74 protein-coding genes and 3 tRNA genes are annotated in these 83961 nt (G+C 68.1%); 67 read left to right on the top strand and 10 right to left on the bottom strand.

Annotation, left to right across the window (positions count from 1 at the left end):
* Positions 1-117: 117 nt before the first annotated feature.
* Genes VFQ05_13240 through VFQ05_13220 form a run of 5 tightly spaced genes read left to right on the top strand, consistent with a single transcriptional unit; the run spans position 118 to position 6017 of the window.
* Positions 118-1485: a TolC family protein gene (locus VFQ05_13240; GenBank protein ID HET9327724.1), complete on the top strand. Its 1368-nt coding sequence runs from the start codon at positions 118-120 to the stop codon at positions 1483-1485.
* A gap of 31 nt (positions 1486-1516) precedes the next feature.
* Complete coding sequence (locus VFQ05_13235) at positions 1517-2821, top strand: efflux RND transporter periplasmic adaptor subunit (protein HET9327723.1); 1305 nt, start codon at positions 1517-1519, stop codon at positions 2819-2821.
* A 4-nt stretch (positions 2822-2825) separates the two neighbouring features.
* Complete coding sequence (locus tag VFQ05_13230) at positions 2826-3530, top strand: ABC transporter ATP-binding protein (GenBank protein ID HET9327722.1); 705 nt, start codon at positions 2826-2828, stop codon at positions 3528-3530.
* Positions 3527-4744, top strand: coding sequence for an ABC transporter permease (locus tag VFQ05_13225; protein ID HET9327721.1), 1218 nt, complete (start codon positions 3527-3529; stop codon positions 4742-4744). The genes VFQ05_13230 and VFQ05_13225 overlap by 4 nt, the downstream gene beginning before the upstream one ends.
* 4 nt (positions 4745-4748) lie before the next feature.
* A complete protein-coding gene (locus VFQ05_13220) occupies positions 4749-6017 on the top strand; it encodes an ABC transporter permease (protein ID HET9327720.1) in 1269 nt (422 codons plus the stop codon).
* 29 nt (positions 6018-6046) lie between these two features.
* Here the strand turns inward: VFQ05_13220 and VFQ05_13215 are convergent, their stop codons facing one another.
* Positions 6047-6844, bottom strand: coding sequence for a carboxypeptidase regulatory-like domain-containing protein (locus VFQ05_13215; GenBank protein HET9327719.1), 798 nt, complete (start codon positions 6842-6844; stop codon positions 6047-6049).
* Between the two features lie 33 nt (positions 6845-6877).
* On the opposite strand from VFQ05_13215, the gene uvrA reads away from it, so the two are divergent.
* From uvrA to VFQ05_13055, 32 genes are all read left to right on the top strand, one after another.
* Positions 6878-9757 carry an excinuclease ABC subunit UvrA gene (gene uvrA / locus VFQ05_13210; protein ID HET9327718.1) on the top strand — a complete coding sequence of 960 codons (2880 nt, stop codon included), beginning with the start codon at positions 6878-6880 and terminating at the stop codon, positions 9755-9757.
* A 90-nt stretch (positions 9758-9847) separates the two neighbouring features.
* Positions 9848-10957 carry an L-threonine 3-dehydrogenase gene (gene tdh, locus VFQ05_13205; protein ID HET9327717.1) on the top strand — a complete coding sequence of 370 codons (1110 nt, stop codon included), beginning with the start codon at positions 9848-9850 and terminating at the stop codon, positions 10955-10957.
* Between the two features lie 330 nt (positions 10958-11287).
* Positions 11288-11665, top strand: coding sequence for an energy transducer TonB (locus tag VFQ05_13200; protein ID HET9327716.1), 378 nt, complete (start codon positions 11288-11290; stop codon positions 11663-11665).
* A gap of 10 nt (positions 11666-11675) precedes the next feature.
* Complete coding sequence (gene kbl / locus VFQ05_13195) at positions 11676-12884, top strand: glycine C-acetyltransferase (GenBank protein ID HET9327715.1); 1209 nt, start codon at positions 11676-11678, stop codon at positions 12882-12884.
* A gap of 193 nt (positions 12885-13077) precedes the next feature.
* Positions 13078-14184, top strand: a complete 1107-nt coding sequence (gene gcvT, locus VFQ05_13190; GenBank protein ID HET9327714.1) for a glycine cleavage system aminomethyltransferase GcvT — start codon at positions 13078-13080, stop codon at positions 14182-14184.
* A gap of 25 nt (positions 14185-14209) precedes the next feature.
* Positions 14210-14602, top strand: coding sequence for a glycine cleavage system protein GcvH (gene gcvH, locus VFQ05_13185; GenBank protein HET9327713.1), 393 nt, complete (start codon positions 14210-14212; stop codon positions 14600-14602).
* A complete protein-coding gene (gene gcvPA, locus VFQ05_13180; GenBank protein HET9327712.1) occupies positions 14599-15945 on the top strand; it encodes an aminomethyl-transferring glycine dehydrogenase subunit GcvPA in 1347 nt (448 codons plus the stop codon). The genes gcvH and gcvPA overlap by 4 nt, the downstream gene beginning before the upstream one ends.
* Complete coding sequence (gene gcvPB / locus VFQ05_13175) at positions 15942-17441, top strand: aminomethyl-transferring glycine dehydrogenase subunit GcvPB (GenBank protein HET9327711.1); 1500 nt, start codon at positions 15942-15944, stop codon at positions 17439-17441. The genes gcvPA and gcvPB overlap by 4 nt, the downstream gene beginning before the upstream one ends.
* Positions 17438-17857 (top strand): hypothetical protein, encoded by a 420-nt coding sequence (locus VFQ05_13170; GenBank protein HET9327710.1) that lies wholly within the window; start codon positions 17438-17440, stop codon positions 17855-17857. The genes gcvPB and VFQ05_13170 overlap by 4 nt, the downstream gene beginning before the upstream one ends.
* Entirely contained in the window at positions 17847-18182 is a 336-nt protein-coding gene (locus tag VFQ05_13165) for a hypothetical protein (GenBank protein HET9327709.1), read from the top strand. Before VFQ05_13170 ends, VFQ05_13165 begins: the two co-directional genes overlap by 11 nt.
* 11 nt (positions 18183-18193) lie before the next feature.
* The gene (locus tag VFQ05_13160) at positions 18194-20002 is read left to right on the top strand and encodes a glutamate mutase L (GenBank protein HET9327708.1); all 1809 of its coding nucleotides are present in this window, start codon (positions 18194-18196) and stop codon (positions 20000-20002) included.
* A complete protein-coding gene (locus tag VFQ05_13155; protein ID HET9327707.1) occupies positions 20003-21127 on the top strand; it encodes a hypothetical protein in 1125 nt (374 codons plus the stop codon). It begins immediately after the preceding gene.
* A gap of 153 nt (positions 21128-21280) precedes the next feature.
* Positions 21281-22525 carry a fibronectin type III domain-containing protein gene (locus tag VFQ05_13150; protein HET9327706.1) on the top strand — a complete coding sequence of 415 codons (1245 nt, stop codon included), beginning with the start codon at positions 21281-21283 and terminating at the stop codon, positions 22523-22525.
* 9 nt (positions 22526-22534) lie between these two features.
* Positions 22535-23197: a hypothetical protein gene (locus VFQ05_13145; GenBank protein HET9327705.1), complete on the top strand. Its 663-nt coding sequence runs from the start codon at positions 22535-22537 to the stop codon at positions 23195-23197.
* 3 nt (positions 23198-23200) lie between these two features.
* A complete protein-coding gene (locus VFQ05_13140) occupies positions 23201-24022 on the top strand; it encodes a hypothetical protein (protein HET9327704.1) in 822 nt (273 codons plus the stop codon).
* Positions 24019-24723, top strand: a complete 705-nt coding sequence (locus VFQ05_13135; protein ID HET9327703.1) for a hypothetical protein — start codon at positions 24019-24021, stop codon at positions 24721-24723. The genes VFQ05_13140 and VFQ05_13135 overlap by 4 nt, the downstream gene beginning before the upstream one ends.
* A 10-nt stretch (positions 24724-24733) precedes the next feature.
* Positions 24734-25513 carry a hypothetical protein gene (locus tag VFQ05_13130; GenBank protein HET9327702.1) on the top strand — a complete coding sequence of 260 codons (780 nt, stop codon included), beginning with the start codon at positions 24734-24736 and terminating at the stop codon, positions 25511-25513.
* Between the two features lie 26 nt (positions 25514-25539).
* A complete protein-coding gene (locus VFQ05_13125; protein HET9327701.1) occupies positions 25540-27357 on the top strand; it encodes an ABC transporter substrate-binding protein in 1818 nt (605 codons plus the stop codon).
* Positions 27358-27368: 11 nt separating this feature from the next.
* Positions 27369-28337, top strand: a complete 969-nt coding sequence (locus VFQ05_13120) for an ABC transporter permease (GenBank protein ID HET9327700.1) — start codon at positions 27369-27371, stop codon at positions 28335-28337.
* Positions 28330-29499, top strand: a complete 1170-nt coding sequence (locus VFQ05_13115; protein ID HET9327699.1) for an ABC transporter permease — start codon at positions 28330-28332, stop codon at positions 29497-29499. Before VFQ05_13120 ends, VFQ05_13115 begins: the two co-directional genes overlap by 8 nt.
* Positions 29496-30530 carry an ABC transporter ATP-binding protein gene (locus VFQ05_13110; GenBank protein HET9327698.1) on the top strand — a complete coding sequence of 345 codons (1035 nt, stop codon included), beginning with the start codon at positions 29496-29498 and terminating at the stop codon, positions 30528-30530. The genes VFQ05_13115 and VFQ05_13110 overlap by 4 nt, the downstream gene beginning before the upstream one ends.
* Positions 30523-31521, top strand: a complete 999-nt coding sequence (locus VFQ05_13105) for a dipeptide ABC transporter ATP-binding protein (GenBank protein HET9327697.1) — start codon at positions 30523-30525, stop codon at positions 31519-31521. The genes VFQ05_13110 and VFQ05_13105 overlap by 8 nt, the downstream gene beginning before the upstream one ends.
* A gap of 564 nt (positions 31522-32085) precedes the next feature.
* A complete protein-coding gene (locus VFQ05_13100) occupies positions 32086-34008 on the top strand; it encodes a S8 family serine peptidase (GenBank protein HET9327696.1) in 1923 nt (640 codons plus the stop codon).
* Between the two features lie 142 nt (positions 34009-34150).
* The gene (locus tag VFQ05_13095) at positions 34151-36076 is read left to right on the top strand and encodes a S8 family serine peptidase (protein ID HET9327695.1); all 1926 of its coding nucleotides are present in this window, start codon (positions 34151-34153) and stop codon (positions 36074-36076) included.
* Between the two features lie 119 nt (positions 36077-36195).
* On the top strand, positions 36196-36411 hold the full coding sequence (locus tag VFQ05_13090; protein ID HET9327694.1) for a zinc ribbon domain-containing protein: 216 nt from the start codon (positions 36196-36198) through the stop codon (positions 36409-36411).
* 22 nt (positions 36412-36433) lie between these two features.
* Positions 36434-36739: an HU family DNA-binding protein gene (locus tag VFQ05_13085; GenBank protein HET9327693.1), complete on the top strand. Its 306-nt coding sequence runs from the start codon at positions 36434-36436 to the stop codon at positions 36737-36739.
* A 210-nt stretch (positions 36740-36949) separates the two neighbouring features.
* Positions 36950-38599, top strand: coding sequence for a VacB/RNase II family 3'-5' exoribonuclease (locus VFQ05_13080; protein HET9327692.1), 1650 nt, complete (start codon positions 36950-36952; stop codon positions 38597-38599).
* Positions 38599-39129: a PilZ domain-containing protein gene (locus tag VFQ05_13075; protein ID HET9327691.1), complete on the top strand. Its 531-nt coding sequence runs from the start codon at positions 38599-38601 to the stop codon at positions 39127-39129. The genes VFQ05_13080 and VFQ05_13075 overlap by 1 nt, the downstream gene beginning before the upstream one ends.
* Before the next feature lie 13 nt (positions 39130-39142).
* Complete coding sequence (gene aroA, locus VFQ05_13070; protein ID HET9327690.1) at positions 39143-40507, top strand: 3-phosphoshikimate 1-carboxyvinyltransferase; 1365 nt, start codon at positions 39143-39145, stop codon at positions 40505-40507.
* The gene (cmk, locus tag VFQ05_13065; GenBank protein ID HET9327689.1) at positions 40504-41229 is read left to right on the top strand and encodes a (d)CMP kinase; all 726 of its coding nucleotides are present in this window, start codon (positions 40504-40506) and stop codon (positions 41227-41229) included. Before aroA ends, cmk begins: the two co-directional genes overlap by 4 nt.
* A gap of 15 nt (positions 41230-41244) precedes the next feature.
* Entirely contained in the window at positions 41245-41892 is a 648-nt protein-coding gene (locus tag VFQ05_13060) for a lysophospholipid acyltransferase family protein (GenBank protein ID HET9327688.1), read from the top strand.
* Positions 41893-41978: 86 nt separating this feature from the next.
* Positions 41979-43751 carry a 30S ribosomal protein S1 gene (locus tag VFQ05_13055; protein ID HET9327687.1) on the top strand — a complete coding sequence of 591 codons (1773 nt, stop codon included), beginning with the start codon at positions 41979-41981 and terminating at the stop codon, positions 43749-43751.
* 132 nt (positions 43752-43883) lie between these two features.
* Here the strand turns inward: VFQ05_13055 and VFQ05_13050 are convergent, their stop codons facing one another.
* Positions 43884-44012: a hypothetical protein gene (locus tag VFQ05_13050; protein ID HET9327686.1), complete on the bottom strand. Its 129-nt coding sequence runs from the start codon at positions 44010-44012 to the stop codon at positions 43884-43886.
* A gap of 117 nt (positions 44013-44129) precedes the next feature.
* On the opposite strand from VFQ05_13050, the gene VFQ05_13045 reads away from it, so the two are divergent.
* Positions 44130-45008, top strand: coding sequence for an SPOR domain-containing protein (locus tag VFQ05_13045; protein HET9327685.1), 879 nt, complete (start codon positions 44130-44132; stop codon positions 45006-45008).
* Entirely contained in the window at positions 45005-47632 is a 2628-nt protein-coding gene (mutS, locus tag VFQ05_13040; GenBank protein ID HET9327684.1) for a DNA mismatch repair protein MutS, read from the top strand. The genes VFQ05_13045 and mutS overlap by 4 nt, the downstream gene beginning before the upstream one ends.
* Before the next feature lies 1 nt (position 47633).
* Here the strand turns inward: mutS and VFQ05_13035 are convergent, their stop codons facing one another.
* The 4 genes from VFQ05_13035 to VFQ05_13020 all read right to left on the bottom strand — a co-directional run bounded on the left by VFQ05_13035 (position 47634) and on the right by VFQ05_13020 (position 51625).
* Positions 47634-47987 (bottom strand): STAS domain-containing protein, encoded by a 354-nt coding sequence (locus VFQ05_13035; protein HET9327683.1) that lies wholly within the window; start codon positions 47985-47987, stop codon positions 47634-47636.
* A 116-nt stretch (positions 47988-48103) separates the two neighbouring features.
* A complete protein-coding gene (locus VFQ05_13030) occupies positions 48104-49411 on the bottom strand; it encodes an aminotransferase class I/II-fold pyridoxal phosphate-dependent enzyme (protein ID HET9327682.1) in 1308 nt (435 codons plus the stop codon).
* A gap of 22 nt (positions 49412-49433) precedes the next feature.
* Positions 49434-49775, bottom strand: a complete 342-nt coding sequence (locus VFQ05_13025) for a phage holin family protein (GenBank protein HET9327681.1) — start codon at positions 49773-49775, stop codon at positions 49434-49436.
* Positions 49772-51625 (bottom strand): bifunctional homocysteine S-methyltransferase/methylenetetrahydrofolate reductase, encoded by a 1854-nt coding sequence (locus VFQ05_13020; GenBank protein HET9327680.1) that lies wholly within the window; start codon positions 51623-51625, stop codon positions 49772-49774. The genes VFQ05_13025 and VFQ05_13020 overlap by 4 nt, the downstream gene beginning before the upstream one ends.
* A gap of 94 nt (positions 51626-51719) precedes the next feature.
* Here VFQ05_13020 and VFQ05_13015 point away from each other — a divergent pair, with 94 nt between their 5' ends.
* Genes VFQ05_13015 through VFQ05_12995 form a run of 5 tightly spaced genes read left to right on the top strand, consistent with a single transcriptional unit; the run spans position 51720 to position 59383 of the window.
* Positions 51720-53552 (top strand): SpoIVB peptidase S55 domain-containing protein, encoded by a 1833-nt coding sequence (locus VFQ05_13015; GenBank protein ID HET9327679.1) that lies wholly within the window; start codon positions 51720-51722, stop codon positions 53550-53552.
* A 13-nt stretch (positions 53553-53565) separates the two neighbouring features.
* Positions 53566-55695 carry a hypothetical protein gene (locus VFQ05_13010; GenBank protein HET9327678.1) on the top strand — a complete coding sequence of 710 codons (2130 nt, stop codon included), beginning with the start codon at positions 53566-53568 and terminating at the stop codon, positions 55693-55695.
* Entirely contained in the window at positions 55696-57042 is a 1347-nt protein-coding gene (locus VFQ05_13005) for a hypothetical protein (GenBank protein HET9327677.1), read from the top strand.
* Between the two features lie 8 nt (positions 57043-57050).
* On the top strand, positions 57051-58988 hold the full coding sequence (locus tag VFQ05_13000; protein ID HET9327676.1) for a DUF4910 domain-containing protein: 1938 nt from the start codon (positions 57051-57053) through the stop codon (positions 58986-58988).
* Complete coding sequence (locus VFQ05_12995) at positions 58952-59383, top strand: PPC domain-containing DNA-binding protein (protein ID HET9327675.1); 432 nt, start codon at positions 58952-58954, stop codon at positions 59381-59383. The genes VFQ05_13000 and VFQ05_12995 overlap by 37 nt, the downstream gene beginning before the upstream one ends.
* A 56-nt stretch (positions 59384-59439) precedes the next feature.
* On the opposite strand, the gene VFQ05_12990 is transcribed toward VFQ05_12995, so the two are convergent.
* Complete coding sequence (locus VFQ05_12990; GenBank protein ID HET9327674.1) at positions 59440-60171, bottom strand: peptidylprolyl isomerase; 732 nt, start codon at positions 60169-60171, stop codon at positions 59440-59442.
* A 137-nt stretch (positions 60172-60308) separates the two neighbouring features.
* Positions 60309-61040, bottom strand: a complete 732-nt coding sequence (gene pgeF / locus VFQ05_12985; protein ID HET9327673.1) for a peptidoglycan editing factor PgeF — start codon at positions 61038-61040, stop codon at positions 60309-60311.
* A gap of 97 nt (positions 61041-61137) precedes the next feature.
* Here pgeF and VFQ05_12980 point away from each other — a divergent pair, with 97 nt between their 5' ends.
* The 10 genes from VFQ05_12980 to VFQ05_12935 all read left to right on the top strand — a co-directional run bounded on the left by VFQ05_12980 (position 61138) and on the right by VFQ05_12935 (position 72763).
* The gene (locus VFQ05_12980) at positions 61138-64122 is read left to right on the top strand and encodes a peptidylprolyl isomerase (protein ID HET9327672.1); all 2985 of its coding nucleotides are present in this window, start codon (positions 61138-61140) and stop codon (positions 64120-64122) included.
* Between the two features lie 155 nt (positions 64123-64277).
* Positions 64278-65615 carry a hypothetical protein gene (locus VFQ05_12975; protein ID HET9327671.1) on the top strand — a complete coding sequence of 446 codons (1338 nt, stop codon included), beginning with the start codon at positions 64278-64280 and terminating at the stop codon, positions 65613-65615.
* Between the two features lie 187 nt (positions 65616-65802).
* Positions 65803-67566: a DNA mismatch repair endonuclease MutL gene (gene mutL / locus VFQ05_12970; GenBank protein HET9327670.1), complete on the top strand. Its 1764-nt coding sequence runs from the start codon at positions 65803-65805 to the stop codon at positions 67564-67566.
* A gap of 3 nt (positions 67567-67569) precedes the next feature.
* Positions 67570-68493 carry a tRNA (adenosine(37)-N6)-dimethylallyltransferase MiaA gene (gene miaA / locus VFQ05_12965; protein HET9327669.1) on the top strand — a complete coding sequence of 308 codons (924 nt, stop codon included), beginning with the start codon at positions 67570-67572 and terminating at the stop codon, positions 68491-68493.
* 68 nt (positions 68494-68561) lie between these two features.
* Positions 68562-68637 (top strand) — tRNA-Gly (locus VFQ05_12960).
* A 99-nt stretch (positions 68638-68736) separates the two neighbouring features.
* Positions 68737-70068 carry a ribosome biogenesis GTPase Der gene (der, locus tag VFQ05_12955; protein HET9327668.1) on the top strand — a complete coding sequence of 444 codons (1332 nt, stop codon included), beginning with the start codon at positions 68737-68739 and terminating at the stop codon, positions 70066-70068.
* A 3-nt stretch (positions 70069-70071) separates the two neighbouring features.
* A complete protein-coding gene (gene plsY / locus VFQ05_12950; protein HET9327667.1) occupies positions 70072-70701 on the top strand; it encodes a glycerol-3-phosphate 1-O-acyltransferase PlsY in 630 nt (209 codons plus the stop codon).
* Entirely contained in the window at positions 70698-71723 is a 1026-nt protein-coding gene (locus tag VFQ05_12945) for an NAD(P)H-dependent glycerol-3-phosphate dehydrogenase (GenBank protein HET9327666.1), read from the top strand. The genes plsY and VFQ05_12945 overlap by 4 nt, the downstream gene beginning before the upstream one ends.
* Positions 71704-72093 (top strand): MerR family transcriptional regulator, encoded by a 390-nt coding sequence (locus VFQ05_12940; protein HET9327665.1) that lies wholly within the window; start codon positions 71704-71706, stop codon positions 72091-72093. The genes VFQ05_12945 and VFQ05_12940 overlap by 20 nt, the downstream gene beginning before the upstream one ends.
* A gap of 163 nt (positions 72094-72256) precedes the next feature.
* Positions 72257-72763 (top strand): CHRD domain-containing protein, encoded by a 507-nt coding sequence (locus VFQ05_12935; GenBank protein ID HET9327664.1) that lies wholly within the window; start codon positions 72257-72259, stop codon positions 72761-72763.
* A 49-nt stretch (positions 72764-72812) separates the two neighbouring features.
* On the opposite strand, the gene VFQ05_12930 is transcribed toward VFQ05_12935, so the two are convergent.
* On the bottom strand, positions 72813-75248 hold the full coding sequence (locus VFQ05_12930) for a T9SS type A sorting domain-containing protein (GenBank protein HET9327663.1): 2436 nt from the start codon (positions 75246-75248) through the stop codon (positions 72813-72815).
* A gap of 178 nt (positions 75249-75426) precedes the next feature.
* On the opposite strand from VFQ05_12930, the gene VFQ05_12925 reads away from it, so the two are divergent.
* The 9 genes from VFQ05_12925 (at position 75427) to VFQ05_12885 (ending at position 80520) form a co-directional block, all read left to right on the top strand.
* A tRNA-Pro gene (locus VFQ05_12925) sits at positions 75427-75503 on the top strand.
* Between the two features lie 20 nt (positions 75504-75523).
* On the top strand, positions 75524-76324 hold the full coding sequence (locus tag VFQ05_12920; protein HET9327662.1) for a hypothetical protein: 801 nt from the start codon (positions 75524-75526) through the stop codon (positions 76322-76324).
* The gene (locus VFQ05_12915) at positions 76321-77031 is read left to right on the top strand and encodes a glycosyltransferase family 2 protein (GenBank protein HET9327661.1); all 711 of its coding nucleotides are present in this window, start codon (positions 76321-76323) and stop codon (positions 77029-77031) included. Before VFQ05_12920 ends, VFQ05_12915 begins: the two co-directional genes overlap by 4 nt.
* Positions 77028-77774 (top strand): 5'/3'-nucleotidase SurE, encoded by a 747-nt coding sequence (surE, locus tag VFQ05_12910; protein HET9327660.1) that lies wholly within the window; start codon positions 77028-77030, stop codon positions 77772-77774. Before VFQ05_12915 ends, surE begins: the two co-directional genes overlap by 4 nt.
* Positions 77771-78463, top strand: a complete 693-nt coding sequence (locus VFQ05_12905; GenBank protein ID HET9327659.1) for a protein-L-isoaspartate(D-aspartate) O-methyltransferase — start codon at positions 77771-77773, stop codon at positions 78461-78463. The genes surE and VFQ05_12905 overlap by 4 nt, the downstream gene beginning before the upstream one ends.
* 3 nt (positions 78464-78466) lie before the next feature.
* A tRNA-Pro gene (locus VFQ05_12900) sits at positions 78467-78543 on the top strand.
* 82 nt (positions 78544-78625) lie between these two features.
* Entirely contained in the window at positions 78626-78898 is a 273-nt protein-coding gene (locus VFQ05_12895) for an acylphosphatase (GenBank protein HET9327658.1), read from the top strand.
* A 21-nt stretch (positions 78899-78919) separates the two neighbouring features.
* Positions 78920-79990 carry an RNA polymerase sigma factor RpoD/SigA gene (locus VFQ05_12890; protein ID HET9327657.1) on the top strand — a complete coding sequence of 357 codons (1071 nt, stop codon included), beginning with the start codon at positions 78920-78922 and terminating at the stop codon, positions 79988-79990.
* Positions 79987-80520: an adenine phosphoribosyltransferase gene (locus tag VFQ05_12885; GenBank protein HET9327656.1), complete on the top strand. Its 534-nt coding sequence runs from the start codon at positions 79987-79989 to the stop codon at positions 80518-80520. The genes VFQ05_12890 and VFQ05_12885 overlap by 4 nt, the downstream gene beginning before the upstream one ends.
* Here the strand turns inward: VFQ05_12885 and VFQ05_12880 are convergent.
* Positions 80475-81401, bottom strand: a complete 927-nt coding sequence (locus VFQ05_12880; GenBank protein ID HET9327655.1) for an EamA family transporter — start codon at positions 81399-81401, stop codon at positions 80475-80477. The genes VFQ05_12885 and VFQ05_12880 overlap by 46 nt on opposite strands.
* Positions 81402-81632: 231 nt before the next feature.
* On the opposite strand from VFQ05_12880, the gene sixA reads away from it, so the two are divergent.
* The 4 genes from sixA to VFQ05_12860 all read left to right on the top strand — a co-directional run.
* On the top strand, positions 81633-82154 hold the full coding sequence (gene sixA / locus VFQ05_12875; protein HET9327654.1) for a phosphohistidine phosphatase SixA: 522 nt from the start codon (positions 81633-81635) through the stop codon (positions 82152-82154).
* A complete protein-coding gene (locus VFQ05_12870; protein HET9327653.1) occupies positions 82151-82861 on the top strand; it encodes a thymidylate kinase in 711 nt (236 codons plus the stop codon). The genes sixA and VFQ05_12870 overlap by 4 nt, the downstream gene beginning before the upstream one ends.
* Positions 82848-83558, top strand: a complete 711-nt coding sequence (locus VFQ05_12865) for a thymidylate kinase (GenBank protein HET9327652.1) — start codon at positions 82848-82850, stop codon at positions 83556-83558. The genes VFQ05_12870 and VFQ05_12865 overlap by 14 nt, the downstream gene beginning before the upstream one ends.
* A partial coding sequence (locus VFQ05_12860) for a CHAD domain-containing protein (GenBank protein ID HET9327651.1) occupies positions 83555-83961 on the top strand: 407 nt, incomplete at its 3' end. The genes VFQ05_12865 and VFQ05_12860, both read left to right, overlap by 4 nt.

The raw sequence follows: 83961 nt of genomic DNA, 5'->3' as shown, positions 1-83961 counted from the left end.
TGCCTGGAGCCTGATGCACCGAAACCCTTTCGCCACGTCCCACGTAAGCAGGTCACGCCCGGAAGACGGCCTTTCGGGAGTTCGACGGAGAGGTCCATGAGGAGGATGGGTTCGTCTATGGCTCGAGCCTGGCTGTGGGGGCTGGGTCTGGTGTTCGCGGTCGATGCTCACGCGGAAATCCTGACCGCCAGCAAGGCGGTGCAGCTCGCGCTCAAGAACAACTCCCAGGTGATCGGCGCCGAGGCAGGGGTGCTGGACGCCAGGGCCGGCCTTTACGGCGCCTATTCAGGGATCCTGCCCAATCTCAGCGCGTCGATCTCGCGCAGCGGACGGCTGACCAAGGACGCGGTCGGTAACTCGGCGATCGGCGGCATCGCGTTCCCGCCGCAGACCACTTTCCGCGACGAGTCTTACTCGACCCAGCCGGTCGTCAGCGGGCGTTGGAACATTCTCAGCCTCTCGAACCTGAGCGACTTCTCCTCGGCGCGCAGCGGCCTCCGAGCCGCGAAGCAGAGTCAGCAGGCGACGCGCAACGACGTCGCGCTGGCCGCGCGGCGTCAGTTCTACGAAGTGGTCCGCGCGGTGCGCCTGGCGCAGGTCAGCAGCGGCGCGGTGCGGCTGTCGCGCGACGACGAGCGCCGGGTGAGAGCGCTGTTCGAAGTCGGCTCGGTCTCGCGCAGCGAGCTCTACCGCGCCCAGGTGCGCACTTCGCAGAGCCAGCTCGATTCCGTGCTGTCCTGGCATCAGGTCACCGTCCAGCGCATCGCGCTCGCCCGGCTGCTGGGCATCCGCGAGTCCGCGATGGGGGAAGTGGACACGTTGCTCACCGCAACTCCGATCGAAGTCGACGAGCCCGCCTTGATCGCCGAGGCGGCGAAGAACCGGCCGGATCTGCAGGCGGCGGACAACGAGCTGATCTCGGCCAAGGCGTCCGTCAACTCGGCGCGCTTCCTGAGGCTTCCCTACATCACGCTCGGCGGGCAGGTGGCCCTCCAGTCCTCGTCGACGTCGACCTTCGACCAGCCGGCTCAGGACTCCCTGGGCGCCGAGATCCCGGGCTCGAGCCTCACCAGCAACACCCGGCTCGAGACCGATCGCTCGTACGGAGGCCAGGTCGCCCTGAATTGGGACTTCTTCGATGGGCTCGCGACCGACGCCCGGATCGCTGCGAACAGGGCCCGGCAGATGCGGGCCCAGGAGAATCGAGACGCCCTCTACCGCAACCTGGAGAGCGAGGTGCACCAGGCCGTGATGACCTACCGCGAAGCCTTGGAGGGAGATCGGCTAGCGCGCCGGACGCTGGAGTCGGCGACCGAGAACCTGAAGCTGATCCAGGAGAAGTACAATGTCGGGTCTTCGACCATTCTGGATCTGATCGACGCGCAGGTGCAGCTCCAGCGTGCCCAGAGCGACGTCGTTTCCGCCCTTGCGGCCATTCGGGTCGCCGAGGCTCAATTGAACCGCGTCCGGGGCCGCGCCGAGTAGCGCGCCGTCCGAGGAGGAATCAGAGGCTCCCATGAAGAAGAAAAAGTGGCTGTGGATCGGTTTGGGGGTCGCCCTGCTCCTGGTTCTCGTCGGGGTCAACATGGCGGCGCAGGGCGGCAAGAAGGGAATGGCCGTCCAGATGGCTCGTGTGCGCACCGAGGACATCACCTCCAAGGTCCGGGCTCCGGGCAAGATCGAGCCCAAGACCCAGGTCAAGATCAGCGCCGACATCATGGGCAAGGTGACGCATCTGGCCGTCAAGGAGGGGGACACGGTCAAGAGGGGCCAGCTCCTGCTCCAGCTCGATCCGGTCCAGCGGACGGCCGATCAGGTGCAGGCCCGCACCGCATTGGCCTCGGCCAAGGCTCGTCAGCGCGATGCCGACAGCAAGTTCAAGGTGGCCGAGTCGAACTTCCAGCGCCAGAAGGCGCTCTACGAGCAGAAGCTGCTCTCGAACGCGGAGTGGGATCAGGCGACCTCCACGTTCGAGGCCGCGCGTGAGGCTGCGAACGGCGCGCGCGAGGAGGTGGCGCGCTCACAGGCGGCGCTCACCGCCGCCACCGACAACCTGTCGAAGACGCGCATCGTGGCGCCGATCGACGGTGTGGTCAGCGCGCTCTACATCGAGGAAGGCGAGATCGTGATCATGGGGACCATGAACAACGCGGGCACCCAGATCCTCACGGTCTCCGACTTGTCGCGCATGGTGGTGAAGGCGGACGTCGACGAAACCGACGTGGTCGACATTCGCCTCGGGCAGAAGGCCAAGATCACCGTCGACGCCTTGCCCGATAGCGCGTACGACGGCACGGTCACCGAGATCGCGAACACCGCCAAGCGCAGCGCCACCGGCGGGGTCGTCGAGGGCCAGACCAACTTCGAGGTCGAAGTGACGTTCGACGCCACCGTGAGCGAAGTGCGTCCCGGCATGACCGCGGACGTCGAGATCGAGACCGCCACGCACCCCAAGACCAACGGCGTGCCGATCCAGGCGGTGGTGGTCCGCACCGAGCGCGAGATCGAGCGCGCCACGAAGAAGGGCGGTGCCAAGGAGCGGCGCGCGCGTCGCAGCGACGCCGTTGCCGCCGAGGAGGACACCGTCGGCCGCAAGGACAAGGAGATCACCGGCGTGTTCGTGGTGCGCGAGGGAATCGCCAAGTTCGTTCCGGTGAAGACCGGCATCGCGAGCGAGACGATGATCGAGATCGCCGGCGACCTGAAGCCCGGAGAGTCGGTGGTGACGGGGCCCTACAAGGCGTTGCGCGAGCTCAAGCCGGAGCAAAAGGTCCGCCAGGAGCAGGCCGGCGGCGCGGGCGGGGCGCGCAAACGGGGGTAGCCACGTGCTGATCGAAATCCGCGGGCTGCATCGAATCTATGAGGTCGGCGATGAGAAGGTCCACGCGCTGAACGGCGTAGACCTCGACATCGAGCAGAACGAATACGTGGCCATCATGGGTCCGTCGGGCTCGGGCAAGTCGACCCTGATGAACATCGTGGGCTGCCTCGACACGCCCTCCGATGGGCGCTACATGCTCAAGGGCACCGACGTCGGCAAGCTCTCCGACGACGAGCTTGCGCGGATCCGCAACCGCGAGATCGGCTTCGTGTTCCAGACCTTCAACCTGCTGGCCCGCGCAGACGCCTTGCACAACGTCGAGCTGCCGCTCGTGTACGCCGGCGTGCGGCACGAAGAGCGCCGCCAGCGGGCGCGCGAGGCCTTGGAGGCCGTCGGTCTCAGCGATCGCATGAAGCACAAGCCCAACGAGCTGTCGGGCGGCCAGCGACAGCGGGTGGCGATCGCCCGCGCGCTGGTCAACAAGCCCAGCATCATCCTCGCCGACGAGCCCACCGGAAACCTCGACACCGCGACCGGCGAGGAGATCATGGCCTCGTTCGAGCGCATCTGGAAGCAGGGCAACACCGTCATCCTGGTCACTCACGAGGCCGACGTCGCCGCCAAGGCGCGGCGGGTGGTGCGCATGAGGGACGGCAAGATCGAGAGCGACGTGCGGACGGCGTCGGCGCCGCAGATGGCGCGGCCATGAACCTCCGCGAATCGGCGGGCATGGCGCTGGCGGCCCTGCGCGCCAACAAGCTGCGCTCGTTTCTCACGCTGCTCGGCACGATCATCGGCGTCATGTCGGTGATCGCGGTGCTTTCGTTCGTCGAAGGCCTCAATCGCTTCGTCTCCGAGAAGCTCCTCGCCAGCGGCTCCAACGTGTTCTACGTGGACAAGTACGGCTTCATCACCAGCCAGGAGGAGTACGAGGAGGTCCGCGACCGCCCCGACATCACGATCGACGACGCCGACGCCATTCGCGCGGGCACCCCTCACGCCACGCTGGTGATCGCGCAGGGCAACGCTCAGGTGGTGGCGCGCTACCGCAACAAGGAGCAGAAGGGCGTCAGTCTGCGCGGCCGGAGCGCCGGCTTCGAGCTGGTGGACGACTACGCGATCGGAGCGGGGAGGACCTACACGGACGTCGACGATCAGCGCCGCCGCATGGTGTGCGTGATCGGCCCCGAGCTCGCCGAGGATCTGTTCGGCAATCTCGACCCCGTGGGTCGTTCCATTCGGCTTGGAATCGACACGTACGAGGTGATCGGCGTGACGGTGGCGAAGGGCAAGTTGCTCGGGCAGAGCCAGGATCGCTTCGCCGCGATCCCGATGAGGACCTTCGTCAAGACCCACCTGGAGCGGGGGTCGATCGACATCTCGGTGAAGAGCGTCGACCAGGCTTCGATGCCGCTCGCGCAGCAGGAGGTGCGCAACGTACTGCGCGCGCGGCGCCATCTGCGCCCGGGCCAACCGGACGATTTCGGCATCACCACGTCCGAGAACGTGATGCAGCTCTACAACACGCTCACCGGCGGCATTTACGTGGTCACCATCGGCGTCGCGGCGATCTCGCTGATCGTGGGCGGAATCGTGATCATGAACATCATGCTGGTTTCCGTGACCGAGCGGACGCGGGAGATCGGCATCCGCAAGGCGATGGGCGCGCCGCGCCGGGCGATCCTCACGCAGTTCCTGGTGGAGTCCACCACGCTGTCGGTGAGCGGCGGCCTGATCGGGATCATCGCCGGAATATCTCTCTCGCTGCTGGCGGCGGCGGTCTCGCCGTTGCCGGCGGCGGTCAGCATTCCCTCGATCATCGCCGGCATCCTGATGTCAGGTCTGATCGGAATCTTCTTCGGCTCGTATCCGGCCTGGAGAGCGGCGCGGCTCGATCCAATCGAAGCGCTGCGTTACGAGTAGAGCAATGGACTTCTCTCTGCTGCGCGAGACGTTCCGCATGGCGGGCCTGGCGCTGATCGCCAACCGGCTCCGCTCGGTGCTGGCGCTGCTCGGCATCGTCATCGGCGTGGGCACGGTCATCGGCATGGTGGCGCTGGTGAACGGCTTTCAGCGCTCTTTCCAGCAGAGCATCCAGTCGTTCGGCAACAACACCATCTACATCCGCCGTATTCGCCCCGGCATCCAGTTCAGCGACGGCGTGCCCGACAGCCTCAAGCAGCGCAAGGCGTTCACCATGGAGGATGCCGCCGCCATCATGGAGCGCTGCCCTTCGGTCAAGGCGATCGCGCCGTTCAAATGGCCATGGGTGGACATCCGCGTGTCCCATCGCGACCGCGCGACCCGCGGGCTCTTCGTGTTCGGCACCAACGAGCACTACCTGACGACCCATGGCTACGACCTCGCCCGCGGGCGCTTCTTCACCGCCGAGGAGTGCGACCGCCGCGCCAACGTGGTCGTGCTCGGCAAGGACACGCGCGAGACGCTGTTCAAGGACGCCTCGGGCATCGGCCAAAAGGTCCACCTGAATGGCATCCCGTTCACCGTGATCGGCGAGTACGAGGTGAAGGGCCGGATGCTCGGCAACAACTTCGACGCAGTCGCGACGATCCCCTACTCGACCATCGACAAGTACTTCCCGGTGCCGCAGGACGCTCCACCATGGTTCCCGAAGCGCGGGGAGCTCTTCCTCGACGCGATCGCGCAGACGCCCGAGCTGAGCGACCAGGCGCAGAAGGAGATCATCGAGGTGCTGCGCATCCGGCGGCATCTGCCCAGCAACAAGGGCAACAACTTCGTGGTCTTCACCGACGACGCCTTCCTGGGCCTCTACAACGCGCTCACCGGCGGGATCTTCGCGCTGATGACGCTGATCTCGAGCATCTCGCTGCTGGTGGGAGGGATCGGGGTGATGAACATCATGCTGGTGGCCGTCACCGAGCGGACCCGCGAGATCGGCGTGCGCAAAGCGCTCGGCGCGCGGCGCAAGACGATCATGACCCAATTCCTGATGGAGTCGATCGTGCTCACCGCCGTCGGTGGAGTCATCGGCATCCTGCTGGGCTCCGGCATCTCGTGGGTGATCCACGCGGCGAGCAAGCTCCCGACCTATGTCTCCATGTGGTCGGTGATCACCGGACTCACCTTCTCCGCGATCGTGGGCATCATCTTCGGACTCTACCCGGCGATGCGGGCCTCGCGGCTCGATCCGGTCGACTCCCTGCGCTGGGAGTGATCCTCGCTCGATCAGGGCGAGTTGATGGCTCAGTGAACGTCCTCGGGGACGTCCTCCACTCCCAGCAGCTTAGCAACCCATTTGCGTACGGCTGGCGCGACGCTCTGGAAGTCCACGCTTGCATGGGGGCCCGTGGGATCGCTCCAGAGACCCATCTGGGCGCATCGAAGGCAAATCAGAGCCTTGGTGGTTCCCTTGGAGCCACTCAGCAACAGTCCGACTCCAGGATTAAAACTGCAGAGCTTCTTGTCGGTGTCGAGGCCTCCATAGAGCCTCGGGTCTTCGAGGATCGCTGCCAGGGTGTCGACATTCTCCCGTGGCGGGACAGGGAGCTCGTTCGTGATTCGAAATGCCCGGAAGATGGAGGTGGAGTCGAAACTCTGCGTAGGATCGCTCGCGATCCGAAACGCTCGAATCGAGGTGCTCTCCTGAACGCGGTGGATGAGACCGCGGTTGGGCCGCGTTCGATGGCGGGCGATGAACCCGGCATCGTGGGGGTCCTCGAGTCTTAGCGTGACCTGGGAGGCCTTGCCGGCGCTGACGTTCACAGAGCGCTCAGCGGCGGGGACGCCAATCATCATCGCACGCACCTTCCAATGGCCGGGCGGAATGTTCCGGAATGCGAACCGCCCCTTCTCGTCGGTGATTGCGCCCTGGCGACTCCCGATCAGCACGACGTTGATGTAGGGCGGCCCCATCTTCTTCCCAACCAGCACCGAGCCTTCGATTGCCCCCGTGGTGTCCACAGCGGCTCCTGCCTCGGCGCCCACCGATGGGACAATTCCGGCGAAGACCGCCGCGATCAGGGTTCTCCAGAGTGGGCTCATCGATCTTGCCTCACTTGATATAGTCGGCGTCTCATGGCCATCGACACCACCGATCCCGCCCTGCCCATGACGCCGCCGATCGCCCGCCCCGCCGCCACCGGGCTCACCGACATCATCATCCGCGGGGCGCGCGAGCACAATCTCCAGAACCTCACGCTGCGGCTGCCGCGCCAGAGCCTGGTGGTCATCACCGGCGTCTCCGGGTCCGGGAAGTCGTCGCTGGCCTTCGACACGCTGTACGCCGAGGGGCAGCGGCGCTACGTCGAGTCGCTCTCGGCTTATGCGCGGCAGTTCCTCGGGCAGATGGAGAAACCCGAAGTCGACGCCATCGAAGGCCTGTCCCCGGCGATCGCCATCGAGCAGCGCAGCGCAGGATCGAACCCGCGCTCGACGGTCGCGACCATCACGGAGGTCTACGACTACCTTCGCCTGATGTTCGCGCGGCTCGGCGTCCAGCACTGCGTGAGCTGCGGCACCCGGCTCGCTCGCCAGAGTGTCGAGGAGATGGTCGACCAGATCCTCGCCCAGTGCGCGGGGCAGCGCATCGCGCTGCTGGCGCCGATCGTGCGCGGGCGCAAGGGCGAATACCGGAAGGAGATGGAGGAGGCTCGCCGGCAGGGCTATCTGCGGGCCCGGGTCGACGGCCAGTGGGTCGAGCTCGAGGATCCGCCGAAGCTCGCGCGCTACAAGCGCCACGACCTCGACATCGTGGTCGACCGCGTGACCGTCGAGGAGCGCGTCCGCGCCCGCCTCGCCGATTCGATCGAGGCCGCGCTCAAGCTCGCCGAAGGGATGATGACGGTGTCGCGCGAGAAGGGCCAGGACCTGGTGTTCAGCCAGGGCGCGGCCTGTCCGAAGTGCGGCGCCAGCGTGGATCCGGTCGAGCCGCGAAGCTTCTCGTTCAACTCGCCCTTCGGCGCGTGCAAGACGTGCGATGGACTGGGAACGCTGCTCAAGGTGGATCCCGAGCGGGTCGTGCCCGACCCGAGTCTCAGCCTCGAGGCCGGTGCGGTGGCGGCCTGGGGCGATGCCGCGGGCACGTGGGTGGGCGGCACCATGCGCGCGCTGGCCAAGACATACGGTTTCTCGCTCAAGACCCCGTGGAAGAAGCTTCCGCAAAAGGCACGCTCGCTCATCCTCCACGGCTCGGAGGGCAAGGAGCTGCGCTTCGAGTTCAAGATGAAGCGCGGAAGCTCATGGGTCCACCACGGCACCTACGAAGGCGTGCTCAACAACCTCGAGCGCCGCTACCGCGAGACCGGGAGCGAAGGCATCCGGCGCTGGATCGCGAGCCTCATGAATCCGACGCCATGTCCGTTATGTCGCGGGCAGCGGCTCAAGCCGGAGAGCCTGGCGGTGACCATCGAAAGCCGCAACATCGCCGAATGGACCGCGCTCTCGGTGAGCGCCGCGCGGCGCGATCTGGCGGTGCTGCGCTTCGAAGGCGGCGCGGCGACCATCGCCGAGCCGATCCTCAAGGAGCTGTCGAGCCGCCTCCAGTTCCTCGACGACGTCGGGCTCGGCTACCTCACGCTCGACCGCACCGCGGCCACGCTGGCCGGTGGCGAGGCTCAGCGCATCCGTCTCGCCACCCAGATCGGATCTCAGCTCACCGGGGTCCTCTACATCCTCGACGAGCCCTCGATCGGTCTCCATCATCGCGACAACCGCCGCCTGCTCGAGACGTTGCTGCGATTGCGCGACCTCGGCAATACCGTGGTGGTCGTGGAGCACGATCGCGACACCATGGAAGCCGCCGACTGGCTGGTCGACCTCGGTCCCGGCGCCGGCCGCCACGGTGGGCGTCTCGTCGCGCAAGGCCGGCCTTCCGAGGTGCGGGACGATCCCGAGTCGCTCACCGGCCAGTACCTCGCGGGCCTGCGCACCATCCCTTGTCCCGCGTTCCGCCGTCCGAGCCAGGGCAAGGCGATCGAAGTGCTGGGAGCCCGTGCGCACAACCTGAAACAGGTCGACGTGGCATTCCCGCTCGGCTGCTTCACCTGCGTCACCGGAGTCTCGGGGTCGGGCAAGAGCACGCTCGTGAACGACATCCTGCTGGCGGCGCTCGAGCGGCGTCTCGGCGTGATGGGGGCCGCGCCCGGAGCGCATCGCGACCTCAAGGGCGTGGAGCACGTCGACAAGGTGGTGGCCATCGACCAGAGCCCGATCGGGCGCACGCCCCGCTCGAACCCGGCCACGTACACCGGCGTCTTCGGGTTCATCCGCGACCTGTTCGCCAATCTTCCGGAATCCAAGGTGCGGGGCTATGCGCCCGGACGATTCTCGTTCAACGTCAAAGGCGGACGCTGCGAGCACTGCCAGGGCGACGGGCTCAAGAAGATCGAGATGCACTTCCTTCCCGACGTGTTCGTGAAGTGCGACGTGTGTCATGGTCGCCGCTACAACCGGGAGACGCTCGAGGTGCTCTACAAGGGGCGCTCGATCGCGGACGTGCTCGAGATGACGGTGGAAGAGGCGCTCGAGTTCCTCGGCGCCGTGCCGCCCGTCCGCCGCAAGCTCGAGACGCTGAAAGGGGTGGGGCTCGGCTACATCCACCTCGGCCAGTCGGCCACGACCCTCTCGGGCGGCGAGGCGCAGCGAGTCAAGCTCGCGGCGGAGCTGTCACGGGTCGAGACCGGCCGCACCCTGTACATCCTCGACGAGCCGACCACGGGTCTCCATTTCGAGGACGTGCGCGTGCTGCTGGAGGTGCTGCAGGCGCTGGTCGGCCGCGGCAACACGGTGGTGGTCATCGAGCACAACCTCGACGTCATCAAGTGCGCCGACTGGATCGTGGACCTCGGACCCGAGGGCGGTGACGCCGGCGGGCGCGTCGTCGCGGCCGGGACACCGGAGCAGGTGGCCCGGGCCGGCGGCTCGTATACCGGTCAGGCATTGCGCGAGCAGCTGTGACAGGACCTGGCTTTGGGCTTGCGTGGCGAGCGCCATCCATGGCGATAATCGCTGCGCCCGCACGCGAAGGGTGAACCAGGAGGCCGCACCATGAACCCGACGACACCCGCGACCGCCGAATCCACCGTGAAGAGCACCCAGACGCGCCCGCGAACCATGCGCGCCGTGGTGAAGGGGAAGCCGGGTCCCGGCGCCGAGTTCCGGGAAGTTCCGGTTCCCGCCTGCGGGCCCGGCCAGCTTCTGCTCAAGGTGAAGCGCGCGGGCGTGTGCGGAACCGATCTTCACATCCATAGCTGGGATCGCTGGTCGCAGGAGCGCATCAAGCCGCCGGTCACGCTGGGCCACGAGTTCGTGGGCGAGATCGTCGAAGTGGGAGCGGGCGTCAGCGAGTTCAAGATCGGCGGCCGCGTGTCGTGCGAGAGCCACATCGTCTGCAACCACTGCGTGGCCTGCCGCACCGGGAACGGCCATGTTTGCGAGAACACCCGCATCCTGGGCGTCGACGTGAACGGCGGGTTCGCCGAGTACGTGGCGGTCCCCGCGGTCAACGCCTGGCGGGCGCCCGGCAACATCCCGATCGAGGTCGCGGCGGTCATGGAGCCGCTCGGCAATGCGGTGCACACCGCGTTCGCGGGGCCGATCTCGGGTTGCAACCTGGCGGTCACCGGCTGCGGGCCGATCGGCCTGTTCGCGATCGGTGTCGCCAAGGCGGCGGGGGCGGCTCGGGTATTCGCCAGCGACATCTCTCCTTACCGCCTCGATCTCGCGCGCCAGATGAAAGCCGACGCGGTGATCGACGTGTCGAAGGAGTCGTTCGTGGACCGTTGCCGCGAGCTGACCGGCCGCGCCGGGCTCGACGGCGTGCTCGAGATGTCGGGCGATCCTTCCGCGGTGCGGGACGGGCTGGCCGCGCTGCGCAGCGGAGGCCGCCTGTCGTTCCTGGGGCTTCCGAAGGAGCCTTTCGATCTCGACTGGAACCGTCTGGTGATCTTCAAGGGCGCGACCATCCACGGGATCATCGGCCGTCGCATGTACGAGACCTGGTACCAGATGCACAACCTGCTGTCGTCGGGCCGCCTGGACATCCGGCCGACGATCACGCACGTGATGCCGATGGAGAAGTTCGACGAGGCGATCGATTTGCTCCGCGCCGGCAAAGCCGGGAAGGTTGTGCTGGTGCCGTGGGGAGAGGAGAGCTGAGCATTGACGCTGCGGCCGATCGTTCTTGTCGCTTTCAGTCTCATGTCGATCGCTTCCAGCGCCCCGCGAGGGTATGGAGACCGAGCCGGCTTCCAGATCGTGCCTCCGCACGCTCGGATCGAGGCTGGAGCATCCCAAGTCTTCAAGATCGCCCCTGCGGACCCGGAAGGTGCGAAGGGAGAGATCCGATGGACTGCGCTCGGTGGAGGCGGTATCGGCGGGACGAGCGGCATCTACCGAGCACCCTTCGTCGTGCCTGCCCCTGGTGTTCGCGCGCGAATCCTTTGCGTGCGAGGACCCAAGGGCGACGTTGATACGGCCGAAGCCTGGGTGGAACTGGTTCCGGGAGCGATTCCCGGCGCAAGCGACTGCCTCGGGACCAACCAGAAGTGGGCCGCCGACGGTTCAAGCCTCGATTATGTGCCCGTGGACGAGCTTCCCGAGGTCCTGAATCGCGTGAATCCCGAGGTTCCTGCCTCCGTGAAGGCGCGCAAGCTGACCGGATCCGGCGTGGTGAACGCTCTGGTGTGCCGGTCCGGACGGGTTCTCGATGCGTGGGTTCAGTGGGGGGTCGGCGCGACACCCGTGCCGGAAATCGAAGACCTCGAAGTCGAAGCAGTGAAGCAATGGGTCTTCAAACCCGGAAAGATCGGGAACGAGCCGGTCGCGACGACCGTCGCCATTCCTTTCCGTTTCCCACCTCCGTAAGGATGACAGCATGTTCGATCAGATGAAGTCGCACCTCCAGACCGAGCTCGCCAAGATCAAGGACGCCGGGCTGTGGAAGGACGAGCGCGTCCTGGCATCGCCCCAGGGGCCCGAAGTCGAGCTGGCCGACGGGCGCAAGGTGCTCGTGCTGTGCGCGAACAACTATCTCGGGCTGTCGAGCGATCCCCAGGTGATCGCGGCGGCGCACCGCGCCATCGATGAGCGCGGATACGGACTCTCGTCCGTGCGCTTCATCTGTGGCACGCAGGACCTCCACAAGTCGCTCGAGAAGAAGATCGCCGAGTTCCTGAAGACCGAGGACACCATCCTGTATGCGGCGTGCTTCGACGCCAACGGCGGGCTCTTCGAGCCGCTGCTCGGCGAGGAGGACGCGATCATCTCCGACGAGCTGAACCACGCCTCGATCATCGACGGCGTGCGCATGTGCAAGGCCCAGCGGTGGCGCTACAAGAACAACGACATGGCCGATCTCGAGCGCTGCCTGAAGGAAGCGGTCGCCAAGGGGGCGCGGTACCGCCTGATCGCCACCGACGGCGTGTTCAGCATGGATGGCGTGATCGCCGATCTGAAGTCGATCTGCGACCTGGCCGACCGCTACGAAGCCTTGGTGATGGTCGATGACTGCCATGCCACGGGCTTCATGGGCAGGACCGGGCGTGGGAGCACGGAGCACTGTGGCGTGATGGGCCGCGTCGACATCATCACCGGCACGCTCGGCAAGGCCCTGGGTGGCGCGCTCGGCGGATTCACCACCGGACGGCGGGAGGTCATCGACCTGCTGCGCCAGCGCTCGCGGCCCTATCTCTTCTCCAACACCTTGCCGCCCGCCGTCGTCGGGGCGAGCCTCGCGGTGCTCGACCGACTCTCGGCGACCACGGAGCTGCGGGACCGTCTCGAATCCAACACACGCTTCTTCCGTGAAGGCCTGACCCAGGCGGGCTTCGACATCAAGCCCGGCACGCATCCCATCGTTCCCATCATGCTCTACGACGAGAAGCTGGCTCACGACATGGCCCGGCGACTGCTCGATCTCGGCATCTATGTCATCGGCTTCTCCTTCCCGGTGGTGCCGCGCGGCCAGGCTCGCATTCGAGTTCAGGTCTCCGCCGCCCACGACCGCGCGCATCTCGAGCGCGCCCTCGCCGCCTTCGCCCAGGTGGGGCAGGAGTTCGGGGTCCTCAAGGGAATCGCGCGGTAGGTTGTAACTCCTTGCTCTCCCCGGAGAGAGCAAGGAACTACAAGACCCCGATCAGTTCGGCCGTCGTGGCGCAATCGCGGGCGACAGGAGCGCTCGTCGATTCAATCCCCCATGCGAGATTGATCTCGTCGCCTTGATCGCCTCGCAGCCATCGGGTAACGTCCGCGCGTTTCGCACCCCACAGGAGCGCTTCGTGCATCCCGCCACCGCCCTCAAGCACACCCCTTTTCACGCACAGCATCGAGCCGCCGGCGCCAAGCTGGTGGATTTCGCCGGCTTCGAGATGCCCCTGCGCTATACCGGGGACGTGCGGGAGCATCGGGCGGTCCGCGAGGCGGTGGGCCTGTTCGACGTCTCCCACATGGGCGAGTTCCTGGTGCGTGGCGACCAGGCGATCGACTTCGTGAACCGCATGGTCACCAATGACGTGGCCGCGCTGGAGCCGGGGCAGGCGCTCTACTCGCCGATGTGCCGCCCGGAAGGCGGCGTCGTCGATGACGTTCTGGTCTATCGCTTCAAGGACCACCTGATGATGGTGGTGAACGCCTCGAACGTCACCAAGGACTTCGCCTGGCTCGACGAGCGCCGGCCCCAGGGCGTCGAGCTGGTCGACCGTTCCGACGAGACGGCGCTCCTGGCGCTGCAGGGACCGCGCGCGCCGGAGGTGCTGCGCGGCCACGTGCCGGACGCGGCGCTCGACCTCGGCTACTACCGGTTCTGCGAAGGACCGCTGTTCGGCGAGCCCGCGGTGATCTCCCGCACCGGGTATACGGGAGAGGACGGCTTCGAGCTCTACTTCCATCCGCGGCACGCCATCGCCGTGTGGGAGGGGCTGATGGAAGCCGGCCGGCCGCACGGACTCGATCTGGTGGGGCTCGGGGCGCGCGACTCGCTGCGTCTCGAGATGGCCTACATGCTCTACGGCAACGATCTCGACGACACCACGTCGCCGCTCGAAGCCGGTCTGGCATGGACCGTCAAGCTCGGCAAGCCGGACTTCATGGGAAGAGGCGCGCTGCTCGAGCAGAAAGAGAAGGGCCTGCCCCGCAAGCTGGTCGGCATCGAGGCGGAAGGCCGGCGTGTGCCGCGGCACGGCATGGCCGTGGAAGCGGAAGGCCGCAAGGTCGGCGTGGTGACGAGCGGCGGATTCGGACCGAGCCTCGAGAAGGCCATCGGGATGGCGTACGTCGAGCCCGGAGTCGCTGCGATCGGGAGTCCTCTGAGCGTGTCCGCCGGATCGACGAGCATTCCGGCGCGCGTGGTGAAACGTCCTTTCTATACGCAGGGCTCGCACCGCTGAGTCGGGGTGCGAAGCGGAGGGTTGGGTGTCGTCCTATCCGAACGACGTGCGGTACACGAACGAGCACGAGTGGGCTCGGCTCGAGGATGGAGTGATCACGGTGGGCATCACCAGTTACGCCACCGAGCAGCTCGGTGACGTGGTGTTCGTCGAACTGCCCAACGTGGGCCAGTCGCTCGAGGCGTCGAAGCCCTTCGGGGTGGTGGAAGCGGTGAAGACCGTGAGCGATCTGTACGCACCGGTCTCGGGCGAGGTCGTGGAGATCAACGCATCGCTCACCGACAACCCCGCCCTGGTCAACCAGTCGCCCTATGGCGAAGGCTGGATGCTGAAGCTCAAGCCCTCGAATCCCGACGAGGTCAAGCGCCTGATGAGCAGCGACGACTATCAACGCTTCCTCGAGGAACATCACGCGTGAGCTACATCGGCAGAACCCAGGACGAAGAAAAACGAATGCTGGCATCGATCGGCGTGGCATCGGCCGAGGCGCTGATCGAGGCCCTTCCCGCCGAGGTCCGGCTGGAAAAGCCGCTGCGAAGCCCGGGCCCGCTCTCCGAGATCGAAGCGCGCCGGCAATTCGGCGACTGGGCGCGGCTCAATGCCGCCGATCGGGCGGTCTCGTTCATGGGCGGCGGCGTCTACGACCATTACATCCCCGCCGCCGTGGATGCACTGGCGGGGCGTTCGGAATTCGCGACCGCGTACACGCCGTACCAGCCGGAGGTCGCTCAGGGAACGCTGACCGCGATCTACGAGTTCCAGAGCATGATCGTGGAGCTCACGGGCATGGACGTGGCGAACGCCTCGATGTACGACGGCGCCACCTCGGTGGTCGAAGCCGCTCTGCTGTCGCGCCACCACACCCGCCGGCGCCGCGTCGTGGCGTCCGGCAGCCTGCATCCACACTACCTCGCCGTGCTGCGCACGTACCTCGGCGATGACCTGCAGGTCGTGGACGCCCCCAGCGGACGCTGGACGTCCGAGGCTCTGAAGGCCGCGTTGTCGCCGGAAGTGGCGTGTGTCGCCTACGCGCACCCGAACTTCTTCGGCCTGCTCGAGAATCCGGCCACGTGGAACACGCTCGCGCACGAGGCCGGGGCGCTGGCCATCGCCTGCTGCGATCCCATCGCGCTCGCATGGCTCGAGCCTCCGGGTGCGCTCGAAGGCGCGGCCCGCGCCGATCTGGTGGTGGGCGAGGCCCAATCGCTCGGCAACGCGCCGAGCTTCGGCGGTCCCCTCCTGGGCTACTTTGCCTGCACGCAGGCGCTGGTGCGGCGCATGCCCGGCCGCATCGCCGCCGAGACCGTCGATCGTCACGGCCGGCGTGGATTCGTGCTCACGCTGCAGACCCGCGAGCAGCACATCCGGCGCGAGAAGGCCACGTCGAACATCTGCACCAACCAGGGACTCCTCGCGCTGCGCGCCACCATTCACCTGGCGCTCCTCGGCCGTGAAGGCCTGCGCGAGGTGGCCGAGCTATGCGTCCAGAAGACGCATCACGCCGCCGAGCTGGCGGAGAAGATCCCGGGATACCGGCGCGCGCACGACGGCGCTTACTTTCGGGAGCTGGTGCTCGAATGCCCGGTCGACGCGGCGCGCGTGATCGAGGCCGGGATCGAGCGTGGCGTCCTGCCGGGCGTCGACCTGGGTCAATTCCGTCCCGAGTGGAAACGCTGGCTGCTGGTCGCGGTCACCGAGCAGCGCACCGCGGGCGATCTCGAACGCTGGGCCGAGACCTTGCGCGCGGCGGGGGCGAGATGAACCTCGAGCGCCGGCTGCTGATCGAGCAGGGAGGACCGGGTCATCGCGGACCGAGCCTGCCCGCCTGCGACGTGCCGACCCGGCCGCTGGCGCAGCTGCTGCCAGGGGCGCGGCTGCGCGCCTCGCTCGACCTGCCGCAGGTGAGCGAGCCCGAGGTGGTGCGCCACTTCATCGAGCTATCCATCCTGAACCACCACATCGACCGCGGCTTCTATCCGCTCGGCTCGTGCACCATGAAGCACAACCCGAAGATCAACGACGAGATCGCCGCCGCCCACGGCTTCGCGCGCGCCCATCCGCTGTCGAGCGACGCCGTCAGCCAGGGCGCGCTGCGCGTCATCCACGAGCTGCAGAAGGCGCTGGCCGAGATCACCGGTTTCGCCGCGGTGACGACTCAACCCGCAGCCGGCGCGCAAGGAGAGATGACCGGCCTCTTGCTGATCCGCGCCTGGCATCGCGCGCGAGGGGAAGGGGACAAGCGGCACTTCGTGCTGGTCCCGGACTCGGCTCACGGCACCAATCCGGCGACCTCGACGCTGGTGGGATTCGAGACCGTCACCGTGCCTTCGAGCGAGGCCGGGACGGTGAGCCTCGATGCTCTGTCCAAGGCGCTCGATGATCGCACCGCGGCGGTGATGCTCACGGTGCCGAACACGCTGGGCCTCTTCGAGCCCCAGATCCGCGAAGTCACGGCCATGGCGCATCGGGCGGGCGCGCAGGTCTACATGGACGGCGCCAACATGAACGCGCTGGTCGGCCTCGTGAAGCCGGCCGACCTCGGCTTCGACGTGATGCACATCAACCTCCACAAGACCTTCTCGACGCCGCACGGCGGCGGCGGCCCCGGCGCCGGCCCGGTCGCGGTGGCGAAGCACCTCGAGCCGTTCCTGCCCACTCCCGTCCTCCACGAGAGCGACGGCATGCTGCGGTGGATTCACGACCGGCCGCAGACCATTGGCCGAATCCACTCGTTCCACGGCAACTTCGGCATCCTGGTGCGCGCGCTCGTCTACCTCTCGAGCCTGGGGCCCGAGGGGCTGCGCCAGGTGAGCCGCACCGCGATCCTCAACGCCAACTACCTCATGCGGCGCCTGCAGAAGAGCTATGAGCTGCCCTACGAGCAGGCGTGCATGCACGAATTCGTGCTCTCGGGGCGGCGATTGCGGGCCCATGGCATCAAGACCCTGGACGTCGCCAAGCGCCTGCTCGACTTCGGCGTGCACGCGCCCACCGTGTACTTCCCGCTGATCGTCGAAGAAGCGCTGATGATCGAGCCCACCGAGACCGAGACGCTGGATCGTCTCGATCACTTCGCCGAAGCCATGGAGCGGATCGCGCGCGAGGCCGCCGAGAATCCCGACTTGCTGCGCGATGCGCCGCTGACGACCCCGATCAGCCGGCTGGACGAAGGCCGCGCCGCGCGGGAGCTCAAGCTTCACTGGAAGGCCGCCAAGGCGGCGCCGAGCCCGGCACAGGCGATGACGTCACGCGCATGACGACATCGTGGCTCGAGTGGTCCTACAACCCGTGGCGGGATCGCCCCGGACGGGCGGCCGCGGCGCTCGTGGCGGCGCTCGCGTGCTGTCTGCTCGCGACCTCGCTTGGATTGCCGGGCATCCCCACGCTGATTCTCTGCGTGGTGTGTGTGGCGACGCTGGCGGCGGGATTCGTTCCCGTGCAGTGCCGCCTCGACGAGTCCGGCGTGGTGCGGAAGAGCGGCTGGCTCGCCGAACGCCGGGCGTGGGACCAGCTGCGCCGCGCGGTGCGCCGGACGGACGGCGTCTGGCTCTCGCCTTATCGGAGCCAGCACTGGCTCGACGCCTACAGGGCGCTGTTCCTGCCGTTTCCCGCCGGCACCGGTGCGCCGGCCCGCGAAACGCTGGACCAGATCCTGGAGCGCCATGGCCTCTGAGACGCTGACGCAGGACGAGCGCGGCCTGCTCGACCGCCTCGCCGCGCGCGTGGTCGAGCTGCGCATGGAGCTGCCCGCCATTCTCACGCTCGAGAGCGGGAAGCCGCTCTCGCTGCTCGCCGGTCAGGCGCTGATCTTCTTCGAGCCGTTCATCCAGACGGTGTTCTCGTTCCCCGACTATCGCCGCTTTGCGCAGCTCATCGAGCGCCGCGAGGCGGTCGAGGCCCTGATCCAGAGCATCGAGCGCCACGCCGACGACGCCCGGCTGGCGCGCCAGGCGGCCAAGGCCGGCGCCGCCAGGACGCCACCCGAAGCGCGAGGTTGAGCCACTCGCCCATGGAGATCCGCCCCGAGTCCATCCGCTCCATCCTCGCCACCGACTGCGGATCCACGACCACCAAGGCGATCCTGATCGAGAAGCGCGGAGATCATTTCCGGCTGGTGGTGCGCGGCGAGGCGCCGACCACGGTCGAGGCGCCCTTCGAGGACGTGACTCGCGGCGTGCTCAATGCGGTGCGCGAGGTGGAAGAGCTGGCGGGACGGCGCATTCTCGACGGCGACCGGATCATCACTCCGCAGCAAGGCGATCAGGGCGTCGACCTCTACGTCACGACGTCGAGCGCCGGCGGCGGGCTCCAGATGATGGTGTCGGGGCTGGTGCTGCAGATGACGGGCGAGAGCGCCCAGCGCGCGGCGCTCGGCGCCGGCGCGATCGTGATGGATGTGATCGCGCTGAACGACGGACGGCGGCCGCACGAGAAGATCCGGCGGTTGCGGCAGCTTCGCCCCGACATGATCCTGCTCTCCGGCGGGACCGACGGCGGCGACACCAAGCGCGTGGTGGAGATGGCCGAGATCCTCGCCGCGGCCGATCCCAAGGCGCGCCTCGGCGCCGGCTACGAGCTGCCGGTGATCTACGCCGGTAATCGCGACGCGGCCTCCATGGTGCAGGACACGCTGGGCGGCCGGACCGCCTTGTCGGTGGTGCCCAACCTGCGGCCCGCGCTCGAGCGTGAGAATTTGGGTCCCGCGCGCGACGCCATCCACGAGCTGTTCATGGAGCACGTGATGGCGCATGCACCCGGATACAAGAAGCTGATGGGGATGAGCCCCGTGCCGATCATGCCGACGCCGGGCGCGGTCGGAATCATCATCGAGAAGGTGGCGAAGCGCGATCGCCTGTCGGTGGTCGGCGTCGACATCGGTGGCGCCACGACCGACGTGTTCTCGGTGTTCCAGGAGGTCTTCAACCGCACCGTCTCCGCCAACCTCGGCATGAGCTATTCGGTGTCGAACGTCATGGCCGAAGCGGGCATCGACAACATCCTGCGCTGGGTGCCCTTCGACGTCGACGAGCTCGAGCTGCGCAACCGGATCAAGAACAAGATGATCCGGCCCACCACGATCCCGCAGACCCTCGAAGATCTGGTGATCGAGCAGGCGATCTCGAGGGAGGCCCTGCGCCTGGCCTTCGACCAGCACAAGATGCTGGCCACCGGCCTCAAGGGCGTGCAGACCGAGCGCACCATCTCCGACATCATGGCGCAATCGCAGAGCGGGGCCACGCTCGTGAATCTGCTCGACCTCGGTTTGCTGGTGGGATCCGGCGGGGTGCTGTCGCACGCGCCGCGCCGCGTGCAGGCGGCGATGATGATGATCGACGCCTTCCTGCCCGAGGGCCTGACCCAGCTCGCGGTCGACAGCATCTTCATGGCGCCCCAGCTCGGGGTGCTCTCCACCGTGCACGAGCAGGCCGCGGCCGAGGTGTTCGAGCGCGACTGCCTGATCCGCCTCGGCGCCGTGCTCGCCCCCCTGGGCGGGGGCAAGCAGGGGCATCCCTGTGTGACCGTCGAAGTCGCCTCCGCCGGCGCGCCCGTCAACCGCCGCGTGCCGTTCGGAGAGATGGCGCTGCTTCCGCTCCCGGCCGAAGGGGAGGCGCGTATCACCGCGGTTCCCGAACGCGGTTTCGACCTCGGCGCCGGGAAGGGCAAGTCGCTGGAGGCGCGGATTCCGGGCGGGGTGGTCGGCCTCATCGTGGACACCCGCGGCCGCCGCCCGTTCGCGCTGCCGGGCACGCCCGCCGAGCGCATCGCCGCGCTGCGCGCCTGGAACCAGGCCCTCGGCATGTACGCGCGGGAGGTCTGATTGGCGCACGCATACACGCCGGGACTGAAGGTCACCGAGCACGCCGTCCTGCGACGGGAGCGCCGGCTTCCGCTCAAGGGTCAGGTGCTCGTGAAGGCCTCCGAGCATGTGAGCGCGAAGACGATCGTCGCCCGCACCGAGCTTCCGGGCAACGTGCAGACCGTCAACATCGCCGCCAAGCTCGCGATCGATCCCGCCAAGGTCCCCGAGTCTCTGGTGCGTCCGATCGGATCGAGCGTGGAAGCCGGTGAGCTGATCGCCAGCGGCCGGAGCTTGTTCGGACTGATGCAACAAAAGGCGACCGCGCCGAGCCGCGGCACGCTCGAAAGCGTGTCGGGGATCACCGGACAGCTCATCCTTCGCGAACCGCCGATTCCCGTCGAGGTCGACGCCTTCGTCGAAGGTCGCGTGCTGGAGGTCCTGCCGGAGGAAGGCGTGGTGGTCGAGACCGAAGGCACGTTCATCCAGGGGATCTTCGGCGTCGGCGGTGAGACCCAGGGCGAGATCGCGGTGGTGAACGATTCGCCCACCGACGAGCTGCGCAGCGAACACCTGAGCGAGACGCATCGCGGCAAGATCGTGGTGGGCGGGACCCGGGTCTCGCACGCCACTCTGATGCGCGCCAAGTCGCTCGGCGTCGCCGCCGTCGTCGTCGGGGGCTTCGACGATCGCGATCTGCGACTGCTGCTCGGCAGGGACCTCGGAGTGGCCATCACCGGCTCCGAGGATCTCGGCATCACGCTGCTGCTCACCGAAGGCTTCGGTCCCATCCCGATGGCGGATCGCACCTGGAAGCTGCTGAAGGCCCGCGAAGGGCACGCCGCTTCGGTGAGCGGCGCCACCCAGATCCGCGCCGGCGTCATGCGCCCGGAGATCATCGTGCCCACGCGCGGCGAGGTGAAGGCGCGCAAGGCCGCGGCGGTCCATACCGGCGTCGAGGTCGGCTCGCTGCTGCGGGTCATTCGCCAGCCTCACTTCGGACGCATCGGCACCGTGGTGGATCTGCCGCCCGAGCTGAACGAGCTCGAGAGCGGATCCAAGGCGCGGGTGATGATCGTCGAGTTCGTCGACGATCGGAGTCGCGCGGTGGTGCCGCGAGCCAACGTGGAGCTGATCGAGGCATGATCACCCCGGAGAAGTGATGAGATCGACCGCAAGACGAGCCGCGTGGGTGCGCTTCCACGTTGACAGCAACGAATTGCGGTTGTTAGGGTCGCCGCGCAATCTCGAAGCCACGGTCGCATGGCCGTGCTGGTGAGCTGGACCAAGGAGGTACCGGTGCCCCAAACGGGTCCGCGCCTCGCCGTGCGGCTCGCGCCGTTCGCGATGCTGGTCGTGCTCCTGGCGTCGGCTCATCCGGTCCAGGCTCAAGGAACCGCAGCTCCCGACACCGTCCTCGCCGATACCACCGCCGCGACCGGCAGCGATGTCGCTCCTGCTGCTCCTCGTCCACCTTCCAAGCTCACCGTGAAGGACGCCAGCAACGACGCGGGGCGCGCGCTCGAGCTCCAGTGGGTGCGCTCTCCTGACGACCTGCCCGGGCAGAGCCTGGTGACCCAATACCGCCTCGAGCGCGCCTCCGCCCCGAGTGGACCTTGGACGGTGGTGGATTCCGCGAGCGCCGGCAGCGAGAGTCGCGCCGACCAGTCGGTGACCCGCGACACCGACTACTTCTATCGGGTCACCGCGGTCGGACCCGGAGGCATCACCCCGGCGCTCTCGGTCACCGGTCCGGTGCGCGCCACATCACAGTGGATCAACCAGACGCGGTGGAGCGTCCTGATCCTGATGGTGCTGTTCTTCGGCTTCGTGCTGTTCTTCATCTCCCAAGCCCAGGCGGGCAAGGTTCCATTCGTCCGCCGCATTCCGGGAATCGACGCCATCGAGGAAGCCATCGGGCGCGCCACCGAGATGGGCCGTCCCGTGCTCTACGTTCCCGGCATCCTCGACATCGACGAGATCCAGACCGTCGCCGGCCTCGTGATCCTGGAGAGCGTCGCGCGTCTCACCGCCAAGTACGAGACGCCGATCGTGGTGCCGGTCACCTATCCGATCCCGTTCACGATCGCCGAGGAGATGGTCAAGAGCGGGTACCTCCATGCCGGGCGTCCCGAGGGGTACGACCCCAACAGCGTGCGTTTCGTCTCGCCCGAGCAATTCGCCTATACCGCCGCCGTCGGCGGCATCATGCTGCGCGATCGCCCGGCTGCCCACATCTTCATGGGCGCCTTCTACGCGGAATCGCTGCTGCTGGCCGAGACCGGCTTCCAGACCGGCGCGATCCAGGTGGCGGGGACGGCGAACGTCCACCAGCTCCCATTCTTCGTCGTGGCGTGCGATTACACGCTGATCGGGGAGGAGCTCTACGCCGCCAGCGCCTATCTCTCGAAGGAGCCCAAGCTGGTCGGCGCGTTGAAGGGCGCCGATCTCATGAAGATCACGATCCTCATCCTGGTGCTGCTCGGCTGCATCCTCGAAACGGCCAACATCCACGTGCTCACCAACCTGCTGCAGACCCAGTAGGGGAGACCGATGAAGCGCGAGCTGCCCCTCATGATCACGGCCGCGGTCGGTCTGTTCATGATCCTGAGCTTCTTCGTCCCGCATCACGTGGTCAGCGTCCCCGCCGACTTCCTGCAGTCGTCCGCCATCATCATCGTCGCGTTCGGATATGTGCTGGGCGGCGCCAACGTGCTCAAGCTGAACGCCGAAGCCATCTACCGGCGCAATCCGGGATGGATCTACAAGCTGATCCTGGTGGTGGCGCTGATCTCGACCGTGGTCCTCGGCCTCTTCGACGGCTGCAATCGCAAGGGCGCCTTCCTCGAAGAGGGTTCGTCGTCCAAGTGGATCTACGACCAGTTCTACTCGCCGATGTCGGCCACGATGTTCTCCATGCTCGCCTTCTACATCGCGTCCGCCGCGTTCCGAGCGTTCCGCATCCGGACCGTGGAGGCCGGACTCCTGGCGGTCGCGGCGCTCATCGTGATGCTGGGCCGGGTTCCGGTCGGCAGTCTGGCCACCTCCTGGCTTCCAGGATGGCTGCAGCTTCCCACCATGCAGGAGTGGATCATGGAGATCCCGCAGAACGCCGCGAAGCGCGCGATCCTGATCGGCGCGGCGCTCGGCGTGATGGCGACCGGATTGCGGGTGATCCTCGGCATCGAGCGCTCGTACCTGAGCGGGGAGGACTAGCCCGTGCTCCGCTTCATCGAGAACCTCGACCGGCGCTGGCTGTTCCTGCTGATGGGCTTGCTGGTGCTGTTGCCTCTGCTCTTCCCGCTGGCATTGCCGCTCACCGTGTCGCCCCGCGTCCGGAACTTCCACGACGCCATCGCGAAGATTCCCGATGGGTCCACGGTCCTCATGCCTTGCGATTACGACCCCGGCGGCATCCCCGAGATGGTGCCGATGACGCGCACCGCGCTGAAGCAGCTGTTCGACAAGAACTGCAAGGTGGTGGTGATCTGCCTGTGGAACGGCGGGCCCGGCCTGGTCGACCGCGTGGTGCGCGGCGTGGCCCAGGAGAACAACAAGGTCGACGGCGTGGACTGGGTGAACCTCGGGTTCAAGGAAGGCCGCGAGGCGGTCATGCAGGTCATGGGACAAGGGATCGCCAATGCCTTCCCGCGCGACCACAAAGGCCGCGACACGCGCAGCCTGCCCATCATGAAGGGGGTCCGTGACTACTCGAGCTTCCCGCTGCTGGTCAGCATCTCGTCCGGCTATCCGGGGACGAAGGAATGGGTGCAGCAGGTGCAATCGCGCTTTCATCTTCCCATGGTGGCGGGGGTGACCGCGGTCAGCGCGCCCGAGTACTACCCGTACCTCCAGTCCGGGCAGCTCCTGGGATTGCTGGGCGGGATGGCGGGAGCGGCGGAGTACGAGAAGATCCGGAACGAGAAGGGCACGGCGACGCGCGGCATGGATGCCCAGTCGATGGCGCACGTGTTCGTCGCGCTCTGCATCCTGCTCGGCAACTGGGTGCAATGGATGAAGCGGAAGGGAGGCCGGGCGTGAACGTCACCCAGGATCTCTCGATCTGGATCGCGGCGCTCCTCACGCTCGCGATCTTCAGCTTCCTCTACAAGGACAATCCGCTCTACAAATTCGCCGAGCACCTGTTCGTCGGCGTTTCGGCCGGCTACTACATCGTGCTGAACCTCTGGACCGTGATCTCGCCCAATCTTGCGGAGCCGTTGTTCCGCAACGTCATGGGGCGCGAGATGTGGGACGGCGCGGCCTTCACGCCCGACCGGCACGGGCTCTTCAACGTTTCGCTCGGCGACTATCGCGCCTTCCTCTTCCTGCCTGGCCTCCTGGGGGTGCTGCTGTTCGCGCGTCTCTTCGGCCGGATCGGATGGGTCTCGCGGTGGTCTCTGGCCGTGATCATCGGCGTGTACGCCGGCATCAAGACGACCGGGTTCGCGCAGGGAGATTTCGTGGCGCAGGTCCAGGGCAGCCTGCAGCCGTTGTGGACCGGTCAGGTCGGGACATCGATCAACGCCATGGTGTTCACGCTCGGACTCCTGACGTCCCTCTTGTTCTTCTTCTACAGCCGCGAGCACAAGGGGGCGCTGGGCGTGGCATCGAAGCTCGGCATCTTCTTCCTCATGGTCTCCTTCGGCGCCGGGTATGGTTACACCGTGATGTCCCGCGTCTCGCTGCTGATCGGTCGCTTCCAGTTCCTGCTGCAGGACTGGCTCGGCGTCGGGGGCTGAAAGTGCGCCCGTGATCCTCTGGGTGGACGGAGCGCACGATCCCGAAGAGAACATGCGCCGCGACCGCGCGCTCCTGGCCGCCGCCGAGCGCTCCGCCGAGCCGGTCCTCCGGCTCTTCACATTCCACCCGCATGGAATCACGCTCGGCGCGCGCGAGCATCCCGACATGGCACTCGATCTCGATCGCTGCCGGACCGACGACATTCCGTGGGCGGTGCGCCCGACCGGTGGCCGGGCGATCTTTCACGCGGAGGAGTGGACCTACTCGCTGGCGGCGCCGATCGACGATCCGCGCTGGGGAGGCACACAGAGCGAGGCCTACCACCGCGTCAGCCGGCTGATCGTCGACGCTCTGCGCGGCCTGGGAGTTCCGGCCGAGCTCGTGCGTCCGGGCCGCAGCGCGTCCCTGGCGTCGGCGGCTGCCTGCTTCGCCTCCACGGCGCGTCACGAGATCGAAGTGAATGGGCGCAAGCTCGTCGGAAGCGCGCAGCGGCGCACGATGCGGGGCCTGCTCCAGCAGGGCAGCATCCTGCTCGGGGACGGACACCTGAGGCTCGCCGACTACGTGCGGCCCAGCGAGCGCCCGGGGCTCTCGGCACGGCTGGCCGAATCCGCATGCCACGCCGGGCCTTGGCTCGGCGGGCGCGTGGACCTTCACGCATGGGCCGGCGCCCTGCAGCCGTTCCTCGGCGCCGACACCAGGCGCTACGAAGGGGCGGATGGCCTGTTTCTGTTGACGCTCGAAAATCCGCGTTCCTATACTGCTGCGCTCGCGCAACTCGCACGATGACAAGGAGTCCGGAGGAGGGAGAGATCATGAGGACGATCGGTCGCTGGGGAACGGCGCTGCTCCTGCTCGCGGGACTCGGATCCGTGGTCACGGGTTGCGGGGGGCGAAGCGAGGGTCAGGGGGCTTACAAAGACCCGTATCCTCTGCCGGCCGACACGATGACTTACGCGACCGCCGAGATCGGAACCTACGGCGGTCGTTTCGTCCTCGGGCAGACCTCGTCGCCCAAGACCTTCAACGCCATCATGGCCAACGAGACGTCCAGCACGGACGTCACCCAGCTTCTGTTCTGCACGCTGTGGGACTTTCACAACGGCACCCAGCAGGAGATCCCGTACCTCGCCAAATCGAAGGAGGTGAGCGCGGACGGGCTGACCCACACCTGGCACCTGCGCCGGGGCGCCGCTTTCTCGGACGGCCATCCCATCACGTCCGCGGATGTCATGTTCAGCTTCAAGGTCGCGTACGACTCGACGCTCCACCCGTCGATCCAGGACCTCCTGATCGTGAACGGCAAGCCCATGGAAGTCTCGGCGCCCGACTCGTACACGGTGGTGACCAAGATCGTGTCGCCGTACGCCATGATCAACGCCGCGATCGGGTCGCTCCGCATCATGCCCAAGCACATCCTCCAGGCCGTGTACGACAAGGGCGACTTCGCCGCGGCGTACAACAGCAGCACTTCTCCAGACAGCCTGGTGACCAGCGGGGCGTGGAAGCTCAAGCAGTTCGTTCAGGGGGAGAAGACGGTCCTCACCCGGAACCCCTACTGGTTCGGGGTCGATTCGAAGGGCCACCGCCTGCCGTACCTCGACGAGGTGGTGTTCCTGATCGCGCCCGACCAGAACGCGGCGGCGCTCAAGTTCCAGTCGGGCGAGCTCGACGGCCTCGACAACGTGCGTCCGGAGGACTACCAGAGCTATACCGACCGGCAGGAGAAGGAGAACTTCACGCTCTACGACCTCGGTCCGGCGCTGAACACCAACTTCTTCTTCTTCAACCTCAACAGGGTGCGGAAGCCGGGCGCGGGCAAGAAGGTCGGCCAGCCCCAGGTCGAAGCCGCCAAGTACGCATGGTTCTCGAACCCGGTGTTCCGCCGCGCGGTGTCGATGGCGGTCGACCGAGACGCGCTCATCAAGAGCGTCTACTTCGGCGAAGGGGTCAAGAACTGGTCGACCACGACGCCGGGCAACAAGACCTGGCACTGGCCCGAGCTGCCGCACTACGACTACAACCCCGAGGAGGCCAAGAAGCTTCTCGCCAGCCTGGGGTGGAAGGACAAGAACGGCGACGGCATTCTCGAGGACCAGAACGGCCGAAAGGTCAGCTTCACGCTGAAGACCAACGGCGACAACCTGCTGCGCATGCAGATGTGCAACTTCATCAAGGACGATCTCGCCAAAGTCGGGGTCGAGTGCGTGCCGGCGGGCATGGAATTCAACACGCTGATCACCAACCTGCGCGAGGACTTCCAGTACGAGGCCATCCTGCTCGGCCTGCAGAGCGGCGTGCCTCCCGATCCGGGCATGGGTCAGAACGTCTACCGCTCGAGCGGTCTCACCCATTACTGGAACGTGAAGCAACCGAAGCCCGAGACGGCGGCCGAAGCGAAGATCGATGAGCTGGTGACGGCCAACGTGGGCACGCTCGATATGGCGGAGCGGCGCCGCACCTGGAACGAGATCCAGAAGATCATCAACGACGAGTGCTTCGTGATCTGGCTGCCGACGCTCAAGGCGAAGCTTCCCGTGCGGAACAGGTTTGGCAACATGGAGCCATCGGTGATCCCCCACCGGCTGCTGTGGAACATCGACCGAGTCTTCGTCAAGGCGAAGGGCGTCTGATCACCTAGCTCATGCGGACATTCATTCTGCGGCGCCTGCTGCAGACGATTCCCCTGCTGCTGGGGATCTCTGCGCTGACATTCCTGCTCCTGCAACTCGCTCCGGGTGATTTTCTCACCACCATGGGCGAGAACCCGATGATCTCGCCGGCGACCCTGGACGCGATGCGCGCGCGCTTCGGGCTCGACCAGCCGTGGTACGTCCAGTACGGGATCTACCTGAAGAACGTTTTCCTTCACTTCGACTTCGGGGAGTCGTTCACGCGCCACCAGCCGGCCTTCACCGTGCTTCGCGAAGGCCTGCTCAACACGCTGATCCTCGCCTTGGCGGCCGCCGTCGTCACCTGGGGACTCGCGATCCCGCTCGGAGTGTGGGCGGCGGTGCGGCAGTACAGCTGGATCGACAAAGGGCTTTCGCTGATCGCGTTCCTCTGGCTGTCGATTCCCGAGGTCCTCTCGGGGCTTCTGCTGCTCTGGCTGGCCGCCAATACCGGGATCCTGCCGGTGGGGGGCATGCGCTCGATCGACTGGGATTCCATGGACACGGTCGGAAAAGCGATCGATCTGCTCAGACATCTGGCGCTGCCGGCTTTCGTGGTCGGGCTCATCCCGCTCGCCGCCCGCATGCGGCAGATGCGCGGAAACCTGCTCGACGTGCTCCGCCTCGACTACGTGACCACGGCCCGCGCCAAAGGGCTGGACGAGAACACCGTGATCTTCAAGCACGCGGTGCGCAACGCCATCAATCCGCTCATCACCCTGTTCGGTTTCACGATCGGCGCGTTGCTGTCGGGAGCGTTCGTCGCCGAGATCATCTTCTCGTGGCCGGGGCTGGGTCGCATCACGCTCGAAGCCCTCACGTCGCAGGACCAGTACGTCGTGCTGGGGGCCGTCATGATCGCCTCGACCATGCTGGTGCTCGGCAATCTGATCGCCGACATCATGCTGGCGATCGCCGATCCGCGCATCGCCTATGACTGAGCCGCTGCTGGCCCCGGCCATTCCCGAACCGGAGACGGCCCGGGGAGAGCCGGACCCAACCGTTCGAAGCGCGCCTCCCCAGTCGCCGTGGAGACTGTTCTGGAGGCAGTTTCGCAAGAGCCAGATCGCGGTGGTCGGCGGAGTCGTGCTGGTGATCCTCTACGGTCTCGCGCTGTTCGCTCCCTTCGTCGCGCCCTACCGCGAAGACGTCATGGACCGCGATCGTTTCTTCCACCCGCCGATGCGTCTCCACTGGGTGGACTCGCAGGGGAGGTTCCATCTCTGGCCCTTCGTCCATCCGACGTCGGTCAAGGAGCAGTTGCGGTTCACCTACGCCGAGGACAAGACGGTGGCCCTTCCGATCAAGCTGTTCGTCAAGGGCTCCGCTTACCGCCTGTTCGGGATCTGGCCGACCGACCGCCATCTCTTCGGCGTCGATGCTCCGGGTCGGATCTTCCTGCTCGGCACCGACGGCCTCGGGCGCGACGTGTTCTCGCGACTCCTGTTCGGCGGCCAGATCTCGCTCACCGTGGGCCTGATCGGCATCGCGATCTCGTTTTCCCTCGGCCTTCTGCTGGGCGGCATCTCCGGATACTTCGGAGGGTGGATCGACAACATCATCATGCGCGGGACCGAGCTGCTGTTGTCCATTCCCGGCCTCTACCTGCTGATCGCCCTGCGCGCGCTCTTCCCGAGCAACCTGCCGAGCCAGCAGATCTACCTCGGGATCGTCGTCATCCTCGCCTTCATTGGATGGGCGGGCCTCGCCCGGATCATCCGGGGCATGGTGCTCTCCATCCGGCGCCAGGAGTACGTGGCCGCGGCCGAGGCTCTGGGCATGAGCCGGCTACGCGTCATCGGCCGCCACATCCTGCCCAACACGATGTCGTTCGTGATCGTGGCGGCGACCATCTCGATTCCGGGCTACATCCTGGGCGAAGTGGTGCTCAGCTTCATCGGGCTCGGCGTCCAGGAGCCCTCCGCGTCATGGGGCAACATGCTTCGTCAGGCCCAGAGCCTGCGCGCGCTGACGTCCTTCCCGTGGATGCTGTTCGCCCCCGGCACCGCGATCTTCCTGACCGTCCTGGCCTTCAACTTCCTCGGCGACGGCCTGCGAGACGCCCTCGATCCGCGACGCATCCTGGGAGGAAAGAGCGCGTGAGCGAGCCCTTGCTCCGCCTGGAGGACCTGAAGACACACTTCTTCACCGACGACGGCGTCGTGCGCGCCGTCGACGGCGTTTCGTACGAGATCCAGCCGGGCGAGACGCTCGCGGTGGTCGGGGAGTCGGGCAGCGGCAAGAGCGTCACCGCGCTCTCGATCCTTCGTCTCGTGCCGACTCCGCCGGGGCGCATCGTGGGAGGGAGGATCCTCTTCAAGGGGCGCGACCTCGCCACGGTCTCGATGCCCGAGATGCGCAAGATCCGGGGCAAGGAGATCTCGATGATCTTCCAGGAGCCCATGACCTCGCTGAACCCGGTCTACACCTGCGGCGAGCAGATCATCGAGGCCGTCGTGCTCCACGAGAAGGTGGACCGCAAGGAGGCGCGGGCGCGCGCCATCGAGATGCTCAAGCTGGTGGGGATCCCGCTGCCGGAGCAGCGTGTCGACGAGTATCCGCACCAGATGTCGGGAGGCATGCGCCAGCGGGTGATGATCGCCATGGCGCTCGCCTGCCGGCCGTCGATCCTGATCGCCGACGAGCCGACCACCGCGCTGGACGTCACGATCCAGGCCCAGATCCTCGAGCTGCTCTCTCGGCTCCAGAAGGAGCTGGGCATGGCGGTGCTGCTCATCACCCATGACCTCGGCGTGGTCGCGGAGACCGCCAATCGCGTGGCGGTCATGTACGCGGGCCAGGTGGTCGAGTACTGCTCGGTGGGCGAGGCCTTCCGCCGCCCGCTGCATCCCTACACGGCCGGCCTGCTCGCCTCGCTCCCCAAGCTCGGCGTGAAGAAGGACGTGCTCAAGGTGATTCCCGGCAACGTGCCGAACCCCGCGCACTTCCCCCGCGCCTGCCGCTTCCATCCGCGCTGTCCGATCGCCGTGGACAAGTGCCGCAACGAGGATCCGCCGGTGCTCGACTTCGGCGGCGGCCATATGTCCCGATGCTGGCGCTCTCAGGAGATCGCCGCCGGTCTCGTCAACCCGGCGGGAGCTCTGCCGACCAGCGAAGGAGCGGCGAGTGCCTGATCCGCTGCTTCAGGTCGAAGGACTCCAGAAGCACTTTCCGATCAAGAAGGGCCTGCTCTCGCGGACCGTCGGTCACGTGAAGGCGGTGGACGGCGTGTCCTTCTCGGTCGAGCGCGGCGAGGTCCTGGGACTCGTGGGGGAGAGCGGGTGCGGCAAGACCACGACCGGCCGCTGCATCCTGCGCTTGATCGAGCCGACGGCGGGCAGCGTCAAGTTTGAGGGTCGCGAGATCCTGCATCTCGGCAAGCGCGACCTGCGTGCGCTGCGGCGCGAGATGCAGATCGTCTTCCAGGATCCCTACTCGAGCCTCAACCCGCGGCTCACGGTGGGGAGCATGCTGACCGAGGCGCTCACCATCCACCGGCTCGCCAAGGGCCAGGCCGCCCGTGCGCGCGTCGCCGAGCTGCTGCAGCTGGTCGGCCTGCACCCCGATCATGCTCGCCGCTATCCGCACGAATTCTCGGGTGGCCAGCGCCAGCGGATCGGGGTCGCGCGAGCGCTGGCCGTGAGCCCCAAGCTGATCGTGGCCGACGAGCCGGTCTCCGCGCTCGACGTCTCGATCCAGGCGCAGATCATCAATCTTCTGCGGGAGCTCCAGAGAAAGATGGGGCTCACCTACCTCTTCGTCGCCCACGATCTCTCGGTGGTCGAGCACATCAGCAACCGGGTCGCGGTGATGTACCTGGGAAAGATCGTCGAGCTCGCCACCAGCGACACGCTGTACGCGAACCCCCGGCATCCTTACACCGTTTCCCTGCTGTCGGCGATCCCGGTTCCCGACCCCGAGCGCAAGAAGCAGCGGATCGTGCTGAAAGGGGACGTGCCGAGTCCGGCCCGGCCCCCCAGCGGATGCCGGTTCCATCCGCGGTGCTTCATGGCCCGCGAGATCTGCTCCAAGGAAGAGCCGCCGCTTCGGCCCATCGGACAAGGCCACTGGTCCGCCTGCCATTTCGCCGAGCAGGTCGACCGGACCGGCGCCGTCTCGAGCTGATTCGGATCGCTTCAGCGGGAGGCGCATCCTAGGTGCGTTCGCCCAGACGGCGTGAAGCGGTCGGGGGAACTTCCCCACTCTTTCGGCCGATCGCTCTCGATCCGCTGCGTGGCGTCAGTCCTACGAAGTCTCCATCCCGCTGCCACACAGCAAGTTATAGGGCCAGACCACAGGCGTTTCAAAGCCCGGCACGGGGCGTGCGATTCCGTGTCACCGAGCGGCCGGCGGCGCCGGACGCGAAAGTGAATACGGGTTGTTCCCTGTACGACTCGTGCTTGGCCTGCTGTGGGCTGATCCCCCTATCGCGAGCGAAGGAGTCTTACGGCAGTGCACACGGTCGAAACGGGGAACACATTTGACGGGCCCCAACCACGGCAGCTGATCCCTGGCGATTGCATCCCTGAAGCCGTGGTGGGGCCCATGACTTTGCTCTCTGCGCTGGTCCGTCGGTCAAAAGGTCAGGGAATTGAGATGGGCAAGCACGTATAGTTCATGCGGCCCAACGAAACGCATCGGAGCGGCCGCTTCCGATCCGGATCTGCCTCTCCTGCCAGGAGGTCCCTCATGATGGTTCCTGGTTACCCTGCCTCCATGCGAAAAGGCATCGCCGCCGTCTTGCTGATCAGCACCACGGTCGTAGGCTTCGCCGTGGCCGAGAACGTCGTCGAGCGTCCGGCGCCTACCGGCCCGAGCTTTCTGGGCTACGTTCCGGACGAGTTGGTCGTGGTCTTCAAGCCTTCCACCGCGCACGAGCTCTATTCGCTACCGGCCCAGGCTGGGCGCGCGCGCGCCAACCTGGCGCGAGTGCAGCAGCTGCTCGATCGCGTGGCGGCCCGGAGCTTCGATCGCGAGTTCCCGGACGCGCGTCCCAAGGCGCCGGGCTCGATGGCCCCGGAGATGACCGGCCACTACATCCTCAAGCTCGCTCCGGGAATGAACCTCGACGAGGCCAAAGCCGAGCTCGAGAAGAGCGCAGACGTCGACCACGTGGAGAAGAACGGGATCCACGCGATCGATCTTCGTCCCAACGATCCGCGCTATATCTGGACGCCGCTGCCCCAGCCGACGGGCTGGCCTAATCGCCAGTGGAACTACATCAATGCAAAGGGTATGGGCTGCGAGACCGTGTGGGACACCGAGACCGGGGATCCCGCGGTCGCGGCTGCGGTCGCCGATATCGGGACCAAGTACCGCCACACCGACCTGGGAGGCGCCAACCCACCGGGACCCGCGGACAACGACACCCAGGGCAACATCTGGGTCAACCCGCTCGACGCTCCCGACGGCGTCGACAATGACGGCAACGGCTTCATCGACGACGTGATCGGCTGGGACTTCGTGGAGGCCGCCATTCCCGGCGGAACGTGCGCCGGATACGATACCGACTGCGGTCTGGCGGAGAACGATCCCAACGACACCGACGGGCATGGCACCCACGTCGCCGGGACCATCGGCGCGATCACCAACAACGCGCGCGGCGTCGCCGGGATTGCCGGCGGGTTCAGCGATGGAACCACCACCGGCGCCGGGAACGGCGTCAAGGTGATCCCGATGCGCATCGGCCACCGGGCGCGCGTCAACCTGCCGCCGCCGACCACCGTGGGCATCGTGAGCATGACCTACGCCGCGCAGGCGATGAATTACATCGCCGGACTCGTGGACCGCGGCATCAACGTCGCGGCGTTCAATTGCTCCTGGGGCAACAGCAATACCGGAGGGATCGAGGCTGCGGCGCTCAATCTGCAGGCGAAAGACGTGCTCATCGTCTGCTCCGCCGGCAACTCCAACGCGCTCGTCGCCTCGTTTCTGCCGACGCTCGCCGGCGTGGTCACCGTCGGCGCCACCGACTCGCTCGGCAATGACGCCAGCTTCACCAGCTTCGGCCCCTCCGTGGACCTGTCGGCGCCAGGGGTCGGCATCATCAGCACCGGACATGATCCGGCCCAGGTCGACACGACGTTGATGTACGTGGGCGTGTCCGATGGAACGTCCATGTCCACGCCGCACGTGGTGGGCGCCGCCGCGATCCTCGAGAGCTACAACCCGGCGCTCACGGCGCAGCAGAAGGCCGACCTGCTCATCAACCACACCAAGGCTTTCGGTCCGCTCCACTCCAAGCAGCTCGGCACCGGCATCCTCGATCTCGCCGCGGCGCTGGCGGCGGCGCCCAGTCCCACCACGGGGGTGGGGGATCGGCCCATCGCCGGGGGTCCGCGGATCCAGCTTCGCGCCTTCCCGAATCCCGCCCGCGGCAGCTCCGACCTCGCGATCCAGGCGCGCCCGGGTCAGCGCGTCGACCTTCGCATCGTGGACGCGAGCGGCCGAACCGTGCGCGCGATGAGCGGTCTGGCCGACGGGACCGGAGTGCTGCGGCTACGCTGGGACGGCAAGGACTCCACGGGCCGGACCGCCGGATCGGGCCTCTTCTTCGTGACGGCGTCGACCGCCTCCGGCCGTGCGTCCAGCAAGCTGGTGGTCCTCGACTGATCCTGATCGCCAGCCGCCGCAGCTCTGAACCGCCCGATCGAAAGATCGGGCGGTTCGGTGCATGTGCGCGTATAGTCGTCGATTCGATCTGCGCCTCTCGGCCGCTGCCTCTCGTGAAGCTCGCCACCTCAGGAGGTCTTTGATGATGGTCCATCGCGTGCGCGCCCCGCTCCAGGCCGGGGTCATGCTCGCCCTGCTCGTTGCGTCCTCCACCGCGCCGGCGTCCGCGGAAAATGTGATCCAGCGTCCGGCAAGGACCGGATCGGACTTCGTCGGCTACGTGCCCGACGAGCTGGTGGTGGTGTTCAAGCCAGCCACGGCGCATCAGCTCTATGCGCTCCCCGCCCAGGCAGGGCGCGCGCGCGCCAATATCGAGCGGGTCCAGGCTGTCCTCGATCGGGTGGCGGCGCGCAGCTTCGAGCGGGAGTTCCCCAATGCCCAGCCGCGGGCCAGGGGCTCCATGGCGCCCGAGATGACCGGGCACTACATCGTCAAGCTCGCACCCGGGATGGGGCTCGACGATGCCAAGGCGGAGCTCGAGAAGCATGCAGACGTGGAGCGGGTGGAGAAGGTCGGCATCCACACCTTCCACATCGACGCCAACGACCCCTACTACAAGTTCGGCACCGCGACCTTCCCGCGCGACCAGTGGCACTACCAAAAGCCCTACGGCATGGGCGCCAACGTGGCCTGGGACCGCGAGCCCGGCAACTCGAGCGTCGCGGTCGGCATGCTCGACAGCGGCATGCGCTATTACCACAACGACCTCGGCGGCACCGATCCTCCCGGCCCCGCGGACAACGTGACCAACGGCAACGTATGGGTGAGCCCCTTCGATCCTCCGGGCGGCGGGGACAACGAGGGCAACGGATTCGCCGACGACGTGGTCGGATGGGACTTCGTCTCCGCGGTGCTTGCGGGAACGTTCTGCCGTGATCCCGACTGCATGACCACGGACAACGATCCGCGTGACGGGGACGGTCACGGGACCCACACCAGTGGCACTGTGGGCGCGATCGCGAACAATGGGCGCGACGTCGCCGGCGTCGCGGGCGGCTGGGGAGAAGGTGGGCCGGCTGCCGGCGTTCGTCTCATCCCGGCGCGGATCGGCTACCACGCGTGCGTGGGCGACGCCATGCAGTGCGCGGAACCGCCGCCGGCCAATCGGATCGGCGGCGTGGTGTCGATGACCTGGGCCGCGCAGGCGCTCAACTACATCGCCGATCTCAAGGCGCGCGGCGTCAACGTCGCGGCGGTCAACTGCTCGTGGGGCTCCAGCAACACCGGCGGGATCAGCACGGCGCTCACCAACGTCCAGGCGCAGGACGTCCTGGTCGTCTGTTCCGCCGGGAACTCGAACGTCCAGGTGACCTCGTCGAACTCGTACCTTCCCACCGTGGCCGGCGTCCTGTGCATCGGCTCCACCGATTCCACGGGGATGGGATCGAGCTTCAGCAACCACGGTCCATTGGTCGACCTGGCGGCTCCCGGGAGCATCATCCTCAGCACCTACAGCCCCAACCAGGACAACGGCATCGCGGACGGCGATTACGTGGGCGTCCTGAGCGGGACCTCGATGGCGACCCCGCACGTGGTGGGCGCCGCGGCGGTTCTCGAGTCCTGGAATCCGGCGCTGACGGCGGCCCAGAAGGCCGCGCTCATCACCGGCAACACCAAGCCTTTCAATCCGCTCAATACGAAGGTTTTGGGCCCCGGCATCCTCGACCTCGCGGCGGCGCTCGCGGCGGCGCCCGGCTCCACCACCGGAGTCGGTCCCTCAGCCTTGACCAACCCCCGGCTCCAGCTGCGCGCCATTCCCAATCCGGCGCGCGGAGGATCGGAATTCGCGATCACCGCCCGGGCGGGACAGAGAGTCGGCCTGCAGATCCTCGACGCCTCGGGTCGTCGCGTGCGCTCGATGGAAGGCGTGGCGGACGGCGCCGGCGTGCTGCGCGTGCGCTGGGACGGCAAGGACGAGGGCGGTCGCGCGCCGGGTGCCGGCATCTACTTCGTGAGCGCTCTGGCGGGCGGCGAGCACGCGACGCACAAGCTGGCGGTGCTCGAATAGCGCGCATCGAGATCGCGTCATCGCGAAGGGCCTGTCTTCGGGGACGGGCCCTTTCGCTTGCGGTGCGCCCGTTGACCGGACCCCTGGCTGGCTGTTAGCGTGGCCGCGGAGGTCGTTGAATGCCGATCTACGAATACCGGTGCACGACCTGTCACGAGCGCTTCGAGTCGCTGGTGAGGTCCGCAGAGCGCGCCACCGCGCGCTGCCCCCGCTGCGGCACGACTCGGGTCGAGCGCCTCCTTTCAACTTTCGCCGTCGGCAAGGCGAGCGCGGCCGCACCAACTCCGGGCCCCTGCGGGTCGTCCGACTGCGCCTGCCGCATGCATCCAGACTGACGGGGATGTACACGGAGGAATCATGACCAAGGCCGACCTCGTGGAAGAAATCTCCGGAACGACCGGCGTGTCGAAGAATCACACGGCGATCATCGTCGACTCGCTCATCGACGCTGTGTGCCGTGCCTTGAGTGAAGGAAAGCATCTCGAGATCCGCGGGTTCGGGACCTTCAAGGTTCGCGAGCGTCGCGCCCGGCGGGCGCGCAATCCGCGGAGCGGGACCGAAGTCATGGTCCCGGCCAAGCTGGTCCCGGTGTTCAAGCCGAGCAAGGAACTGCGGTCCACGATTTCCGGTCCGGTCGAGACACCGGAACCGGTCACCTCGTAGCGGCGATCCGACAAGGAGGACGGATGGGATCTGGCAAGAAACGCAAGCGCAAGAAGATCGCGACCCACAAGCGAAAGAAGCGCCTGCGGAAGAACCGCCATAAGAAACGCGTCCGTTAGCCGGCTCGGAACACCGGCTCCCGAATCCCGCCGCCTCCTCGGCCGCGCGTACTTCACGCGCGGCCGTTGGATCTTCGATCCCGCACGCCGTGTGCGGCCCGGCCGCGTTCCGCTGATCTGGAAGAGTCATGCGGCTCCAGAGGACGGCGACTACTGCATCGCCGAGATCGAAGAGGACCGGGTCGCTCGTCTCGTCGAGGTGCTCGGCGCCGACGACCGCCCCGAGTGGGACGATCACGCGGTGGCCTCGCAGTATCGGCTGCGCGTGCACTTTCCGCCGGACGCCGAGCGGGAAGCCGCCCGCCTGAAGCTGCCGACAGCCGCCGAGATCCGCCATCGCACCGACATCCGGGACCAGCTGGTGTTCACGATCGATCCGGAGGACGCGCGGGACCACGACGACGCGCTGTCCTGGCGCTCGCTCGGGCATGGATCCCACGAGGTCGGCATCCACATCGCCGACGTCTCGCACTACGTCCCGGATGGTGGCGCGCTCGATGCCGAGGCCCGGCTCCGCGGACTGAGCTGCTACCTCCCGGGCGGCGTCATCCCCATGCTGCCGGAAGCGCTGTCCGCGGACCTCTGCTCACTGCGGCCCGACCAGGACCGGCTGGCGCTGTCGGTCTTCGTGGAGCTCGACGAGCGTGGCGGGCTCGAGGGTTATCGCTTCGAAGAGACGGTGATCCGCAGCCGCCATCGACTGGCCTACGGAAGAGTGCAGGAGGCGCTCGACGGCAAGCACCCCTTCGAAGCGAACCTCCAGCACGCGGTGGAGTCGTTGATGAGACTCGCGCGCGCGCTGCGGGCGCGGCGCTGGAAGACCGGTGCGCTCGACCTCGAGGTCCCCGAGACCAAGGCCTGGGTGGACGAGCACGGCGTCCCGATTCGCATCGAGCGCCGCCCGCACCTCGAGAGCCACGAGCTGATCGAGGAGTTCATGCTGCTCGCCAACCGCTGCGTGGGCCGGGAGGGGGCCGAGCGCAGGAGCGGCATGCTGTACCGCGTCCACGAGCCGCCGGGGCCTCCCAAGCTGGTCGACCTCGATGCCATGCTGCGCGCGCTCGCACTGCCGCGCCTCGGCTCGCTCGAGGACCCGGCTCGCGCCCTCCAGGCGTTGCTGCGCGCTCCGCTCGATCCCGCGCGGCGGCGCGTCCTCCATCGGCTGGTGCTGCGGTCGATGGCCCGCGCGCGCTACCTGGAGAAGGACCTTGGCCACTTCGGGCTCGCCACCCGCGAGTACTGCCACTTCACGTCGCCGATCCGCCGTTATCCCGATCTCCACAACCACCGGCGAGTGCGCGAGTGGATTCACCGCCGGAAGTCCGCGGCCTGGGATCCCCACGCGCTCGACCGGCTCGCCGAGTCGTGCACCGGTTCGGAGTGGAACGCGGCCGATGCCGAGCGCGAAGCGGTGAAAGTCAAGGGCCTCCGGTATCTGGAGGGGCGACTCGGCGATCAAGGTTCGGGTATCATCACCGGGCTGAATCCGCACGGATTCTTCGTCGAGCTGGACGATGTCCCAGTGGAAGGTTTCGTCCGGCTGAGCTCGTACCTGGACGACCACTTCGTCCTGGATCCCACGGGGGTGCGCCTTACGGGGCGTCGCACCCGTCGGAGGTTCAGTCTGGGCGACTCGGTTCGCGTCACCGTCGCCCGCGTGGACGTCCCGGGCCGCGAATGCGACATGGCCATCGAGGTGCCGATGCGGCGACCGGGTCGCCGCCACCGGGGGAGACATTGATGCCGCGCAAGAAGGGAATTCCGAAGGTCGAGCGCAGGACGAGCACACGCGCAGACGCCAGCCTCAGCATGCGGGTCGAGGGCGAGCCCACGAACGGCGCCGTCCTCACCCAGATCGTGACCGAGAGCCAGAACATTTCCTCGAGCGGCGTGTACTGCAGCTCGCCGCACTACCTGGCTCCGTTGTCGAAGGTCGCGCTCACCATCGTGCTGCCCAACCAGAAGAGCACTCAAGGCGCACAGCGCCTGCTCAAATGCGACGGTGTGGTGGTGCGCTGCATGCCGACCGGCGCTGCGTCGCGACCCGCGGGCTACGAGCTCGCGTGCAGCTTCATCGGCCTCGACCCGCGCCACCGCATTCTCCTCGACGACTTCGTCACCTGGCGCAATCTCCAGTCGATCCACCGCACCACGGCCGTGGCGAAGAAGAAGAAGGCAGGCGTGGTGCAGCGAGCCAAGCGCACGGGAAGCCGGGCAACGGCCCTCAAGACCACGGCCCGCCGCGTCGCTCGCCGTCCTGCAAGCCGCTAGTCCGAATCCGAACATGCCGCCCGGCGCTTCCTCCCGTATCGTCGTTCATCCGGGACGGGGCCTGGGCGGCAGCGTCACGCCGCCGGGAGACAAGTCGGTCACCCACCGCGCGTACATTCTCGGCGGACTCGCCGAGGGCGTCACGACCGTGGAGGAGCCGAACCCGGGAGCCGATTGCGAGTCGACGCTCACCTGCCTCGAGGCGCTCGGCGCCGAGGTGCGGCGTGAACCCGGAAAGGTGACGCTTCGCGGCTGCGCGATGCGGTTCTCGAAACCCGACGGGATACTCGACTGCGGGAACTCGGGAACCACACTGCGCCTTCTGGCCGGCCCGCTCGCGGCGCAGCCGTTCCGCTCCACACTGGCCGGGGACGCGTCGCTGCAACGGCGTCCGGTCGACCGTGTGATCGAGCCCTTGCGGAGGATGGGCGCGAAGCTCAGCGCCCGCGAAGGCGACCGTCTCCCGCCGCTCGAGATCGAGGGTGGGCCCTTACACGCGATCGAATACAAGGTCGAGAGCAGGAGCGCACAGGTGGCCTCCTGCGTGCTGCTCGCGGGACTCTTTGCCGAGGGCAAGACCACGGTGATCATCGAAGGCGCTCGCGACCACACCCAGCGCATGCTTCCGGAATTCGGTGCGGAGATCGACGCCCACGAGCTCGACGATGCCCTCGTTCCTCCTTTCTCGGTCACGGGTCCGGCCAGGTTGCAGGGGAGGCGACTGCGTGTGCCCGGCGACTTCTCGGCGGCCGCGTTCTTCCTGGCCGGCGTCGCCGCCACTCCGGGGGCTGCGATCACCGCCGAGGGCGTGAGCCTGAATCCGACGCGGACGGGACTGCTGCTCGCACTCGGAGAGATGGGGGCGAAGGTCACTCGAGAGCAAACCGGGATGGAGGCGGGAGAGCCGATCGGGAACGTCACCGTCACCGGGCCAGACATGCTCGAAGCGCTTCGCGACTGGACACCGGCCTCATGGGCGCACTTCATTCCAACGATGATCGACGAGATTCCAGCGCTGGCCGTGGCGGCCGCCCGGGCGCGCGGGGTCACCCGCATCCGCCACGCGGCAGAGCTGCGGGTGAAGGAGAGCGACCGCATTGCCGCGCTGGCGACGAATCTCCGTCGCCTCGGCATCGAGGTCGAGGAGCATCCGGACGGGCTCTCGATTCACGGAGGAACCCTGCGCGGAGGAATCGTCGATGCTGCCGGCGACCATCGGATCGCCATGGCGTTCGCCGTCGCCGGGACCTTCGCCGATGGCCCGGTCACGGTGACCGGCGCGAGCGAGATCGCCACCTCGTACCCGGGGTTCGTGAGAGCGCTGCGCACGCTGGGCGCCGAGGTCGAAGTCCCCGAAGAGGACGCGCTCGCCCGATGAGCTTCGTGGTCACGATCGACGGTCCGGCCGCCGCCGGAAAGAGCACCACGGCCCGTGCGGTGGCGAGCGCTTTGGGGTTTCTCTACGTCGACACCGGGTCGCTCTATCGCGCGCTGGCGGTCAAAGTGCTCGAGCTCGGGGTCGCGCCCGACGACGACGCGGCACTCGACGCGTGCGTCGGTTCCACCGAGCTCTCGCTCTCGGGCGCCCCGGAGCGGCCTCAGGTCTGGCTCGATGGCGTGGACGTGACGGACCGGATCCGCACCCCGGCGGTGAGCGAGACGTCCTCTCGACTGGCGGCCCGGCCGGTGGTTCGCCGCCGCCTGGTCGACATTCAGCGGCGTCTGCGTCAGCAGGGCCCGCTCGTGGCCGAGGGGAGGGACCTCGGGACCGTGGTCTTCCCGGACGCGGAGTTGAAGATCTTCCTCGATGCCGCTCCGCAGACCCGGGTCATGCGCCGCCACCAGGAGCTTGTGCGCCACGGGATTCCGGCGCCCATCGAGCAGGTGGCCGAGGACCTCGATCGCCGCGACCGGAGGGACCGTCAGCGCGCCGACAGCCCGCTGGTTGCCGCACCCGACGCCGTGACGCTGGACACATCCGCCCTGACGGTCGAGGCTCAGGTTGCGGAGGTCCTCAAGCTGGTCCGGGCCCATCCGCGGTTCCCGGCCGGGGTAGGAGACCCATCGGGCGGCGTTCCCGGCTCGGGCGCGAGCCCTTGAAGGTTAGGAGATTCGTTGAGCCCGTATTATAGTGCCGCGCGGCTTTTCGCCAGCGGCTGCTTCGGTCTGCTGACGGGATGGGACGTACGAGGTCGCCAGCACATCCCCCGCGAGGGTGGGTTGCTGATCGCCTCGAACCACATCTCGTTCTGGGATCCCCCGATGATCGGGTCTGCGCTTCCTCGCGAGGTGCATTTCCTCGCCAAGGAGGAGCTGTTCCGCACGCCGGGGCTCGGGTGGCTGATTCGTTCGCTGAACTCGATTCCGATTCGTCGCGGAGTCGCGGATCTCAGCGGACTGGCGCGGGCTCTCGAGGTGCTGCGGCAGGGTGAAGCGCTGCTGATGTTCCCCGAGGGAAGCCGGATGCGCGACGGGGAGTTGCATCCCCCGCGACCCGGTGTCGGGATGATGGCCGTCCAGGCGGACGTCCCGATCGTGCCCTGCTACATCTCGGGCAGCAATCGACCGGCGCGCTGGTGGCGCCGCGGCGTGAAGGTCCGTCTGTGGTTCGGGCACGCACGCCACTGGAAAGATCTGATCGATCCGGAGACCGACCTCACGCCGGGGCGAATGCTCTACCAGAAGGTCGGCGAGGGCGTCATGCGGGAGATCGCGATACTCAGGACCGGGCAGGAGACCGCTGCTTCACGGGGCGCCGCTTGAGCGCCCGAACTCATACCGATTCAGGAGGCCACCCGTTCATGCTGGAGACGTCGGAGAAGACCCTTACCCCCGCTACGGAGATGCCGGTGCGGGCACCGCGACCTCCCAGGCTCGTCAATCAGGACGACGAGGACGGCATCACGCAAGAGCAGCGCGCGGAGATGCTCAGCCATTACGAAGACTCGCTGCGCTCACTGGGTGAAGGCGAGATCGTCCGCGGCACCGTGCTGGCGGTGGACGAGAAGGAAGTGCTGGTGGACGTGGGGTTCAAGAGCGAGGGCGTCATCGCCCTGTCCGAATTCCCGGACCCCTCCTCCATCAAGGTGGGCGACACCATCGACGTCTTCCTCGAGAAGATGGAGAACCAGGACGGTCTGGTCGTGCTCTCCAAGCAGCGCGCCGACTTCGTCCGCGTGTGGGATCGCGTCAAGGACGCCTACGACCAGGCCCAGGTGGTCGAAGGCAAGCTGGTGCGCAAGATCAAGGGCGGCGTGGTGGTCGATCTCTACGGCGTGGAGGCGTTCCTCCCGGGATCCCAGATCGCGCTGCGCCAGGTGCAGAACGTCGACGCCCTGCTGGGGCAGACGGTCTCCGTGCGCATCATCAAGCTCAACAAGCGCCGCCGGAACATCGTGGTCTCGCGCCGCGCCGTGCTCGAGGAAGAGCGCGACCGCCTGAAGAGCGCGATCCTCAAGAACCTGGCCAAGGACCAGGTGCGCGAGGGCGTGGTCAAGAACATCACCGACTTCGGCGCGTTCGTGGACCTCGGCGGCATCGACGGCCTGCTCCACATCACCGACATGTCGTGGGGCCGGGTCGGCCATCCTTCCGAGCTGGTCAAGATCGGCGATCGTCTCAAGGTCAAAGTGCTCAACTTCGATCCCGAGAAGGAGCGCATCTCACTCGGCTTGAAGCAGCTCGATGCCTATCCATGGGAAGGCGTCGAGGATAAGTACAAGGTCGGCGATCGCATCAAGGGCCGAGTGGTCTCGATCACCGACTACGGCGCCTTCGTCGAGCTCGAGAAGGGCGTCGAGGGCCTGGTGCACGTCTCCGAGATGTCCTGGACGCGACACGTGCGGCATCCGTCCAAGGTGGTCAACCTCGGCGACACCATCGAGGCGGTGGTCCTCAAGGTCGACAAGGCCAACGAGAAGATCTCGCTCGGCCTCAAGCAAGTGGAGCCGGATCCCTGGCTCACCCTCGATCAGAAGTACCCGCCGGGCATGCGGGTCAAGGGCAAGGTCCGGAACCTCACGAACTTCGGCGCCTTCGTGGAGCTGGAGGAAGGCATCGACGGTCTCGTGCACGTGTCCGACATGTCGTGGACCAAGCGCGTGGCTCATCCGAGCGAGGTGCTCAAGAAGGGCGACTCCGTCGAGGTCATGATCCTGGCCATCGACAAGGAGCATCGCCGCATCAGCCTAGGACTCAAGCAGGTGTCCGAGGATCCGTGGCCGTCGCTGGCCGAGAAGTATCCGTCGGGCATGGAGATCACGGGCACGATCAACCGGCTGTTCGATCGCGGCGCCATCGTCGATCTGGGAAACGGCATCGAGGGCTTCGTCCCGACCTCACAGCTCGGCATCGACGATCTGAAGCGTCCGATGGACGCCTTCGAGGTGGGCGAGGTGCTCACCATGAAGGTGACTCGTGTCGACGTCCCGAATCACCGCCTGATCCTCAGCGTCAAGGGCTGGCTGGCGGAGCAGGACGACATCGCGCTGGCCGAGTGGACCTCGAGGCGCAACCAGGTGCGCGCCAAGATCGCCGCCAACCCGCCGGTCGAGGAGCCCGAAGATCCTTCGAAAGCGAAGGGCAAGAAGTTGAAGGACGAGCCGGAGGAAGACGAGGAATAACTCTCGAGCTCCGCAGTCACGCCGGGCGGAACCCACGTTCCGCCCGGTTTTTTCTTGTGAAGGAGCGGCCCTGGCACCCACCACATGGCCCGAGAGAAGCGCGGGGATGCGCCGAGCTGCTGAAAGGAGCGGTCACGCGGCAGGGCCCATGAGCAAGCCGCTGGCGCCGAGCGCCGAGGTCGCGTGTTTGGGATCCGAGGCGCCGGCGCGTTCGATGGAGTTCTGAGATGGATGGCGGCGCAGCTCATGGGAGCCTGCCACGCTGACCGCCGCCCCCATCGCGCAGACGCCGCGACCGCGTATTGCCGTGTTTCTCTCGGGCCATGTCGTGGGTGCCGTGAGCTTGCTTTGTGCCGCGCCGTCCGTATCCTGCCCGGCATGACGCGAAAGCCTCTCGCCATGCTCATGGCACTCGCCCTCAGCGCCTCGGTCTCGGCCGCGCAGGCGTCGGACCTCGACACTCTGCTCGCGAGGACGCCCAGCGACAGCCTGCCGGCCACGCTTCGCCGACTCGAAACCTCCGCCGATCCCGGAGCCGGCGCCCGGGCGGTGATGGTGCTGGGCCAGCTCCACTACGCACGCGGCGAGTTCCGTCATGCCGCGGCCGCCTTCGGACGTGCCGCCGCACGCCTGGCGCCGGGCGAGAAGCCGCGGGCCAGGTACGCGCAGGGGCTCGCGTTCCTCGGTCTCGGTGAGCCCACCCAGGCCAGAGCCGCGCTCGAGGACGTGGCGCGGACCTCGACGACGCTGCGCGAGCCGGCGCTCCTCGGGCTGGCACAGGCCTGGGAGGTGGCCGAGCGGCCGGAGAAGGCGCTCGAGACGCTCGAGCCTTTGCTCGGCCAGCCGCTGGGCGAAACCGGACCCACCATCCTCGAGCGGATCGCCGCGCTGGCCGAGCGGGCGGACCGACAGGACGAGGCGCGACGCGCGCGCGAGCGGCTGCTCAAGGACTATCCGCGCAGCATCGAAGCCGCCTCCGCCCGCGCCCACCTCGCCGCTTCGGCACAGCGCCCGGGCGCCGGGACGATCGCGGTGGTGATCGGGCAGTTCGTGGATCGCGGCCGGGCGCGAGCGCTCGCCGCCGAGGCCAAGCGCGCCGGATTCCCGAACGCCCAGGTGATCACCCGCGGGCAGGGCCTGTCGGCGATCCACGTCGTGCGCCTCGGCGCGTACGGAAGCGCCGCAGACGCCCGGCAGGCGGGCGAGCTCGCCGTGCGGGCGCTCGGCGTCACCTATCAGGTGGTGAGGGCCGAGTGAGCACCCTTGCGCCCAAGGCCGCGAGCCGGACGCCGCTCATGGATCAGTATCGGCGCGCCAAGCAGGACCATCCCGACTCGTTCCTGTTCTTCCGGCTCGGCGACTTCTACGAGATGTTCTTCGATGACGCGATCGCGGGAGCCTCGCTGCTCGGTCTCACGCTCACGTCGCGCAACAAGCAGGATCCGCAGCCGATCCCGATGTGCGGCGTGCCATGGCACCAGCGTGACGCCTATGTCGCGCGGTTGCTCAAGCTCGGGCACAAGGTGGCGGTGTGCGAGCAGCTCGAGGACGCGTCGCAGGCCAAGGGCCTGGTCGCGCGCGGCGTCACCGAGGTGCTCACGCCGGGCTCGGTGGTGGGAGAGAGCTTCCTCGATCCGGCCGCCAACAACTTCATCGCCGCGGTGTGGCCAACCGAGGAGGCGCTTGGCCTGTGCGTGGCCGATGTGTCGACATCCGAGGTGAGCTTCGCCGCGCTCGGATGGAGCGAGGCCCAGGGAGCGCTCGCCAGCCTGCGGGTGGCGGAATGGCTGATCCCCGAGATCTCGGGCCTTCCCATCGCTCTGCGCGAGCGATTCGAGCCGGTGCTCTTCGGCCTGGCCGGCGCGCGCACCACGGCCGGCCCCGAGCCGTTCCTCGACACCGCCCGTCTCGACGCGCGCTGGGGCGCCACGCTCGCCGGCAGACTCCGCGAGATGCCCGCCGCGGAAGCGGCGGCCGCCGCCACGCTCGCCTATCTGGACCGGGTGCAGGGCGGACCGGCGCTCTCGGCGCCGCGCGCCCGCTTCCTCGCCGATCAGCCGACGCTGCGCTATGACGCGGCCACGGCCCGTCATCTCGAGCTGTTCCAGCCCCAGCCCGGCGGAGAGCCCGCCCACACGCTGTGGCACCACCTGAACCTCGCCGTCACGACGCTCGGCGGTCGCAAGCTGCGCAGCTGGCTCGAGCGCCCGCTGGCCGATCTGCAGTCCCTCGAGCGGCGGCACGATGCCGTCGAGCGATGGCTCGCGCGCGCCATCGACCGCCAGTCGTTTCGAGACGCGTTGCGCGGCTTTCCCGATCTCGAGCGGCTGGCGAGCCGGCTGGCGCTCCGGCGGGCGACGCCGCGCGATCTCGGCGCGCTGCGCGACGCGCTGGACAAGCTTCCGGCGCTCGCCGAGATCCTGCTGCGCCTCGGCGATGCCGAAGCCGCGCGGGCGCGCGAGTCGCTCCCCGGCTTCCCCGAGCTGTCGGACCTGCTGGCTCGCGCCCTGGTGGAGGACCCGCCGCCGGTCTCCCGCGACGGCGACATCCTGCGTCCGGGATACGACGCGCATCGCGACCGGCTGTTCGAGCTCGCGCACTCCGGAAAGCGCTGGATCGCGGATCTCGAGCGCGACGAGCGCACGCGTACCGGCATCGCGAGTCTCAAAGTCGGCTTCAACCGCGTCTTCGGCTACTACCTCGAGGTCACGCGGCCTCATCTCGACAAGGTTCCGCCGCGCTACGAGCGGCGCCAGACGCTCACCACGGCGGAGCGCTTCGTCACGCCCGACCTGAAAGAGAAGGAGAGCGAAGTGCTCGGCGCGGAGGACCGGCTCAAGGCGCTCGAGCACGAGCTGTTCGTGGAGCTCCGCGAGCGCGCCGCCGCGTTCGTTCCGGGGCTCCAGGCCGCGGCCGACGCGTTGGCGATTCTCGATGCGGAGTCCGCGCTGGCCGAAGCGGCCGCGCGCTACGGCTGGGTCCGGCCGGTGCTCGACGACTCCGACGCGCTGATCCTCGAGGAGGCGCGCCATCCGGTGGTCGAGCAGCTCATGGCGCGCGGGGAGTTCGTGCCGAACGCGGTCGCGCTCGACGGACGCGAGCGCCAGATCCTGCTGCTCACCGGCCCCAACATGGGCGGCAAGAGCACCTACCTCCGGCAGATCGCGCTGGCGGTCCTGCTGGCCCAGTCCGGCTCGTTCGTCCCGGCCCGCGCCGCACGCATCGGATGGGTGGATCGCCTCTTCACGCGCGTCGGCGCGTCCGACCGGCTCGGGGCCGGGCAGAGCACGTTCATGGTCGAGATGGAAGAGACCGCCGACATCCTTCGCAACGCGACCGCGCGCTCACTGGTGCTGCTCGACGAGATCGGGCGCGGCACCGCCACCTACGATGGCCTGGCTCTGGCCTGGGCGGTGACGGAACACCTCCACGCGGAGGGCGGACCCACGCCACGGACCATCTTTGCCACGCACTATCATGAGCTCACCCAGCTCGCGGACTCGCTCTCGCGTTTGCGGAACGTCCACGTCGTCGTCCAGGAGTGGGGGGATGGAGTGGTCTTTCTCCATCGCATCGCGGATGGCGCCGCCGATCGGTCCTACGGCATCCACGTCGCGCAGCTCGCGGGACTTCCGGACTCCGTCATCGACCGCGCCAGGACGGTGCTCGCGGAGCTCGAGCGCGAGCGGACGGTGGAGCATTTGGGCCGGAAGGGGCGCGGACGTGCCGTGTCCGCCGAAGCCGCGGGACAGCTTCCGCTCTTCGGGACAGCGCCCCACCCGGTGGTCGAAGCCCTTCGCTCCGCCGACCTCGATGCGACCACGCCGCTCGAGGCGCTCGCGCTGCTGGCCGAGCTCAAGCGAAGCCTCGGAGAATCCTGAGCTAGGCGCTCGCCTGCTGGACGAACGAGGCCAGCGCCTCCGCCTCGGTCCCGTACTGCTCGAACAGCCGTTCCACGTGAAGCACGTTCAGCAGACTCTTCATGCGTCCCTGCGCGCCGCACAGCTTCATCACGCCACCCTGGGCCTCACACGCGCGATGCGCTTCGATCAGGATGCCGAGCGCCGTCGAGTTCATGGCGTGGCAGCTCGAAAGGTCGAGGAGCAGAAGCACGTTCCCGGCGGCCATCTCGTCGCCCAGAACCTGTTCGAGGGCATGGGTCTCGAGCCCGCCGAAGTAGTCGCCCGCGATCTCCAGGATCACGACGCCCGCTGATTCTCGTCTCTGGATTCTCATGACCCGCCTCCTTGGGGGAACCCGAGAGGGCCAAGGGGAAGTGCCTCTGGGAGTCCTACGCCTGATAGACACGCGAACCCCCGCAAGGTTGGCGGGTGTTCGCGAGACCTCCCCGGCTAGCGACCGACGCGGTCCAGCAAGGTCCCCAGTCGATCGAGTCCGCCTTCGATGGCCTCGAGCGTCACGCCGCCGACCGAGAGCCGGAACCATCCGTTCTCGCGCTCCAGCCCGAAGGCCTGGAAGGGGACGACGCCGAGGCCGGCGCCCTGGAGCAGCAGCCGGCGGATGTCGTCGTTGGTGCGGATCTCCCGCCCGTCGATCGAGCGCCCGAAGAGATCGAAGCGAGCCGAGAGGTAGAGGGTTCCTTCGGGCTCGATCGCTTCGACCGGAAGTCCCCGGTCTTTCATCCCCGAGAGCCCGCGATACAGACGGTCGAGACGCTCGCGCAGGCGACGGTGCATGTCCCGCCGAAAGCTCGCGAAGGCTTCGGCATCGTCGATGAATGCGGCCGTGGCCACCTGCTCCGCCTTGGGCGCCCAGGCCCCGACATGACCGAGCAGATCCGACATGCGCTGCGTCACCACCGGCGCGGCAACCGACCAACCCACCCGGAGCCCCGTGGCGGCCAGAGACTTCGAGATCGCGTCCAGCATCACCACGTAGGGGGCCGACTCGGGGACCAGCGCGGGCGGAGAGACCGGCTCCCAGCGGTCGAATTCCAGCGACCAGTAGACCTGGTCGAACATGAGGAAGACCGGACGCTCGGAGCGCTCTCGCCGGCGCTCGTTCTCGCTCACCAGGTCACGGGTGATCTCGGCCAGGACTTCGGGCTCGATCGCGGTTCCGGTCGGGTTGAGCGGCGTGTTGAGCGCCAGCAGACGGACCTTGGGCAGAAGCGCGCGCACCTGGGCCGGGGTGGGGTGAAAGCAGGACTCGCGCGTCACCTCGATCGGGATGCCCTGGGCCCCGGTCAGGTAGCAGTAGTGGTTGTTGTTCCACGACGGAACCGGGAACGCCACCGAGTCGCCGGGATCCACCAGAGCGCGATAGGTGGCATAGATCAGAGGACGAGCTCCGCTGGCCACCAGCACGGACTCGAGCGGATAGTCGAGCCCGAACTCGCGCTGATAGAAGCGCGCCACCGCCTGGCGCAGCTCGAGCACGCCGTTGCTCGGCGGATAGTTGGTGTGCCCATCGTCGAGCGCCTTCTGAACGCCGGTCACGAGCCGCCGGGGAGGAGGAAACTCCCGCGAATCGAAGTCGCCAACCGTCAGGTTGCACACCGGCTGGCCTTGCGCCATGAGCGCGCGGATCTCGGCCGCGATTCGCAGCACTTCCGATCCGATCAAGCCGCGTGCGAGGCGGGAGAGGCTCGCATCGTCGACAGGGTCCATCCGCAGCGCGTCCATTTGGGTCCTCTCCATGGGATCCTCCCGCGATGTGATGTCAGCTGCCCCGGGTCGCCGCCTTCCAGACCATGCCCACCACCGCGAGCAGCAACGAAGCCAAGAGTGTGGTCAACACGCCATCGACGCGGAAGCCGGGCACGATCAGCGCGGCAATCCACAGGCAGATGGCGTTGAGGACGAACAAGAAGAGGCCGAGCGTGATGATCGTGAAGGGCAGCGTGAGCACGAAAAGGATCGGCTTGACGATCGTGTTCACCGCCGCCAGCGCCACCGCCCCGAGGAACGCGGGCAGGAAGCCGTCGACCCGGAAGCCCGGCAGCAGATGCGACAAGCCGAGCATGACGACCGCCATCACGACGAAATAGAGGAGCAGACTCATGGGGAGCCCTCCAGAACCTCGAGACAGTTCTCGTAGCGCCCGAATGACGGCATCAGGTAGACGCCGTTCGCCATGGCCCTGCACTCGCCGAGGAGCGTGCGCGCCAGCTCGACGCCGACCCTTTGCCCCTCGTTGCCGGCCTCATGCATCCTCCCACGAATCCAATCCGGAACGGTAATACCGGGAACCTCGTTGTGCAGGAAGTCGGCGTGGCGGAAGGACTGGAGGGGCAGGATGCCGATCAGGATCGGCACCTGGGTGACCCCCCGGAGCCGGTCCACGAATCGTTTCCAGCAATCCAGCTCGTACACCGGCTGGGTCATCACGAAGTGAGGCTGGGCTTCCAGCTTGCGCTTGACGTACTCGATCTCGGCGTCCAGGTCGTCCGCCGTCGGGTTCACCCCGCAGCCGACCGCGAAGTTGGTGGCCGCCCCGATGGATGTCCCGGCAAGGTCAGTTCCCTGATTCATCCGGTGGATGATGCGCATCAAACCGGGCGCGTCCGTGTCGAATACGGCCGTCGCGTTCGGGTAGTCCCCCAGGCTCGGCGGGTCCCCGGTCAGGGCCAGGATGTTTCGCAGCCCCAGCGCATGGGCGCCCAGCAGGTCGCTTTGCAGGCCCATCAGGTTCCGGTCGCGGCAGGTGAAATGAAGGATGATCTCCAGTCGCGGGAAGTGCGTGTGGATCTGATAGGCGAGCGCCATCGCGCTCATCCGGATACGGGCCATCGGCGAGTCGGCGATGTTGACGCAGTCCACGCCTCGGTTCGCCATCAGGCGCGCGCCTTCCATGACCTTGGTGGTGTTGATCCCGCGCGGCGGATCGATCTCCACGCTCACCACGAACTTTTCCTGGAGCTTGGTGAGGAGCGAGGGCGTCTTCTGCGGGGCGGTCGGCGCCATCGTGGCGGGCGCCTGCTCGAGCACGCGCACCTCCGCTCCGGGCGCCAGCTTCTCGGCGGGAAGCCGGGATGCGAGCCGCTCGCGCATGGCCTGGATGTGAGCCGGTGTGGTTCCGCAGCAGCCGCCCACGAGGCGCACGCCGAGGTCCACCGCGCGCGCCGCGAACTCCGCGAAGTACTCAGGGCTCGTCATGTAGACGAATCGCCCGCCGACGTACTGAGGGAGACCCGCGTTCGGCATCGCCGAGACCGGCATGCCGTCGGCGGCGGCGATCATCTGTTCCAGCACTTCGAGCGTGGGCTGAGGACCCACGCCACAGTTGATGCCGACCACGTCCGCGCCGGCGTCTCGCAGCGTGCGGACCGCCAGCGCGGGCGTGTGTCCGTACATCGTCTTGCCGTCGGTGCCGAAGGTCATCTGCGCGATCACCGGCAGATCGAGGGTCACGCGCCGCACCGCACGCAGCGCCGCCATCACTTCGTTGAGGTCCTGGAAGGTCTCGAGGATGAAACACTCACAGCCGCCTTCGAGCAGCCCCTCGGCCACCGCCTGGAATGCGGCCTCCGCCTCCTCGACGGTGAGCGGGCCGAATGGCTCCAGCACTTTGCCCAGGGGTCCGACGCTGCCGGCCACGAAGGCCTCGACGCCCACGATCTCGCGCGCCGCGCGCGCGATCTTGACGCCCTGACGCGCGATGAGCCGCACCCGGTCTTCCAGACCGTGCGCCGCGAGCCGCAGGGCATTCGCGCCGAACGTGTTGGTCTCGATCAGCTCCGCGCCGGCGACCAGGTAGTCCCGATGCACGCCCTCGATGAGCGCCGCGCGGGAGAGGTTGAGCTCATCGAAACAGGTCTCGAAGCCGATCCCGCGCTGGTTGAGAAGCGTCCCCATGGCTCCATCGGCGAGCAGGGGACCCTTGGCGAGCCGGGCGAGCAGGGTGGATGGCATGGCGCGGCACTCTAAGAGCAACCCGACAGTGGTTCAAGCCGAGCACGTGCGCCGGCGGCCTCGATCGATGCCGCTCTGTTATAGTGACTGGCCGATGAGCCTCCGCGTATGGATCGCGTCGATCGCGAGCCTTCTCTTCGCCGCCGGTCCGGCGGTTTCCGCGCCCGTTCCCACGATGTCGCCCGACCAGCTCCAGGCGGGCCAGAAGGCGGTCGTGCGCACGGTGTTCTCCGGCCAGAAGGTGGAGGAGTTCGAGGCGGAGATCGTCGGCGTGCTCAAGACCGGTGACGTCCAGGGTGATCTGATCCTGGCCAAGGCGACCAGCGAGCGCGTGGTGAAGACGGGGATCGCGCAGGGCATGAGCGGCTCTCCGGTCTATGTGGACGGCAAGCTGGTCGGCGCTCTGTCGAGTGGCTGGAATTTCAGTCGCGAGCCCTTGTTCGGCGTCACGCCCATCGGCGAGATGCTCCAGGTGCTCCGCCTGCCGCGGCCCGAAGGCGGCGATGCCGGTACCGCTGGACCGAGCGGTCTGGAGCCGGCCTCCACGTCGGTGGCCACGTACCGGGGACTGAGCTGGGCGGGCGCTGCCCCGATCGCGCCGGCCGGAGCGACCTCGCCGGCGAACACCGGGGAGGCGGCGCTCGGCGCGCCGGTGGCGTTGTCGATTCCCGTGTCGTGCGTGGGCCTCGATCCCGCGGCCCTTCCCTTCGCCCAGAAGCTTCTCGCGCCGCTCGGGCTGGCGGCGGTGCCGGGTGGGAAGACCGGCGTGGCAAACACGGCGCGGCCTGCGCTCGAACCGGGCTCGGCGGTCGCGATCGATCTCCTGCGCGGCGACATGCAGCTCGCCGCCATCGGAACCGTGACGTGGCGAGACGGCGATCAGGTGCTGATCTTCGGACATCCGCTGTTCCAGTCCGGCGCGGTCAAGCTGCCGCTCTCGAGTGCGGAGATCACGACCATCGTGTCGAGTCAGCTGATCTCGTTCAAGCTCGGCAGCTCCGGCGCGCCGCTCGGCACGGCCACACAGGATCGCCGCGCGGCGGTGGCGGGACGGATGGGACCTGCGCCTCGCCTCATGCCGCTCGCCGTTCGACTCGAGGGCGCTGCCCTGCCGGCTCGCAACTACCGCTTCCAGAGCATCGAAGACCGCGCGCTGGCGCCGCAGATCGTCGCGCTGGCCAGTCTCAACAGCCTGCTGGAGAGCGGGGGCACGGGAGGCAACCAGACGGTGCGCTGGTCGCTGACACTCCATCGTCGCGGCGCGGCGCCGCTCTTCGTCAACGACATCGCCACCGGGGCATCGGCCACCAATGAGCTGGTCGCCGGGATCGCCCAGCCGCTCGCATTCCTCTACAACAATCCGTTCTCCACGCTGGCGCTCGACAGCGTGTCCGTTCGGCTCGCCGTGGAGCCGGGGCAGGATGCGTGGACCCTGCGTGGCGTCCAGCTGATGGACGCGGCGGTCCGGCCGGGCGCCGTGCTCAAGCTTCGCTGCGAGGTGGAGCGCTGGCGAGGCGAGCGGCGCACCATCGACCTGGAGATGAAGGTGCCCGAGGAAGTGCCCGAGGGGCGCTATGTGTTGTGGGCGGGAGGCGGCAATGAGCTCGACCGCCTCGAGTCCGCCAGGCTGCCGGGCCGATTCCGTCCTGCTTCGCTCGACGAAGCGTGGCGGCGGATCCAGAAGCTGCGCCCCGCGGACCAGCTCTACGTCCAGCTGCTGGCGAGAGCCCCGGAGGTCACGCGCCGCGGCCGGGACTATCCCGAGCTGCCGACCTCCGCGCTGGCGCTGCTCTCGAGCGGGCTCTCGGCCGAGGATGCGGTGCGGCGCGGGAGCCAGGCCGTGCTCGACGAACAGCAGAAGAAGCTCGACGGCCACGTGAGCGGTGAAGTGCAGCTCGAATTCACCGTGGACCCCCAAGCGCCCTAGCCCGGGGAGACCGATGAGGCGAACGCAGTGGAAGGTGACGATCGGGGCCGGCCTCCTTCTTCTGGCGGCAAGGGCCCACGCGGTCGAGACGCAGATGTGGATCACCGATGCTCCCGCGGATTACGCGAAGGCGGAAGCGAACGGTGTGGTGGTCGGCCCCGACGGCGTGCTGAGCCTGGGACCGCGGACGGCGTCGAGCCCCGCCGAGAGCCTCTCGGTGATCTGGGCGATCGCGGCGATGAGCGACGGCTCGGTGGCGATGGCGGGGGATGGCGGCCGCATCGACCGCTGGACCGAGCGCGGCGTCCGCCCATGGATCAAGCTCTCGGCCGGGCAGGTCCTCTCGCTCGTCGCCGACGGCGACGGTCTCGTGGCAGGGACCGGACCCGAGGGGCGGGTCTACCGCATCTCCGCCAAGGGCGACACCACGCTGCTCGCGCGGACGGGTGAGCGTTACGTCTGGGGCCTGGCAGCGGCCGGAAGCGGAGCCTGGTGGGCGGCGACCGGGACACGCGGCCGATTGATGAAGATCTCCGCGGGAAAAGCCACCACGGTGCTCGACAGCGACGAGAGCAACCTGGTCTCGATCGTCTCCGATGGCCGCGGCGGCTGCTACGCGGGCGGCGACTCCAAGGGACGCGTGGTGCACGTCTCCGCGAACGGCGACAGGAGCACCACCTATGACGCCGCCGAGGACGAAGTGCGCGCGCTCGCGCTCGGCGCCGACGGCGCCCTTTACGCGGCCGGCCTCACCGCGTCGGCCACCGCCACCACCAGCGAAGGCGCCGGCGACGAAGACGACGCGCCTGCGGCGGCGGCGCAGCGTCCGCAGCCGGTGCGGAGCGCCGTGACCGGCGGCCGTGCCACCGTCTATCGCATCGTCCCCGACAGCTCCGCGACCTCGATGTGGACTTCGCCGCACCCCTTCGTGTTCGCGTTGCTCGGTGCTCCTGAGGGCGTGTTCGCCGCCACCGGCAACCGGGCGACGGTCTTCCGCCTCGATGGCACCGCATTCGGCTCGCAATGGCTGAGCGCGCCCCAAGGACAGATCACCGCGCTGACCCGCGACCGCCGCGGACGGTTGTACGCGGCGACCTCGAATCCCGGCGCGCTGTGGCGGCTCGGCCCGGAGAAGGCCGATCGCGGCGAGCTCGTTGCGGCCGCTCAGGACGCGCGGCGCTTCGCCCGCTTCGGCCGCGTGCGCTGGCGAGGCGAGTCGCGCGGCGGCAAGATCGAGATCGAGACGCGCAGCGGCAACACCGACCCTCCGGACACGACGTGGAGCCCCTGGCGCACGGTCGGCGATCAGGGCTCGCGCTCGCCTGCGGCGCGCTACCTGCAATGGAAGATCACGATGGCCGGAGGCAATCCACGAGTCGATGCCGTCGAAGTGGCGTGGCGCGAGCAGAACGTCCCGCCGCGCGTCGAGGAGGTCACGGTCGCGCCGCAGGGCACCGGCTTCCGCGAGGGCGACCTCCAGCCGCGGTCCGAGCCCGTGACGCAGACCCTTCCCAGCGGACAGCGCGTCGAGTACTCGATGCCCGCGCCGCCGACCGGACGGCCGGTCAAGCTGCTGCCCGAGTGGGCGCGAGGGTTGCGCACGCTGCAATGGCGGGGCAGCGATCCCAATGGCGACGCGCTGATCTACCAGGTCGATCTGCGTTCGGAGAACGGCGAGACCTGGTCATCGATCGGCGAGGACGTGCAAGCGACCTCGTTCACTTGGGACACGCGCAACATCCCCGATGGCCGCTATCGCATCCGCATTCGCGCCAGCGACGCGCCGGCCAACGCCGTGGGCGAAGCGCTCCAGACGGAAGCGCTGAGCGAGCCGTTCACCATCGACAACACCCCCCCTCAGGTGACCGCGTTCGATGTGCGCGGCGAATCCCGGGCGGTGACGATGAGCGGGCGCGCGGAGGACGAGCACAGCATCCTGGTGCGCGTCGACGTCGCGGTCGACGAGGACGACTGGCGTGAGGTCACGCCTCAGGGCGGGCTCGCGGACGAGCGGTCGCTGGCCTTCCGTGCGCGACTGCCGGACCTCGACCCCGGCGAGCACACGGTGGCGGTCCGCGTGGTGGATCAGGCCGGCAATGGCGCGACCCAGGCCAAGCGCGTGACGGTCCCGCGCAACCGTTAGGTGCACGAGCGCCCTCGGCTCGAGCTGATCGAAGGCGGGGCGGCCCGCCCGCGGCAGCCCCGTGGACCGGCGCTCGAGCTGCTGGCGCTCGGAACCGGCGTCACGCTGGCGGCCGTGCTGCTGGCGCGGATGCCCTCGTGGCGCGCCGAGCTGGGCACCTTCCAGGCGCTGTTCGCCGCAGGGTTCGCGTTCTACGCGGTGGCGGTGTGGCGCAGCACGCGCGATGCGCCGCCGATCGCGCCCTCCGTGGTCCTCGCCGTCGCCCTCGCGGCGCGCGTGGCGCTGCTGCCCGTGACGCCGTCGCTTGCGGACGACATCTACCGCTCGGTATGGGAAGGACGTGTCCTGGCCGCGGGACACGACCCGTATCGGCTGAGTCCGCTGGCGCCGGAGCTCGAGTCCCTGCGCGACCAGACGGTGTTCCCGCGCATCGATCATCCCGAGCTCGCCTCGATCCGCCCGCCTCTCGCGCTGGCCGGCGAAGCACTCGTGGCCAGGATCTCGAGCACGATCTGGGCGATGAAGTCGTGGATCCTGCTCCATGATCTCGCGCTGGTGTGGCTGCTGGTCTTCTGGGTGCGCGGCCGTGGCGTGGATGCGACCGCCGCGATCGCCTATGCGTGGTGTCCGCTCGTGCTCACCGAATTCGCCGGTTCGGGTCATCACGATCCGACCGCGATGGTGTGGATGGTCGCGGCGCTCATGTACGCGGTGCGCCGGCCGATGTTCTCGGCCGTTGCCTTGTCGGTGGCCGCGCTGACCCATCTGCTGCCGATTCTCGCGCTGCCGTTCGTGTGGCGGAGCTGGACCTGGCGCGCGCGAATCGTGGCGTTGGTCGTGATCGGCCTCGGACTCGGCGTGTACTTCTTCGAGACACTCGGGTCGAGCTCGGGGCTCGCCGCTTCGACCCGCGTGTGGGCCAACAACGCGCTCCTGTTCCATTACCTCGCGGCATGGATCGGCGACCCGCTCAAGGCTCTTGGACTGGCCGCCGGTCTGGTGGCCGTGCTCGTGGTGTCGCTCACGTGGCGCCGCGTCGTAGCACCCGAGGCGACGCGCGCAGCGCTGCGCGGCGCATGGATCGCATCGCCGGTCGCTCACCCCTGGTCATTCGGCTGGGCGATGGTGCTGGAGCCGCTCGGCCGCTCACCGGGATGGGTGCTGCTTTCGCTGACCTGCATCCTGGCGTACGGTCTGTTCGCGCCACTCGCCGAAGGCGAAGGCCTCTCGCTCGGCGGGCGCTGGATCGAGTACGGCATCCCGCTCACGGTCGCGGCGATCTTCGCCATCGTGCGCCGCCGCCGCCAGAGGCGTGCGACCGCGGATCGCCGACGCGCACGCCGCTAGGAGACCCGATGTTCCACGCCTGGCTCGAGACGATGCGGCAGAAGGTCTCGGGAGAGCGCGCGCTGTCGGCGGTGGAGGCCCTGACACGCTTCCATCGGCTGCAGGCGAGCCCCGGTCTCGACCAGGCGGCCGACTGGCTGGCGGGCGAGCTCGAGCGCGCGGGACTGCGGGTCGAGATCGATCGCGTCCCGGCCGACGGCCGAACGCGTTTCCTCGGTCAGGTGATGCCGCAAGGCTGGGCCTGCGAGCGCGCATGGGCCGACCTGCTCGCCGGCGGGAGTCGCGAGCGCCTGTGCGACGTGGTCGCGGAGCCGCTGTCGATCGTCCAGCGCAGCGCACCGGCGCGCGGCCGGTTTCGGCTGGTCGAAGTCGGCGAGGGCACCGAGGAAGAGCACTACGCCGGCCGCGAACTCCGGGGGTGCGTGGTGCTGGCCGGCGGAGACGTCCATCGCGTTCTGGATCTCGCGGTGCTGCGTCGCCAGGCCGCGGGAATACTCACCGACACGCGCCGCCTTCTGCATCCGGTGCGAACGCGCGACGACGAGACCGATGCGCTCAACTACACCTCGTTCTGGTGGGCGGGCGACGAGCCACGCGGCTGGGGCTTCGTGGTCACGCCGCGCGCCGCAGACGCGCTGCGGGCGCGGCTGAGGCGCGGGGAATCGCTCGAGCTCGACGTCGAAATCGACGCGCGCGCGTTCGACGGAAGCCTCCCTCTCTTGTCAGGCCTTCTTTCGGGCGACCCGAGGCCCGAGGTGGTGCTGGTCTCGCATCTGTGCCATCCAAAGCCATCCGCCAACGACAACGCCTCGGGCGCCGCCGCCAATCTGGAGGTGGCGCGGGTCCTCGCCGCCGAGACCCGCGGCGGGCGACCGCTCGGACGGCCGCTGCGGTTCTTGTGGGTTCCAGAGCTGACCGGCACGTACGCGTTCTTCGCCCGAAGGCCCGAGCACGGGGCGGACATCGCCGCGGCGCTCAACCTCGACATGGTGGGAGAGAATCAGCAGCTCTGCGGCAGCACGTTCCTGCTCGAGCATCCTCCGGTGTGGTCGGCCTCGTTCGCCGAGACGTTGCTGGCCAGGATCCGGAGCAAGGCCGTGGACTGGGTGCCGTCGTATTCGGGGCCCGGGCACTATTCGATGACTCGGATGGCCGAGGTCCCATTCGGCGGCGGCAGCGATCATGCCGTCTTCGTCGATCCCGGAATCGGCGTGCCCTGTCCGATGCTGATCCAATGGCCGGATCGCTTCTACCATTCCTCGCATGACACGCCGGACAAGACCGACCCAGGCTCGCTCGCGCTCGCGGCCCGCTGCGCCGGCGCTTATGTCGCCACGCTGGCGAGCGCGGACACGCTCCAGCCAACCTGGATTCTCGAGCAGGTCGAGCGTCACGCGCGCGTCCGGGTCCTGGAGGCGATCGATCACGCGGACGCGGAGCGCGCCGTCGCGCGCGAGGCGCTGCGAGGATCTCATGCGCTGTCGAGCCTGGCTCGGCTGGAAGTGCCGGCGCCACGAATCGAAAAGGCACGGCGCGAGTTTCGCGAATTCGTGCAGCAGGAGGCTGGCTCGTTTCAAGCATGGCGGGAGCCGCAAATCGTCAAGGACTCCCGAAGGCCGCGGCGCGTGATCACCGCTCCGCTCGGATTCCCGCGCCGCCTGATCGAAGGATGGGGCGAGCTTCCGCTGGAGCTGCGCGACGCATGGCGACGCCGCGAGCTCGAGATCGAGAACGCGCCGCTCGTGTCGGAGCTGGCCTGGCTCGCGTGCGACGGCCGGCGCACGATCACCGAGATCGAGCACCTGGTGTGGCTGGAGACGGGATGGAGCACTCCCGGCCATCTCGCGGCGTGGTTCGAGCTCACCGAGAGGCTCGGACTCTCGGATTGGATCCCGGAGGAGGAGGCCGCATGGAGTCCCAGCGCACCCGATATGGCTGGGCGCTGAAGATCGAGCCCGGCGAGGAGATCTTCGCCACGATCCAGTCGTTCGCGAAGTCGGCGGGCCTGCGCGCCGGAGCGATCACGGCCATCGGCGCCGTGGGGGATACGGAGCTCGGCTTCTTCGTGCCGGCTTCGAAAACCTACGTGCGAAGGACGTTCGAAGGCGATCACGAGATCCTCGCGCTCACCGGAAATCTCAGCGAGCTGGAGGGCCAGCCGTTCCCGCATTGCCATCTGATCCTGGCCGGCGAGGACTTCGTCGCTTACGGGGGTCATCTCTTCCGCGCCGTGGTGACCGTGACCTGCGAGGTGCAGATCGTCACCGATCCCGGAAGGCTGCTGCGCGTCACGAGACCCGATCTCGGATTCAATCCGCTGCAGCTCGGGGATCGATCGTAGACAGAGAAGAGCCGGGCCCTGGTGGACCCGGCTCCTCCGCACCACGAGGCGAGGTTCTACTTGTTGTCGCCCTTCGCTTCCGCCGACGTGGTCTTGTTCTCGTCGGGCTTCTGCGCCGCCTCTGCCGGCTTCTCCCACTTCGACAGCGGCTCCAGCGTCGCTTTGACGATGAGCGCTTTCTTGCCCGGGTTGGGACCTGCCGCGCCGCGCGGCGTCGAGGGATCCGCGCCCAGCGCGACGATGCGATCCACGGCATCCATCCCCGAGATCACCTGACCGAACACGGTGTAGCCGCCGGCGTCGAGGCTCGGCTGGTCCTTCACGTCGATGAAGAACTGGCTGCCGCTGGACGCGCGGCTGGGATTGGCCTGGTCGCCGATACGGGCCGTGGCCACGGCGCCGCGCACGTGGGGCAGCTTGATCTCCGCCGCCACCGTGTACCCCGGTCCGCCCTGTCCGTCGTTGTTGGGGTCGGCGTCCTTGGTGTTGGGGTCGCCGCCCTGGATCATGAAGCCTGGGATCACGCGGTGGAAGTAGGTGCCGTCGTAGAACTTCTCTCGCACCAGCTTCTTGAAGTTCGCGGTGGTCTTCGGAGCGTCCTTGTCGTCCAGCTTGATGACGATGACCCCCAGCGACGTCTCGAGGACGGCCACTTGCGGCCCACTCGTGGCCTGGGCGGCGGCGGCCTTGGACGCCTTCTTGGGGGCGGAAGGGGCTTTCGTTTCAGCGGCTTGAGCGCCGATGGCCGTCGCGATCAGCAACGCCAGGGCGGTGACGAATCGATGCATCGTGTTCTCCTCTCGTGGGTGCGTCGCGCCGATCCTGGCGCGAGGCGGCGAAGTCTACAGGACATTCGGACTCCAGTTCACGATCGAACTTGGTATACTCCCCGGTCGCTTCGGGCCGCGGGTGGGTCATCGAGTCGTCAAGGGGATACCAGAAGCGCCGCGACGCCCCATTGTCGACCCGTGCGGCCTCGATCCCGTCGATGCGAGTAGTACCAACGAGGCTCACAGGCGGTGCACGCGCCCGTGTCGAAGATCCCGTGATCGTCGACCCCAGCGTCGAGCAGCCGCTTCCGAGCGGCTCGTGGAAGGCTCAATCGAATCTCGCCATCGTGCTCGCGCAAGGACTCGCGCGGAAACTGGCGAGCCACTTCAGGACCAACGACATAACAGCACTCTCGAATGCACGGACCGAGATGGACGCGGACATGCTCGGCCTCGAGTTCCGCGCCACCGCACAGACTTCCGAGCGTGGACTCGATGATTCCGCTTGCCAAGCCACGCCACCCGGCGTGGGCCGCCGCCACGGCGCGATCCGACGTGAACAGAATGGGGAGACAATCGGCAGCGGAGACGGCGAGCACGAGCCCCGGGGTGCGTGTCCACACGCCGTCACACTCGGCCACGGCGCCGGGACGGACGACCTCGAGCGCGCGCGCGCCGTGGACCTGCGAGGGCGTCGCCAGGGCGAAGGCACCGAGCCCCAGCGATGCGAGCAGACGGCGGCGGTTCTCCTCGACGGATTCGGGCCGGTCCTCGGTCGAGCGTCCGAGATTCAACGAGTCATACGGGGGATCGCTGACTCCGCCGCGGCGGGTCGAGAAGGCGACACGGGCGTGAGACGGCTCGGCGTCCAGGCGCCAGGCCGGCACGGCAGAACGAGCATCCAGCGTCCACACGGGCGCGCAACGTAGGCAACACGGCCGAGGGCGGTCAAGGCTCGGCCCGATCGAAACCACAGGAGCACACGTGAGGAATCGGAATCGACTGGGGAGCACCGCGGCGATCCTCGCCGTCATCGGTGCGGCATGGTTCGGGGTTCTGGCTTTCGCGCAAACTGCGCCCAAACCCGCGGCGAAGCCCACGAAGCCGAGCGAGCCCGCCGTGGCCGTCGTCGGCGGCCGCCGCATCACGCGCGCCGCCTTCGAGCAGCGGGTCCGGGAAGCGGAAGAAGGCTATCGCCAGCGCTCCAACACCCCGATCCCCGCCAACTACCGGCCGACCATGCGGCGCCAGGTGCTCGAAGGCATGATCCGCGAGCAGCTCCTGATCCTCGAAGCCAGGCGCCGTGGAATGGGACTCACCGACGCCCAGGCCGAGGAAGAGCTGAAGAAGGACGCATACTTCCAGCGCGGCGGGGTGTTCGACGAAGCCAAGTTCGTGACGATCAAGAACACCCAGCCCGCGGAATTCCGGGCGGCCCTCGCCACCATCCAGAATCAGCTCCCCGCCGTTCGCCTCAAGGAGCAGCTCGAGCGCGAGAACTCGCCCAACACCGCCGACGTCAAAGCGGAGATCGAGCGCGAGCTGAGCCAGGTGACCATCGACTTCCTGGCGCTGCGTCGCAGCGCCTTTTCGGCGTACAGCCCCGAGCCGAGCGAGCGCGAGGTCCTCGACTACTATCGCGCCCACGCTTCCGAATTTCCGCGTCCCGAGCAGGTCGTGCTCACCATCCTGTCGGTTCAGCAGCCGCCCCTCGATCCATCCCAGGCCGGCGTCCCGGGAGCGCTCCAGACGTGGGAAGCGCGCATGAAGGAACGCGCCGACAGCTTGCTCGCCGGGCTCAGGAAGGGAGGCCGTCTCGAGGATCTGGCGCCCCGCTTCGGCGAGCTCTCGAAGGGCGTCGAAGCGAGCCGGGACAAGATGCCGGCCATGTGGCGCGGAACGTCGCGCGTGCAACAGTCGTTGTTCTCGACCCAGGTCGGAAACCATCTCAACGAGTCCGTTCCCGGAACCCACGGCTTCCTGCTGGTGCGAGTGGATCAGAAGCGTCCGCCACACACGGCGTCGCTCAAAGAGGTCGCGGTCGTGATCCGCGACCGGCTGCGTGCCGGGGCGCTCGCGCGGAAGGATCAGGAGGAGCTCGACCAGATCTACGCCTCGGTCAAGGACGGCCTGCGGGGTCCCGCGTACAAGATCCGATATGCGGTGGCTGATACCAGCGTCTTTCCCATCAAGGAGCCGACTTCCGCGGAGATCGATCGTTATTACCGAGGGCACCTCGCGGACTACTCCTACTTCGACGCCAAGACCAGCTCGGTGGGGTCCAAGCCGCTTTCCGAAGTGCGCGACGACGTGCGACGGCGTCTGATTCGGGAGCGCAGGGTGGGCGCGGCGCGCACCGCGGCCGATCAGCTGCTGGCGTCGTGGAAGGCCGGCAAGCGGGACTCGAAGCTCGAGCGCGCCATGACGATGGTGCGCGACGTCGGTCCCATCCCGGCGGGCGGCGTGGTGGACACCGGCGCCGCCGGCTCGGCGCTGACCGATTCGCTGGCATCGCGCCCCGGGCTGGGCATCGCCACGATCCGAAGCAGCCGCGGACCGGTGGTCTATCACGCGTACTCCGAGATCAAGGACTACACGCCGTCTCGCGCCGAGGCTCGCCCCATCCTGGAGGCTCGCCGCGAGCCGATGCGCACGCGGCAGGAAGAAGCCGGCGGGCGACGGCTCTTCGACGAGAATCCTGGCCGGTTCCGCGCGTCCAATGTCCTGCGGTTCTCACGGCTCATGGTCAACCTGCCGGAGGCGCTCAACGTCCCGCTCACGCGGGAGGAAGTCGACCGCCATTACCGCAGCCACATCACCGAGTACGGCGCTCCGGAGCTGATCCGCGTGCGCCACATCCTGCTCGTCCCCAAGGACGGCTCACCGGCGGCCGATGCCGAGGCGCGCGCGCGCGCCGACGACGTGATGCGCCGGCTCAAGTCCGGAGAGTCCTTCGCAGACCTGGCGAAGAAGTTCTCCGATGACGAAGGCTCGCGGGACAAGGGCGGCGAGCTGGGCGTCTACGGGCACGGGATGATGCTGGAAGATTTCGAGCACGAGACGTTCAGCATGCGTCCAGGAGACCTCAAGGGCCCGGTGAAGACGCAGATCGGCTATCACGTGATCGAGTGCCTCGAACACGCGCCGGCCGAGACCACGCCGCTGCGCTACGCCTATTCCACGGTGGCCGCGGACGCCGCCCTGGAGAAGGCGGATCGGATCGGACGGATGCGGGCCGACAGCCTGCGCCGGGCGATCAAATCGCCGTACCACGCGCACCGCGCGGCGCGTGCGATGTCTTACAGCGTCTTTCAGAACGACCACGTCATCGGCGCCCGGGCGGGGGCGGATTATCTCGAGGATTATTTCCGCCGCATCGAGAAGCTCAAGCCGCGCCAATTCGACGACCGCGTGCAGGAGTATCGAGGGATGGGTTACGCGGTGACCTGGGTGGACTCCATCATGTCGCAGAGCAAGCCGCGCTGGGAGGACGTGCGCGAACAGGCGATCGATCTCTATCGTCGTGAGCGCGACTACGCGATCCTGCTGCGCAAGCGAGCCGAGCTGGACTCGCTGCTCCGCGCGGGCTGGACCTTCGACAGCCTGTCCACGCTCTACGGTGGAATGGAGACCCATGGGCCGCGCGGTCCAGGCTCCGGCCTCGAGCGGCTGGCCGGCCGAGAGCTGCTCGACTCCCTGGCCTTCGGAACCCACAAGACGCCACCCGTCCTCCAGGTCGGCAAGCCTACGGGATGGGTGGAGTTCCCAGCGGGTCTCGTGATGATGCGGCTCACCGAGCGCAGGACGGGCGATCCGGTGCAGATCGCCTCGAGGCTCGAGAACGAAACCCGCGGACGCCTCGAGGCCAGGCTGCGGAAGGTTTACGACAAGATGAGTGACCGCTACAAAGTCGAGATCCTCGACCAGGATCTGAAGCTCACCGAGCTGCCGGAGATGCCGGGCTCGTAACGTCGCTCGTTCCGCACGACGTCGATCCGGCGCAACGTGCATTTTGCGCGGCGCCGGGTCACTTACCCCTCGTCTTTGGCGACGCCTTCGCGAAGCCGCCGATGGTATGTTCCCTGCCTACTCCTCGGACCTCGTTTTTCGCGGGTTCACTGCACATGACGACCTCCTCCGCGACCAAGGTGAGCGAGATTCGGCGTCGCGTCGTGCTGGTCGATTTCGACTGGCAGGATGCCGACCTCATTCCCGAGCTGCTCGCGCAGCCCGCGATCTCGGTGCGCCTGGTGGCCGGCTCGACCCCCGATGACGCGGGCGTTCGCCTCGCCGAGCTCTGCGGCTTGCCACGCACGGTGGACCTCGCGGACCTGACGCGGGAGATCTTCGATCTCGCGCTCATCAGCGAGCGCAGCCCGCGGCGGACCCAGATCGAAGGTCTGCTGCTCGCGCTGGGAACACCCAGCCTCACGCCGCAGTCGTTCATGGCCAACGGCGGGGCTCCGGACACCACACCCGGCGTCGAGGCGCCGCTGGAGCTCCACGCCGCCGCGATGGAGAGCGCACTCGGGGGCGAGCCCTTCGACCGGCTGGTGGAGCAGGCGCTCCCCGACATCTCGGACGACGCGCCAACCTCGCCGCCCGCGGTCCTGCCCAAGGGCGATCCCAGCTTCGTGATCGGAAGTCTCGACGACTTCCCGAGCATCGACGATCGGCGGGGTCTCGAGAACGCCCTGCAGCTCCTCATGAGCGACACCGGCGCGGGACGCGCCGAGCTGCATGTCGCGGGAGCCGAGGCGTCGGAGACCGTGGTCGAGATCGGTCCGTCGGACGCCTTGCTGCGCGGGCTGGTCGAGCTGGCGCGGGAGCGTGGGACCCCGCAGGTCGTCGCGAGCCTCGGAGGTCCGCCCGAGGGCGTGGCCTGGGGCGCCTGGCCGTTCCGCACGGCGACGCATCGTGGGGTGCTCGCGGCCGCGGGCATCTCGCCGGCCGAGGGTTGGTCGCGCTGGCAGCGGATGGTCGAGGAGCTGCGCGACACCTGGGATCATGCGGACCGGCAGAAAGCCGCACCCGCTTTTCCGATGGTTCCGGCCAAGACCTCGGGCGTGCTGGACCTCCAGGACTTCCGCACCGCGGTGGACCTGGCGGTCGAGCGCCACAACCACGACGGGCTGCGGTTCTCGCTGCATCGGCTGGACTTTCCCTCGTCCGACGAAGCCGTCACTCGGCTCCTCGAGCATCTTCCCAAGCAGGTGCGCGGCACCGATTCCCTCTGCCGTCCGCGACCGCGTTGCGTGCTGCTCCTCACCACCACGCCGCGCGAAGAATTCCCACGCGTGCAGAAGCGCATCGCCTCTCTGTGGGAGACGGTGTGGCTCGAGCTGGGCCTCGACCGCCCCGTCCCGGGCATGCGCGAGGAGCGAGTCGAGATCCGTCGCGCCGAAGACCTCGACGCCTTCTCGAAGCAGGCGAAGACCTGGCTCGAAGAGGACGAGGAGTAGACGAGGAGTCGTTCCACTCGGGCTCCCGCGCGAACTCGGATCGTTTCTACGGGCTCTTCGATGATCGCGGCGCCAGTGTGTGCCTCGTGCCTCCAGCCCGCCACCAAGAACCAGTGCGAGTTCGCGCAGAAGCCCGAGTCGAGCGCCGGCGGGACCCCGGCTCTTGATGAGCCCATCGCGGCCTGTCATGCTGCGGCTCCGCATGCCACCGACCGACACTGCATCGATTCGACGGCTCGCACCCGAGACCGCGTCACGGATCGCCGCCGGCGAAGTCATCGAACGCCCTTTGTCCGCCCTCAAGGAGATCCTCGAGAACGCGATCGACGCCGGGGCGGGGCGCATCGAGGTGCGCGTCGACGGCAGCCTGGATCGTGCCTTCCAGGTCGCCGATGACGGCTGCGGGATCGCGGCGGACGAGCTCGAGCTCGCGCTGGAGCGCCACGCGACCAGCAAGATCGGAGCCCTCGAAGACCTCGATCGCCTGACCTCGCTCGGCTTCCGCGGGGAAGCGCTGCCCAGCATCGCCGCCGTGAGCCGCATGCGGATCACCTCGCGACGCCCCGACACCGAAGGCGCCGCTTTCATCGCCGTGGACGGCGGAACGGTGACCTCGCGCGGCGCCGCGTCACGGGCGCCCGGCACGACGGTGGAGGTCTCCGACCTCTTTCACAACACGCCCGCGCGCCGGAAATTCCTGAGCTCGTCCACCGGCGAGCTGAGGGCCGCGCTGCGGCTCATCGAGGCGCTGGGCCTCGCTCATCCTCAAGTGTCGTTCCGGCTCGTGGTCGGCGATCGGCAACGCTTCGACTGGCCGGCCGCGCGCCAGGAAGGCATTGCCGGGGCACGGGAACGCGCCGCTTCCTTGTGGGGAGCGCGGCATGCCGAGCAGCGACTGGCGTTCACGGCCGAGCGCTCCGGCTTTGCGCTCCAGGCGTTGCTCGGGCTGCCCGAGCATGCCCGCGCGACGCGAGAAGGACAGATGGTGTTCGTCAACCGGCGCTGGATCCAGAGCCCGCTGGTCGGCCATGCGCTGCGGCAGGCCTATGGAGATCTTCTCCCGCCCGGACGCTTCCCGGTCGCAGCGCTGTGGATCTCGGTGCCCCCCGATCGGCTCGACGTGAACGTGCATCCCACCAAGCGCGAAGTTCGCTTCGCCGACGATGACGCCGTGTTCGCGCTCGTCGCTGGACCGTGCGCCCAGCACCTGGCCCATCTGCATCCTCCGTTCACCGTGGTCTATGGCAACGCGCCCGAGCCGAGGTGGGCGGGACGCGTGGCCGAGTCCCCGAAGGAACAGACCTCCCTCGGCCTCGAGCCGGGCCCGGGAACACCCGCGGCCGTGGCGCCGACCGCCGCCGCGCCCTCGGAGTCGGTGGGAGAGCCCGAGCTATGGCAGCTCCATCGCACGTACGTGCTCGCGCCCGTTCGCGGCGGCCTGGTGATCGTGGATCAGCACGCCGCGCACGAGCGGATCCTTTACGAAGAAGCGTGTGACCGCCTCCAGAGCCGGCAAGGCGAGGCGCAGCAGCTGCTCTTTCCGGCGCTGGTCGACCTCGAGCACGACCGCTTCGAGCTGCTGCTCGAGATCGGTCCGTCGCTCGAGCACCTCGGCTGGGATCTGTCCCTGCTGGGGCCACCCACGGTGGTCATCCAAGGCATCCCCGCGGGACTCCAGCGCGAGCGGCCGGGCGACGTGCTGCGCGACATCCTCGATGACGTCGCGCGCGACGGCTCTGACGGCGACCGCGTGGACGTCGCGGAGCGGCTGGCCCGCTCGTATGCGTGCCACGCTGCGGTGAAGGCCGGAATGCCGCTCACGCTCGGCGAGATGCGAACCCTCGTCGACCGGCTGTTCGCGACCCGCAAACCCCACGGCGATCCCCACGGGCGCCCCACCTACGTGAGGCTCGAGCTCGACGACCTCCACCGCCGATTCGGGCGCAGCTAGCGCGTGGGCGCCCCGCGCGCGATCGCCCTGGTCGGGGTGACCGCGACCGGCAAGACCGCGCTCGCCGAGGCGATCGCCGCCGATCTCGGCGCCGAAGTGGTGTGCTGCGACTCGCGCCAGGTGTTTCGAGAGCTCGACATCGGAACCGGAAAGCCCAGCCGCGAGGAACGGGCCGCGAGGCCGCACCATCTCTTCGACGCGCTCGAGATCGGGCAGCGCGGAAGCGCTGGATGGTTCGGGCGCGCCGCACAGGAGGCGCGCGACCGGATCCGCGGAAGCGGCCGCGTGCCGATGCTGGTGGGAGGGTCGGGTCTCTATCTGCGGGCCGCCACCGAAGGCCTCGCGGGAGAGCCACCTCACGACGCAGCGACGCGCATCCGCGTTCGCCAGGCGATGGAGGCCGAAGGTCCCGAGCCGATGCACCGGCGACTCGCCGAGCTCGATCCCGAAACGGCGGGGCGGCTCGCGCCGCGCGACCGCCAGCGGATCGCCCGCGCGCTCGAAGTGGTGGAGAGCAGCGGGCGGCCCATCTCATGGTGGCGCCGGCAGGCTCCGCCTGCCGCGAGCGAGGAGACGTGGGTGATCGTCGAGGTGGTCGAGGATCCGGCTCGGCTGCGAAGCCACATCGCCGAGCGCACCCGCTGGATGTTCGCTCACGGACTGGTCGAGGAGACCCAGGGGCTGCGCGCCGCGGGCCGCGAGGAGGTGTTGCGGTCGCTGCGCGCGATCGGATACGACGAGGCGCTCGCGCTCCTCGAAGGCAAGCTCACGCTGGCCGAAGCGGAGCAGCGGACCAACCTGCGCACGGCGCAGCTCGCGAAGCGTCAGCGCACGTGGTTTCGGCACCAGGTCCGCGCCATCCGGCTCCAGGCGCCGGTCGATGCACGGGCGCTGCGCGCGCGGATTCGCGAAACCCTGGAGGCCTGAAACCCCACGCGTTGACACTCGGTGGCTCGGGCTTTACCTTTCAACTCGATTCGAAGTGACGCTCTGGTGCGGGCATAGCTCAGTTGGTAGAGCGCGAGCTTCCCAAGCTTGAGGTCGCGGGTTCGAACCCCGTTGCCCGCTCCATCTCGTTCTCGATCCGGCGCTGCCCGAGCGGGCGCGAAGCCCGTTCGGCGCGCCTTTCGCGTGCTCGGCACTCGCAGGACGGAGCGTGTCCCCATCGTCGTGAGGTCGATTCCGACAGCCGCCGGCGCCCCCGTCATCGCCATCATCGGGCGTCCCAACGTCGGCAAGTCCACCTTCTTCAACCGCGTCCTCGGGACCCGGCGCGCGGTCGTGCACGACCGGCCCGGCATCACCCGCGACCGAAACGCCGCACGCACCGATTGGGCGGGGCGCACGTTCGTGCTGGTCGATACCGGCGGCTTCCTGCCGGGGTCCGCGGAGGCGCGCGACGCGGTGGTGAGGAGACAGGCCGAGCAGGCCATCGACCTGGCGGACGCGGTGATCTTCCTCACCGACGGCCGCACCGGCGTCACCGACCTGGACTCCGCCATCGCCCAGAACCTGCGCAAGCGATCGGTGCCGTGCCTGGTGGCCGTCAACAAGGTCGATCGTCCCGACGCCCCGATGGCTCAGGAGTTCTTCCGTCTCGGTCTCGGCGAGCCGATGGCGATCTCGGCCGAGAACGGCACCGGAATCGGCGATCTGCTCGATGCGGTGCTGTCGCTCGTGCCCAAGCGACCCGCGCCACCCGAAGACAAAGCGCCGCGCGTCGCCATCATCGGCAGGCCCAACGTCGGCAAGTCATCGCTGGTGAACGCGCTGTTGCGAGAAGACCGGGTGATCGTGGAGCCAAAACCCGGGACGACGATGGATCCCATCGACGCGCCATGGGCCACGCCCGTCGGACCCTTCGTGCTGGTCGACACCGCCGGCATTCGCCGTCAGGCGCGCTTCGCGGACGACACCGAGTTCTACGCCTCGATGCGCGCGCTGCAGGCATTGGAGCGCGCCGACGTGGCGTGCCTCGTGGTCGATGCGAACGAAGGCTTCCAGGCCCAGGATGCACGTCTGGTGCAGGAGGCGTTCGATGCCGGATGCGCCGTGCTGCTCGTCTACAACAAGTGGGACCTCATCGAAGGCCGTGAGACGCGGTGGAAGTCACTGAGCGAGGAACGGAGCGAACAATATCCGAGTCTCGCCGACTTGCCGGCGCTGCCGATCTCCGCCACGAAAGGCACCAACCTCCACCGGCTGCCGGTGCAGCTGCTCGGGCTCCATGAGCAGACCACGCGCCGGATTCCCACATCCCAGCTCAATCAGTTCCTGACCTCGGTGCAGCGCGAGCGGCAGGTCCCGAGCAACCGCCTCGGCCGTGAGCCCCGGCTGTACTACATGAAGCAGACGGGAAAGAGGCCGCCCGAATTCACCGTCTTCGTGAACGCGCCCGACCGCCTCAACGCCTCGTACCGGCGGTTTCTGTGGAGCCGGCTCACCGAGCGCTTCGAGTTCCGCGGCGTTCCGGTGCGGCTGCGTTTCCGGCGCAGCCAGTAGGTCATGGGTCTGGTGCTCATGGCGCTCGCCCTCGGTTACCTGAGCGGAGCGCTGCCCTGGGGACTGTGGCTCGGACGCTGGTTTCGGGGCGTCGATGTGCGCGAGCACGGCTCACGCAATCTCGGCGCCACGAACGTCTATCGCGTGCTCGGTCCACGGCTCGGCGTCGCGACCCTGCTGCTCGACGTGCTCAAGGGCGCGCTGCCGGTGTGGCTGGTTCCGGCGCTTCCGCAGATGGACCGCTTTCCCGGCGGTCAGGCATGGTGCGCGGTGGCGGTGGCGCTGGCTGCGGTCGCCGGACACGTCTGGACCTGCTTCGCCGGATTCAAGGGAGGGAAGGGCGTGGCCACGACCGCGGGGGTTCTGCTGGCGCTCGCGCCGCTGGCCTTCGGCGTATTCGTCGTCGTGTTCGTGATCACGCTGGCGCTCTCGCGATACGTCTCGCTGGGATCCGTGCTCGGTTCCGTGGCCTTCGTCATCGCGCTCGCGCTCATCGAAGGAACAAGGACACCCGCCTTCATGCTCGGCGGGTTGCTCGCGATCTTGGTGATCCTCCGTCATCGTGAGAACCTGAAGCGCCTCGCGCGCGGCGAGGAGCGACGGTTCTCGTTCAGGGGAGGCGCCTCGACATGAGTCGCGTCGCGGTTCTCGGCGCCGGATCGTGGGGCACGGCGCTCGCGGTGCTGCTGGCGGATGCTGGACACGAAGTCCGCCTGTGGGGGAGGAGTCGCGAGCTCCTGGCCCAGCTCGCGCGCGACCGTGAGAACCGGAAGTTTTTAGCTGGCATCACGCTCCCAGCGGGTATTAAGGTTCAGCCGGAACTGGAGGCGGCGCTCGGCTCAGCGGATGCGGTGACCTTCGTCGTTCCATCGCACGCACTGCGCGCGCTGGCCGGCGAGGTCAGCAAGAGCGGCTCGGTCGGGCTGGCGGTGTGCGCGACCAAAGGGCTCGAGCTCGCGACGCTCGAGCGTCCCACGGAAGTGCTGGGCGAGATGCTGGCGAAGCGCGACGTGGTCGCGCTCGTGGGACCGAGTCACGCCGAGGAGGTTTCACGGGGCGTTCCCACTTCGGTCGTCGCCGCCTGCGAGGACGAAGACCGGGCGCGGGAGGTGCAGCGGTTGTTCTCGACCGCGCGCTTCCGCGTCTACACCAACACGGACGTGGCGGGGTGTGAGTACGGTGCGGCGCTCAAGAACGTGATCGCGATCGCGGCGGGGGTGTGCGATGGGCTGGGCTACGGGGACAATACGAAAGGCGCTCTCCTGACCCGCGGGCTCGCGGAGATCGCGCGGCTGGGCATGGCGCTGGGCGGCCGGCGCGAGACCTTCTTCGGTCTCACCGGAATGGGGGACCTCGTCACCACCGCGATCAGCCGCCATAGCCGGAACCGCAACGTCGGCGAACGTCTCGGACGAGGCGAGAGCCTGGAGCAGATCACCCGCAGCATGGTGATGGTGGCCGAGGGCATTCACACCGCGCGCGCCGCGCTCGAGAGCGCGCGACGGCACGGCGTGGATCTGCCGATCACCGAGCAGGTCTGCGCCATCCTGGTCGATGGCAAGAGCCCGCGTCAGGCGCTCGAGACCCTCATGTCTCGAGAGCTGAAGAGCGAGGAATGGAAAGGAGGTGCCGCCGTTGTCACCCCTGAAAGCTGAAGCGCCGCCCGATTCCAAGCTCTATCGATCGATCAGCGAGGTGAGCGATCTCGTGGGCGTGAAGCCGCACGTCTTGCGCTACTGGGAAACGCAGTTCAGCATGCTGCGGCCGAAGAAGAACCGCGCCGGCAACCGCATGTACCGCCCCGAGGAAGTGAAGCTCCTGCTCCGCATCAAAGAGCTGCTCTACGACCGCCGATTCACCATCGCCGGCGCGCGCCGTCGTTTGCTCGACGAGCGCAAGGAGCCGGTTCCTCAGGTCGAGATGGGCTTCGCCGATGCCGAGAAGCGCTTGGTGCTGCACGAGGTGAAGACCGAGCTGCGGCAACTCCTGGATCGCCTGCGCGTTCGGGGCGGCGTCCGCAGCTAGATTTCCGGGGTCCCGGCATGGGGCCGGCGTGGTTTCTCTTGCTTCGCGAGAGGCGGTGGATACAATTCCGCCTCCGGAGCGATCCCCTGTCGCCCGCTCCGAAGGCCGCACTTCCAGGCGACTCCACGCAGCCGAGCAATGCATCGAGCGAGGAGGTTCCCCCATGCGGATTTCCAGGACTCTCGCGATCAGTTGCTTTCTTCTCACGTTCGCGGCCGCTGCCAACGCCGCGAGCTTCGTGTCGCCCTTGAGCGGTGACGAGGAGGTTCCGGCCCGCGACACCAAAGCGCGCGGCAATGCCGTCTACGACGTCAACGCGGACGGCACGGAGCTCCAATTCCGGTTGATTGCCTCCAACATCGACAACGTCATCCAGGCCCACATCCATCTCGGGCCCCGCGGCGCCAATGGGTCGGTCGTGGCGTTCCTCTACGGTCTGGTCCCTCCGGGTGGCGGAACGCACAACGGCATCCTGTCGGAAGGCACGATCACCGCGGCCAACCTGGTCGGACCGCTCGCGGGACAGCCGCTCTCGGCGCTGCTGGACGCGATGCGTGCCGGCAACACCTACACCAACGTCCACACCAATGACGGCGTGAATCCCACGAACACCGGCCCGGGCGACTTCCCGGGTGGAGAAATTCGCGGGCAGATTCGCCCTGTCGACTGATCCCTATCGAAAGGCGAAAGGGAGGGACGTTGTCCCTCCCTTTTTCGTTTCACCGTCGGACGAAGGTGAACGAAGCCCGCTCCTCGCCGGCCTCGAGTCGCAGGAAGTAGAAGCCGCTCGAAAGCCCCGCCGCGTCGAGCGCCAGGCTGTGAGAGCCGGCGTTCCGCGGCTCGTCGTCGAGCAGCGTGCGCACCACTCGGCCAAAGACGTCGTGGACCCGCAGGGTCACGCGCTGAGCGTGACCGAGGCGAAAGACGATCTCCGAGCGCGCGCGGATTGGATTGGGGGCCAGACGCACGGATGTCACGCGCCCAGCGGACGGAGCGGAAGGCTCGACCGACACCGTGGCATCGGCGAGTGCCGTGAGCCCGCTCTGTGGCCAGCCGCCCATCGACGTGAACGCTCCCCCGAGCTGGACCTTGCCGCTCACCGTCGTCATGTCGTAGGCGATGTCATTGGCGGAGGGATTCCAGGGGAGCGCGTTCCCGGTGCTCGCATGAAGCGCCGCGGCTCGCGGGCGCGGCTGCCCTCCTGCAGCGCCAAACTCGCCTGCCACGTAGACGCCTGCCGAGGCTGGAACGATCCGATAGACGATCGCGTCCGCGCCGGGATTCCAAGCGGTCGACGAGCCGGTGCCCGCGTCGATCGCCGCCACGCGCGACCGTGCGAGGACGCCGATCTGCGTGAAATCGCCGGCCGCGTACACGATGCCGGAGCTCCACGCCAGATGCGACACGGTGCCGTTGGCGTTCGGATTCCATGCCTGCGCCAGTCCGCTGGCGAGGTCGAGCGCCGCGACGCGGTTGCGTGACGTTCCGCCGATCGTCGTGAAGTCGCCCCCCGCATAGACCGTCGTCCCTGCGGTCGCCAGGGTGTAGACGACGGCGTTCGCATTGGGATTCCAGGGCGTCGCCGATCCGGAAGACAGGCTCAACGCCGCGATGCGGTTCCGGTTGGCGCCGCCGATCGAGCTGAACGTTCCTCCTGCGTACAGCGTGCTTCCGCTGGCGAGGAGGCTCAGCACCTGGCCGTTGGCGCCCGGATCCCAAGCGGTGACCGCGCCGCTCGCGGCATCGACCATCGCGAGGCGCGAGCGGTCGAGACCGCCGATGGTGGCGAAGACGCCTCCAGCGATCACGCTGGCTCCGCTCGTCGCGAGGCTCAGGACCGCCTGGTCGGCGCCGGGATTCCACGGCAGGACCTGGCCGTTCGCGAGATCGATGGCGGCGACGCGCTGTCGCGCGACGCCTCCGAGCACGGCGAAGTCGCCGGCGACGTAAACCGCGGAGGCGGTGGAGGCCAGTGCGCGGACCACGCCGGCGGGGCCTGGATTCCACGCGGTCACGGTTCCGGCCGCAGCATCGATCGCGGCGGCGCGGCTGCGCGGCTGACCGCCGATCGTGCCAAACGATCCGCCCGCGTAGACCGTGCCGCCCGACACCGTGAGCGCGCCGACGGTGCCGTCCGGGTTCGGGTTCCAGGCCGTCGCCGCGCCGCTCGCATCGAGCGCCGCCAGCGCATTGCGGCTGCTGCCGCCGATGCGGACGAAGTCCCCGCCCGCATAAACGGTGGATCCGCTGACCGCGAGCGCGAGCACGCTACCGAAGTTGTCCACGTCGGGATTCCAGGACGTCGCGTTCCCGCTGGCGGCATCGAGCGCGGCGATGCGAAAACGACTCTGGCCGCCGATGGTGTTGAAGTAACCTCCCGCGTAAACGATCGAGCCGCTGGCCGCGAGGGTGACCAACCCGCCGTTGGCGTTGGGATTCCAGCCGGTGAGCGCGCCGGTGCCGAGCAGGAAAGCGCCGGCGTAATTTCTCGGCTGACCTCCGACCTGGGTGAAGGAACCTCCCGCGAAGAGGGTGGTGCCGTTGCCCGCCAGTGTGTACACGGCGCCGTTGGCACCCGAGATCCAGGACGATGCGGCGCCCGAGACGGGATCGAGCGCGGCCAGGTACGGCCGGCTCTGCCCACCGATCGTGGTGAAGAGACCGGCTGCGTAGAGCGTCGAGCCGTTGAGCAACAGGGCGTAGACGATGCCGTCGGCGCCCGGATTCCAGGCCGCCACGCTGCCGTCGGCGAGGACGTGCGCCAGCCGGTTGCGGGAGACACCGCCGACGTGCGTGAAATCGCCGCCGAGGAACCAGCCTCCCGAGCCGTCGGCGATCACCGCGTACACGCCGCCTCCCGCCGCCTTGGCAAAGGGGGCGAGGGATGCGCCCGTGGCCGGATGGGTCGGGACTCCGGAACCCGTGGCCGGACCGACGCGGGTGAAGGTCCCGCCGATGTACATCGTCGTACCCGAGACCGCGATCGCGTTCACCTGTCCATCGGTGGCGGGGAACGAAGTGTCCACCGTCTGGCCGATGGCCGGTGCGGCGAACCCGGCGAGCAGGAGGGTGGTCCACGCCGCCGAACGAGCGCTCGGGCGGAAAGCGGAAATGCATCGAACAGCCGAGGGCTCGAGCGCACGATGAGAGGACATGGTGGGCCCCGGAGATGAAGCTGATCGTCATGAGCGCAGGTCGCGCGCGGCCGGCCTGCGCCTCGAGGGCGGATCACGCCGGCGGAAGTCTAGCAAGCGAACCGGCCTTGTCGAAGCACTCTCCGCGACTTGCGGGTGCCTGTCGGCTCCCTTATTGTCGCGGTCCCTCGATGCTGGTCGGGGCGTAGCGCAGCCTGGTAGCGCACCTGCATGGGGGGCAGGTGGTCGCTGGTTCAAATCCAGTCGCCCCGACCATTTCCTTTCTCCCTGACCGCTTGCACACCGTCCTCGGGTACCTGATCGCGAACCTCGGTGTTCGGCTGCTTCCTCCATGGCTCGCGGACGGTCTGAGCGTGTGGCTGGCGCGAGGCGTCTTCGCGCTTCGTCCTCCCGCCCGTCGCGCGGCCGAGCTCAATCTCGAGCGGCTGGATCCCGGCTTGCCACCCAAGCGCCGGCGCCGGCTCGCGCGGATGGCCTTCGAGCACTTCGCGCTCGTGCTGGTCGAATTCCTGCGCGGCGGCCACGGCCGAGACGCGCGCGACGAGGTGATCATCCGCGGACGCCGTCATTTCGACCGAGCGCTCGGTCAAAAGCGCGGCGTGATCCTCCTGTCCGCGCACATCGGCAATTGGGAGCGCGGCGCTGCCTTCGTGGCCGCCGCCGGTGCGCCGCTCTCGGTCGTCGCGCGTCCGCACCCTCACCGCTGGGTGGACGGCTTGTTCCGGCGGTGCCGGCGGCGGGCCGGAGTGGAAACCCTGGACGGACGGCCGCTGTGGGCGCCCGCGGCCGGTGCTCTGCGCCGCGGAGAATGGATCGCGCTGCTCGGCGATCGCGCGACGGGCGCGACCAGCTCGGTGTGCGCGTGGGCCGGAGCTCTGGCCCGTCGCACCGGAGCGATGGTGCTGCCCGCGGTGATGGTGAGGACCGCGCCGAACCAATATGTCGCCTGCTTCGGCGCTCCGCTGAGCCCGCGCGATTGCGCGAGCGGGGGCTATCGCGACGCGATGCGGCGTTTCCTGCGCCGCTACCCGTCGCAATGGTGCGCCTTCGAGTCGCTGCCCGCCGGGTGGGCATGATGCGCGTCGCCGCGCTGATCCCGGCCTACCAGGCGGCCGAGCGGCTGGGCGAGGTGCTGCTCGGACTCCAGGCCCTGGAGGCGTCCCCCGAGGTGCTGGTGGTCGACGACGGGTCGCGGGACGCGACGGCCCAAGTCGCCCGCCAATACGGCGCGCGCGTTCTCTCCTTCGCCGCCAACCGCGGCAAGGGCCACGCGCTGCTCGCCGGCTTCGAGGCGCTGCGCGACTACGACGGCGTGGTCACGCTGGATGCCGACGGACAGCATCCGCCCGAGTGCTTTCCCGCCTTCGTCGAGGCCGCGCAGGGAGGCGCCGACCTCGTGCTCGGGGTCCGCGCGAGAACCCCGTCGATGCCTCCGGCACGCCGCTTCGCGAATGCGTTCTCATCGGGCTGGACCACGTGGCTCGCCGGCCAGACGGTGACCGACAGCCAGTCCGGCTACCGGCTCTACACCGGCCGCCTGCTCCGGCGGACGCCGATCACGCCGGGACGCTACGAGGTGGAGACCGAGGTGGTGGTGCGCGCGTCTCGCCTCGGCTTCCGCTTCACCGAAGTGGTGATCCCGACCGTCTACGGCGACGCCGGCAGCCACATCCATCCGTTCCGCGACGTGCCGCGGATCGGCTCGGTCCTCGTGCGGCTCACGCTCGAGCGCCTGGCGCCGCCGCGCGTCATGCGCGAGGCACAGCGCGGAGAGCCCGCATGAACATCCTCATCACCAACGACGACGGCATCCACGCGCCCGCGCTCGTGGCCCTGCAGCGCGCGCTCTCGGAGATCGGCGCGGTGACCGTGGTGGTGCCCGACCGGGACCAGAGCGCGACGTCGCACTCGCTCACGCTCCACCGGCCGCTGCGGATCCATCGACACGACGGCAACCGCTTCAGCGTGGACGGCACGCCCACGGACTGCGTGCTCATCGCCTGGCACGGATTGCTCGAGCACAAGCCGGATCTGGTGGTCTCCGGCATCAACCACGGACCGAACATGGGGGAGGACGTCTTCTATTCGGGAACCGTGGCCGCCGCGATCGAGGGCGCGATGCAGGGGGTGCCGGCGATCGCCGCCTCGCTGGTGACCCGGGAGACCGCGGACTTCGTGGAGCCGGCGCGGTTCATCCGCGACCTCGCCTCGGAGGTGATGCGCCGCGGATCGAGCGGCAAGCAGGTGCTGAACGTGAACCTGCCCCATCGGCCGTGGAGCGAGGTTCGCGGCGTGCGGTTCACGAAGCTCGGCACCCGCGTCTACACCGACACGCTAATCGAGAAGACCGATCCCCGCGGACGCGCCTATTATTGGATCGGAGGGCGGGAGCCGGTGTGGCAGGCCGATGAAGGCACCGACTTCCAGGCCGTGAGCGAGGGGTACATCTCGGTGACGCCGCTGGCCCTCGATCTCACCGACTATCGGGCGGTGGTGGACATGGAGCGCTGGAATCTCGAGCCGTGAAAGAGCAGGGCACCAAGGACTTCACGATCGCCCGGCGACGGATGATCGAAGAGCAGCTCGTCGCCCGCGGGATTCGCGACCCGCGGGTGCTCGAGGCCATGGCCACGGTCCCGCGCGACCGCTTCGTGGACGCGAGCCTATGGCCGCGCGCCTACGGGGATCATGCGCTGCCGACCGTCGAAGGGCAGACCATCTCGCAGCCCTGGATCGTGGCGCGCATGCTCGAGCTGGCCGATCTTTCACCCGAGCAGCGCGTGCTCGAGATCGGCACCGGAAGCGGTTACCAGACGGCGCTGCTGGCGCGAATCGTCGAGCGCGTGTTCAGCGTGGAGCGCGTGCCGTCGTTGCTGCGCGCGGCGCGCACCCGGCTCGATCAGCTCGGCATCACGAACGTCGTGCTACGCCATGGTGACGGGAGCCTCGGGTGGCAGGAGTACGCCCCCTATGCTAGGGTGCTCGTCACCGCTGCGGCACCCCGCGTCCCTCGGGCCTTGATGGACCAGCTCGATGAGCGGGGTGTTTTGGTGATTCCCGTAGGGGGTCCGCGCTTGCAGTACCTCGAGGTCTGGAAGCGCGCGGCGACGAACCGGTGGGAGCACGTGCGTCATAGCGAGTGCCGCTTCGTTCCACTGGTCGGCCGCGACGCCTGGCCCGAGGGTGAGGACCCACGCGAAGCGCCGCACGAATGACGTCGGGGCGTGGCTCAGCCTGGTAGAGCACCTGGTTCGGGACCAGGGGGTCGGAGGTTCAAATCCTCTCGCCCCGACCATTCCACCCGCATCTCGCCCGCGGAAGCAGCGCTTCCCGCTTGACAGGGCACCGTTCCGCGGGCCAATGCTACCCTGCTCGTGATGCCTCGTCTTCACGTCCTCGTTCGCGGCCGCGTTCAGGGAGTGGGCTTCCGCTGGTTCGTCCTGAAGCGGGCACGCGACCTCGGTCTCAGCGGGCAGGTTCGGAATCGCCCGGACGGGACCGTGGAGGCCGAAGCGGAAGGCGCTCGCAGCGCGCTCGAGGAGTGGCTCGAGCGGTTGCGTGAGGGGCCGGCGGGCGCTCGAGTCGAGCGCGTCCACGAAACCTGGGGCGAAGAGACGTCGGGATTCAAAGGGTTCGAGATCGTCCATTAGGCTGTCGAAAGTCGGGGAAAGATGAGCGGACCGGAGCTCACCCGCTTCAGCCAGCGCCTCCAGTCGATCCTTCAGCAGTCGAGGATCGCGGGAGAGGTGAGGGTGCGAGACTACGAAGCCTTGCTGGTCGATCCGGACTTCGATCCGGTCGCCTTCGAGCGCTTTCGCGCCGACGCGCAACGCTCGGGCCTCTCGCTCCCCGAGACCGACGAAGAGCCCACGGCCGCGGACCAGGTCATTCCGGCAGGCGAGCCGGAGCGCGACCTCCTCGACATCTATCTCGGCGAAATCGGGCGCATCCCGCTGCTCACGCATGAGGATCTGATCGAGATCGCCTATCGCTCGCGTGCAGGGGACGAGCTGGCGCGCAAGCGGATCATCCTCGCCAATCTCCGGCTGGTGGTGCACGTCGCCCGGAGCTATCGCAGCCGTGGCCTGCCGCTCCTCGACCTGATCGAGGAAGGCAATCTCGGACTCATCATGGCGGTCGATCGCTTCGAGCCCGAACGTGGCCTGCGCTTCAGCACCTACGCGGCGATCTGGATCCGCCAGGCGATCCTGCGCGGTCTCGCCGAGCAGTCCCGCTCGGTCCGCATTCCGGTGCAGATGTTCCAGCAGGTCAGCCGCTTCAATCGCGCCGAGCGCACCCTGCGAGCGCGGCTCAACCGCGAGCCGCGGATGGACGAGATCGCGGTGGAGCTCGGGATCTCCACGCCCCGCGCCGAGCGACTGGCCGCCTTGATCACGGGCCTGCGCTCGCTCGACGAAGGCTCGGGGCTCGAAGCGTTCGAGCAGCTCTCGACCGAGGACCTCGGCGAGGCGCCGCCCTCGGTGGAGCGCCTGGTCGAGATCCAGCTCGAGCACGAGAAGCTGGACCGGCTGCTGCGGTCGCTCAGCCAGCGCGAGGAGCAGATCCTGCGCATCCGCTATGGATTCTACGACGGCGTCGCGCGCACCCTGGCGCAGACCGGCGAGCACTTCGGGATCTCGCGCGAGCGAGTCCGCCAGATCGAGGCGCGCGCGCTCGACAAGCTGCGACGCGCCCTCGACTACCACGAGCTGGAGCGCGCTTCCGGCACCGTCATCCATTGAACCCCGAGCTCGACCTTCGCCGCTTCATCCGCGACGTCCCGGACTTTCCGCGACGCGGGATCGTCTTCAAGGACATCACGCCGCTGCTGGCCGAGCCGCGCGCGTTGTCTCAGGCGATCCGCTCGATGGCGGATCGCGTCGAGCCGCCCGACGCCGTGGTGGCGATCGAGTCGCGGGGATTCCTGTTTGGCGTCGGCCTTGCGCTCGCCTGGAACGTGCCGCTGGTGCCGGCCCGCAAGTTCGGGAAGCTCCCGGGTCCGACCGTGCGTCAGGTCTATTCGCTCGAGTACGGGGAAGACACGCTCGAGATCCAGGCCGACGCGCTGCGCAGCGGACAGCGCGCGGTGATCGTGGATGATGTGCTCGCGACGGGAGGCACCGCGGCGGCGACCGCGCGCCTGGTCGAGCAGCTCGAAGCCCGGGTCGAGGCGTTGCTGTTCCTGATCGAGCTGAAGGATCTCGGTGGACGCGCGATGCTGGCGTCCTATCCGGTCGAGGCCTTGCTGGAGCTCGAGACCGGAGAGGGCTGAGGGGCCGGGGACCGCAGTCCCACCGTCACGCCCGCCAGCACGACCGCCGCGCCGATCAGCGTCGACACTCCCAGGCGCTCGTGCCGGACCAGGGCGCCGAGGCTCACCGCGACGGGTGGCAGGATGACCGCGATGTAGCTGGTGCGCGAGATCTCCCAGTGGTTCACCAGCCATGCCCACAGCACGAACGCGCCGACCGACCCGGCAACCGCCAAATAGAGGATCGGCGCGATCTCCTCCCACGTCGTCGGCACTCGCATCGGCTCGCGCAGCAAGGTGGTCCACAAGAGGCACGCCAGCATCCCCACCAGGCAACCGACCGCGTTGGTGATGATCGGCGACTGCCGAGGGCCGCGTTTCAGGGCCACCGAGCCCAGACACGCGACCCAGGTGGCGATCAGGACCTCCACCAATCCGAGCGGATGGACCGCCGCCTGGAGCTGGGACGAGAACATCAGCACGATGCCGCCCAGCGCGATGAGGCCGCCGAGGATGCGGCGCCGCGACAGACGCTCGAGGCCGAAGACGCGCGCGAAGAAGATGGTGGAGAGGGGAATCGTGGCGAACACGACCGCCGCCAGTCCCGAGGGCACGGTCATCTCGCCGAGATAGAGCAGAGGGAAGTTGAGCCCGAACTGGCAGAAGCCGTAGACCGAAGCGCTGCGCAGCGCCGCGCCACGCGGAAACGGAAGGCGCCGCACCGCCATGATCGCGAACAGGATCGCCGCCGCCACCGCGAGCCGCAGGGTCGCGCCCCACACCGGGGGAACGGCGTCGTTGCCGATGGCGATGACGAGGAAAGTGCTGCCCCAGATCAGCACGCAGCCTACGAACGCGCTGTAGAGCGTCGCGTTCGAGGGCGGACCTTGGACTCGGGGCATCGGACGGCGCATGGTAGCGGCACCGCGTCGGCATTCACAAAGCACGGATTGGGGCCGCAGCCAGGCCCCGCGAGCGGCCAACCCGAAGGCGTCGTATCTGTTGGTGTCGGAATCACTTATGCGCTACACTTCACCGTCGTTGCCGGTCCATGCCGGCGACGGGTAGTGTTGATGCTTCTCCCTCGAAGTCGGAAGCACCCTCGCACCTCCAAGTCAGGTCGTGAAACCACCATGCGGGTCGTTCTACTCAGGCACGGACCAGCCGGAAAACGCGATCCCGAGCGATGGGCGGACGATGATGCGCGGCCGCTGACGCCGCGCGGCATCGCCCGCACGCAGCTCGCCTGCCGCGGCCTGATCCGCCTGGAGCGCGATCTCTCCCGCATCCTCACCAGTCCGCTGACCCGCGCGGCCGAAACCGCGCAGATCCTGGCCGAAACCTGCGAAGACCGGGCCAAGCCCGAGACGTTCGACGCGCTGGCGCCGGGTCATTCTTTCCGCACGGTGCTCGAGCGGCTGTCGAAGCTTCCGCCCGACGAGACCGTGGCGCTGGTCGGCCACGAGCCGGACCTCGGCAAGCTCGCCGGCGTGTTGCTGATCGGCGCGCCCGCCGCTTTGCCGCTCAAGAAGGCCGGTGCGTGCGTCATCTCCTTCGAGGGACAGGTGGCGGCCGGGTCGGGGCACCTCGAGTGGTTCCTGACTCCCGGCGTGCTGCGCCGGCATGTCCGTCACTCGAAGAAGGCCAAGGTATGAACGATCCGCTTCCACCGCAGACCGGACCCATCTGGCCGTATCCGGGCCGGCTCTTCATCGTCGAGGGCGTGGACGGCTCGGGCAAGAGCACCCAGCTCACGCTGCTCGCGCAATGGCTGCGCAGCGAAGGATTCCTGGTCGTCTACAGCGAGTGGAACTCGTCGCCGATCGTGCGCGAGACGACCAGCCGCGGAAAGAAGCGGCAGCTCCTCACGCCGCTCACCTTCTCGCTCATCCACGCCACCGATTTCGCCGACCGGGTCGAGCGCGAGATCGTGCCCTCGCTCAAGGCCGGCGCGATCGTGCTGGCCGACCGCTACGTGTACACGGCTTTCGCGCGTGATGTGGCGCGTCGCGTGGACCCGCAGTGGGTGAGGAGCCTCTATCGCTTCGCACCGGCGCCCACGTTGGCCTTCTATTTCCGCACGCCGCTCGAAGTCGCCCTCAAGCGCATCCTCAGCGGCCGGCCCAAGCTCAAGTACTACGAAGCGGGCATGGACCTGGGGCTTCATCCGGATGCGAGCGAGTCCTACCGGATCTTCCAGTCCCGCATCCTGGTCGAGTACGAGAAGCTGGTTCAGGAGTACGGGCTGCACGTCATGGACGCGGTGCTTCCCGTGGAGGTCCAGCAGCGGCAGCTACGCGAGACCATTCTGCCCATGCTGGCCGACATCAAGGGACCGAGGCTCCAGCATGCGGCGCGCTGAGACTTACGGCGGCAATATTCCGGGCCTCCAGCTGACCGACCTTTCCGGCTGGCTGATCGTGGTCGAGGGAACCGACGGCGTCGGGCGCACCACCCACATCGATCGCCTGCGCGCTCACCTCGAGCGCTCCGGCTATGCGGTTGCCGAGACCGGACTGACCCGGTCCGATCTGGCGAGCCGCGGGATCCGCCGCGCCAAGATGGGGAATACCCTGGCTTCCACCGCCTACAATCTCTACTACGCGACCGACTTCGCCGACCGTCTCGAGCACCAGATCATTCCCGCGCTGCGCTCGGGATTCGTGATGCTCACGGATCGCTACATCTATTCGCTGATCGTGCGCGCCATCGCCCGCGGCGCCGATCCCGAGTGGGTCAAGCAGGTCTACTCCTTCTCGCTCAAGCCCGACGCCGTCTTCTACCTGCGCATCGAGGTCCCGGAACTCGTGCCTCGCGTGCTCGCCAACGGCGGCTTCGACTACTGGGAGTCCGGCATGGACATCCCGATGGGGGAGGACCTGTTCGAGTCCTTCATCCGCTACCAGCAGCGGGTGATCACCGAGCTCGACGGCCTGTCCCGTGAATACGACTTCTACCCCATCGATGCGACCGGCAACGTGGACGAGATCTCCGACGACCTCTGCAATCGCGTCACCGCGTTGCTGCGGGCCGGCGACTCTGGCTCGTTCGGTCCATGACCACCGCGCATCTCACCGCGGTAGGTCCCGCGCGCGGGCGCCGGACGGATGTCGTCGCGCTGGTTCGGCGCCTGATGGGCGCGATCGACTCCGCGGCGGTCCGCGTTCGAGCGGGCCGCGACCCCGAGGCCATCCACGATCTGCGCGTCGCCTGCAGGCGACTCGAGAGCGCGCTCACGGCCTGGGCCGAGGCGTTCGAGCCGGGAGCGGTTCGACGGGCGAGGCGCGGGCTCAAGCGACTGCGCGACCGTCTGTCGCCAGCGCGAGAGCGTGAGGCGCTCGCCGAGCAGTTCGCCGAGCTCTTCGCCGAGGAATCCCTCACCGTCCGCGAGGTCGGGATCGTCGAGCTCGAGCGGCTCGAGCGGCGGGTGGCCATGGCCCGCGCCCGTGCGGCGGGAGAGGT

This window comes from Candidatus Eisenbacteria bacterium (assembly GCA_035712145.1).
Classification (GTDB): Bacteria; Eisenbacteria; RBG-16-71-46; order RBG-16-71-46; family RBG-16-71-46; genus DASTBI01.
Note: the sequence above shows the minus strand (reverse complement) of the source record. Positions and strands in the feature narration are given on the sequence as shown.

Bases quoted from the DNA above. Each gene is read 5' to 3' on its own strand.
- VFQ05_13240 (HET9327724.1), top strand. From the start codon at position 118: ATGGCTCGAGCCTGGCTGTGGGGGCTGGGTCTGGTGTTCGCGGTCGAT.
- VFQ05_13235 (HET9327723.1), top strand. From the start codon at position 1,517: ATGAAGAAGAAAAAGTGGCTGTGGATCGGTTTGGGGGTCGCCCTGCTC.
- VFQ05_13225 (HET9327721.1), top strand. From the start codon at position 3,527: ATGAACCTCCGCGAATCGGCGGGCATGGCGCTGGCGGCCCTGCGCGCC.
- VFQ05_13220 (HET9327720.1), top strand. From the start codon at position 4,749: ATGGACTTCTCTCTGCTGCGCGAGACGTTCCGCATGGCGGGCCTGGCG.
- VFQ05_13215 (HET9327719.1), bottom strand. From the start codon at position 6,844: ATGAGCCCACTCTGGAGAACCCTGATCGCGGCGGTCTTCGCCGGAATT.
- uvrA (HET9327718.1), top strand. From the start codon at position 6,878: ATGGCCATCGACACCACCGATCCCGCCCTGCCCATGACGCCGCCGATC.
- tdh (HET9327717.1), top strand. From the start codon at position 9,848: ATGAACCCGACGACACCCGCGACCGCCGAATCCACCGTGAAGAGCACC.
- kbl (HET9327715.1), top strand. From the start codon at position 11,676: ATGTTCGATCAGATGAAGTCGCACCTCCAGACCGAGCTCGCCAAGATC.
- gcvPB (HET9327711.1), top strand. From the start codon at position 15,942: ATGAACCTCGAGCGCCGGCTGCTGATCGAGCAGGGAGGACCGGGTCAT.
- VFQ05_13170 (HET9327710.1), top strand. From the start codon at position 17,438: ATGACGACATCGTGGCTCGAGTGGTCCTACAACCCGTGGCGGGATCGC.
- VFQ05_13165 (HET9327709.1), top strand. From the start codon at position 17,847: ATGGCCTCTGAGACGCTGACGCAGGACGAGCGCGGCCTGCTCGACCGC.
- VFQ05_13160 (HET9327708.1), top strand. From the start codon at position 18,194: ATGGAGATCCGCCCCGAGTCCATCCGCTCCATCCTCGCCACCGACTGC.
- VFQ05_13145 (HET9327705.1), top strand. From the start codon at position 22,535: ATGAAGCGCGAGCTGCCCCTCATGATCACGGCCGCGGTCGGTCTGTTC.
- VFQ05_13125 (HET9327701.1), top strand. From the start codon at position 25,540: ATGAGGACGATCGGTCGCTGGGGAACGGCGCTGCTCCTGCTCGCGGGA.
- VFQ05_13120 (HET9327700.1), top strand. From the start codon at position 27,369: ATGCGGACATTCATTCTGCGGCGCCTGCTGCAGACGATTCCCCTGCTG.
- VFQ05_13115 (HET9327699.1), top strand. From the start codon at position 28,330: ATGACTGAGCCGCTGCTGGCCCCGGCCATTCCCGAACCGGAGACGGCC.
- VFQ05_13100 (HET9327696.1), top strand. From the start codon at position 32,086: ATGATGGTTCCTGGTTACCCTGCCTCCATGCGAAAAGGCATCGCCGCC.
- VFQ05_13095 (HET9327695.1), top strand. From the start codon at position 34,151: ATGATGGTCCATCGCGTGCGCGCCCCGCTCCAGGCCGGGGTCATGCTC.
- VFQ05_13090 (HET9327694.1), top strand. From the start codon at position 36,196: ATGCCGATCTACGAATACCGGTGCACGACCTGTCACGAGCGCTTCGAG.
- VFQ05_13085 (HET9327693.1), top strand. From the start codon at position 36,434: ATGACCAAGGCCGACCTCGTGGAAGAAATCTCCGGAACGACCGGCGTG.
- VFQ05_13075 (HET9327691.1), top strand. From the start codon at position 38,599: ATGCCGCGCAAGAAGGGAATTCCGAAGGTCGAGCGCAGGACGAGCACA.
- aroA (HET9327690.1), top strand. From the start codon at position 39,143: ATGCCGCCCGGCGCTTCCTCCCGTATCGTCGTTCATCCGGGACGGGGC.
- cmk (HET9327689.1), top strand. From the start codon at position 40,504: ATGAGCTTCGTGGTCACGATCGACGGTCCGGCCGCCGCCGGAAAGAGC.
- VFQ05_13045 (HET9327685.1), top strand. From the start codon at position 44,130: ATGACGCGAAAGCCTCTCGCCATGCTCATGGCACTCGCCCTCAGCGCC.
- VFQ05_13035 (HET9327683.1), bottom strand. From the start codon at position 47,987: ATGAGAATCCAGAGACGAGAATCAGCGGGCGTCGTGATCCTGGAGATC.
- VFQ05_13030 (HET9327682.1), bottom strand. From the start codon at position 49,411: ATGGAGAGGACCCAAATGGACGCGCTGCGGATGGACCCTGTCGACGAT.
- VFQ05_13025 (HET9327681.1), bottom strand. From the start codon at position 49,775: ATGAGTCTGCTCCTCTATTTCGTCGTGATGGCGGTCGTCATGCTCGGC.
- VFQ05_13020 (HET9327680.1), bottom strand. From the start codon at position 51,625: ATGCCATCCACCCTGCTCGCCCGGCTCGCCAAGGGTCCCCTGCTCGCC.
- VFQ05_13015 (HET9327679.1), top strand. From the start codon at position 51,720: ATGAGCCTCCGCGTATGGATCGCGTCGATCGCGAGCCTTCTCTTCGCC.
- VFQ05_13010 (HET9327678.1), top strand. From the start codon at position 53,566: ATGAGGCGAACGCAGTGGAAGGTGACGATCGGGGCCGGCCTCCTTCTT.
- VFQ05_13000 (HET9327676.1), top strand. From the start codon at position 57,051: ATGTTCCACGCCTGGCTCGAGACGATGCGGCAGAAGGTCTCGGGAGAG.
- VFQ05_12995 (HET9327675.1), top strand. From the start codon at position 58,952: ATGGAGTCCCAGCGCACCCGATATGGCTGGGCGCTGAAGATCGAGCCC.
- VFQ05_12990 (HET9327674.1), bottom strand. From the start codon at position 60,171: ATGCATCGATTCGTCACCGCCCTGGCGTTGCTGATCGCGACGGCCATC.
- VFQ05_12975 (HET9327671.1), top strand. From the start codon at position 64,278: ATGACGACCTCCTCCGCGACCAAGGTGAGCGAGATTCGGCGTCGCGTC.
- mutL (HET9327670.1), top strand. From the start codon at position 65,803: ATGCTGCGGCTCCGCATGCCACCGACCGACACTGCATCGATTCGACGG.
- plsY (HET9327667.1), top strand. From the start codon at position 70,072: ATGGGTCTGGTGCTCATGGCGCTCGCCCTCGGTTACCTGAGCGGAGCG.
- VFQ05_12945 (HET9327666.1), top strand. From the start codon at position 70,698: ATGAGTCGCGTCGCGGTTCTCGGCGCCGGATCGTGGGGCACGGCGCTC.
- VFQ05_12935 (HET9327664.1), top strand. From the start codon at position 72,257: ATGCGGATTTCCAGGACTCTCGCGATCAGTTGCTTTCTTCTCACGTTC.
- VFQ05_12930 (HET9327663.1), bottom strand. From the start codon at position 75,248: ATGTCCTCTCATCGTGCGCTCGAGCCCTCGGCTGTTCGATGCATTTCC.
- VFQ05_12915 (HET9327661.1), top strand. From the start codon at position 76,321: ATGATGCGCGTCGCCGCGCTGATCCCGGCCTACCAGGCGGCCGAGCGG.
- surE (HET9327660.1), top strand. From the start codon at position 77,028: ATGAACATCCTCATCACCAACGACGACGGCATCCACGCGCCCGCGCTC.
- VFQ05_12895 (HET9327658.1), top strand. From the start codon at position 78,626: ATGCCTCGTCTTCACGTCCTCGTTCGCGGCCGCGTTCAGGGAGTGGGC.
- VFQ05_12890 (HET9327657.1), top strand. From the start codon at position 78,920: ATGAGCGGACCGGAGCTCACCCGCTTCAGCCAGCGCCTCCAGTCGATC.
- VFQ05_12880 (HET9327655.1), bottom strand. From the start codon at position 81,401: ATGCCCCGAGTCCAAGGTCCGCCCTCGAACGCGACGCTCTACAGCGCG.
- sixA (HET9327654.1), top strand. From the start codon at position 81,633: ATGCGGGTCGTTCTACTCAGGCACGGACCAGCCGGAAAACGCGATCCC.
- VFQ05_12870 (HET9327653.1), top strand. From the start codon at position 82,151: ATGAACGATCCGCTTCCACCGCAGACCGGACCCATCTGGCCGTATCCG.
- VFQ05_12865 (HET9327652.1), top strand. From the start codon at position 82,848: ATGCGGCGCGCTGAGACTTACGGCGGCAATATTCCGGGCCTCCAGCTG.